General features: G+C 63.0%; 76 protein-coding genes and 1 tRNA gene. 45 read left to right on the top strand and 32 right to left on the bottom strand.

Features of this window, described 5'->3' with window-relative positions:
- The 6 genes from IAE33_RS24730 to IAE33_RS13685 all read left to right on the top strand — a co-directional run.
- Positions 1–4,348: immunoglobulin-like domain-containing protein (locus IAE33_RS24730; RefSeq protein ID WP_201163881.1), on the top strand; the 4,348-nt coding region annotated here is incomplete at its 5' end.
- Positions 4,349–4,510: 162 nt separating this feature from the next.
- Entirely contained in the window at positions 4,511–4,852 is a 342-nt protein-coding gene (locus IAE33_RS13705) for a tryptophan synthase subunit beta (protein ID WP_201163880.1), read from the top strand.
- Positions 4,853–5,050: 198 nt separating this feature from the next.
- Positions 5,051–5,950 (top strand): TauD/TfdA dioxygenase family protein, encoded by a 900-nt coding sequence (locus tag IAE33_RS13700; protein ID WP_201163879.1) that lies wholly within the window; start codon positions 5,051–5,053, stop codon positions 5,948–5,950.
- Positions 5,951–5,967: 17 nt separating this feature from the next.
- Positions 5,968–6,987: an ABC transporter substrate-binding protein gene (locus IAE33_RS13695; protein WP_201163878.1), complete on the top strand. Its 1,020-nt coding sequence runs from the start codon at positions 5,968–5,970 to the stop codon at positions 6,985–6,987.
- A 4-nt stretch (positions 6,988–6,991) separates the two neighbouring features.
- Positions 6,992–7,855, top strand: coding sequence for an ABC transporter ATP-binding protein (locus IAE33_RS13690; protein ID WP_201163877.1), 864 nt, complete (start codon positions 6,992–6,994; stop codon positions 7,853–7,855).
- A gap of 14 nt (positions 7,856–7,869) precedes the next feature.
- A complete protein-coding gene (locus IAE33_RS13685) occupies positions 7,870–8,733 on the top strand; it encodes an ABC transporter permease (protein WP_201163876.1) in 864 nt (287 codons plus the stop codon).
- 4 nt (positions 8,734–8,737) lie between these two features.
- On the opposite strand, the gene IAE33_RS13680 is transcribed toward IAE33_RS13685, so the two are convergent.
- On the bottom strand, positions 8,738–9,304 hold the full coding sequence (locus IAE33_RS13680; protein WP_028635566.1) for a WYL domain-containing protein: 567 nt from the start codon (positions 9,302–9,304) through the stop codon (positions 8,738–8,740).
- A gap of 207 nt (positions 9,305–9,511) precedes the next feature.
- Here IAE33_RS13680 and IAE33_RS13675 point away from each other — a divergent pair, with 207 nt between their 5' ends.
- The 7 genes from IAE33_RS13675 to IAE33_RS13645 all read left to right on the top strand — a co-directional run bounded on the left by IAE33_RS13675 (position 9,512) and on the right by IAE33_RS13645 (position 17,532).
- Entirely contained in the window at positions 9,512–10,306 is a 795-nt protein-coding gene (locus tag IAE33_RS13675) for a tetratricopeptide repeat protein (RefSeq protein WP_201163875.1), read from the top strand.
- A gap of 104 nt (positions 10,307–10,410) precedes the next feature.
- Positions 10,411–10,863 carry a MarR family winged helix-turn-helix transcriptional regulator gene (locus tag IAE33_RS13670; RefSeq protein WP_201163874.1) on the top strand — a complete coding sequence of 151 codons (453 nt, stop codon included), beginning with the start codon at positions 10,411–10,413 and terminating at the stop codon, positions 10,861–10,863.
- Complete coding sequence (locus IAE33_RS13665) at positions 10,860–12,947, top strand: FUSC family protein (RefSeq protein WP_201163873.1); 2,088 nt, start codon at positions 10,860–10,862, stop codon at positions 12,945–12,947. Before IAE33_RS13670 ends, IAE33_RS13665 begins: the two co-directional genes overlap by 4 nt.
- Positions 12,944–13,156 (top strand): DUF1656 domain-containing protein, encoded by a 213-nt coding sequence (locus tag IAE33_RS13660; RefSeq protein WP_028635562.1) that lies wholly within the window; start codon positions 12,944–12,946, stop codon positions 13,154–13,156. Before IAE33_RS13665 ends, IAE33_RS13660 begins: the two co-directional genes overlap by 4 nt.
- A complete protein-coding gene (locus IAE33_RS13655) occupies positions 13,153–14,022 on the top strand; it encodes an efflux RND transporter periplasmic adaptor subunit (RefSeq protein ID WP_028635561.1) in 870 nt (289 codons plus the stop codon). Before IAE33_RS13660 ends, IAE33_RS13655 begins: the two co-directional genes overlap by 4 nt.
- Before the next feature lie 2 nt (positions 14,023–14,024).
- Positions 14,025–15,443, top strand: coding sequence for an efflux transporter outer membrane subunit (locus IAE33_RS13650; RefSeq protein WP_201163872.1), 1,419 nt, complete (start codon positions 14,025–14,027; stop codon positions 15,441–15,443).
- 145 nt (positions 15,444–15,588) lie between these two features.
- Positions 15,589–17,532, top strand: coding sequence for an FTR1 family protein (locus IAE33_RS13645; protein ID WP_201163871.1), 1,944 nt, complete (start codon positions 15,589–15,591; stop codon positions 17,530–17,532).
- Positions 17,533–17,595: 63 nt separating this feature from the next.
- On the opposite strand, the gene IAE33_RS13640 is transcribed toward IAE33_RS13645, so the two are convergent.
- Complete coding sequence (locus IAE33_RS13640) at positions 17,596–17,841, bottom strand: TIGR02647 family protein (protein WP_028635558.1); 246 nt, start codon at positions 17,839–17,841, stop codon at positions 17,596–17,598.
- Between the two features lie 69 nt (positions 17,842–17,910).
- The gene (locus IAE33_RS13635; protein ID WP_201163870.1) at positions 17,911–18,216 is read right to left on the bottom strand and encodes a hypothetical protein; all 306 of its coding nucleotides are present in this window, start codon (positions 18,214–18,216) and stop codon (positions 17,911–17,913) included.
- Between the two features lie 147 nt (positions 18,217–18,363).
- Between IAE33_RS13635 and IAE33_RS13630 the strand changes: the two genes are divergently transcribed.
- A complete protein-coding gene (locus IAE33_RS13630; protein ID WP_060482997.1) occupies positions 18,364–19,026 on the top strand; it encodes a glutathione S-transferase in 663 nt (220 codons plus the stop codon).
- Between the two features lie 44 nt (positions 19,027–19,070).
- Here IAE33_RS13630 and argH read toward each other — a convergent pair whose 3' ends face one another.
- A complete protein-coding gene (gene argH, locus IAE33_RS13625) occupies positions 19,071–20,468 on the bottom strand; it encodes an argininosuccinate lyase (RefSeq protein ID WP_060482996.1) in 1,398 nt (465 codons plus the stop codon).
- Between the two features lie 309 nt (positions 20,469–20,777).
- Here argH and IAE33_RS13620 point away from each other — a divergent pair, with 309 nt between their 5' ends.
- The 7 genes from IAE33_RS13620 to IAE33_RS13590 all read left to right on the top strand — a co-directional run bounded on the left by IAE33_RS13620 (position 20,778) and on the right by IAE33_RS13590 (position 27,231).
- Positions 20,778–21,521 (top strand): LytR/AlgR family response regulator transcription factor, encoded by a 744-nt coding sequence (locus tag IAE33_RS13620; protein WP_201163869.1) that lies wholly within the window; start codon positions 20,778–20,780, stop codon positions 21,519–21,521.
- Between the two features lie 181 nt (positions 21,522–21,702).
- Positions 21,703–22,644: a hydroxymethylbilane synthase gene (gene hemC / locus IAE33_RS13615; protein ID WP_201163868.1), complete on the top strand. Its 942-nt coding sequence runs from the start codon at positions 21,703–21,705 to the stop codon at positions 22,642–22,644.
- A complete protein-coding gene (locus tag IAE33_RS13610) occupies positions 22,641–23,408 on the top strand; it encodes a uroporphyrinogen-III synthase (protein ID WP_201163867.1) in 768 nt (255 codons plus the stop codon). Before hemC ends, IAE33_RS13610 begins: the two co-directional genes overlap by 4 nt.
- Positions 23,409–23,452: 44 nt before the next feature.
- Positions 23,453–24,553 carry a uroporphyrinogen-III C-methyltransferase gene (locus IAE33_RS13605; RefSeq protein ID WP_201163866.1) on the top strand — a complete coding sequence of 367 codons (1,101 nt, stop codon included), beginning with the start codon at positions 23,453–23,455 and terminating at the stop codon, positions 24,551–24,553.
- Positions 24,550–25,788 (top strand): heme biosynthesis HemY N-terminal domain-containing protein, encoded by a 1,239-nt coding sequence (locus IAE33_RS13600; protein ID WP_201163865.1) that lies wholly within the window; start codon positions 24,550–24,552, stop codon positions 25,786–25,788. Before IAE33_RS13605 ends, IAE33_RS13600 begins: the two co-directional genes overlap by 4 nt.
- Positions 25,789–26,011: 223 nt before the next feature.
- Entirely contained in the window at positions 26,012–26,527 is a 516-nt protein-coding gene (locus tag IAE33_RS13595; protein WP_201163864.1) for a disulfide bond formation protein B, read from the top strand.
- A gap of 233 nt (positions 26,528–26,760) precedes the next feature.
- The gene (locus IAE33_RS13590; protein ID WP_028635548.1) at positions 26,761–27,231 is read left to right on the top strand and encodes an Rsd/AlgQ family anti-sigma factor; all 471 of its coding nucleotides are present in this window, start codon (positions 26,761–26,763) and stop codon (positions 27,229–27,231) included.
- 9 nt (positions 27,232–27,240) lie between these two features.
- Here IAE33_RS13590 and IAE33_RS13585 read toward each other — a convergent pair whose 3' ends face one another.
- Entirely contained in the window at positions 27,241–27,879 is a 639-nt protein-coding gene (locus IAE33_RS13585; RefSeq protein ID WP_201163863.1) for an FKBP-type peptidyl-prolyl cis-trans isomerase, read from the bottom strand.
- 206 nt (positions 27,880–28,085) lie between these two features.
- Between IAE33_RS13585 and IAE33_RS13580 the strand changes: the two genes are divergently transcribed.
- Positions 28,086–28,976: an AlgP family protein gene (locus IAE33_RS13580; protein ID WP_201163862.1), complete on the top strand. Its 891-nt coding sequence runs from the start codon at positions 28,086–28,088 to the stop codon at positions 28,974–28,976.
- Here IAE33_RS13580 and IAE33_RS13575 read toward each other — a convergent pair.
- Positions 28,952–29,434, bottom strand: a complete 483-nt coding sequence (locus IAE33_RS13575) for a TIGR02444 family protein (RefSeq protein ID WP_201163861.1) — start codon at positions 29,432–29,434, stop codon at positions 28,952–28,954. The genes IAE33_RS13580 and IAE33_RS13575 overlap by 25 nt on opposite strands.
- Positions 29,435–29,484: 50 nt before the next feature.
- Between IAE33_RS13575 and IAE33_RS13570 the strand changes: the two genes are divergently transcribed.
- The 4 genes from IAE33_RS13570 to IAE33_RS13555 all read left to right on the top strand — a co-directional run bounded on the left by IAE33_RS13570 (position 29,485) and on the right by IAE33_RS13555 (position 33,289).
- Positions 29,485–31,395 carry an ATP-binding cassette domain-containing protein gene (locus IAE33_RS13570; protein WP_028635546.1) on the top strand — a complete coding sequence of 637 codons (1,911 nt, stop codon included), beginning with the start codon at positions 29,485–29,487 and terminating at the stop codon, positions 31,393–31,395.
- A gap of 132 nt (positions 31,396–31,527) precedes the next feature.
- Complete coding sequence (locus IAE33_RS13565) at positions 31,528–32,160, top strand: LysE family transporter (protein ID WP_028635545.1); 633 nt, start codon at positions 31,528–31,530, stop codon at positions 32,158–32,160.
- Between the two features lie 178 nt (positions 32,161–32,338).
- Complete coding sequence (locus IAE33_RS13560) at positions 32,339–32,581, top strand: DUF2789 domain-containing protein (protein WP_028635544.1); 243 nt, start codon at positions 32,339–32,341, stop codon at positions 32,579–32,581.
- A 69-nt stretch (positions 32,582–32,650) separates the two neighbouring features.
- Positions 32,651–33,289 carry an NADH:ubiquinone oxidoreductase subunit N gene (locus IAE33_RS13555; RefSeq protein WP_201163860.1) on the top strand — a complete coding sequence of 213 codons (639 nt, stop codon included), beginning with the start codon at positions 32,651–32,653 and terminating at the stop codon, positions 33,287–33,289.
- 5 nt (positions 33,290–33,294) lie between these two features.
- Here the strand turns inward: IAE33_RS13555 and IAE33_RS13550 are convergent, their stop codons facing one another.
- The 5 genes from IAE33_RS13550 to IAE33_RS13530 all read right to left on the bottom strand — a co-directional run bounded on the left by IAE33_RS13550 (position 33,295) and on the right by IAE33_RS13530 (position 38,430).
- A complete protein-coding gene (locus tag IAE33_RS13550; protein ID WP_028635542.1) occupies positions 33,295–33,732 on the bottom strand; it encodes a CBS domain-containing protein in 438 nt (145 codons plus the stop codon).
- Between the two features lie 167 nt (positions 33,733–33,899).
- Positions 33,900–35,630: a dipeptidase gene (locus IAE33_RS13545; RefSeq protein ID WP_201163859.1), complete on the bottom strand. Its 1,731-nt coding sequence runs from the start codon at positions 35,628–35,630 to the stop codon at positions 33,900–33,902.
- Between the two features lie 161 nt (positions 35,631–35,791).
- A tRNA-Arg gene (locus tag IAE33_RS13540) sits at positions 35,792–35,868 on the bottom strand.
- Between the two features lie 112 nt (positions 35,869–35,980).
- Positions 35,981–36,844: an ABC transporter ATP-binding protein gene (locus IAE33_RS13535; protein ID WP_201163858.1), complete on the bottom strand. Its 864-nt coding sequence runs from the start codon at positions 36,842–36,844 to the stop codon at positions 35,981–35,983.
- Positions 36,841–38,430, bottom strand: a complete 1,590-nt coding sequence (locus tag IAE33_RS13530) for an ABC transporter permease (protein ID WP_442967375.1) — start codon at positions 38,428–38,430, stop codon at positions 36,841–36,843. Before IAE33_RS13530 ends, IAE33_RS13535 begins: the two co-directional genes overlap by 4 nt.
- Positions 38,431–38,727: 297 nt before the next feature.
- On the opposite strand from IAE33_RS13530, the gene IAE33_RS13525 reads away from it, so the two are divergent.
- Both IAE33_RS13525 and IAE33_RS13520 read left to right on the top strand, forming a co-directional pair.
- Positions 38,728–39,765 carry an ABC transporter substrate-binding protein gene (locus IAE33_RS13525; RefSeq protein WP_201163857.1) on the top strand — a complete coding sequence of 346 codons (1,038 nt, stop codon included), beginning with the start codon at positions 38,728–38,730 and terminating at the stop codon, positions 39,763–39,765.
- A gap of 38 nt (positions 39,766–39,803) precedes the next feature.
- Positions 39,804–40,709, top strand: a complete 906-nt coding sequence (locus IAE33_RS13520) for a TauD/TfdA dioxygenase family protein (protein WP_201163856.1) — start codon at positions 39,804–39,806, stop codon at positions 40,707–40,709.
- A 502-nt stretch (positions 40,710–41,211) separates the two neighbouring features.
- On the opposite strand, the gene IAE33_RS13515 is transcribed toward IAE33_RS13520, so the two are convergent.
- Positions 41,212–42,126 (bottom strand): LysR family transcriptional regulator, encoded by a 915-nt coding sequence (locus IAE33_RS13515; protein ID WP_201163855.1) that lies wholly within the window; start codon positions 42,124–42,126, stop codon positions 41,212–41,214.
- A 192-nt stretch (positions 42,127–42,318) separates the two neighbouring features.
- Between IAE33_RS13515 and IAE33_RS13510 the strand changes: the two genes are divergently transcribed.
- The 4 genes from IAE33_RS13510 (at position 42,319) to gabT (ending at position 49,477) form a co-directional block, all read left to right on the top strand.
- On the top strand, positions 42,319–44,655 hold the full coding sequence (locus IAE33_RS13510; protein ID WP_201163854.1) for a TonB-dependent receptor: 2,337 nt from the start codon (positions 42,319–42,321) through the stop codon (positions 44,653–44,655).
- A gap of 17 nt (positions 44,656–44,672) precedes the next feature.
- Positions 44,673–46,349 carry an aryl-sulfate sulfotransferase gene (locus IAE33_RS13505; RefSeq protein ID WP_201163853.1) on the top strand — a complete coding sequence of 559 codons (1,677 nt, stop codon included), beginning with the start codon at positions 44,673–44,675 and terminating at the stop codon, positions 46,347–46,349.
- Positions 46,350–46,573: 224 nt separating this feature from the next.
- Positions 46,574–48,016 carry an NADP-dependent succinate-semialdehyde dehydrogenase gene (gabD, locus tag IAE33_RS13500; RefSeq protein WP_201163852.1) on the top strand — a complete coding sequence of 481 codons (1,443 nt, stop codon included), beginning with the start codon at positions 46,574–46,576 and terminating at the stop codon, positions 48,014–48,016.
- Between the two features lie 183 nt (positions 48,017–48,199).
- Positions 48,200–49,477, top strand: a complete 1,278-nt coding sequence (gabT, locus tag IAE33_RS13495; RefSeq protein WP_201163851.1) for a 4-aminobutyrate--2-oxoglutarate transaminase — start codon at positions 48,200–48,202, stop codon at positions 49,475–49,477.
- Between the two features lie 258 nt (positions 49,478–49,735).
- Here the strand turns inward: gabT and IAE33_RS13490 are convergent, their stop codons facing one another.
- Complete coding sequence (locus IAE33_RS13490) at positions 49,736–50,722, bottom strand: GGDEF domain-containing protein (RefSeq protein ID WP_201163850.1); 987 nt, start codon at positions 50,720–50,722, stop codon at positions 49,736–49,738.
- A gap of 131 nt (positions 50,723–50,853) precedes the next feature.
- Positions 50,854–52,038: a delta-9 fatty acid desaturase DesA gene (gene desA, locus IAE33_RS13485; protein ID WP_028635382.1), complete on the bottom strand. Its 1,185-nt coding sequence runs from the start codon at positions 52,036–52,038 to the stop codon at positions 50,854–50,856.
- A gap of 184 nt (positions 52,039–52,222) precedes the next feature.
- Here desA and dibA point away from each other — a divergent pair, with 184 nt between their 5' ends.
- Positions 52,223–54,118: a phosphodiesterase DibA gene (gene dibA, locus IAE33_RS13480; protein WP_201163849.1), complete on the top strand. Its 1,896-nt coding sequence runs from the start codon at positions 52,223–52,225 to the stop codon at positions 54,116–54,118.
- A gap of 26 nt (positions 54,119–54,144) precedes the next feature.
- On the opposite strand, the gene IAE33_RS13475 is transcribed toward dibA, so the two are convergent.
- The 9 genes from IAE33_RS13475 to tcyJ form a co-directional block, all read right to left on the bottom strand.
- Positions 54,145–54,789, bottom strand: a complete 645-nt coding sequence (locus IAE33_RS13475; RefSeq protein WP_201163848.1) for a methionine ABC transporter permease — start codon at positions 54,787–54,789, stop codon at positions 54,145–54,147.
- Positions 54,779–55,888, bottom strand: coding sequence for a methionine ABC transporter ATP-binding protein (locus IAE33_RS13470; RefSeq protein WP_201163847.1), 1,110 nt, complete (start codon positions 55,886–55,888; stop codon positions 54,779–54,781). Before IAE33_RS13470 ends, IAE33_RS13475 begins: the two co-directional genes overlap by 11 nt.
- A gap of 1 nt (position 55,889) precedes the next feature.
- A complete protein-coding gene (locus tag IAE33_RS13465; protein ID WP_028635378.1) occupies positions 55,890–56,690 on the bottom strand; it encodes a MetQ/NlpA family ABC transporter substrate-binding protein in 801 nt (266 codons plus the stop codon).
- Entirely contained in the window at positions 56,683–58,074 is a 1,392-nt protein-coding gene (locus IAE33_RS13460; protein WP_201163846.1) for an LLM class flavin-dependent oxidoreductase, read from the bottom strand. The genes IAE33_RS13465 and IAE33_RS13460 overlap by 8 nt, the downstream gene beginning before the upstream one ends.
- Positions 58,074–59,255: an SfnB family sulfur acquisition oxidoreductase gene (locus IAE33_RS13455; protein ID WP_060482971.1), complete on the bottom strand. Its 1,182-nt coding sequence runs from the start codon at positions 59,253–59,255 to the stop codon at positions 58,074–58,076. Before IAE33_RS13455 ends, IAE33_RS13460 begins: the two co-directional genes overlap by 1 nt.
- 51 nt (positions 59,256–59,306) lie before the next feature.
- Complete coding sequence (locus IAE33_RS13450) at positions 59,307–60,548, bottom strand: SfnB family sulfur acquisition oxidoreductase (protein ID WP_201163845.1); 1,242 nt, start codon at positions 60,546–60,548, stop codon at positions 59,307–59,309.
- A gap of 237 nt (positions 60,549–60,785) precedes the next feature.
- Entirely contained in the window at positions 60,786–61,544 is a 759-nt protein-coding gene (tcyN, locus tag IAE33_RS13445; protein WP_028635374.1) for an L-cystine ABC transporter ATP-binding protein TcyN, read from the bottom strand.
- Positions 61,545–61,546: 2 nt separating this feature from the next.
- Entirely contained in the window at positions 61,547–62,215 is a 669-nt protein-coding gene (gene tcyL / locus IAE33_RS13440) for a cystine ABC transporter permease (protein ID WP_028635373.1), read from the bottom strand.
- The gene (tcyJ, locus tag IAE33_RS13435; RefSeq protein WP_201163844.1) at positions 62,212–63,006 is read right to left on the bottom strand and encodes a cystine ABC transporter substrate-binding protein; all 795 of its coding nucleotides are present in this window, start codon (positions 63,004–63,006) and stop codon (positions 62,212–62,214) included. Before tcyJ ends, tcyL begins: the two co-directional genes overlap by 4 nt.
- A 260-nt stretch (positions 63,007–63,266) precedes the next feature.
- Between tcyJ and epsC the strand changes: the two genes are divergently transcribed.
- Positions 63,267–64,199, top strand: a complete 933-nt coding sequence (epsC, locus tag IAE33_RS13430) for a serine O-acetyltransferase EpsC (protein WP_028635371.1) — start codon at positions 63,267–63,269, stop codon at positions 64,197–64,199.
- A gap of 276 nt (positions 64,200–64,475) precedes the next feature.
- Positions 64,476–66,437, top strand: a complete 1,962-nt coding sequence (gene betT / locus IAE33_RS13425; protein WP_177331205.1) for a choline transporter BetT — start codon at positions 64,476–64,478, stop codon at positions 66,435–66,437.
- 60 nt (positions 66,438–66,497) lie between these two features.
- Here betT and tauD read toward each other — a convergent pair whose 3' ends face one another.
- The 4 genes from tauD to tauA are packed head-to-tail and all read right to left on the bottom strand — an operon-like array spanning position 66,498 to position 69,991.
- Positions 66,498–67,331, bottom strand: coding sequence for a taurine dioxygenase (gene tauD / locus IAE33_RS13420; protein ID WP_201163843.1), 834 nt, complete (start codon positions 67,329–67,331; stop codon positions 66,498–66,500).
- Positions 67,332–67,368: 37 nt separating this feature from the next.
- The gene (tauC, locus tag IAE33_RS13415) at positions 67,369–68,208 is read right to left on the bottom strand and encodes a taurine ABC transporter permease TauC (RefSeq protein WP_201163842.1); all 840 of its coding nucleotides are present in this window, start codon (positions 68,206–68,208) and stop codon (positions 67,369–67,371) included.
- Positions 68,205–68,993: a taurine ABC transporter ATP-binding subunit gene (gene tauB / locus IAE33_RS13410; RefSeq protein WP_201163841.1), complete on the bottom strand. Its 789-nt coding sequence runs from the start codon at positions 68,991–68,993 to the stop codon at positions 68,205–68,207. Before tauB ends, tauC begins: the two co-directional genes overlap by 4 nt.
- A gap of 26 nt (positions 68,994–69,019) precedes the next feature.
- Entirely contained in the window at positions 69,020–69,991 is a 972-nt protein-coding gene (tauA, locus tag IAE33_RS13405) for a taurine ABC transporter substrate-binding protein (RefSeq protein ID WP_201163840.1), read from the bottom strand.
- 424 nt (positions 69,992–70,415) lie between these two features.
- Here tauA and IAE33_RS13400 point away from each other — a divergent pair, with 424 nt between their 5' ends.
- The 8 genes from IAE33_RS13400 (at position 70,416) to IAE33_RS13365 (ending at position 77,473) form a co-directional block, all read left to right on the top strand.
- Positions 70,416–71,750 carry an OprD family porin gene (locus IAE33_RS13400; RefSeq protein ID WP_201163839.1) on the top strand — a complete coding sequence of 445 codons (1,335 nt, stop codon included), beginning with the start codon at positions 70,416–70,418 and terminating at the stop codon, positions 71,748–71,750.
- A 165-nt stretch (positions 71,751–71,915) separates the two neighbouring features.
- Positions 71,916–72,554 (top strand): peroxiredoxin, encoded by a 639-nt coding sequence (locus IAE33_RS13395; protein WP_060482963.1) that lies wholly within the window; start codon positions 71,916–71,918, stop codon positions 72,552–72,554.
- Positions 72,555–72,760: 206 nt separating this feature from the next.
- A complete protein-coding gene (ssuE, locus tag IAE33_RS13390; RefSeq protein ID WP_201163838.1) occupies positions 72,761–73,354 on the top strand; it encodes an NADPH-dependent FMN reductase in 594 nt (197 codons plus the stop codon).
- 82 nt (positions 73,355–73,436) lie between these two features.
- On the top strand, positions 73,437–74,402 hold the full coding sequence (locus IAE33_RS13385; protein WP_201163837.1) for a sulfonate ABC transporter substrate-binding protein: 966 nt from the start codon (positions 73,437–73,439) through the stop codon (positions 74,400–74,402).
- Positions 74,403–74,461: 59 nt separating this feature from the next.
- Positions 74,462–75,610, top strand: a complete 1,149-nt coding sequence (gene ssuD, locus IAE33_RS13380) for an FMNH2-dependent alkanesulfonate monooxygenase (protein WP_028635361.1) — start codon at positions 74,462–74,464, stop codon at positions 75,608–75,610.
- 9 nt (positions 75,611–75,619) lie between these two features.
- A complete protein-coding gene (ssuC, locus tag IAE33_RS13375) occupies positions 75,620–76,417 on the top strand; it encodes an aliphatic sulfonate ABC transporter permease SsuC (protein WP_201163836.1) in 798 nt (265 codons plus the stop codon).
- On the top strand, positions 76,414–77,226 hold the full coding sequence (ssuB, locus tag IAE33_RS13370; protein ID WP_201163835.1) for an aliphatic sulfonates ABC transporter ATP-binding protein: 813 nt from the start codon (positions 76,414–76,416) through the stop codon (positions 77,224–77,226). The genes ssuC and ssuB overlap by 4 nt, the downstream gene beginning before the upstream one ends.
- A gap of 31 nt (positions 77,227–77,257) precedes the next feature.
- The gene (locus tag IAE33_RS13365; protein WP_003255829.1) at positions 77,258–77,473 is read left to right on the top strand and encodes a TOBE domain-containing protein; all 216 of its coding nucleotides are present in this window, start codon (positions 77,258–77,260) and stop codon (positions 77,471–77,473) included.
- Between the two features lie 48 nt (positions 77,474–77,521).
- On the opposite strand, the gene IAE33_RS13360 is transcribed toward IAE33_RS13365, so the two are convergent.
- The 5 genes from IAE33_RS13360 to IAE33_RS13340 all read right to left on the bottom strand — a co-directional run bounded on the left by IAE33_RS13360 (position 77,522) and on the right by IAE33_RS13340 (position 88,167).
- The gene (locus tag IAE33_RS13360) at positions 77,522–83,005 is read right to left on the bottom strand and encodes a hypothetical protein (protein WP_201163834.1); all 5,484 of its coding nucleotides are present in this window, start codon (positions 83,003–83,005) and stop codon (positions 77,522–77,524) included.
- Between the two features lie 81 nt (positions 83,006–83,086).
- Positions 83,087–83,722 carry a TetR/AcrR family transcriptional regulator gene (locus IAE33_RS13355; RefSeq protein ID WP_201163833.1) on the bottom strand — a complete coding sequence of 212 codons (636 nt, stop codon included), beginning with the start codon at positions 83,720–83,722 and terminating at the stop codon, positions 83,087–83,089.
- Positions 83,722–85,299 (bottom strand): glutamate--cysteine ligase, encoded by a 1,578-nt coding sequence (gshA, locus tag IAE33_RS13350; protein ID WP_201163832.1) that lies wholly within the window; start codon positions 85,297–85,299, stop codon positions 83,722–83,724. The genes IAE33_RS13355 and gshA overlap by 1 nt, the downstream gene beginning before the upstream one ends.
- 154 nt (positions 85,300–85,453) lie before the next feature.
- Positions 85,454–85,837, bottom strand: coding sequence for a PaaI family thioesterase (locus IAE33_RS13345; RefSeq protein WP_060482956.1), 384 nt, complete (start codon positions 85,835–85,837; stop codon positions 85,454–85,456).
- On the bottom strand, positions 85,837–88,167 hold the full coding sequence (locus IAE33_RS13340) for a Tex family protein (protein ID WP_201163831.1): 2,331 nt from the start codon (positions 88,165–88,167) through the stop codon (positions 85,837–85,839). Before IAE33_RS13340 ends, IAE33_RS13345 begins: the two co-directional genes overlap by 1 nt.
- 215 nt (positions 88,168–88,382) lie before the next feature.
- Here IAE33_RS13340 and ompR point away from each other — a divergent pair, with 215 nt between their 5' ends.
- Both ompR and IAE33_RS13330 read left to right on the top strand, forming a co-directional pair.
- Positions 88,383–89,123, top strand: coding sequence for an osmolarity response regulator transcription factor OmpR (gene ompR, locus IAE33_RS13335; RefSeq protein ID WP_028635354.1), 741 nt, complete (start codon positions 88,383–88,385; stop codon positions 89,121–89,123).
- A gap of 13 nt (positions 89,124–89,136) precedes the next feature.
- Positions 89,137–90,450 carry an ATP-binding protein gene (locus tag IAE33_RS13330; protein WP_028635353.1) on the top strand — a complete coding sequence of 438 codons (1,314 nt, stop codon included), beginning with the start codon at positions 89,137–89,139 and terminating at the stop codon, positions 90,448–90,450.
- Positions 90,451–90,576: the final 126 nt, after the last annotated feature.

Here is a 90,576-nt window from a genome sequence, read left to right as displayed (position 1 = left end):
GAACGCCACGTTCGAGAACCTGGTCATCGGCGGCCCAGCTTCGGTGAACGTTACCGACACCATCAGCAAGGTCACTGCGGTGCTGTCTGTGGATAACACCACCGTGGTCGAAGGCGGCAAGATCACCTACACCGTCACCCTGGTGAGTGAAGACAGCAGCCTGCCAGTCACTGGCCACGGCGGTGTGACCGTGACCCTGACCGGTGGTACCCAGGTGTTCATCGCTGCCGGCTCCGCCAGCGGCACCGTGAGCATCAACGCACCAGACGACGTGTATGTGGGTGGCCAGCCTGCGATCGTGAAAGCGATTACCGACCTGGCAGTTGCCGGCGACAAGCAGTTCGAGAACCTGGTAGCCAACAAGGCTTCGGTGACCACCGCCGTGACCGACGAACCTGCGGGCCAGGGCGACCTGGTACAGGTGAACATCGTGGCCAACCAGGCTTCTGTCAACGAAGCCACCGCGCCGCTCTTCACGCTGACCTTGAACCGTGCGCTGGATAAAGACCTCACCGTCACCCTGAGCAATAACGCCACTGTTGTATTCAAGGCAGGTGAAACCAGCAAGTCCTACACCGCACCGGCTCAGGGCGATGATGTCTTCAAAGACGAAGGCAAAATCCAAGTGGGCATCACCAAGGCCGAAGTCCCGAACGCCACGTTCGAGAACCTGGTCATTGGCGGCCCAGCTTCGGTCAACGTCACCGACACCATCAGCAAAGTCACTGCGGTGCTTTCTGTGGATAACACCACCGTGGCCGAAGGTGGCAAGATCACCTACACCGTCACCCTGGTGAGTGAAGACAGCAGCCTGCCAGTCACTGGTCACGGCGGTGTGACCGTGACCCTGACCGGTGGCACCCAGGTGTTCATCGCTGCCGGCTCCGCCAGCGGCACCGTGAGCATCAACGCACCAGACGACGTGTATGTGGGCGGCCAGCCTTCGATCGTGAAAGCGATTACCGACCTGGCAGTTGCCGGCGACAAGCAGTTCGAGAACCTGGTAGCCAACAAGGCCTCGGTGACCACCGCCGTGACCGACGAACCTGCGGGCCAGGGCGACTTGACCACCGTGGGCATCAGCGGCACCACATCACTGACCGAAGGTGAAACGGCCCACTACACACTGACCCTGAGCAATCCGTCGAAAGCTGAAGTCACCATCACCCTCAGCTATTCCGGCACCGCCAAGAACGGTGAAGACTTCACGGGCGTTACCACCGTCAAGATCCCGGCCAACAGCTCTGGGGTGACCTTCGACGTACCGACCATCGATGACAAGCTGGTGGAAGGTACCGAGAACTTCACTGTGAAGATCGACAGTGCCACCGGTGGCAACTTCGAAAACCTGCAGGTCGACAGCAGCAAGGGCAGCGTCACTACGGCCATCATCGACAACGACAACCTGCCAGTGTCGCCGGGCGGTGCTGTGTACGGCGTCGAAGATACCGACTACGTGTTCGCCTGGAATGACTTCAAGGTCACCGACCCAGACGGCAACACGGGCCTGTTTGTGACCATCACCTCGCTGCCGGTTGCCGGCAGCCTGAAGTTCTTCAATGGCACTGCCTGGACCAACGTCACCGTGGGCCAGGTGGTCAGCCAGGCGGACATCACTGCCAGCAAGTTGAAGTTCGTGCCGCTGCTCAACCAGTCCGGCGCCGATGGCTACGGCGGCACCGGTGTGGGCAACCAGCAGGCTGACTACGCACAGTTCAAGTACAAACCGAACGACGGCACCAACCTGGGCACCGAAGTGACCATGAAGGTCGATATCAGCCCGGTGGCAGACATGCCGACGCTGGCAATCGGCAGTGCCGATGTCGAGTCCAAAGGGCTGACCAAGGAAGTGTGGACCAGCCTTAAAAACCTGGGCACCGGCGGCAATGGTATTACCGGCGACGAGCTGAAGACGGTGTTTGCCAACTCTGGCAACGCCAGTTCCAGCGGCACCATCACCAACGTGCAGTCCGACGGCAACGTGAACGCGGGTACCGGTTCGAAGACGTCCGGCCTGATCTACCTGGAAGCTGGCAAAACCTACACCTTCAGCGGTACGGCTGACGACAGCTTCCTGGTGAACGTAGGCGGCAAGGCCGTGGTTACCACCACCTGGGGCGGTGGTGGCCAGGTGTCCGGCACCTTCACGCCGGCCTCCTCGGGTTATTACCCAATCGAGATCTACCATGCCAACCAGTCTGGCCCGGGTAGCTATGACCTGAATATCCAGGTGGGCTCCGGTGCCGTGACGGACCTGAGCAGCTCGAACATCAAGATGTACCAGAACGTCACCGAGATGGGTAACGCTGGCCTGAGCGTGTCCGACATGCACACGGTCAACGGCCAGAATTACTACGACGGCTACAAGCTCAACGAAGGGCCTGAGAATGGCACGGTCAAACTGGTCGGTATCTCTACCGCCCTGACCGACACAGACGGCTCCGAAAGCCTGAACGTGAAGCTGTCCGGCATCCCGGCAGGCTCGGTGGTCAGTGATGGTGCTGGCCATACCGCCACCGTGGGCGCGTCGGGTGTGGATGTTACCGGCTGGAAGCTGGGCAGCCTCACCATCAAACCACCGGCCTACTACCAGGGCCAGTTCGACGTGAAGGTCACCTCTATCTCCACCGAGAGCGTTGGCGGCAGCAAGGCAGTCAATGAAGGCACGATCAAGGTCACGGTGTACGGGGATACCTACACGTCCACCAACCTGACCGCCGACAGCGACAACTTCACCGGTACCGGCGCCAACGAGATCATCGTGTCTGATATCGGTGGCTTCCATGTGACCCCAGGGCAGAGCTACAACCTGGCATTCATCGTGGATACCTCGGGCAGTATGAAGAACTCGGTGGATGCTGCGCAGAAAGCGCTGCAGTCTGTGTTCACCACCCTGTCCAACAGCGTGAAGGGTTCCACATCCGGTACGGTCAACGTGCTGCTGGTGGACTTCGCCACCCAGGTGAAATCGACCGTTTCGGTGAACCTGTCCGACGGTTCCGCCCTGCAGACACTGAAAAACGCACTCAGCGCAATGAGTGCCGACGGCGGTACCAACTACGAAGATGCGTTCAAGACCACGGCAAACTGGTTCCAGAACCTGAAAGATGCGGGTGTGTCCGGTACTAACCAGACCTTCTTCATCACCGACGGCCAGCCTACGTTCTACCAGACCGGCGAGAGGACCAACCCTACGCTTGTCAGCTACAGCAGCAGTAAGGCAAACATCATGATGGATGCCTACCTGTCGTCGATCAATTACAAGCTTGGCCAGACCGTGAACGTCAACCTGGACAGCAACAACGTCCTGCAGATCGACAGCAACGGCAACCTGGCTGTGTACAAGGCCGGCTTCTGGGGCTGGAGCACGGCTGTGAGCGGCGTGCTGCATGCGCAGGGTGATGGTACGTATGAGTTGTCGAGCCTTGCTGGCCAAGGTAACTACGCCGACGCCGACACCGTCAGCAACTCCAAGAGCGCGTTCGCCTTGCTCAAGGCGTTGTCGCCAACCATCGAAGCCATTGGTATCGGCAGCGGTGTAAATACCGATGACCTGAAGCCTTACGACTCTGACGGCAACCCGCAAACCAACATCGACGCCTCCAACCTGGCCAATGCGGTACTCGGCCATACCGACGCCACGGCGCCAGGCAATGACACGGTCAATGGCGGTGACGGCAACGACATCATCTTCGGCGACCTGATCACCATGCCGTCGGTTGCAGGCAACGGCATCGAAGCGCTGCAGAACTATGTCGCGATGAAAACCGGTGTGGATTCCAGTGCCGTGGACAGCAAGGCGATGCACCAGTACATCACCGAGCATTACAAAGAGTTCGATATCTCCGGTACCAACGACGGCAATGACATTCTGTCGGGCGGTAACGGCAACGATATTCTCTTCGGTCAAGGCGGCAACGACACACTGGACGGTGGCAAGGGCAATGACATCCTGCTGGGCGGCTCCGGCAACGACATCCTCATTGGCGGCCCGGGGGACGATATCCTGATCGGTGGCAGCGGTGCCGACACCTTCGTATGGAAGGCCGGCGACTACGGCAACGATGTGATCAAGGACTTCAACAAGGGTGAAGGCGACCGTATCGACCTCAAGGACCTGCTGCAGGGCGAGAAGGGCAGTACGATCGACAACTACCTGAAGCTCACCACGGTCGAAGGTACGACCACGCTCCAGGTCAGCAGTGAAGGCAAGCTCAATGCTACCGGTGGCCTGGCCAACGTCGATGTCACCATCAAGCTGGAAGGTGTGAACTGGTCCAACCAATCGATCAACTCGTTGATCAGCGGTGCCGACCCGACCATCATCATCCATAACAAGGACAGCTGATAACCGCGCACGGGGCGGCCTCCAGCGCCGCCCCAATGCGCTAGCAAGGCTTCCCCGCCTAACGACCACAGCGCATAATCCGGCGCCGGGCCAACGTGCCCGGCGCTTTTTGCCTATGCTGCTGTCTACTGACAAGGAACCACTGTGACGAGGGACTCTGCCATGTTCTACGTGCAACGCGACGCTGCCGGCCAGTTGCTGCGGGTAGAAGCAGCCGCTTTTGACGAATTCACCGAAATGCTCCCGGCCGACCATGCCGACATTCAGGAGTGGTTCGCTGATGACGTCGTGGAAAACAGCCTGAACCAACTCAAGCAAAGCGACCTGGACATGATCCGTGTGCTCGAGGACCTGATCGATGTGCTCACCGCCAAGGGCGTGTTCAAGATCACCGACCTGCCACCCGGCGCCCAGGCCAAGTTGCTGAACCGTTCCACGGCGCGCAAGGCGCTCAGCAGCCTCAACAACCTGATCGTAGAAGAAGAGGAGGGTGGCTTGCTCTGATCGCGGATCAAGCCAGAATGGACGAACTATGTTTATTCTTTAAAGGTATTTAAATAATTTTTCTTATGCATTTATAGTTCACCCCACTGCGTACCCGTCGACCAATCGATGCGCCGCACGACTTGAACCCACACGGGAATACCCCGTGCGTTTCTGATCGTTGCGCGTCCTGGAGTCGCGCACTGCGTGGAGTGAAAAATGCCAGCCGCCTCGAACGCCTTGTCGACCCTCGACAGCGCCCAGCCGCAACGCTTCGAAATCCGCCCGTTCTCCGGTGCCGTTGGCGCCGAGATTATCGGCCTGGACCTTGCCCAGCCGGTCAATGCCAAGGATTTCAGCCGTATCCATCGCGCTCACCTCGATCACCATGTGCTGGTGTTCCGCGACCAGCGCATCAGCCCCCAGCAACAGATTGCCTTCAGCCGCCGCTTCGGCGAGCTTCAGATTCACGTGCTCAAACAGTTCCTGTTGGCCGGCCACCCAGAAATTCTGATTGTTTCCAACATCGTCGAGAACGGCCAGAACATCGGCCTGGGCGATGCCGGCAAGTTCTGGCATTCAGACCTGTCGTACAAAGCGTTGCCCAGCCTGGGTTCGATGTTGCACGCCCAGGAGCTGCCAAGCGAAGGCGGTGACACCCTGTTCGCCGACATGCACAAGGCCTGGGAGGCCGTGCCCGATGCGCTGCGCAAGGTCATTGCCGGGCGCGATGCCGCGCACTCCTACACCGCGCGCTATGCCGAAACCAAGTTCGAAGGCAACTGGCGCCCCACCCTTACCGCCGAGCAGCTGGCCCAGGTTCAGGAAGTGATCCACCCGGTGGTGCGCACGCACCCCGAGAACGGCCGCAAGGCCCTGTTCGTCAGCGAAGGGTTTACCACCCGCATCGTCGGCTTGCCGGACGATGAAAGCCGTGACGTGCTGCAGCAGCTCTACGCCCTGAGCGTGCTGGAGCAGAACATCTACCGCCATCAGTGGCAGCCGCACGACCTGGTGTTCTGGGACAACCGCTCGCTCATCCACCTGGCCGCCGGCTGCCCCGCGCACCTGCGGCGCAAACTCTACCGCACCACCATCCAGGGCGATGCCCCGTTCTGACGACTGAGGAAACCATCATGCGCAAATCCATCAGCCGCCTGGCGGCAAGCATCGGCCTGGGCGCAAGCCTGGTGGTGGGCAGCCTGGCTACCCCTAACCTGGCTCATGCCGAAGGCAAGATCCGCATCGCCGAACAGTTCGGCATCGTCTACCTGCTGTTGAACGTAGTGCGAGACCAGCACCTGATCGAAAAGCACGGCAAGCAGCAGGGCATCGACATCGAAGTCGACTGGGCCCAGTTGTCTGGCGGCTCTGCCATCAATGATGCATTGCTGTCTGGCTCGGTGGATATCGCGGGGGCAGGGGTAGGCCCGCTGCTTACCGTGTGGGACCGCACCAAGGGGCGGCAGAACGTCAAGGCCGTTGCCTCGTTGGGCAACTTCCCGTATTACCTGGTCAGCAGCAACCCTGCTGTGAAAACCATCGCTGATATCTCAGACAAAGACCGCATCGCAGTGCCGGCAGTGGGTGTGTCTGTGCAGTCGCGCTTCCTGCAGTACGCGGCAGCGCAGCAGTGGGGCGACGCTCAGTACAACCGGCTGGACAAATACACCCTTGCCGTACCGCACCCTGATGCCACTGCCGCACTGCTGGCAGGGGGTACAGAGCTGAACGGCCACTTCTCCAACCCGCCGTTCCAGGACCAGGCGCTGGCCAACAAGAACGTGCATGTGGTGCTCAACAGCTACGACCTGCTCGGGCCGAATTCGCCCACCCTGCTGTTTGCGACTGAGAAATTCCGCAAGGACAACCCCAAGACCTACAAGGCGTTTGTCGATGCCCTGGCGGAAGCTGCCACCTTTGCCCAGAACGACAAGGCGGCCGCTGCCGACACCTACATCCGCGTGACCAAAGCCAAGATCGACCGTGAAACATTGATCAAACTGATCGACAACCCGCAGTACGAATTCACCGTCACCCCAAAGAACACCTACAAGCTTGCCGAATTTCTCTACCGGGTAGGCGCCATCAAGCACAAGCCTGAATCGTGGAAGGACTACTTCTTCCAGGATGAACGCCCGCTGCAGGGGAGCTGAGCGCATGACTGCATCATTGCCAGGCCACACGGTCAGCAACCTCAACCGTGCGGCCACGTCGCCGCTGCTGAAAGTGGATGACCTCACCCTCGAATACCGTACCCGGCAACGTGTGGTGCGCGCCACGCACCAGGTGAGTTTCGAGGTAGACCCGGCGGACCGCTTCGTGCTGCTCGGCCCTTCTGGTTGCGGCAAGTCCACCTTGCTCAAGGCCGTGGCCGGCTTCATTCAGCCCCAGGCGGGGCAGATCGTGCTACAGGGGCAGCCGGTCAGCGGCCCCGGCCCGGACCGTATCGTCGTATTCCAGGAGTTTGACCAGTTGCCGCCCTGGAAAACGGTAAAGCAAAACGTGATGTTCCCGCTGTTGGTATCGGGCCAACTGAAACGCGCAGAGGCTGAAGAGCGGGCGCTGCACTACCTGGAGAAAGTTGGCCTGGCAGCCTTTGCAGATGCCTACCCGCACACCCTGTCGGGCGGTATGAAAGCGCGCGTCGCCATTGCCAGGGCCTTGGCCACGCAGCCGAAGATCCTGCTGATGGATGAACCGTTCGCGGCACTCGACGCGCTGACCCGACGCAAGATGCAGGAAGAATTGCTGCTGCTATGGGAGGAGGTGCGCTTCACCCTGCTGTTCGTTACCCATTCCATCGAGGAAGCCCTGGTGGTAGGCAACCGCATCTTGCTGCTGTCGCCCCACCCAGGGCGGGTACGCGCCGAAGTGCACAGCCACCAATACGGCCTGGGCAGCCTGGGTGGCCGCGATTTCCAGGCCAGTGCCCGGCGCATCCACCGCTTGCTGTTCGATGAAGCCGATACCCCCGAACAAGCCGAAAGCCTTGGCTTCAACGACATCCGCATCGCCTACTGACAGGAGCTTCAGCCATGACCACTACCCCTGTACGCCAGGAATACGAGGTGCAGCTGGAGCCGTTGCTCAGTGTGCCTGTGGAACGCAACCTGCCATTGGCTCAGCGCCTGTGGCAACACGGCTGGCTGCGCAAGGCGGTTATCCTGCTGGTGCTGGCCCTGCTGTGGGAGGCCGTTGCCCGTTACCAGGACAACGACCTGCTGCTGCCGACCTTCCTGCAGACAGCCACGGCGCTGTGGGGCGGCCTGGTCAGCGGTGAGTTGCCGGCCAAGGTGGGCGTGTCGCTGGTCATCCTGCTCAAGGGTTACGTGCTTGGGATCATCCTGGCCTTCGGCCTCACCAGCCTGGCGGTGTCGACCCAGCTGGGGCGTGACCTGCTGGGCAGCCTGACTTCAATGTTCAACCCGTTGCCGGCTATTGCCCTGTTGCCACTGGCATTGCTGTGGTTCGGGCTGGGCGACAACAGCCTTATCTTCGTACTGGTGCACTCCGTGCTGTGGGCGTTGGCGCTCAATACCTATGCCGGTTTTCTCGGCGTGTCCGAAACCTTGCGCATGGCGGGACGCAACTATGGCCTGAGAGGGCTGCGGCTGGTGCTGTACATCCTGGTGCCGGCAGCCCTGCCGTCGATCCTGTCCGGGCTCAAGATCGGTTGGGCATTCGCCTGGCGCACCCTGATTGCAGCAGAGCTGGTGTTCGGCGCCAGCAGCGGCAAAGGCGGCCTTGGCTGGTACATCTTCCAGAACCGCAACGAGCTGTACACCGACAAGGTGTTTGCCGGGCTTGCGGTGGTGATTCTGATCGGGTTGCTGGTGGAGGGCCTGGTATTCAATACCCTCGAGCGGTTGACGGTGCGCCGTTGGGGTATGCAGCGCTGACCTGTTACGGCTTCAGGTCCTGATACTGCGCTGCTGCATTGGTCAGGATCTTGCCAATCTCGTCGCGCAACTGCGCCGGTTGCTCGACCACCACCGCATCACCCTGGCTCAACAGCCACCACCGCAACGGGCAGCCATCGCTGACCGTGGCCCGCAACTGATGGCCTTGCTTGTGCGCCGTCAGTTGCATGTCGCTGCTCAATGGCGCTTCACGCAGTTGCCGGGCCAGCGTGTCACTGATGCGGGCAACCAGTTCGATGCCGTCGCCCTGCACAGGCAGCACGGCATCACCGCGTAAATGGGCGAGCAGGTCCGAACTGCCGCGCAATTCACCCACGGCACTGGCCGACCAGTGCCAGCCGAACGGGATGCTCTTGTCATTGCGCTCCAGTGGAAAGATCAGTGACAGCTCGTTGAGGTCACGCTCTACGGTGCGTTTGCTGACGCTAAAGCCCAGGTCTCGCAGGCGCCAGACCAGTTCGGAGCTGGTGATGCCGGGGGAGCGGCTGGGCAACTGGCGCAGCAGTGCCCACTGACGGCTTAAGGTGGCGCGAGTGGTGGCGAACGGCAAAAGATAACGTCCTTGTCTAGGCTTGCCGCAATAGGATGGCGGCATGCGAGGGGCATGGCAATTGGCCACAGACCGCTCAGATCAAGTAAGTGACGTTTGGTTGCCTGGTACCGTATCGTTCGCGACAGGTTTTGACGTGCCGTCCCGCAGAATCACGCCTCATCACAGCCGAAGGTTGGGGTTGTGCGTCGTTCAATGAGGATGAACATGTCTGCTGCCAGCAATATCCATTCGCTGCTTGCCCGCCTTCTTCCCGAGCGGGTCATCACCCCGCCAGCCGCCGTGGGGAAGCGACAGCGGTTGTTTGCCGGGGTCGGGCTGCCCAGCCAACGCTCCCTGCTGGTCAGCCGCCTGGACGAGGCCAGCGACTTGCAGGCGGTGTATCGCGACCTGCGGCTACAAGCGTTGCAGGGCAACGTGGCAGCCCTCAATGACTTGGGCTGGATCTGGCTGAACGGCAAGTACTGGCGTGCCGATACCGTGCTGGCGGGGCACCTGTTGCGCATGGCAGCGTTGCAGGGGAGTGCGGCGGCATGGTTCAACCTTGGGCAGCAACACTACTTTGGCAAAGGCGTCGAGCCTTCCTACATGCAGGCAGCAGAGTGCTACAGGCAGGCCTTCGAGCGGGGCATGTTGCATGCCGCTGCCGCGTTGGGCGACCTGCTGGAAGAAGAAGTGTGTGACGGCGAGCTTCAATGGCAGGTAGACCCTGCGCAGGCTTACCAGTGGTTCCTGCGCGGTGCCGAGCAGGGCGAGGCGCGCTGCCGCTTCGAAGTCGGTTACCGCCTGATGCACGGGCTGTACGTGCAGGCTGAGCTCAAGCCTGCCTTGTACTGGCTGGAACTGGCTGCCGCAGCGGGCGTAGTACAGGCGGCCGAGGAACTGGCTGTGCACTTCAGCAGCCGCGATAAGGTGCGCTACGAACAGTGGCGGGACCGCGCCGTGCAGATGGGCAGCACCTTGGCCCTGACAATGAAACTGGAAGACCAGATTCACCCATGATGTGCAGCCTTTGCGGTGTGCCCTCCGTCGGCAGCGGTTGACGAGAGGGGGAGGGCCAGGCGTATATTGATAGTTAGCAAACTATGAATATAGCTGGTCTACCTATGTCCCTTGATCTTCTGCGCCTGCAGGTCAGCAGCGGCTTGGTGGTTGCTGCTCGCCACTGGCGGCGCATCTGCCACAACGCGTTGACCGGCTACGGTATCTCCGAGGCCTGCGCGGCGCCGCTGCTGATGATCGTGCGCCTGGGCGATGGTGTGCACCAGGTTGCCGTGGCCCAGGCTGCCGGCCTGGAGAGCCCTTCGCTGGTACGTCTGCTCGACCAGCTGTGCAAAGCCGGCCTGGTAGTGCGCAGTGAAGACCCGCTGGACCGGCGGGCCAAGGCCCTGAGCCTGACCGACGCAGGCCGCACGCTGGCCGAAGCCATCGAAGCCGAACTGGTCAGGTTGCGTGGCGATGTGCTGGGCGGTGTCGACCAGGCGGACCTCGACGGTGCGTTGCGCGTGCTGCGTGCCTTCGAAGCAGCCGGCCTGGGCAGCGCGGGAGGCCCGGCATGAACGGCTTCTTCAGTTCGGTACCGCCGGCCCGTGACTGGTTTTATGGTGTGCGCACCTTCGCCGCCTCCATGATCGCGTTGTACATCGCGCTGCTGATGCAGCTGCCACGCCCTTACTGGGCCATGGCTACGGTGTACATCGTCTCCAGCCCGTTCCTCGGCCCTACCAGCTCCAAGGCACTGTACCGCGCCTTGGGGACCTTGCTGGGCGCCGCCGGGGCGGTGCTGCTGGTACCGCCGCTGGTGCAATCGCCGTTGCTGCTCAGCATCGCCATTGCCCTGTGGACCGGTACCTTGCTGTTCCTCTCGCTGAACCTGCGTACCGCCAATAACTATGTACTGATGCTGGCCGGTTACACCTTGCCGATGATCGCCCTGGCCGTGGTCGACAACCCGCTGGCGGTTTTCGACGTGGCCTCCTCCCGGGCTCAGGAAATCTGCCTGGGCATTGTCTGTGCGGCAGTGGTCGGGGCCATTTTCTGGCCACGCCGGCTGGCGCCGGTGGTTGTGGGTGCGACCGGCAACTGGTTCAACGATGCCATCCGCTACAGCGACAGCTACCTGGCGCGGCTGTCTGGCACCAGTGACGTGGGTGGCATGCGCGGTGCCATGGTAACCACGTTCAACTCCCTGGAGTTGATGATCGGCCAGCTCGGCCATGAAGGCGCCGGCCCCCACACCTTGAAGAACGTACGCGAACTGCGCGGGCGCATGATCCACCTGCTGCCGGTGCTCGATGCCCTGGATGACGCGCTGACGGCGTTGCACGGCCGTGCGCCACAGCAGTTCGAACAACTGCAACCTGTGCTGGATGCCGCCCGGCAATGGCTCGCGGGCACTGCCGACAGCGCCTCAATCGGGCGCTGGGCTGCCCTGCATGCCGACATCGACCGCCTGCAGCCAGGGGCCGAGGCCCTCGACCAGCGTGCCGAGTTGCTGCTGTCCAACGCGTTTTACCGGCTCACCGAGTGGGTCGATCTGTGGCAGGACTGCTGCACCCTGCAGCATGCGCTGCGCAGCGACGATGCCACACCGTGGCGTGCCGTGTATCGGCACTGGCGCCTGGCCCGTCTGAAGCCGTTCTTTGACCGGGGCCTGATGCTGTACTCGGTAGCGTCCACCGTGCTGGCGATCATCGTGGCATGCGGGCTGTGGATCGGCCTGGGCTGGAATGACGGCGCCAGTGCGGTGATCCTGGCGGCGGTGTCATGCAGTTTCTTCGCCGCCATGGATGACCCGGCGCCACAGATCTACCGGTTCTTCTTCTGGACCCTGATGTCGGTGATTTTCTCCAGCCTGTACCTGTTCCTGGTGCTGCCCAACCTGCACGACTTCCCGATGCTGGTGCTGGCCTTCGCCGTGCCCTTCATCTGCATTGGCACACTGACCGTGCAGCCGCGCTTCTACCTGGGCACCCTGCTGACCATCGTCAACACCTCCACCTTCATCAGCATTCAGGGGGCGTACGACGCGGACTTCTTCACCTTCCTCAATTCCAACCTGGCTGGGCCGGTGGGGCTGCTGTTCGCCTTCGTCTGGACCTTGGTAATGCGCCCGTTCGGGGTGGAACTGGCGGCCAAACGCATGACCCGCTTCACCTGGCGCGACATCGTCGAGATGACCGAGCCGGCCACCCTCGCGGAGCACCGCAAGGTGGGGGTGCAGATGCTCGACCGCCTGATGCAGCACCTGCCGCGGTTGTCGCAAACCGGCCAGGACAGCGGTGTAGCACTGCGCGACCTGCGCGTGGGGCTCAACCTGTTGGACCTGCTGGCCTACATGCCGCGTGCGGGGCAGCAAGGCCGCCAGCGCCTGGCCACGGTCATCGAGGAAGTGGGTGCGCATTACGCCGCCTGCCTGCGTGTCGGCGAGCGGCTGCATGCCTCAACAGCGCTGCTGCGCAGCATGGAGCGTGCGCGCCTGGCACTGAACCTGGATAACCCGCATGAACGCGGCGCGGCCCGCACCCACCTGCTGCATGCCCTGGCCGGCTTGCGCCTGGCGCTGCTGCCCGGAGTGGAGGTAATGCTGGAGCCTGCCGAACAACCGCAACTGCCTCCCGGGCTGGATGGAGCGCCACTGTGATTGGTGAACTGGATATCAGCGGGGTATTCCTGCCCACGCTGCTGGTGATGATGTTTGCGACCTACCTGCTGTTTCTGGGGGTGCATGCGGTGCTGGTGCGCGTGCACTTCTACCGCCTGGTCTGGCACCGCGCACTGTTCAACGTTGCCCTTTACGCCGTACTGCTCGGTGCGGTTGACCATTTTTGTCGAAGCCTGATGCTGCCATGAAAAAACCTTTGCTGACGCTGGGCCGTGTGGTCCTCACCCTGCTGGTCGTGACCTTTGCCGCCGTACTTGTGTGGCAGATGGTGGTGTATTACCTGTTCGCCCCCTGGACCCGCGACGGCCACATCCGTGCCGACGTGATCCAGATTGCCCCGGACGTGTCCGGGCTTATCCAGAAGGTGGAAGTGCGCGACAACCAGACCGTCAAACGCGGCGATGTGCTGTTCACCATCGACCAGGACCGTTTCACCTTGGCCCTGCGCCAGGCCAAGGCCACCCTTGGTGAGCGCCAGGAAACCCTGGCCCAGGCGTCGCGGGAAACCCGACGCAATCGCAAGCTGGGCAACCTGGTGGCTGCCGAGCAACTGGAAGAAAGCCAGTCGCGCGAAGCCCGTGCCCGGTCCGCGGTCAGCGAGGCCCAGGTGGCGGTGGATACCGCGCAGCTGAACCTCGACCGCTCGGTGGTGCGCAGCCCGGTGGACGGCTACCTCAACGACCGCGCGCCGCGCAACCATGAGTTCGTCACCGCAGGGCGGCCGGTGTTGTCGGTGGTCGACAGCGCTTCGTACCACGTCGATGGCTACTTCGAAGAAACCAAGCTGGGCGGCATCCACATTGGTGACGCGGTGGATATCCGCGTGATGGGCGACAACACCCGCCTGCGCGGGCATGTAGAAAGCTTCGCAGCCGGCATCGAGGACCGTGACCGCAGCAGCGGCGCGAACCTGCTGCCCAACGTCAACCCTGCCTTCAGCTGGGTGCGCCTGGCACAGCGTATTCCGGTGCGCATCGCCTTCGACGAAGTGCCACCGGACTTCCGAATGGTCGCCGGGCGTACCGCCACGGTTTCGATCGTGGAGGGCCAGTAGCCATGAAACAGCTGATGCTGGCGGGTATCTGCCTGTCGCTGGGCGCCTGCATGATGGTCGGCCCCGACTATGAAGTGCCCAAGGCCGCCGCCGTACAGCGCAGCGACCTGAACGGCCCGTTGCGCCAGGATAGTGGCAGCGTGGTGTCGGCACCGGTGCCCGAGGGCTGGTGGCAGCTTTATCAGGACCCACGCCTCAATGCCTTGGTGCGCCAGGCGCTCAGCGCCAATACCGAGCTGCGGGTTGCAGCGGCCAACATCGCCAAGGCTCGCGCTCAGGTCGACGTTGCCGAATCCCAGGGCGGCTTCAGCGGTGGCGTCAAGGCTGGTGCGCAGCGCCTGCAAGAGTCGGGTGAAGCCTTCCTGCTGACCGAAAAAGTGCCGGTGGCCAACATCGGCGAGGCGATCATCAGCGCCTCGTACCAGTTCGACCTGTGGGGCACCTTCAAGCGTGGTACCGAGGCTGCCAAGGCCAATGCCGATGCGGTGCAGGCGGCTGCCGACACGGCGCGCATCACCTTGGTGGCGGATGTGGTCAAGGCCTATACCCAGGTGTGCTCGGCCAACGAGGAATACCACATTGCCCGCGAGTCACTCGACCTGCAGCAGCAGAGTGTGCAACTCAGCCAGCGCCTGCGTGATGCGGGCCGTGGCGATGAAACCCAGGTCACCCGCTCGCAAACCCAGTTCAAATCGTTGCGCGCCGAGTTGCCGCGCTTCAAGGCCGAGCGTGAAACGGGCCTGTATACCCTGGCGGCGCTGCTGGCCAAGCCGGTGGATCAGTTGCCGGCCGGCACTGCCGAGTGTGCCGAACTGCCACAGCTTCATCAGTTGGTACCGGTCGGCGATGGCGCGGCGCTGCTCAAGCGCCGCCCTGACGTGCGCCAGGCCGAGCGGCAACTGGCTGCTGCCACAGCCACTATTGGCGTTGCTACTGGCGCGTTGTACCCAGACATCAGCATCGGTGCCCAGGTCGGTACCATTGGCATCCTTGACAACCTGGGCGAGCCTGCAACCAACCGCTGGGGCTTTGGTCCGCAGATCAGCTGGTCCATCCCTACCAATGGCACCCGGGCGCGCATTCGCATGGCTGAAGCCTCTACCCAGGCGGCGTTGGCCCATTTTGACGGTGTAGTGCTGAACGCCATTCGCGAAACCCAGACCCGGCTTGCCCAGTACAGCGCCTTGCTTGACCGCCGTGATGCACTGGCCGAGGCAGAAAGGTCGGCGAAAGAAGCGGCAGACCAGACCCACCGCTATTACCAGGCAGGGCGCGAATCGTTTTTGGCGGACTTGCAGGCGACACGCACCTACACCGATATGCGTGCGCAACTGGCGGCGGCGAATAGCCAGGTGGCGGTGGGGCAGATTGGGGTGTTCCTTGCACTGGGTGGCGGCTGGAGGGAGAGCGCCAAGCCTTAGGCCAATAGCCGGCAGGGCTGCTCCCTTAGCTTGGCTGCAGACGCTGGCTCTTGGTAATGCGGAGGTTGACCGCCGACTGATTTGTAGCAAGATTTTTCATGAAATCTGCCCACAAACCTTGAGGCAAGCTGAGTGGAAGTGAACAATGTTCTCTTTCGCATTCCCTCCGAGACTGGCCATGAAAACCCGTACCCGTGTGCTGTCCTGGCTGCCCGCGTTGCTGCTTGGTCCAGTGCTGGCGTTGTGCAGCACCCTGGTGCAGGCCGAGGCGCCCGCTGAAGCCGCCAAAGCGCTGCACTTGCTTGACTACATTGGTGCGGATTACCCGCCCACCGTGCGCGACGGCAAAGTAGTCGACAGTGGCGAGTACCGTGAGCAGCAGGAATTCAGTGCTGTGTTGGCTGATCTGGTTAACAGCCTGCCGGCCAACGCCGAACACAACGCGCTGCAGCAAGGCATCCAGGCCCTTCGCCAGGCCATCGACCAGCGTCAGGATGGCGCCGCAGTCGCCAAGCAGGCTCGCCAGTTGGGCGCTCGCTTGGCCGTGGCCTACGAGGTGAGCCAAGCCCCGGTGATCACCCCCGACCCGGCCCGTGGCGCATCGTTGTATGCGCAAAACTGCTCGATCTGCCACGGTGATACCGGGGCGGGCGATGGCCCGGCTGGTGTCGGCCTGGAGCCGGCCCCCGCCGACCTGCGTAATACCGAACGCCTCGACCAGTTGAGCCTGTTCGACCTTTACAACACGCTGGCTCTGGGTATCGACGGTACCGAGATGCCATCGTTCGCTGACCAGCTGGACGACCGCCAGCGCTGGGATGTGGCGGCGTATATCGCCAGCTTCACGGCCAACCCGCAAGCGGCAAAGGGCGACAAGGCGTGGAACCTGGCCGACCTGGCACGCCAGACACCCGCGGAAGTGGCAGCCAACGAGGGTGCAGCAGCCGTGCAGGCGTTCCGCGCTCAGCGCGCTCAGCCGCCGCAGGTCAAACGCGGCCCGGCGCAATTGCTCGAGTACACCGCCACTACCCTGGACAAGAGCCTCGCCGCTTACCGTGCAGGCGACCATGACCAGGCCTACGACCTGTCAGTAGCGGCCTACCTGGAGGGTTTCGAGCTGGTAGAAAGCTCGCTGGACAACATCGACGCCCAGGCCCGCAAGGACACCGAGAAATCCCTGATGGCATACCGGCAGGCATTGCAGGATGGCTTGCCCATCGCCCAGGCCGAGCAGCGCCTTGCCGAAGCCAGAACCAAGCTGGACCAAGCCGCCAAGTTGCTGGGCAGTGATGGGCTGAGCTGGTCGCTGAGCTATGTGTCTGGTCTGCTGATCCTGCTGCGTGAAGGCCTGGAAGCCATTCTGGTGCTGGCAGCAATCCTGGCCTTCCTGCGTAACACGGGCCAGCAGTCGGCGGTGCGCAGCGTCAACATCGGCTGGGGCCTGGCGCTGGTTGCCGGCTTCGCTACGTGGGCGTTGGCTGCCTATGTGATCAATGTCGGTGGCGCTCAGCGCGAACTGCTCGAAGGCTGCACGGCATTGTTTGCTGCGGTGATGGTGCTGTGGCTGGGGGTGTGGATGCATGACCGTCGCCACGCCGCAGCCTGGCAGGACTACATCAAGAGCAGCCTGGTCAGCGGTGGCGGCCGGTTCGGCTTCGCCATGCTGGCGTTCTTCTCGGTGTACCGGGAATTGTTCGAAGTGATCCTGTTCTACGAAACCCTGTGGTTACAGGCAGGGCCGGCCGGGCACCAGGCGGTATTGGCGGGCGGGGCTACTGCACTGGTGCTGCTGGTGGGGTTGGCATGGGTCATCTTGCGGGGTTCGGCCAAGCTGCCGCTGTCACTGTTCTTCAGCATCAACGCCGCACTGCTGTGCGCGCTGTCTGTAGTATTTGCAGGGCATGGCGTGAAGGCATTGCAGGAGGCGGGCGTGCTGGGTACCCGCCCGGTGGCGTTCTTTGAGTTCGATTGGCTGGGGATTCACGCCGACGCCTATTCGCTGTCGGCACAGGCGGTGGCTTTGCTGGCCATCGTGTTCCTGTACGGGCGCTCGCGGTTGATGGAAAAGCGCCGGGCCGCCGTTAGCTGACGCAATGCTGGCGCACCCCCAGGGCTCGCGGTTGAAACCGCTCCCACCGGGGGTGCTCGGGTTTCAGGCTGGCTGCGGTGATTTGAGGATGTTCTGCAGCAGCTGCACGCTCTCCACCGCATCGTGCCCAAGGCTGGTCAGGTAACCGCCGTCAGGCTGATCGGTCAGGCCTTTGTCGTGCAGGCGCTGCGCCGCAGCGATCAGGGTGGGGGAGGCGTTGTTGTGAATCTTGATGCCTTCCTGGCTGCTGTCGAGGTTGAACAGCGCAAGTACTTCCAGTTCGGCGATCAATTCGGGGGAAAAGGACATGGCGACTCCTGACTTCCAGACAAGGATGGCGGCACCGCAAGGGGTGCCTGACATAGGAGTGTAGCCGGCTTATTCGTCGTCGCCTTGATCCATCTCAGGCGGCAGCTCAGGCAATGCGCGCAGCGCCTCTTCGTACCACTGGCCGTCGAACTCGCGGTCTTCGCTGAGCATGTTGTCGATCTCGAAGGCAAGAACGTGTGCCATCAGGTTCAGGATGTCTTCGCGCGCGTAGCCGACCAGGGTCAGCTTGTTGAATGTGGCCTTGGCCGCAGGGGGCTCGCCGCTTTCGATCTGGTTCTCGATTGCCTGCGTCAACGTAGCCTCGGCAAAGGCCTCGTCGTCTTGATCATCGTCGATGTCGGTGTGTTCGCTCATGGCGCAACTCCTGTTGTGGGATGCACAGTTTGCCACGGCTGTATTGGCAATGCCCGGCCATCGACCGCGTGCATGACGCTGGTCAGGCGCGGGCGATGGGGCTATAAAAGCCGTGCCATTTTCTTACGGCCCGGAGGCTGTCAACCCATGCTCAAGCTCTACGGATTCCCTGTCAGCAACTACTACAACATGGTCAAGTTGGCCTTGCTGGAAAAGGGCGTGCCTTTCGAAGAGGTGCTGTTCTTCAGTGGCCAGACCCCGCAGGTACTGGAAGTCAGCCCACGTGGCAAGGTGCCGGTGCTGCAAACCGAGCACGGTTTCTTGAGTGAAACCAGCGTCATTCTCGATTACATCGAGCACACCCAAGGCGGCAAGGCGCTGCTGCCGGCTGACCCTTTCGCCCAGGCCAAGGTGCGTGAGCTGGTCAAGGAAATCGAGCTGTACATCGAGCTGCCTGCGCGCACCTGCTACGCCGAAGCGTTCTTCGGCACGCCTGTGGAGCCGCTGGTCAAGGAGAAGGCGCGTACCGAGTTGCTGTCCGGCTTCGCCACCCTCAAACGCAACGGGCGTTTCGCACCCTTCGTGGCGGGCGATCAACTGACCCTGGCCGACCTGATGTTCTGCTTCTCGGTTGACCTGGCGAGCGCTGTGGGCAAGAAAGTGCTGAACATCGACTTGCTGGCGGACTTCCCCCAGGCCAAGGCATTGCTGCAGCAGATGGGCGAGAACCCGCACGTCGCACGGATTGTCGCAGACAAGGAAGCGGCGATGCCGGCCTTCCTCGAGATGATGCGTAACCGCAAACAGTGACGGGGGGCGGCCTTGCGACGCGATGCGCAAGGCCGCTGCGGCACCTAGGCCCGCTGGGCCAGCAGCGCCGTGCCACGGGCAACCGCCGCGCGCACCTGTGCCGGTGCCGTACCACCGATGTGGTTGCGGGCATTCACCGAGCCTTCCAGGGTCAGCACCGCGAACACGTCCTGCTCGATCTGGTCGCTGAACTGGCGCAGTTCCTCCAGGCTCATTTCCGCCAGGTCCTTGCCCGTGTCCACACCGTACTTCACCGCGTGGCCAACGATTTCGTGGCAGTCACGGAACGGCAGGCCACGGCGCACCAGGTAGTCGGCCAGGTCAGTTGCGGTGGAGAACCCACGCAGGGCCGCTTCACGCATGATGGCGTGCTTGGGCTTGATGGCCGGGATCATGTCGGCAAAGGCACGCAGCGAGTCGCGCAGGGTGTCGGCGGCGTCGAACAGCGGCTCCTTGTCTTCCTGGTTGTCCTTGTTGTAGGCCAGCGGCTGGCCTTTCATCAGGGTCAGCAAGCCAGTCAGGGCGCCAAACACGCGGCCGCTCTTGCCACGCACCAGCTCCGGCACGTCCGGGTTCTTCTTCTGCGGCATGATCGAGCTGCCGGTGCAGAAGCGATCTGGCAGGTCGATGAACTGGAACTGCGCGCTGGTCCACAGCACCAGCTCTTCCGAGAAGCGCGACAGGTGCATCATCGCCACGCTGGCCGCAGCGCAGAATTCGATGGCGAAATCACGGTCCGAGACGCCATCGAGCGAGTTGCCTGCCACGGCCTCGAAGCCCAGCAGCTTGCACGTGAGCTCGCGGTCGATGGGGTAGGTGGTGCCGGCCAGTGCAGCGCTGCCCAATGGCATGCGGTTGGTGCGCTTGCGGCAATCGACCAGGCGCTCGTAATCGCGGCTGAGCATCTCGAACCAGGCCAGCAGGTGGTGGCCAAAGGTGACCGGCTGGGCGGTTTGCAAGTGGGTGAAGCCTGGCATGATGGTTTCGGCTTCGCGCTCGGCCTGTTCCAGCAGCCCTTTTTGCAGGCGGGTGATTTCGCCCAGGATCAGGTCGATTTCGTCACGCAGCCACAGGCGGATATCGGTAGCCACCTGGTCGTTGCGGCTGCGGCCGGTGTGCAGCTTCTTGCCGGTAATGCCGATGCGGTCGGTGAGGCGTGCTTCGATGTTCATGTGCACGTCTTCGAGGTCGACGCGCCAGTCGAAGGTGCCGGCTTCGATTTCGCCCTGAATGGTCTTGAGGCCATCGATGATGGTGTCACGCTCGGCGTCGCTGAGGACGCCGACCTGTGCCAGCATGGTTGCGTGGGCAATCGAGCCCATGATGTCGTGGCGGTACAGGCGCTTGTCGAAGTCTACCGAGGCGGTGAAACGGGCGACGAAGGCGTCGACGGGCTCACTGAAGCGGCCGCCCCAGGACTGATTGGTCTTGTCAGTGCTCATGAATTCACTCATTGCAGGCGTGAACGAAAAAATTGCTGCGATGATAGCAGGGTTGGGCCCGCTGCCGCAGGGCGCAGGGCGCAGTTAATCGACAGACGAAGGCCGCGCAAAACCGTTGCAGAGATTTTCAGGATTGAACGGCAGTGTTCCACGGACCGTCTACAGTTTGACAAGGGGTGGGCAGCGAATCTGCCGGCTCCAGTGAATCTTTGGCCATCGCACCGGTCTAGAGCGTGACACGCAGCATCGCTCCACTCACACCTGTCTACGCCATGACCGTGCAGACTCATTCAGGAATCCAGCGCAACTATGAATGTCCTGATCGTTGATGACGAACCCCAAGGCCGCGAACGCCTAAGCCGATTGCTCGGTGAACTCGAGGGTTACACCGTGCTGGAGCCAAGTGCCACGAATGGCGAGGAAGCGCTTGCACTGATTGAAAGCCTCAAGCCTGATGTGGTTTTGCTGGACATCGGCATGCCAGGGCTCGATGGCCTGCAGGTGGCCGCGCGCCTGTGCGAGCGCGAGGCGCCGCCGGCGTTGGTGTTTTGCACCGGTGATGACGAATATGGCGCCGATGCATTCGACGGCAGCACCCTCAGCCATGTGACCAAGCCAATACAGCCGCAAACCCTGCGCGACGCGCTGCGCAAGGCAGACAAGCCCAACCGTGCGCAACTGGCCGCGCTCACCCGGCCGGGCAGCGAAGGGGGTGGGCCACGTAGCCATATCAGTGCCAGAACCCGCAAAGGCATCGAGCTGATCCCCATACCCCAGGTGATCTATTTCATTGCCGATCACAAGTACGTGACCTTGCGCCACGAAGGTGGCGAGGTGCTGCTCGATGAACCGCTCAAGGCTCTGGAAGATGAGTTCGGTGATCGCTTCGTGCGTATCCATCGCAACGCACTGGTCGCCCGCGAGCGTATCGAGCGCCTGCAGCGTACGCCGCTCGGCCATTTCCAGCTTTACCTCAAGGGGCTCGATGGTGACGCCCTCACGGTGAGCCGCCGCCACGTGGCCGGTGTGCGCAAAATGATGCAGAACCTCTAACGTTGTCGGCCTTCTCTACAGGAGCGGGCTTGCCCGCGACAGGCCGCCCAGCGGCCTTGATACACCTGCCCCCACTACTCCCGCCCCAGGTTCACCATCGCACTCGCTGTTGATCCGCATCTGCTAGTGCCTCCGACGATGCTGTTATCATCGGCGGCATTTCTATGTATCGGGGCGTTACATGTCCACTCGCGAAATCCGCATTGCCACCCGTAAAAGTGCATTGGCCCTGTGGCAGGCCGAATACGTCAAAGCCCGTCTCGAGCAGGCTCACCCAGGCCTACATGTGTCCCTGGTGCCGATGGTGAGCCGCGGCGACAAGCTGCTGGATGCTCCCCTGGCGAAGATCGGCGGCAAGGGCCTGTTCGTCAAGGAACTGGAAAACGCCCTGCTCGACAACGAAGCCGACATCGCTGTGCACTCGATGAAGGACGTCCCCATGGACTTCCCCGAAGGCCTGGGGCTGTACTGCATCTGCGAGCGCGAAGACCCGCGCGACGCGTTTGTCTCCAACCGCTTTGACAGCCTTCAGGCGCTGCCGGCCGGCAGTGTCGTCGGCACCTCAAGCCTGCGCCGGCAAACCCAGCTGCTGGCCCGCCGGCCCGACCTGCAAATTCGCTTCTTGCGCGGTAACGTCAACACGCGCCTGGCCAAGCTCGATGCCGGCGAATATGACGCGATCATTCTGGCGGCTGCCGGGCTGATTCGCCTGGGCTTCGAAGACCGCATCACCGACAGTATCAGCGTCGATGACAGCCTGCCCGCTGGCGGCCAGGGTGCGGTTGGCATCGAGTGCCGCAGTGCCGACGCGCACATCCATGCACTGCTGGCAGCCTTGCACCACGACGACACTGCCGACCGCGTAGTCGCCGAGCGCGCCTTGAACAAGCGCCTGAACGGGGGCTGCCAGGTGCCCATCGCGTGCTATGCAGTGCTCGAGCAGGACCAACTGTGGCTACGTGGCCTGGTTGGCCACCCTGATGGCGGCACTCTGCTGGTTGCCCAGGCCCGCGCGCCACGGGCGCACGCCGAAGCCCTGGGCATACAAGTGGCTGAAGACCTGCTGAGCCAGGGCGCCGAGGCTATCCTCAAGGAAGTCTATGGCGAGGCTGGGCACCCGTGAGCCCTTGGCGCCTGTTGCTGACCCGGCCTGCCGAGGACTGCGCGGCGCTGTCGCAAAGCCTGGCTGACGCCGGGGTGGGTAGCAGTTGCCTGCCCTTGCTGGCCATCGAACCTGTACTTCCCGACGCCAGGCAGCGGGCGCTGCTGGGTGAGCTGGGGCAGTTTGGCGGCGTCATCGTGGTAAGCAAACCGGCTGCCAGGTTGCTGCTTGAACAGGTGGCCGCGTGTGGCCTGCCTATGCCGCCGCGCGGCTGGTTCACCGTGGGTGCAGCGACCGCTGCCGTATTGCAACAGGCAGGCCTGTACGTGAGCTACCCGGCGGCAGGCGATGACAGCGAAGCCTTATTGGCCGTGCCGGCGCTGCGCCAGGCGGTGGCGGGTGCCGCCCCGCGCATGCTCATTGTGCGCGGCGTAGGAGGTCGCGAACTGCTGGCAGAGCGTCTTGCACAGCTAGGTGCTAGCGTCGAATATCTGGAACTGTATCGTCGCTGCCTGCCTGCTTACCCGGCAGGTACCCTGATGCAGCGCATCCACGCGGAACGCCTCAATGGCGTGGTGGTCAGCAGTGGGCAGGGTTTCGAACACTTGCAGCAGCTGGCTGGCACCGCGTGGCCGCAGATTGCGCGCATGCCGCTGTTCGTGCCGAGCCCGCGGGTAGCCGAACAGGCCAGGGCCGCAGGGGCCCAACAGGTTGTGGATTGCCGTGGCGCCAGCGCCATGGCCTTGCTGGCAGCCGTGCAGCGCAGCGCTGCACCTGCCGATTAGGCGCTAAGCTGTACGCGATGCGCCCCCATGCAAAGGATGGATACGTGAGCGAGACTGTCTTGTCCAATAATGATCAAACCGCGGCCCAGGCGCCGACGGAGCCTGTCACCCCCCCATCCGGCAAACGCTCCGGCAACGGCCTGGCTGCGCTGGCCTTGCTGCTGGGCGCTGCGGGCGTTGGCGTCGGTGGCTGGGGTGCCTGGCAGGTACACCAGCTGCAGGGCGATGAATTCGACCAGGGCCAGCACCTCGAAGCATTGAACCAGCGCGCCGAGGCACTGCAGCAGCGTGAGCAGCAAATCAGCGCGCAGTTGGCCAGCCTGCCGGCGGCCAGCGAGCTGGAAGACCGCCGCCGGCTGGTCGCCCAGTTGCAAGGCGATCAGCAGCGCCTCAGCCAACGGGTTGAAACCGTGCTGGGCGAAAGCCGCAAGGAGTGGCGCCTGGCCGAGGCCGAGCACCTGCTGCGCCTGGCTACCCTGCGCCTGTCGGCCCTGCAGGACATCACCAGTGCCAAGGCGCTGGTCGAGGGTGCGGACGAAATTCTGCGCGAACAGAGCGACCCGGGTGCCTTCGCTGCCCGCGAGCAACTGGCCCGCAGCCTCGCTACCCTCAGCAGCACCCAGCAACCCGACCGCACTGGCCTGTTCCTCAAGCTGGCCGCCCAGCGTGAGCAAGTGCAACAGCTCAGCGCCCAGTCGCCGGAGTTCTCCAGCGATGCCAATGCAATGGGCGCACTCACCGCAGATGGCGATGGCCCAAGCCGCCTGGCGCAGTGGTGGTCGGAAATCTCCAAGTACTTCCAGATCGACTTCAATGCCGACGACAACGTGCGGCCTCTGTTGGCAGGCCAGCAACTCAACCAGTTGCGCCTGGCACTGAGCCTCACCATCGAACAGGCCCAGTGGGCCGCGCTCAACGGTGATGCCAAGGTCTACACCCAGGCACTGGATGATGCCCGCAGCGTGCTGGTCGCCAACTTCAACGCCGATAACCCGCAAAGCAAGGCCATGCTCGACAGCCTCAACGCTCTGGCTGAGCAGCCGGTGTCCGTGGTCACCCCTGACCTCAGCCAGAGCCTGGCTGCTGTGCAGAACTACATCCAGCGCCGCCACTTGCCGGCTGATGCCGAGGGGGGCAAGCCATGAAGCGCGTGTACCTGCTGGCGGTGCTGGCCATCGTGGTTGCCGCAGCACTGGGTGTGGCCGTGGCCAACCACAGCGGCTATGTGATGGTGTCCTATGGCAGTTTCCGTTATCAGTCCGGCTTGTGGGCTGCCCTGTTGGGGTTGCTCGCGGTGGTGGCGGTGTTGTTGTTGCTGCGCTTTCTGGTTGGGCTGGTGCTGGCCTCAAGCGGTGCGGTCAACCCCTGGTCGCGACGCAACCGCAGCCGGCGTAATCGGCTGGCCGTCGAGCAAGGGCAGCTTGACCTTGCCGAGGGCCGCTGGGCCAGTGCCCAGCGCCACCTGCACCGTGCCGCCGAGGCCGAGCGCCAGCCTTTGATGTACTACCTGGGTGCCGCACGTGCGGCGAACGAACAGGGCCGTATCGAAGACAGCGACAACCTGCTGGAGCGCGCCCTGGAACGCCAGCCGCAAGCCGAACTGGCCGTTGCCCTGACCCATGCCCAGTTGCAGATGGACCGCGGGGATAGCGATGGCGCCTTGGAAACACTGCTGGCCATGCAACAACGCCATCCGCACAACACCCAGGTGCTGCGCCTGCTGCAACGCCTGCACCTGGAGCGCGGCGACTGGTCGGCACTGATCCGCCTGATGCCAGACCTGCGCAAGGGCAAGGTATTGCCGCCTGCCGAGCTGGCGGCGCTGGAGCGCCGTGCCTGGGGCCAGAACCTGAGCCTGGCAGCCACCCGTGGTGAAGATGCCCAAACCGCCCGGCAGGCCCTTGAACGCGCCTGGCAGCAATTGACGTCTGCCCAGCGCCAGGAGCCGCAGCTGGTGCTGGCCTATGCCGAGCAGCTACGCCAGGCAGGCGCCCAAAGTGAGGCCGAGCAGGTGCTGCGCGCTGCGCTCAAGCGCCAGTACGAAAGCCACCTGGCCCGGCTGTATGGTCTGGTTCGCGGTGATGACCCTGCGCGTCAGCTGCAAGCCGCCGAAGGTTGGCTCAAAGAGCACCCGCAGGACGCCAGCCTGCTGCTCACCCTGGGCCGCCTGAGCCTGCAGAACCGTCTGTGGGGCAAGGCCAGGGATTATCTGGAAAGCAGCCTGCGCATGGAGCGCAACCCGGAAACCTGCGCCGAGCTGGCTCGGTTACTGGCGGGGTTGGGTGAAACCGAGCGCAGCAACCAGCTGTTCCAGGAAGGCCTTGGCCTGCTTGATGAGCGCCTGCTGGCGCTGCCCCTGCCAGAAAGCGTCCGCGCCTGAGCCACCCCTGGGCCCGCGCAATGCAGCGGGCTTAGGGGGCGGGTAATTTCTCCACTGGTGTAGGTAAATTCTGCGGTCTTTGTCCTAAGGCCCTTCCTACCATGTAGCTGGAAATTTCCTTCGCCGTGCAGTGAATTGTCTGGGCAGTAGCGCCTTGAAACAAAGGATACGTTTCCTCTACCGTTTCAGGCCTACCCTACCAACCCCGGGACATTCAACGCCCATGCTGCCGGCCCGCTTGCGCACCTTCTTCCTACCTGCCTGCCTGGGCGCGCTCGTGGTGCTGATCGCCACCTTCCAATTGCAGGCAGCGCTGGCGCTTTCGCCTTGCCCATTGTGTTTCAGCCAGCGGTTGATGCTCGCGGGCTATGCGCTGGTATGCCTGCTGGCAACGCTCCATGCCCCTGCCTCGCCAGGCAAACGCCGCTATGCGCGGGTTGCACTGGGCTGTGCGCTGGCCGGTGCCCTGCTGGCCGCACGGCACGTATGGCTGCAGGGTGCCGACGATGTCGGCCACGCCTGCCCGGTGCCGCTGGCGCGCCTGTTCAAGCAGTCCTGGAGCGAGGCCGCCCGGCAGCTGTTGTTTGGCAGCGCCGACTGCAACTCGCTGGCATGGAGCTTTCTGGACCTGACCCTTCCCGAGTGGAGCCTGCTGGCGTTCTTGCTGCTGGCCACGCTGCCGTTGGGCTATTTGCTGGCGAGCCGCCTACATACCTTGGCAATCCGCGACCTCAGGTAGCTTGCACAGGCGCTGTGGGCCGCCAGCACGACCAGTGGCCGTGTAACCGTGTATTAAACACTTGTACGAAGTTAGTCCGCTGCGTACCTTGAAGGGCAGCACGTGCGGGAATAATCTGCCTGCACGCATAACGCAAAATACTACGGCTCGATGCCGTTCTGCTGATCCACTTTTGTGCCGCGAGATTCGGGTACGAGGTGCAGCGGCATCTACCCAAAAGGGAAGAGATCGCCATGCTAGATAGTTGTCAGAATGCTCAGGAACGCTGGGGCGGGGTCAATAACCTGATCGACCGGTGGCTAGCGGAGCGCCAGGAACTGGTACACGCATTCGCTGCCCTGCGTGATGTGAAGCCTGCCTTTGCCGACAAGGACACCAACGGCGATTTCTGCGCCTTGCTGGTGGATTATGTATCGGCCTGGCATTTCGAAGTGTGCGAACAGCTTATCAGCGAAGCCAAGGCGTTTGGCGATGAAAAAGCGCTGGAGCTGGCCGAAGAGATCAACCCTCGGATTATCGACATCACCCAGATTGCGCTGGCGTTCAACGACCATTGCGAAAAGGCCGAGTGCCGCGACACTGAGCGTTTTGCCGAGAAGCTTGGCAAGCTGGGCAGCCTGTTGCACGAACGCTTTGAACTTGAAGACTGCCTGATCGAAGTGCTGCACACCGCGCACAAGGAAGAAGGCGCGGTTCAGGCCTGAGGCGCTGCGCTAGTTGCCTGCTTGCAGCAACTCGATTTCAAAGACCAGCGGAGTGTAGGGGGCGATGAGGTCACCCGCTCCGTCGGCGCCGTAGGCCAGTGCCGACGGGATCACCAGGCGCCACTTTGCGCCCGCCTGCATCTGTGGCAATGCCACCCGCCAGCCCTCGATCACCGAGTTCAGGTTGAACCACTGCGGCGATTGGCTGCGGTCGAACACCGAGCCATCCGGTAGCCACCCTACGTAGTTCACCTGCACCTTGCCTGCCGCTTTTGGCTGAGCGCCACTGCCGGGTTGGATTTCGCTGTACAGAATGCCTTGTTGCAATTCATGTATGCCGTGACGCGCCCGCTCGTTGGCCAAGAAACGCACTTCGGCGGCCTGTAACTTCTGCGTCGCCGTATCCGCCTGCTGAGTTTCATGTTGTTGTAGCAGTGCCTGCATACGCCCTTGATCCAGCTTCAGCGGCTGACCCTGGTACGACTGGCGCAGGCCTTCGACCAGAGCATCCAGTTGCAGGCCCGGCATGTCCTGGCGCAAGCGCTCGCCCAGGCTGGCCCCCAGGCTGTAGGCGAGGTCGTGCTCGTCGTTATCGGCCATGCACAAAGGCGCCAGCAGGCACAAACCCAGAACAAGATAACGCGGCATGGTCAGCCCCTGTGTGGATGAAGGGCCAAGTATGCCAGCCTTTGCTTGCAGCGCGGCTGTTCACCGCCGCTACACTTGGCTGGCGGCGCTACTGCAACTTTGCCCCGGCATGCAACAGGGCATGGATATTACGGTCAACATGCCCTAGCGGCGTCAGCAGCAGAAGCATAGTATGAGCCGTAATCTCGTCAGCCAGGAGGTAAGCCATGTCGGCTAAAAAGAAGCCAGTCAGTACGCCTTTACACCTGCTTCAACAACTTTCAGGTAGCCTGCTCGACCATTTGGAGGAAGCCTGCTCGCAAGCGCTGGCTGATGCGGAAAAATTGCTCGCCAAGTTGGAGAAACAGCGCGGCAAGGCTCAAGAGAAACTGCACAATGGCCGTCTGAAACTGCAAGACGCCGCGAAGGCGGGTAAAGCCAAGTCGCAGTCCAAGGCGCAGAAGGCAGTGGGGGCTCTGGAAGAGCTGCTCGACTCCTTGAAAGACCGCCAAACCCAGACGCGCTCGTACATTCAGCAACTCAAGCGTGATGCTCAGGACAGCCTGAAGCTGGCACAGGGCGTGGGTAAGGTGCGTGAAGCTGCCACCAAGGCACTGGATCAGCGCGCCGCCCAAGCTGCCAAGCCCGCTGCGGCCAAACCTGCGGCCAAGGCTAGCGCGACCAAGCCTGCACCCAAGGCCGCCGCTGCCAAGCCTGCGGCAAAAACCGCGACCGCCAAGCCGGCAGGCAAGGCACCTGCTGCCAAACCCACTGCCAGAACCCCTGCAGCCAAGCCAGCTGCAAAAACCGCTGCCGCCAAGCCTGCTGCCAAAGCTGCTGCATCAAAGCCGGCCGCCACGTCAGCTGCGAAACCTGCAGCTAAACCTGCTGCCACGCGTACTGCGGCAAAACCTGCTACCAAGCCCGCTGCAACCAAGGCGCCCAGCAGCGCCTCTACTGCCAAGGCCAAGCCCGCGGGCAAGGCACCTGCGCGCGCGGCTGCCAGCAAGCCTGCTGACGCCAAGCCGGCAGGCACTGCCAGCAGCAACTCGGCCACTGGCAGCACTACCGCCACGGCCGACACAGGCGCCGCTCAGACTTCGTCTTCGGCTTCCTGATACGCCGTAGCCGCGGCGCGCAGCCGGTCAAGCGCGTCGTGGCCCCTGGCAGAGCCTGGCGCAAGCCGGGCCAGCCAGTCGCCTGCGCCAGCGGGTGACCCGCAAGGCCACTGTGCAGCGCAGACCTGAAGGCGTTGTAGCAGGGTTTTTTCGGCTTGCAGCTCCATCCCTTTCAGTTGCTCACGCAACAGCGCCAGTTGGCTGTCACTGCCAGCCGCTTCACGCCATTGCTGGCGTAGGCTGCGCAGCGGGGCGACCACCTCCTGTTGCCAGCGGCCGGCACAGCCCTGTAATGCGCACGCGCGCTCATCGCTGAAATGCACTGCACGGGCCTGCAACCAGGTCGCGCACAGCAGCAGGCACACGTCGCCCCCTTGCCTTTGCAGCTCAAGGCACGCTGCCTCCACACCGGGCCTGGCATACATGGCCAATGCGTGATTCCACAAGTCGCTTTGCATGGTTGTACCCGCGCTATGGGCCGAGGAAGCTGGTAGACTCCGCGACCATCATGATCAGACTATCCAACCTCACTTTACAGCGTGGTCCGCAGCGCTTGCTAGACGGCGCCGAGATGACCCTGCACACCGGTCACAAGGCCGGCCTGATCGGTGCCAACGGCGCCGGTAAATCCAGCCTGTTCGCCTTGCTGCGCGGTGAGCTGTCGCCCGATGGCGGCGACTGCCAGCTGCCTGGCGACTGGCGCATTGCCCATATGCGCCAGGAGGTCGATACCCTCGATCGCCTGGCGGTGGACTACGTGCTTGATGGCGATGTGCGCCTGCGCAAGGTCCAGGCCGCACTGGCCGAGGCTGAACAGCTGCATGACGGTACTGCCCTGGCCCGGCTGCACAGCGAGCTGGAAAGCGCCGATGGCTACACCGCCGACGCCCGTGCGCGCAAATTGCTGGCAGGCCTCGGGTTCACCAATGAGCAGATGGATCGCCGGGTGGGTGATTTCTCCGGTGGCTGGCGGATGCGCCTGAACCTGGCCCAGGCCTTGATGTGCCCGTCCGATCTGCTGTTGCTCGACGAGCCCACCAACCACCTGGACCTCGACGCCATCCTGTGGCTTGAAGACTGGCTCAAGAGCTACCCGGGCACGCTGTTGCTGATCTCCCACGACCGTGACTTCCTGGATGCGGTGGTCGACCATGTGCTGCACGTCGAGCAACGCAAGCTGAACCTGTACAAGGGTGGTTACACCGCCTTCGAGCGTACCCGTGCCGAGCGCCTGGCGCAGCAGCAGCAGGCGTACGAAAAGCAGCAGGCGCAGCGTGCGCACATGGAAAAGTACATCGCCCGCTTCAAGGCCCAGGCCACCAAGGCACGCCAGGCGCAAAGCCGTATCAAAGCCCTGGAACGCATGGAAGAGCTGTCGGCGGCGCATGTGGATTCGCCCTTCGATTTCGTGTTCCGCGAGTCACACAAAATCTCCAGCCCGTTGCTGAGCCTGTCTGAAGGCCGTCTTGGTTACGCGGACAAGTCGGTACTCGACAAGGTCAAGTTGCAGCTCACGCCAGGGGCGCGCATCGGCCTGCTGGGCCCCAACGGTGCGGGCAAGTCCACGCTGATCAAGAACCTGGCGGGCGAGCTACAGCCCCTGGCAGGTCGCCTGGTGCTGGGTGAAAACCTGGCTGTGGGCTATTTTGCCCAGCATCAACTGGACTCCCTGGACGACAAGGCCAGCCCGCTGCTGCACCTGCAGCGCATTGCCCCCGCCGAGCGCGAGCAGACCCTGCGCGACTTCCTGGGTGGTTTCGACTTCCATGGTGACCGTGTCGACGAGCCGGTGGTGAACTTCTCGGGTGGTGAAAAAGCCCGCCTGGCCTTGGCGCTGATCGCCTGGGAGCGGCCCAACCTGCTGCTGCTGGACGAACCTACCAACCACCTGGACCTGGAAATGCGCCTGGCGCTGACCATGGCCTTGCAGGAGTTTGCCGGTGCGGTCGTGGTGGTTTCTCACGATCGCCATCTGCTCAAAAGCACCACTGACGACTTCCTGCTGGTGGCCGATGGCAAGGTCGAGCCGTTCGACGGTGACCTGGACGACTACAGCCGCTGGCTGGTGGAGTACCGCCAGCGCAGTGCGCCGGCCAGCAGCGCGGCGGTGAACCCGGACAAGACCGACAAGAAGGCCACGCGTCAGGCGGCTGCCGCCTTGCGTCAGCAACTGGCGCCGCACAAGAAGGCTGCTGACAAGCTTGAGGCCGAGCTTGGCCAGGTACACGCTCAGCTGGCCGAGATCGAAACCGCCCTTGGCGACGGCGGCCTGTATGAAGCTGCGCGCAAGGACGAGTTGCGGCAGTTGCTGGCACGCCAGAGCACACTCAAGCAGCGTGAAGGCGAGCTTGAGGAAGCGTGGATGGAGGCCCTGGAAACCCTGGAAGGCATGCAGGCCGAGCTCGAAACCTTGGGTTGAGCCTTAAGCCTATCGCCGGCAAGCCCCTTGCTGGCGATGGGCCGCTACCCACCCCCTCTAAAATCTTCTGGTCATTTTTTCATCGGCGCCTTAGCTTAACGTTTTGCAACATGTGTTCGAGCGAGGTGTGCGATGTCTATGGAAGTGTGGTTGGGCTTTTTTGCCGCGTGCTGGGTGATCAGCCTGTCGCCGGGCGCGGGGGCAATCGCCTCGATGTCCAGCGGCCTGCAATATGGTTTCTGGCGTGGGTACTGGAACGCCTTGGGGCTGCAGCTCGGGCTGCTCATGCAGATCGCCATCATCGCTGCGGGTGTGGGGGCCATCCTCGCCGCCTCCGCAACCGCGTTCCAGTTCATCAAGTGGTTCGGTGTGGCCTACCTGGTGTACCTGGCCTACAAGCAATGGCGCGCCTTGCCCCTGGACATGACCGATGAATCTGGCGTACGCCCCATCGGCAAACCGCTGAGCCTGGTGTTCCGCGGCTTCCTGGTCAATGTCAGCAACCCCAAGGCCCTGGTGTTCATGCTGGCGGTACTGCCACAGTTCATCAACCCGCATGCCCCGCTGCTGCCGCAGTACATTGCCATCGCCGTGACCATGGTGGCCGTGGATATGCTGGTAATGGCAGGTTACACCGGCCTTGCCTCGCGGGTACTGCGCCTGCTGCGTACGCCGCGGCAGCAAAAGCGCCTGAACCGCACCTTTGCCGGGCTGTTCATCGGCGCTGCCACGTTCCTGGCAACCCTGCGCCGCGCCCCGGTCTGACTGCCGAGGGGCTGCTTGCAGCCCCGTGCTTGCGGCAGCGCCCGGACAAATATACGGGTTATTTCGAGTCTTCCCTGGCTGCGTGCTGTCTATCCACAGGCGGATGATCGCGTTCAGCAAGCTTTCACATCATGCCGTGCCCTGGCTCAGTAGCCGAAGCCGGTATCTAGGAGGAACCATGGATAGCCCGACTCATCATTTTTCAGAGATTTTCAAGCAGCTGGGTCTGCCTGACGACCCCGTGGAAATCGACCGTTTCATCACCACCCATTCGCCCCTCGACGAGGATGTGAAACTGGTGGATGCACCGTTCTGGAGCGATGCCCAGCGCGCTTTTCTCAAGGAAAGCTACACCGCAGATGCCGACTGGATCCCCATGATCGACCAGTTGAACGAGGCGCTGCATTCGAGCAAGAAATAAAGCGCCGAGCGGCACCTGAAGGGTGATTGGCCGTTGCTATGCTCAGGTAAACAATAAGGGGATAGCGCGATGAAAGATCCCTATGCATCGGGTTTCTGGTGCGCCTTGTTGATCCTGGGCACGCTCACGGCCAGTTACTTCTACGGTATCCGCCAAGCCTATTACCTGAACCAGGCTGTGCATTTTTTGTACGCTGCTGCTGCGGTTATCGTCGCCTACTCACTCACCACGCTCACCTGGATCGCCTGGCAACAGCTGCGCTTGAACAAGCGTGAAGTGGTGCAGGGCCACACCTTGCTGACCATCTGGAACACCAAAGTGGCGCTGCGCCGTGTAGAAACGGTGTTCGACCGGTACTTCTGGGGCAGCTACTGGCACTCAGGCCGAACCTTCGAGGAGGTGATGGGGGAGCTAAAGGGCACACCGCTCGACCAGAGCCTGGATGCACTGAAATGCCAATGCCGTGCACTCGACCGTGAAGTGCATGATCACCATCACCACTGGTTGGCCAACGCCCGTGACCTCTCCAGCGTGGCACAGGCGATGGCGCGGGAGCGCTATCAGCTGGACCTGGGCGAGGCATTGCCGCAATACGACGGCACTACCACAGTGCTCAACCGAGACCTGGAAGTGCTGGTGTATACCTGGTCAGCGCGCCTGCGCAGTTTCGACCACCAGCTGGACGAGCTGGAGCGCGCTTACCACTGACAGCCTCATTCGCCCCGGATGTACTGTTCCAGCTTCACAATCAGGCCGGCCTGTTCTGCAATGGTTTCCTTGACCAGGTCACCGATCGACAACAGCCCAAGCAGCTCGCCGTTGCTGACCACCGGCAGGTGGCGCAAGTGACGGTTGGTCATCAGGTTCATGCAGTACTCCAGGTTCTGCTTCGGCTCCACGGTCACCACGGGCGCACTCATGATGTCGCGCACTGGCGTAGCGGCGGATGAGCGGCCTTTCAGCACCAGCTTGCGCGCATAATCACGTTCACTGACGATCCCGATAACCTGGTTGCCCTCAACCACGGGCAGCGCGCCGATGTTTTTCTCGGCCAGCAGCTTGAGTGCGTCGAGCACCGAATCGTCCGGGCCTATGGTGTGGACGGTCTGGTGCTCGGACTTGCTCTTGAGGATCTGCTCGACGTTCTTCATACGGGCCTCTGCGGATGGTGTGGTGCGTGGGTTACTAAAGCATCCGGCACGCCAGCCTGCACGGCAATGCAGGAAACGGCATCGAGCCAATTGAAAAACGTCATGACCCTCGCCAAGGCGCTTTTTTCAGCTGATACCGCCCCCGCCTGAATGCAGTGCATGCCGCCTCAGAGCTTCGGCATTTGCCCGATACGCGCGACCATTTCACTGACGATCTGCAAGTCCAGCATGAACTGCTCCACGGTCTTGAACTCGTTGTCGTTGTGCCCGGTGTATTTCACGTTTGGCATGGCCAGGCCGAATTGCACGCCATTGGGCAAGTCGTGCACTGAAGTTGCACCTGCCGAGGTGCCAAACTCGTGCTTCATGCCCAGGTTCTCGGTGGCCACTGCCAGCAGCGCTTTCACCCACTCACCCTCTGGGTTGCGGTACATCGGCTCGTCCAGGCTGTAGTCGAAGGCCACCGAGGTGTGGCTTTGCTCGCTCCATTTGCCGAGCTTCCCAGCGATTTCATCCTGGATCGTGGCAATGGGCTTGCCTTTGGGGATGCGCAGGTTCACGGCAAGCTTCAGGCCCTTGTCATCCATACCAACGAATGTCGGCGAAGCGGTCAGCGGCCCCATGAAGGCGTCTTTGTAAGCAATGCCCAGCTTGTTGCCCAGGTAGTCCAGGCCCCAATTCTCTGCCGCGTAGCGGGCTGCATCGGTGAACTGGTTTTGCTTGAGCGGCACCTGTGGGCCCAGCCCGTTGATGAAGCCCAGCATGCGCGCCACCGGGTTCACGCCCGACTCCGGTTCGGAAGAGTGCGCCGAAACGCCGGCCACTGTCAGCACCACCTTGTTGCCTTCGGCCTTGGCCTCGATGCTGAAGTCGCCGCCATTACGTTTGACATAGTCGGCTCCTGCGTCGCTCAGGCTTTTAGCCACGGCAGCGGGGTTGTCTGCGACCAGGGTGGCCACCGATGTGGTGGGGATCTGATTGGTGGCTAGCCCGCCGGTCAGGCCGGTGATTTCAGCACCGGTGCCGCTGGCTGCGCGCTTGTTGAAGGTTGCCATGACCGTGCCATAGCCTTTTTCGGCGATGACCACCGGGTAGCCGCCGTCCAGCGCCAGGTTGTAGTCCGGCGTGGGGTTGCGCTCGAAATAGTAGGGGATGGCATCGCCGGTGGTTTCTTCGGTGGTGTCGATCAGCAGTTTGAACTGCCGTGCGAGCGGCAGGTTTTCGTCTTTTGCCACCTTCAGCGCGTACATCGCCACTACGATACCGTTCTTGTCATCCTCGGTACCGCGGCCATACATGCGGTCACCCACCAAGGTGACCTTGAACGGGTCCAGGCGCGTGCCGTCGGGCAATTTCCAGTTATCCGGGTTCACCGGTACTACGTCGGCGTGGGCATGTAGGCCGACGACTTCCTTGCCGCTGCCCAGCGAAATTTCATAGACGCGGTTGTCGATGTTGCGGAAGGTCAGGCCCAGGTAACCGGCCTGAGCCGCGATCAGGTCGGCGATCTTCAGAAATTCCGGGTTCTGGTGCTGTGGTACTCCCTCGACGCGGAAGGTGCGGGCTTCAACGAGCCCACGCAGGGTGCCTAGGGCCTCCTTGCCATACTTGATACGGGTATACAGGCCAAGTAGACGATTGATTTCATTTTGCTGCTCGACTGCCAGCGGCTTACCCGCCAGATAAGCATCGAGGGTAGTACCCAGGTCATCAGCTTTGGCCAGTTCGCTACTTTTGAGCTTACCGAGGAACTGCTTGAAGTCACTGAAGATAACGCCGTCGAAGGCTTTCACGATTGCAGCAGACTGATGCTGGCTGAGGTTGGCCTGGGCGGGCAGGGCGAACAAGCCGATGCCGGCCGCCAGCAGGGAAGTGGTGATCAGGTTTTTCAGGTACATGGGTGTGCGCATTCCTTCGCCAATCATTGTTGTGGGCCCGTTTTGGAAAACGGGGAGACGCCCACGCTATCATTAATGGCCCGTGGTACGGGAGTGCCAGGAATGCGACATGTCGCACAAACGAAAAAGCCCCAGGCACTGGCCTGGGGCTTTTTTTGATATGGCGCACTCGGCGGGATTCGAACCCACGACCCCTGCCTTCGGAGGGCAGTACTCTATCCAGCTGAGCTACGAGTGCAACGCGCACGCATGATACCCATCTCGGCCGGTGTCGTCCATCGCCTTGATCTGTAGCTGTTTTCTGGCCTGCTCAGCCCGAGGGCCTTCGCAGCTGCAGCCTCCCCCATCGCTCATAGTGCGATCAGCTCTGGCCGCAGGCCCTCGACACGCGGGGCTGGCGGCGATAGGTAGCCGCCGTGCCCGGTAATCTGATGCAGCACCTGCTCGCGTAGCCCGTGCAGCGCAACACCTGTGCGCAGCCTGGGGTGCGGCAGGTCGATCTGCACCACCGACTTGATACGGCCCGGGCGCGGTTCCAGCACCACTACCCGATCAGCCAGGTAGGTCGCCTCCTCGGCGTCGTGGGTTACCAGCAAGGTGGTGATGCCGGCGCGTTCACGGATGGCCAGCAGTTCATCCTGCAGTTGCTGGCGGGTCAGTGCATCGAGTGCGCCAAAAGGCTCGTCGAGCAACAGGATACGCGGGCTTGCCACCAGGCCGCGAGCGATGGCTACGCGTTGTGCCATGCCGCCAGACAACTGGTGCGGGTACGCCGATTCGAACCCCACCAAGCCCACCAGCTGCACGAACTCGTGCACGCGGCGGGCGCGTTCGCCCTGCGTCAGGTGCTCGTTTACCAGGCCCAGGGCGATGTTCTGCTCTACGCTCAGCCAGGGGAACAGGCGGTGCTCCTGGAACACGATACCGCGTTCGCCGCCAATACCGCTCACGGGTTTGCCATCCACCTGGATGCTGCCGCTGTAGTCGGTGTCCAGCCCCACCAACAGGCGCAGCAGCGTGGATTTGCCGCAACCGGAAGCACCGACAATGGCAACGAAGTCGCCTTCGCGGATCGACAGGTTGAAATTGTGGATGGCCTCGAAGGGGCGTCCATCAACGGTGAACACTTTTCCGACCCCTTCGAAACTGACCAGCGGCGGGCGAACATCGGCCTGGTTGGCCGCTTTCAAGTGCGAAGTGTTAAAGGCGTTCATGCGGTTCTCCAGCGCGTTGCGCGTGATTCCAGGCGTTGCCCAAGGGTACCGAGCAGGGCGCCGATAAGGCCGATCAGAACCATGGCAGCCATCACCTGGTCCATGCGGAACAATTGCTGCGCGCCGATCATCAGGCTGGCGATGCCGCCGTCCGAAGGCATGAAATACTCAGCCCCGATCGTGCCCAGCCAGGCGTAGATCAGTGACAGGCGCAGCCCGGCAAAAATGGCCGGCGCCGCGCCGGGCAGCACCAGAAGGCGCAGGCGTTGCCACAGGTTCAGGCGCAAGGTGCGGGCGGCTTCGCCCAGCTGCGGCGAGAGGCTGGCAATGCCACGTTGTGTGGCGATCATCAGCGGGAAGAACGCTGCCAGCCCTACGAAGACATGCTTGGCGGCCTCACCCAGGCCGAACCATGCAGTGAGCAGCGGCACCCAGGCAAACAGCGCCACTTGCCGCAAGGCCGACAGGCTGGGCCCGAACAGGCGTTCGGCCGTGGTTGAAAGGCCAAGCAGCAACCCGACCAGCAGGCCTGCACCGCCGCCCAGCATCAGGCCGGTCAGGGTGCGTTGCAGGCTAGCCAGCAGCGCCTGGGGTAAGGAGCCGTCCGCCAGGCCGTCAAGCAGCGTGTGCAGGACCTGCAGCGGGGAGGTCAGGATATTGGTGTCGACCCAACCATAGCGGCTGCTGGCCTGCCACACCGCCAGCAGCGCCACGGGCAGCAGCAGGCTCTGCCAGCTGCGCGGCACCGCCCCGTGCCGTTGCTCCCCTGTGGCTGCTTGTGGCCAGAACAGCAGGCGCTTTTCCAAAGCCGAAAAACTGCGCTCCAGCAGTGCCCCCACCAGGCCGATCACCAGAATGCACAGCATGACCAGGTCGAGCATGAACAGCTGCCGCCCCCACACCATCAGGTAACCGATGCCTTCGCTCGAGGCCAGCAGCTCGACGGCTAGCAGGGATGTCCAGCCCGTGGCCAAGGCCAGCCGCACGCCGGTGAGAAACGCCGGCAAGGCTGCCGGCAGCAGCAGGCGCAGCAACAGCAGGTGGCGTGGCAGCCGTAAGGCCAAGGCGGCTTCGCGCAACTTGGGCTGGGCATCGCGTACGCCCACCAGTGTGTGCAGGGTCACCGGCACCACCACGGCCTTGACCAGCACCACCAGCTTCAGCCATTCACCTATGCCGAAGAACAGCATGAACAGCGGGATCCAGGCCAGTGTCGGTATCTGTGCCAGCGCAATGAATGTTGGCAGCACCAACGTCTGCGCCTGGCGTGACGCCCCCAGCCACACCCCCAGCAACAAGCCGCTGCCGATCCCGACAGACAGCCCCCAGAACAGGCGCTGCAAGCTTATCCACAGGTGCCCCCAGAGTTCGCCCGAGCCGAACTCCACGGCGCTGTCCCATACCAGTGCTGGTGCAGGCAGGATCTGCTCACTCATCCAGTGCTGTTGTGTCGCGGTCAGCCACAGGGCGGCAACCGTCAAAGGCACCAGCCATGGCAGGCTTTGCCGCATGAAACGTTGCACGGCGTGTGAGCCGGGCAGGAGGCTTGGCAGCCAGAATCGTGTTGTGCCTGAAGCTCCATCCATCAGCCGAATCTCGAAGATTTTTGGTTTATTCACTTATGGAATTAAAAATATCCATGGGTGATCTTCAAGAGATAAGAGCACGGTGTTCTCGCCTGATGAAACCCTTCAGGCATTGCGTTTTCCTCATATTTTCTATGCGTTTTTCGCAAGCCTGCCCGCAGAAGGCATGAACGCTCGTTTATGCCATTCGGTTACAAAAAAATGAGTTTTTGGTCTTTGTAGCTTTTATCCAACGCGGCCTAGCTTCAGCCCACAGCGCCGGGCGTTTCCGGCGGCGGCCTGCCCTGGAGCCTTGCCATGAAAACCCCTTTGCGACATCTGATCACGGCCTTTGGGCTGGCCCTCAGCCTGAACATTCAAGCCGCCGAACCGGCCAACCCATCGAGCATCCGCATCGCTGTGCCCGACTTGAGCGCAGGCAGCAAGCCCAGTGCCGGTGGCGTGGTGGATGTGTTGCGTAACCAGCAGCTGCTGGAAAAGGAATTCGCCAAAGACGGTATTCGTATCGACTGGCATTTCTTCAAGGGGGCAGGCCCTGTGGTCAACGAAGCCTTGGCCAACGGGCAGGCCGACTTTGCCTACCTGGGTGACCTGGCTGCCATCGTCGGCAAGGCCAACGGGCTGGATACCCGGGTGCTGGCCGCCGGTGTGCGGGGGGTAAAAAGCTACCTGGGGGTGGTGCCCGGCTCGGGTATCAAAAGCCTGCACGATCTCAAGGGCAAGCGCGTGGCGGTATTCCGCGGCACTGCCAACCAGCTGTCGTTCGCCAGTGCCCTCGCCAGCCAGGGGCTGACCGAGCGTGACCTGAAAGTCATCAACCTCGACTTCAACGCTGCCAACGCCGCACTGGCGGCCAGGCAGATCGACGCCACTTGGGGCTTGTCCAGCCTGCTGTCGTTGCGCGAGCGCGGCCTGGTGGAAATACCGGTCAGCTCCCGCGACCTGCTTGGGGCAGGGGGGACCCAATCGGTGTTGCTGGGCACGGGCGATTTCATCCGCAAATACCCGCAACTGGTGCAGCGCCTGGTCAACGCACAGGAGCAGGCAAGCACCTGGCTGCGAAACGAACGCAACCGCGAGGCCTACCTTGAACTGGTGGCCAGCAACGCCAATTGGCCGCTCAGCATTCTGCGTGATGACCTGGCCAAGGAAGACCTCGCCCAGTACTTCGACCCGCGCCTGGACCCTGGCTTCATCAGCCAGTTGCAGCAGGGCGTTGACCTGGCTGCCAAGGAGCGCCTGATCCGCCGTGGCTTCCAGGTGGCCGATTGGGTCGAACCCCGCTTCCTCGATGCTGCATTGCAGCAGGAACATGCGGTGCAGGCCGCGCGCTGAACCCTCAACCCCCCATAATCAAAGCAAGGACCACAACCATGAGTAACGCTGCCCTGGCCGCTGTGCCGCACACCCTTGACCTCGACATTCAACCGGTTGCCGGCCGTATCGGCGCGCAGATCCACGGCGTGAAGCTGTCTGCCGACCTGGACGCTGCCACGGTGGCGGCCATCCAGGCTGCGCTGGTGCAGCACAAGGTGATCTTTTTCAGGGACCAGGGGCACCTGGACGATGCGAGCCAGGAAGGCTTTGCCAAACTGCTTGGCGAGCCAGTCGCTCACCCCACCGTGCCGGTGGTAGACGGGACCCGCTACCTGTTGCAGCTCGACGGGGCCCAAGGCCAACGGGCCAACTCGTGGCATACCGACGTGACCTTCGTCGACGCCTACCCCAAGGCGTCCATTTTACGCAGTGTGGTGGCCCCGGCGTCGGGTGGCGACACGGTGTGGGCCAACACCGCAGCGGCCTACCAGGAGTTGCCTGATGCGCTGCGCAAGCTGGCCGACTCGCTGTGGGCAGTCCACAGCAACGAATACGATTACGCAACGCTCAAGCCGGACGTAGACCCTGCCAAGCTCGAGCACTACCGCAAGGTGTTCACCTCCACGGTGTACGAGACCGAACACCCGGTGGTGCGGGTACACCCGGTCAGTGGTGAGCGAGCCCTGCAACTGGGGCACTTTGTGAAGCGTATCAAGGGCTATTCCCTGGCCGATTCGCAGCACCTGTTCGCCGTGCTGCAGGGCCATGTGACGCGCCTTGAGAACACCGTACGCTGGCGCTGGAAGGCCGGGGACGTGGCCATCTGGGATAACCGTGCGACCCAGCATTACGCAGTGGATGACTACGGCACCCAGCCCCGGGTGGTTCGCCGTGTGACCCTGGCCGGTGAGGTGCCGGTGGGGGTGGATGGTCAACAGAGCCGCACCACGCGCAAGGGTTGAGATACGCAGCGGCTTACAACAGTTGTGCTCTGGGCCCATGAATGATGACGGGCCTGTGGATACTCCGTCTGGACTGCCCCACAAAATCTGAACGCTGGCGCAATCTACCTTGTGGGAGCGGCTTCAGCCGCGAACACCGGCAAAGCCGGTGCCATACACCGCGCTGTCTGCTTCGCGGGTAAACCCGCTCCCACAGGGAATGTGGTTTGCTTATTGAGTCACTGCCCGCGCGGTAGCGCAGTACGGATTAGTTGATTAAAAAGCCGGTGGAATTAACTGTCTGCCAACATTCTGAACGCTGGCATCTATCTTGTGGGAGCGGGTTTACCCGCGAATGCAATGGTGACGCTACTGACGCATTCGCGGGTAAACCCGCTCCCACAAAGTGGACTGCGCCAGCGTTCAGGTTTTGTGAAAGACAGTGGCTCCCACAATGATTGCGCCAGCTGTCAGATTTGTGCAGGCCAGTGGCTCCCAGGTTATCCATGGGCTGGTTCGCTTCTCAGACTTCCCCATCACAGGCAATCAACTGCCTGACCAGCCCCTGCGCCAAAGGCGATAACCCATACCCCACCCGGCTCACTACCCCATAACGGGTATGGCAGGCCTCCCGCTGCTCTTGCGTCAGGTCGGCCAGTTCCAGCTTCACCAGGCCCTCTTCATGTTGATAGGGCCGCAAATTGGCATTGCAGGCGATGCCGATGGTGTCCGAGTGCATCACCACGTTCAGCAATGCGTACCCATGCTCGCACTCCACCGACGGCAGAAAGTCTTGCCGGCCGCTGAGATCGCTGAGGATCTTGCGGATATTCGGCGGGCGAAAGGTGGTGGCCATCGGGTAATCGAACAGGTCCCGCGCCTGCACGCGCTGTTGCCTGGCCAGCGGGTGCCCGGCGCGGCAGCAGAAATGCCAGCGCTGGGGTGCCAGCCTGTGCACCTGGTAATCCGGGTCTGATTCGAACTGGCGGGTGTCGGCCACGAAGAACTCGATTTCCTCGGCGACCAGCTTGCGGTTCAGTGCCTGCCAGTTATCCACCTGAAAGCACGTGCGCGCGGCAGGGTACTCGGCCACGAACCGTGCCACCGCCCGCGGCACCAGGCCCCCTGCCGGCGCAGGCCCCGAGCCGAAGCGCACCACGCCGGTCGTGGCGCCGTTGAACTGTTGAATTTCATTGACCAGGTTGTGCGCGCCATGCACCAGCCGGCGCGAGTGTTCCAGCACCAGCAGCCCCTGGCGCGTAGGGGGCAAGTCCTTGCTGGCGCGGTCCACAAGGCGGCAACCCACATTGTGCTCCAGCGTCTGGATGCTGCGGCTGAAGGCTGACTGCGACAGGTTCACTGCCGCAGCCGCCGCCACGAAACTGCGGTGTTCAACCAAGGCGATGAAGTGGCGTAGCTGACGCAGATCGATATGCATTTTCTACATTGAAACCTTCGGCCGAATGCAATTGATGACAAGGGTCTGTCCCCTTATAAAGGGAGTCTCTTATTCCACATAATATGTTTTAAAAATATTTATATCTCTTAAAAGAATATAAGCCCCCATTCCCGCGATTCGGTTCCGCCAACGGAAATGCTCGCCCAGGGCCAAGCCTCAAGGAGCATCTGCATGTCCGGACACACCCGAAAGCCATCGCGCGCCTCACGTTTCACCCTGCACCCGCTAGCGGCCGGTGTTCTGCTGGCGGCCTCCGTGCCCAGCTTCGCCGAAGAAGTAGGGCCTGTTGCCCCTGCTGTGGAGCAGGAGGCCAAGCTGGGCACCGTCACGGTCAACGCCCGGCGGCGTGAAGAAACCGCGCAGAGCGTGCCTACGCCCATCAGCGTGCTGGGCAGTGAAGCCCTGGAAACCCAGCGTGTTTATCGCGTGCAGGATCTGCAACAACTGGTGCCCAGTACCAACGTGGCGTACGTGCATGCCCGCCAGTCGAGCATTTCCATACGCGGGCTTGGCAACAACCCCGCCAGCGACGGCCTGGAGGGCAGCGTGGGCATCTACCTGGACAACGTCTACCTGGGCCGCCCGGGCATGGCGGTGTTCGACCTGCTGGACGTGGAGCAACTTGAGGTGCTGCGGGGCCCGCAAGGCACCCTGTTCGGCAAGAACACCACCGCCGGTGTGCTCAACGTGACCACGCGCAAACCTACCTTCCACCGTGAAGGCAGTATCCAGCAGTCCATTGGTGAAGACGGGTATCGGCAGACCCAGGGCAGTTTCTCGGGCCCGCTCAGTGACACCCTGGCCGGGCGCATCAGTGCTTATCGCACCGAAGACGACGGCTATGTGAAAAACGTGCACAACGGCGACACGCTCAATGGCGGCAAACGCCAGGGCTTTCGCACGCAGCTGTTGTTCAAGCCCAGTGATAATTTCAACCTGCGCTGGATCGGGGAGTACAACGAAGAGGATTCCGACAACGGCATCCTGAGCCTCTACAGCACCGGGCCGACCATCAACGGCATCAACCGCTACCAGAGCCTGGCTGCACAGGCTGGCGCGACACTGGTATCGGGCAAGGACCGCAAGGTCAACTTCGATGCCGACCAACAAGTCACCGTGTTCCAGGGAGGGACCTCGGTGGAAGCCAACTGGACCCTGCCCAACGACTTCACCCTGACCTCCATCACCGCCTACCGCTGGTGGGATTTCACCCCGCGCAACGATGACGGCCTGAATGTGCCGGCGGCCTATAACGCCGGTGTAGCGGTGCGCGACAAGCAGTACTCGCAGGAAATCCGCCTGGCATCCCCGACCGGCGGCGCTTTCGATTATGTACTGGGCGCTTACTACTTCAAGCAGGACCTGGACAACAAGTCGTTCACCTATTACGGCCCACAGGCTGATATCTGGAACCAGACCCCGGCAGGTGCGCTGGCCAACGTCGACACCCTCGGTAACGGTCACATCGATACCGACAGCTACGCGCTGTTCGCCCAAGGCACCTGGCATGTCACCGACCGCCTGGACTTCACTGCCGGCGTACGCGGCACCTATGAAGAAAAGAGTGCCTGGGTTACCCGCAATGCGCCCAGCGGCGGCGCGGCGGTCAGCGGGGCCGCCGCAGCTGCGCGTCAGGGCCGCGCAGGTGCGTACGATTCGGGCGACCTCAACCAGTACAGCTTCAGCCCCTCTGGCCTGCTAGGCCTCAGCTATCGCTTCAACGAGCAGTTGCTGGGCTACGCCACCCTGACTCACGGCGAGAAATCGGGTGGAGTGAACCTCACCGTCGGCGCGGCGCCCCGCTTGGGTACTGGCTCGCTGCTGGTGGGCACCGAGCGGGTCAACAATGCCGAGTTGGGCCTGAAAAGCAGCCTGTTCGACAACCGCCTGCAGCTCAATACCAACCTGTTCTGGGCCGAAGTGCATGGCTACCAGGCCAACGTCTACGACCAGGTCAACCGCGTGCAGTACCTGGCCAATGCCGGCCGCGTGCGCTCGCGCGGGCTTGAATTCGAGGCCACGGCGTTGCCGGTGCGGGGGCTAACGGTCAACTTCAACGGTTCGTGGAACGACGTGCGCTACACCGAGTACAAGGACGCGCCGTGCCCGCCGGAGATCAGCCTGGCCAGCGCCAATGCCACCTGCGACCTGTCTGGCCATCAGGTGGTCGGCGCCTCCAAGTACATCGCCAACCTCAATGCCCAATACAAATGGCAGGCCACCGAGCGGGTCGAGCCTTACGTCACCGCCAGCTACGCCTTCCGCTCGAAGGCCGTGGGCACCATCGACGACTCTGATTTTGGCCAGATCCCCAGCTATGCACTGGTCAACCTGTCTGCCGGCGTGCGCCTGGACCAGGGCGATGGCGTTGTCGACCTGTCGCTTTGGGTGAAGAACGCTGGCGACAAGACCTACTTCACCAGCCTGTGGAACTCCGCCAACGGCGGTTATGCCGGTGCGCTCGGTACCCCGCGTACCTTCGGCGCCACTGCCCGTTACGACTTCTGAGCACAAGGAGCTTTGCCATGAACGCCAAGACAGAAACACCCGTATTGCCTGAGGGCGCGTGCCTGACCGCGAAAGTGCCACAGCCCGACGAAGCGTTGCTGGGCGATGTGGTGGTCAACCCTTACCGGCTGGCGCCGCTCACCGCGATCATCCGCGACGGCGGCCGCAGCCTCAGTGCTGCCCATGTACGTGTGCTGGGCCGGGGTGAGCGCGGGGTGGACATCGCCTATGAGGTGTCCGACCGTTCGTTGTGGACCTACGGGGGCATTCCGGTTTTCGGGTTGTACCCCGACCATGTCAACCAGGTGGAAGTGACCTACAAGCTTGATGGCCAGCGCATGCGTGAGCAGTACCAGATCTACGCGCCGGCTGTGCGCCTGCCGGTGGTTGCCAGGCAGACGGCCGCCTTGCCGGAGGTGGAGCCGGTGCAGGTGGCGCCCGGGTTTGAAAAACGCCTGTACCTGTTCAACCACCTGCTTGGGGACATCCCGGGCGGGCGTGCTTTCAAGTGGAATGGCCTGGGCGGCGCCGCCGAGTGGGACCAGGTGGGCAACAACTGGATCGCCGATACCAACGGCGACGTGCGCTGGTACCTGGACATCGAGCAGATTCACGACTCCAACCGTCGCGATGGCCTGGGGGGCACTATGGGCTTCCAGCAAACTCGCGATGGCAAGCTGATTTGGGGGCAGGGGCAAACCTACTCCAAGTACGACTTGCTGGGGCGGCGTATCTGGCAGCGCAGCCTGCCCGACAAGTTCGCAGACTTCTCCCATGAGATCCGCGAGACCAGCAACGGCACCTACCTGCTGCGCGTAGGCACCAGCGACTACCGTCGTCCGGACGGCAAGCGTGTACGCTCCATTCGCGACCACATCATCGAAGTGAACGAGGCCGGCGATGTGCTGGAGTTCTGGGACCTCAACCAGATCCTCGACCCCTACCGTGGCGACCTGCTGGAAACACTGGGCAAAGCGGCCATCCAGTTGCCCCCGGGCGTCAGCCGGCAGGGCGACCGGCTGGCGAACGAGCTGGCGGAGGGGGATCTGCCGTTTGGCGATACCCCGGGGGTGGGCACCGGGCGTAACTGGGCGCACGTCAATGCCATCGATTACGATGCCGATGACGACAGCATCATCGTTTCAGCCCGTCACCAGGGGGTGGTGAAGATTGGCCGTGACAAGGAGGTGAAGTGGATCCTCGCCTCGCCCCAGGGCTGGCCCGAGCGCCTGCGGCACAAGGTGCTGACGCCGGTGCACAGCGACAGCTTCGACTGGTCATGGACCCAGCACACAGCCTGGCTGACCGGCAAAGGCACGCTGACCGTGTTCGACAACGGCTGGGGCCGGGGCTTTGCGCCCACTCGTTTGAGCGGGAACTACAGCCGCGCAGTGGAATACCGCATCGACGAGGGCAAAGGCCTGGTGGAGCAAGTGTGGGAGTACGGCAAGGAGCGCGGAGACGAGTGGTACAGCCCGGTGACCTCCGTGGTGGCTTATAGAGCCGACACCGACACCCAGTTCATCTATTCGGCGTCAGTGAACTTCCTGACACCGCAAAAGCTGACCACAACCGTGCTCAACGAGGTCCGGCGGGGTACCCAGGAAGTGTTGGTGGAGTTGAAGGTGCACAGCAGGCAGCCCGGCAGCGTAGGCTACCGGGCGCTGGTGATCGACCTCGACAAGGCATTCTGATTTTCTGCCTGTACCGGCCCTGTAGGGGCCGGCTTGCCTGCCGCAGGGCCATCCGCCCCAGCCCACATTCATGAAACATCCACTCGGGTGTTCAACCACTCGTTCTTTTTTTCGAACAGCCTATTGTCCAACACCCCAGCAGACGCTTAGCATTCGTTTGAGATTTCAAACGCTCGATGCCCTGCGTTGGGCGCTTTCAACAATCAACAATTCGGGAAGCCGACATGCAGCTCAAAGACGCTCAGTTGTTCCGCCAGCAAGCCTTCATCAACGGTGAGTGGCTGGATGCGGACAGCGGCCAGACCATCAATGTGACCAACCCGGCCACAGGTGAAGTCATCGGTACCGTGCCGAAGATGGGCACTGCGGAAACCCGCCGCGCCATCGAAGCTGCCGACAAGGCCCTGCCGGCCTGGCGCGCACTGACCGCCAAGGAGCGCTCGGCCAAGCTGCGTCGCTGGTTCGAACTGATGATCGAGAACCAGGACGACCTGGCTCGCCTGATGACCACCGAGCAAGGCAAACCCCTGGCCGAAGCCAAGGGCGAAATTGCCTACGCCGCCTCGTTCATCGAATGGTTCGCTGAAGAAGCCAAGCGCGTCTATGGCGACACCATCCCGGGCCACCAGCCAGACAAGCGCCTGATCGTCATCAAGCAGCCAATCGGCGTTACCGCAGCCATCACCCCGTGGAACTTCCCGGCTGCCATGATCACCCGTAAAGCCGGCCCGGCCCTGGCTGCTGGCTGCACCATGGTGCTCAAGCCTGCCTCTCAGACCCCATACTCGGCACTGGCCCTGGTCGAGCTGGCCAACCGTGCCGGCATCCCGGCTGGCGTGCTCAGCGTCGTTACCGGCAGCGCCGGTGAAGTGGGCGGCGAGCTGACCGGCAACTCCCTGGTGCGCAAGCTCTCCTTCACCGGCTCGACCGAAATCGGTCGCCAGTTGATGGAAGAGTGCGCCAAGGACATCAAGAAGGTTTCCTTGGAGCTGGGTGGCAACGCCCCGTTCATCGTGTTCGACGACGCCGACCTGGACAAGGCGGTCGAGGGCGCGATCATCTCCAAATACCGCAACAACGGCCAGACCTGCGTCTGCGCCAACCGCATCTATGTGCAGGACGGCGTGTACGACGCGTTCGCCCAGAAGCTGGCCGCAGCAGTTGCCAAGCTGAAGATTGGTAACGGCCTGGAAGAAGGCACCACCACCGGCCCGCTGATCGATGGCAAGGCCGTGGCCAAGGTTCAGGAACACATCGAAGACGCCGTAGGCAAAGGCGCCAAGGTGCTGTCCGGTGGCAAGCTGATCGAAGGCAACTTCTTCGAGCCGACCATCTTGGTGGATGTGCCGAAAAACGCGGCAGTGGCCAAGGAAGAAACCTTCGGCCCGCTGGCCCCGCTGTTCCGCTTCAAGGACGAGGCCGAAGTCATCGCCATGTCCAACGACACCGAGTTCGGCCTGGCGTCGTACTTCTATGCCCGTGACATGAGCCGTGTGTTCCGTGTCGCCGAAGCGCTGGAGTACGGCATGGTGGGTATCAACACCGGCCTGATCTCCAACGAAGTGGCGCCATTCGGCGGCATCAAGGCTTCGGGCCTGGGCCGCGAAGGCTCCAAGTACGGTATCGAGGACTACCTCGAAATCAAGTACCTGTGCATCAGCATCTGATCGCACGCTAAAGGCTTTACCTCTGCCAGCGGGGCGCGAGAGCGACGTCTCGCTGGCCTTTTTTACAGCGCAGTACCTGGTGGCCAGGGCGTTCGCGGCGGTCGATCAACGAATACTGACCGTGGGCACTCCCAGCCACCCCCGAATAAAAGCGCCATTCCAGACCGGCGCAATGAGGGCATTATGAGCAAGACCAACGAATCCTTGATGCAACGTCGTGTCGCCGCAGTTCCACGTGGTGTCGGCCAGATTCACCCGATCTTCGTTGAATCGGCAAAGAACTCCACCGTTATCGACGTTGAAGGCCGCGAACTGATCGACTTCGCGGGCGGCATCGCCGTACTGAACACCGGCCACCTGCACCCCAAGGTGGTTGCGGCCGTGCAAGAGCAGCTGACCAAGGTCAGCCACACCTGCTTCCAGGTGCTGGCGTACGAGCCCTACGTGGAGCTGTGCGAGAAGATCAACAAGCTGGTACCGGGCGACTTCGACAAGAAGACCCTGCTGGTTTCCACCGGCTCCGAGGCCGTTGAAAACGCCGTCAAGATTGCCCGTGCAGCCACCGGCCGTGCTGGCGTCATAGCCTTCACCGGCGGCTACCACGGCCGTACCATGATGACCCTGGGCCTGACCGGCAAGGTCGTACCGTACTCCGCAGGCATGGGCCTGATGCCAGGCGGCGTGTTCCGTGCGCTGTTCCCGAGCGAACTGCACGGTGTCAGCGTTGACGACGCCATTGCCTCGGTCGAGCGCATTTTCAAGAACGATGCCGAGCCACGCGATATCGCGGCCATCATCCTTGAGCCGGTACAAGGCGAAGGCGGCTTCCTGCCAGCGCCTAAAGAGCTGATGAAGCGCCTGCGTGCCCTGTGCGACCAGCACGGCATTCTGCTGATCGCTGACGAAGTGCAGACTGGCGCCGGCCGTACCGGTACCTTCTTCGCCATGGAGCAAATGGGCGTTGCGCCTGACCTGACCACCTTCGCCAAATCCATTGCTGGCGGCTTCCCGCTGGCAGGTGTGTGCGGCAAGGCCGAGTACATGGATGCAATCGCCCCCGGTGGCCTGGGTGGCACCTACGCCGGCTCGCCGATCGCCTGTGCCGCTGCACTCGCCGTTATCGACGTGTTCGAAGAAGAAAAACTGCTGGACCGCAGCAAAGCCGTTGGCGAGCGCCTCACTGCCGGCCTGCGTGAAATCCAGCAGAAGCACCCGATCATCGGTGACGTACGTGGCCTGGGTTCGATGATTGCTGTAGAAGTGTTCGAGAAGGGTACCCACACCCCGAACGCCGCTGCCGTTGCCCAGGTTGTGGCCAAGGCCCGTGACAAGGGCCTGATCCTGCTGTCGTGCGGCACCTACGGCAACGTCCTGCGTATCCTGGTTCCGCTGACCGCCGAAGACGCACTGCTGGACAAAGGCCTGGTCATCATCGAAGAGTGCTTCGCCGAACTGGCGTGATCTTACGCTGATAGTGGGGCCGCTCTGCGGCCCATCGCCGGCGAGCCGCTCCTGTGGAACTGCACATAACTTGTTGAGTTAGCAGTCACCTGTGGGAGCGGCTTCAGCCGCGAAAACCGGCGAAGCCGGTGCCCTGCACCGCGCTGTCTGCTTCGCGGGTAAACCCGCTCCCACAGTGATTGGGCCAACTCTCAGATTTTGTGCGTGACAGTCGCCTCCACAGGGACGGCTCTGCGGCCCCTGCTATTCAAGCGACGCTTACCCGTGGACGATCTGGTTCTTGCCCTGGCGCTTGGCCTGGTACATCGCGGCATCTGCCCGTGCGTACAGGCTGTCGAGCGTGTCGTCTTCGGCAGTCAAACCGGTCAGGCCCTGGCTGATGGTTACGCCGTACATGCGCTCTGACTGGCCAAAATTCAACCGCTGTATCTCCCGCTGAAGCCGTTCGGCAATCTGCTCCGCCACCTTGGCCGTACAGCCAGGGAATACCGCCGCAAATTCCTCGCCACCAATCCGCCCGAACAGGTCGCCCCTGCGCAGCACCGCCTTGCCGCTGTCGGCGATGCGTTGCAGCACCTGGTCTCCCTCCTGGTGGCCGTAGCTGTCGTTGATCGCCTTGAAGTCGTCGATATCCAGCAACAGGAAGGTCAGCGGCGCCTCGTCCTCACGGGCCTTGTCGAAGGCCTGTTTGGCGCACTCGAAGAAGTGCCGGCGGTTGCTGCTTTGGGTGAGTACGTCGGTGGTGGCAAGGCGCTGCAGTTCGCCCTCCAGGCGCTTCTTTTCGGTGATGTCCTCGGCGATACCCACGATGATCACCCGGTCACTGTCGCGCTGCTGGTTGACGTAGCACTTGTCGCTAAGCCAGCGCACATCACCTTCGGCGTTCAGAATGCGGTACTCCCGGTCTTCCACCGAGCCTTTGAGCAACACCTGGGCAAGGCTGCGTTCGGCGAACTCCAGGTCGTCAGGGTAGATGCTGTCCCGCCATTCATTGAAGTCGGCCATTACCAGGCTAACCGGGCGGCCAAAGATGCGCTCGTAGGCAGGGCTGACGTACAGCACCTGGCGGGTCTCCCAGTCGAATGCCCACAACACTGCGTTCACGCTGTTGAGCAGCGTACTGAACAGCTGCTCGCGCTCGCTCAGGCGCGCGACTTCGCCTTGGGCGTGGAGCAGAGCCAGCAATGTCTTGGCGGCGTCAGGGGGAGGGGTACCGGGCAGAATCGTGGGTATGTTCTTGGCCATGGGCACGGAGCGCGTCTCGACGGGTAAAGGTGCGGCCACCTTCCGGCCGATGTGGGCAGTTCGAGTCGAAACAGGCGGGCGAAGTTCCTGAACGGCACGCCCCAAAAAGGGGCGCGCCGATCAACGGAACATCAGGCGGCAGTAGGCCGCAGGGAGTAGGTCTTCAGTTGCGCGGCGAACTCGCGCAGGGCATGGATGCCGCTGGTTTCCGCTTCGTGCACCCAGTCTTTCATGGCTGCCAGCATGTCATGGCCATTGGCGCTGGTGCGGGCCCATATCTGCTGAAGCGCCAGGCGCTTTTCATAGATGGTCTTGAGCGCCTGGCTGTGGGCCAGCATGGACTCGATACGCACGTGATGGCGGTCTTCCAGCAAGCTGGTTTCCCGCGACAGCAGGCGTTTGGCACGGCGGAAGTGGTGGCTAACGGACGCATCCACGCGCGCCAGTTCCTGCTTCACCAGGGGGCCGATGACCAGCTTGCGATACTGGGCCATGATCTGGAAGCGGTTGTTGAGGATGGCCATGGCCGTGTCCATGTCCAGGCTGGCTTTGCCCGCCACCCGGTGGGCGATGGGTGCCACCCGCTGGACCTTGGCCAGGCGCAGCAGGCAGAACAGGCGAATCCATGCCCAGCCCATGTCGAACTCCCAGCGCCGCACCGACAGCTTGGCCGAGTTGGGGTAGGTGTGATGGTTGTTGTGCAGCTCTTCGCCGCCAATCACGATGCCCCACGGCACCAGGTTGGTGGCGGCGTCGCGGCATTCGAAATTGCGATAGCCCACTGCATGGCCAAGGCCGTTGACCACGCCGGCGGCCCAGAAGGGGATCCACATCATCTGCACCGCCCAGATGGTGATACCCGCCGTGCCGAACAGCAGCAGGTCGATCACCGCCATCAGCGCGATGCCACCGAGTTTGTAGCGCGAATAGACGTTGCGCTCCAGCCAGTCATCCGGGCAGTTCTTGCCGTAGATGCGCAAGGTGTCGGGGTTGCGCGCCTCTTCGCGGTAAAGCTCGGCGCCCTTGCGCAGTACCGTACCCAAACCCTTGTACACCGGGCTGTGCGGGTCGTCCGGGGTTTCGCACTTGGCGTGGTGCTTGCGGTGGACGGCGGTCCATTCGCGGGTGTTCTGCGCCGTGGTCAGCCACAGCCAGAAACGGAAGAAATGCTTGAGCCCGGCGTTGAGCTCCAGTGCCCGGTGCGCCGAGTAGCGATGCAGGTAGACCGTGACGCTGACAATGGTCACATGGGTCATCAACAAAGTGATGCCGACCAGTTGCCAGGCCGACAAGTCGAGCAGGCCGTTGTACCACATAAATGCAAATACCCTCGAAATGCAGGGGGAAGGGCCGATTATCCCTTGGCGGGGAAATAAAACCAGTCGCAGCTGACCACGTGATGTTTCAGGCGATCTTTGCGCGGCGCGCCGTGCAGCGGTCGCACAGCGCAGCAGAACCTTTATAATCCCCCATCCTTTTGCATGGGCAATTCCACCCGACATGTCTGTTTCCGTTCGCGACGCCTTGCGCATGGCTGCGCTGTATGTGGTGCTCTCGATCCTCTGGCTGGTAATGGCCGAGGTGATGCTGCACGGCATGACTGACGATCCCCTGGCCCGTACCGTAGGGCGGCAGATCAACCTGGTGGTCTGGGTACTGCTCAGTGCGTTGCTGATCTATGTGTCACGCGTAAGGTTGCTGAACTTCATCGGCATCGGTGCGCGCTTGCGGGGCGAGGACCGGGAACGCCTGCGCATGGCCGCCGCTGTGTTCGACAGCACGCTCGAAGGGGTATTGGTCACCGACCGCAAAGGCCTGATCGTGCACGTCAACCGCGCCTTCATGCGTATCACCGGTTACCGGCAGGACGAGGTGATCGGCCAGCGCCCGAGCAAGTTCAAGTCGGGGCGCCATGGCCCGGACTTCTACAAGCACATCTATGCCACCCTCTCCGAGAAGGGCGAGTGGAGCGGCGAGATCTGGAACCGGCGCAAGAGCGGCGAAATCTACCCGCAGTGGCAGACCATCTGCGCGATCCGCGACGACGACGGCGAGCTCAGCCATTACGTCGCGGTGTTCAGCGACATCAGCGCGATCAAGCATTCCGAGCAGGAGCTGGCCTACCTGGCCCACCACGACCCGCTCACCGACCTGCCCAACCGCCTGCTGTTCACCGACCGCGTGCAGCAGGCGCTGGTGGCTGCGCAGGCAAAAAAGCGCGGCTGTGCACTGTTGCTGCTGGACCTCGACCACTTCCAGAGCATCAACGACGGCCTGGGCCATACCATCGGCGATCAGTTGCTGAAGCTGGTGGGTGATCGCCTGGGCGAGGTGGTGGTCAGCGGCGTGACCCTGGCGCGCCTGGGCGGTGACGAATTCGGCGTGCTGGCCGAGCATTGCCAGGACCTGGGCCAGGCCGGCAAGCTGGCCCAGGGCATCATCGACCGCATGCGTGAGCCATTCGTATTCGAGGGCCATCGGCTGTTCATCAGCGTCAGCGCCGGTATCAGCCTGTTCCCCAGTGACGCCCTGAGTGCCGAGCAGTTGCTGCGCAACGCCGACTCGGCCCTGTACAAGGCCAAGAGCAACGGCCGAGCCTGTTATGCGCTGTACACCGAGGAACTGACCGCCCACGCCCAGCAGCGGGTGGAAACGGCAGGGGAGCTGCGGCGGGCGCTGGAGCACGATGAACTGCGGGTGTACTACCAGCCCGTGCACGACCTGGCGACCGGTAGCCAGGTGGGTGTAGAAGCCCTGGTGCGTTGGGAGCACCCGCAGCGGGGGCTGGTGCCACCGGTAGAATTCATCCCCATCGCCGAACGTACCGGGCTGATTGCCGAGATAGATGCCTGGGTACTGCGCAATGCCTGCCGGCAGATGATGCGCTGGCAGCAGGAAGGCCGCCCGCTGGCCTTCGTGGCAGTGAATATCTCAAGCCGCCTGTTTGGCCAGCGTGAGCTGTACCGGCAGGTAGCCGACGTGTTGCACGACACGGGCCTTTCGCCTGCACTGCTGGAGCTGGAAGTTACCGAAAGCGCCGTGATGGAAGACCCCGAAGTGGCGCTGGAGCAACTGCATCGCCTGCGTGAGCTGGGCGTGGCACTGGCCATCGATGACTTCGGCACCGGCTACTCGTCGCTGCTGCGGCTCAAGCGGATGCCGGTACAGAAACTCAAGATCGACCAGGGCTTCGTCGCTGGCTTGCCGTTCGACGAAGACGATGTGGCCATCGTGCGGGTGATCATTGCCCTGGCGCGCAGCATGGGCATGCAGGTGCATGCCGAAGGCATCGAGCAGCCGGAGCAGGCCAGCCTGCTGCTGCAGGAGCAATGCCAGTTAGGCCAGGGTTACTGGTTCGGGCGGCCAGTCGCAGCGCAGGATTTGCGCTGGGGCTGAGTGTGCCGGGTTGGCCCGGCACCTTTTCAACGCTTGTTCAGCCCGCGCGCCAGGCGGTCCCCGCCCAGCTGGATCAACGCCACCAGCGCCACCAGCATGGCAATTACAGTCAGCATGATCTGGCTGTCGAAGCGCTGGTAGCCATAACGGTAGGCGATGTCCCCCAGCCCCCCGGCGCCGATGGCACCCGCCATGGCCGATGAGTTGATCAGGGTAACCAGGGTGATGGTGAAGCCCCCCACGATGCCCGGCAGCGCTTCGGGCAACAGTACGTGCCAGACGATGTGCCAACGTCGGCAACCCATGGCCTGCGCCGCCTCTACCAGGCCGTGGTCCACTTCCCGCAGGCTGACCTCGGCAATGCGTGCAAAAAACGGCGTGGCGGCGATGGTCAGTGGCACTACTGCGGCCCATACGCCATAGGTGGTACCAACCACCATACGGGTGAAGGGAATAAGCGCGACCATCAGGATCAGGAACGGGATGGACCGGAACAGGTTGACGAACGCCCCCAGCGCGCGGTTCAGCGTGGGGGCCGCAAAGATGCCGCCTTTGTCGCTGGTGACCAGCAACACTGCCATCGGCACACCGGCCAGCAGGGCGATCAGCGATGACACACCCACCATCAACAAGGTATCAAGCAAGCCCTGCAGCAAGCGATCAAACCACATAACCCAGCACCTCCACATCTTCGGCCCAGCGACGGGCCCGCTCCAGTAACGGGCCGGTCGCATGCGGCGAATGCTGCACCGACACGATCAACTGCCCCAGGGCATGCTCGCCGATGGCTTGTACCCCGCCCTGCAGCAACCGCACGCTGCCGCCCAACGTGTTGAACAATGCAGTCAGGTCCGGTTCGCCCAACACCGTCAGCTTCAGCACCACGGCGCTGTCCCGGCTTGCCGGGCTGGCTTGCAGGCGGCCCGTCAACGCGTCTGGCAACCTGGGTTGCAACGGTGCCAGCAATGTGCGCGTCACGGCATGGCGTGCCGCACCGAACACCCGCCAGACTTCGCCCTGTTCCACCACCTGGCCGCGGTCCAGCACCACGACCTGGTGGCAGATGTCGCGGATCACCGCCATTTCATGGGTGATCAGGACGATGGTCAGGCCCAGGCGCCGGTTGATGTCGCGCAGCAGCTCAAGAATCGATGCGGTGGTTTCCGGGTCCAGTGCGGAAGTGGCTTCATCGCACAGCAATATGCGTGGGTCGTGCACCAGTGCCCGGGCGATGCCTACCCGCTGCTTCTGGCCCCCCGACAGCTGCGCCGGGTACACCTGGTGCTTTTCCTCAAGGCCTACCAGTTGCAACAGGGCGCGTACCTTGCGCTGGCGCTCGGCCTTGGCCATGCCAGCCACTTTCAGCGGCAACTCCACGTTCTGCCACACCGTCTTGGCCGACATCAGGTTGAAGTGCTGGAAGATCATGCCAATGCTGCGGCGCAGGTTCACCAGTTGGTCCTCGTCGAACCCGCCAATGTCCACCTGGTCCACCAGCACCCGGCCATGGCTGGGCTGCTCAAGGCGGTTGATGGTGCGTAGCAGCGAGGACTTGCCAGCACCGCTGCGGCCAATGATGCCGAAGATTTCACCACGGCGGATGTTCAGGTCGATGCCTTGCAGGGCGGGCTGCGCCTGGCCCGGGTAGGTCTTGCCCAGGCCTATGAAGCGCACGTGGGCGTCATTCACATCCGGGCGCAGGGTCAGCGGCTCGGCCTGCAGCGGCAGGGGCGCGGCACCTGGCACCTTCAGTGCGCTGGTCTGGCTCATGTCACCCCTCCCAACCTGCCTGGTACAGCGTGCCGTGGGCCTTGTCCAACGCTGCCCGCACCACCGGCGAATGCTGGTAGATGTCGACGAACTTGGCCAGGCGCGGGTCGCCCTTGCTCTGTGGGCGGATCACGAACTGGATCACGTATTCCTTGTTTTCCAGGCCATCGAACAGCAATGCAGACCCGGCATCGAACGTCTTGGCCAGGCGGATGTAGGCGGGGTAGCCCTGCACCAGGTCGGCGTCGTCATAGGCGCGCACCAGCTGCACGGCCTCCACCTGGAGGATTTTCAGGTTCTTCGGGTTGGCGACGATGTCGTCTTCGGTGGCTTTGTAGCCGACCCCGGGTTTCAGGGTGATCAGCCCCGCCTTGGCCAGCAGTTGCAGGCCCCTGCCGCTGTTGATGGGGTCGTTGGCGATGGCCACGCTGGCGCCATCCGGTAGTTCGGCAAAGCTTTTGTACTTTTTCGAGTACAGGCCTACGTTGTTGATGATGCCAGGGGCGTACGGCACCAGGTTGAAACCGGCGGCCGCCTTGGCGTTTTCCAGAAAGGGAATGTGCTGGAAGTAATTGACGTCGATGTCCCCACTGTTGAGGCTGACGTTGGGGGCAATCCAGTCGCTGAACTCCACCAGCTTCACCTCCAGGCCTTGCTTGTGTGCTTCTTCCACCGCAGCCTCCAGCGGAATGGCGAAAGCCGAGGTGGTGCCGATTTTCAGCGGCTCGGCCGCATTGGCGCCGGCTGCAAGGCCCAGTGCAACAGCGATGGCCGCGACGGGCCGGAACAGTTTCTCAAGCATGGTGCAGGGCTCCAGTCGGGGCAGGGTAGGGGGTAAAGCGGTAGGCCGAACCTGGGTGGTCGGCTGGCAGGTGTGGGTGGCTGGCGTCGAACAGTTTTTCTCGCAGGGTGCCGGGGGCATAGGCGGTTTTGTAGCGGCCGCGCTTTTGCAATTGGGGCACGACCAGCTCGATGAAGTCCTCGAAGCTTTCGGGGGTGACGGTGCGGGTGAGGTTGAAGCCGTCCAGGCCGGTGTCGTCGGCCCAGGCGATCAGTTGCTCGGCCACCTGCTGCGGGTCGCCGACCAGGGTTACGTAGCGGCCACCCAGGGCGTGCTGTTGCAGCAGGCGCCTGCGGGTCCAGGCGTCGCTCTGCAACTGACGGGTGGCCGACTGGATGGCGTTGCCCTGGCGGAAGGCGATGGGTTCATCGAGGCCGTACGCGGCAAAATCGATGCCGGTGGACGCGGCAAAGTGCGCCACCCCGGCTTCAGCGCTGGCATGGCGCAGGTACTCGGCATGCCGGGCCTGGGCCTGCTGCTCGGTGGGCGCAACGATCACCGTGATGCCCATGAACACCTTTACGGCGTTTGCTGTACGCCCTGCCGCTACTGCTGCGGCACGCACCTTGTCGACCTGGGCGCGGGTGGCGGCCTTGTCCTGGCCGCTGATGAATACGCATTCTGCATGGTTGCCGGCGAAGGCCAGGCCGCGGGGCGAACTGCCCGCCTGGAACAGCACAGGCGTGCGCTGGGGCGACGGCTCGCACAGGTGGTAGCCGTCCACGTCGTAGAACGCCCCATGGTGTTGAACCTTGCGCACCTTGTCGGGGTGCGCGTACACGCGCTGCTGGCGGTCGGCAACCACGGCATCGTCCGCCCAGCTGCCTTCCAGCAGCTTGTACAGCACCTGCAGGTATTCATCGGCCTGGTCGTAGCGCCGGTCGTGTTCGGGCTGCTGGGCAAGGCCCATGGCGCGGGCCGCGCTGTCCAGGTAGCCGGTCACGATGTTCCAGCCAACCCGGCCATTGCTCAGGTGGTCCAGGGTGGAAAGGCGCCGTGCAAACAGGTAGGGCGCCTCGTAGGTCAGGTTGGCAGTCAGGCCGAAACCCAGGTGGCGAGTGACTGCGGCCATGGCGGACACCAGCAGCAGTGGGTCATTAACCGGCAGCTGAATGGATTCCTTCAGCGGCACGTCCAGCGACTGGCCATACACGTCATAGGTGCCGACGATGTCGGCGATGAACAGCCCGTCGAACAGCCCCCGCTCCAGCAGGCGCGCCAGGTCGGTCCAGTACTCGAGGGTCTTGTACTGGGTGGAAGTGTCGCGGGGGTGGGTCCACAGGCCATGGTTGATATGCCCCACGCAGTTCATGTTGAAGGCGTTGAGCAGAATGTGCCTGGCCATCAGATGGTCCCCCTGCGTGGCGGGTTGGCATCGTTGAGGTAGTAGTTGCCGATGGCGTGGTACTTCCAGCGCACCGGGTCGTGCAGGGTATGCACGCGGGCGTTGCGCCAGTGGCGGTCCAGGTTGTGTTCGGCCAGGGTGGCCTGGCTGCCGCCCAGCTCAAACAGGGTGGTGCCGGCTGCCAGTGCAATTTCGGTGCTGATGGCCCGCGCTTCAGCCACGGCGATGGACGCAGCGGCGACGCTGTCGGCAGTGCTGTGCGCTCGGGCCAGGTCCAGGTATTCGCCGGCACGTTCCAGCAAGGCTTCGGCGGCATGCAGGCGTATGGCCAAGTGGCCGAAGCTCTTGAGGGTCAGCGGGTCGTCGCTGGCACGTTCCACACCCGAGTCCACCCAGGGCCGGCTGCGGGTACGCACGAAGTGCAGGGCGTCTTCATAGGCGGCGCGGGCGATGCCGGTATCGATGGCAGCATGAAGAATCTGCGCCAGCGGCCCCACCGGTGTCGGGCGCTCGAACACGCTCTGGAACGGCACCACGTCATCGGCGTTGACCCAGACGTTGTCGAACACCACAGAGCCACTGCCAGTGGTGCGCTGGCCAAACCCGCTCCAGTCGTCTATCACCTGCAGCCCCTGGCTGTCGGCGGGCACGAAGGCCAGGTGCTGCACGCCTTGTTCGTCAACCACCGAGGTTGGAATGCGCTGGGCATAGATGGCGCCAGTCGCATAGAACTTGCGGCCATTGATTCGCCAGCCCGCGCCGTCGCGGCTCAGCAGGGTGGTGCGATCATTGGCGGTCTTGGTGCCCAGCTCGGCCAGGGCGTTACCGAAGCGACGGCCACCCAGCACTTCTGCATAAAGGCGCTGTTGCTGCGCGGGTGTGCCGTTTACCCGCAGCACTTCCAGCGCGTAGAAGTGGTTCTGCGGTATTTGCCCGAGTGAACCGTCGGCCTGGGCAATGCGGGCGATCACCTTGGCCAGTGTGACATTGGATACGCCCGCCCCACCGTACGCCTTGGGCACGCTGATGCCCCACAGCCCCGAGCGGGTGAACAGCTCGAGTTCTGCGTGTGGCAAACGCCGCTCACGGTCGCGCAGGGCGCTGTCGCGGCGCAACTGCTGGGCAAGGTGTTCGGCAACGCCGAGGGCTTCGGCGTCGTTGCTGATGATGCTTGTAGTCATGGTGTTTCTCCGCGGCGTGGGGGCACTCAGTGGCCCCACGCACGCTGCAGATCAGATCCAGGAATGCCGCGCGGGCCGGGTGCCGTTGAGGTGGTAGGCGCCCACCGCGTGGTACTTCCAGCGCACCGGGTCGTGCAGGGTGTGTACGCGTGCATTGCGCCAGTGGCGGTCGAGGTTGAACTCGGCGAGGGTGGCGCGGCTGCCGGCCAGCTCGAACAGTTTTTCGCTCGCCTGCAGGGCAATTTCGGTGGTGAGCACCTTGGCTTCGGCTACCGCAATCGAGGCCCGCGCCGCCGACTCGGCATCCACAGTTTTGGCATTGACCTCGTCAAGCACACGCGCAGCTTTGCGTAGCAAAGCCTCGGCGGCGTGCAGGTCGAGCTTGAGGCGGCCGATGTCGGCGATTACGTAAGGGTCGTCGCTGGCACGGTCGACCTTGGCCTCGATCCATGGGCGTGATTTTTCACGCACGAAGGTGATGGCGTCGTCGATTGCCGCTTCTGCGATGCCGGCGTCTATCGCTGCCTGAATGAGCTGCGAGGCGGCGCCCTGGATATTGGGCACATCGCGCTGGCGCCAGTTGTCGATGACCAGCTCGGCCTCCACCGGCACCTCGTCCAGCAGCACCGTGCCACTGGCGGTGGTGCGCTGGCCGAACCCGGACCAGTCATCGACGATACGCAGGCCCGGGGTGCCGCGGCGTACGAATGCCAGGCGCTGGCGGCCTTGTTCGTCCAGCGCCTTTACTGCTACCCAGTGGGCGAACAGGGCACCGGTGGAATAGAACTTCTCGCCGCTGATGCGAAAGCCGTCGCCTGCGCGGGTAATCCGGGCCTTGAGGGTGAGGGTGTCCTTGGTGCCACGCTCGGGGCCTGCATTACCGATGCGCCAGCCGTCCAGCACGCTGCGAAACAGCGTTGCCTGTTGCGCCTCGGTTGCCGTAAGGCGCAGCAGTTGCAGCATGCCGAACTGGTTCTGCGGGATCTGCCCCAGCGCGGGGTCGGCAGCACTGATCAGGCGGAACACCTCGGCCACGGTCTCGAACGACACGTCTGGGCCACCATGGGCTTTGGGCACGCTGATGCTGCCCAGGCCACTGCGGGTGAACAGTTCGATTTCGGCCCAGGGCAGTTTGCGTTGCTGGTCGCGACGTGCGGCGTGTTCACGGGCTACTGTGGCAACGTCGCGTGCTGCCTGCAAGGCCTCGGCATCGTTGCGCAGTATCTTGGCCGGCAGCAGGGGTGGCGCGCTGTCCAGGTCGCTGCTGGAAGGGATTTGGGCATGTGTGGGCATCAGTGCCGCTCCTTGGCTGCACTCAATGCCCTGGCGTTACGCACTGGGGTGATTGTGATCCTGACCATTCCTGACCTCACAAATAAGTAATGCCGCTACAGCTGATTGCGGCAGATGTGTGCTGGTCCGGTGGTCCGGTATATATACCGTAAGGCTTTATAAAAAGTTTATGAACTAACGCTTTGGAATATGCATAGAAGAGGGCTGCCCGCCCTTTGGCAGGGCGGGCGCGGGGCGTTACTCAGAGGCGGCCGTGCCCAGGAACTTGCGCAAGAACTGCCGGGTGCGCTCTTGCTGCGGGGCCGCGAACAATGCCTTGGCCTCGCCCTGCTCCACGATCACGCCCTTGTCGAAAAACACCACCCGGTTCGCCACGTCGCGGGCAAAGCTCATTTCGTGAGTGACGATGATCATGGTGCGTTTTTCTTCGGCCAGGCTGCGGATGGTCGCCAGCACCTCACCCACCAGCTCCGGGTCCAGTGCCGAGGTAGGTTCGTCGAACAGGATCACCTGCGGCTCCATGGCCAAGGCACGCGCGATGGCGACACGCTGTTGCTGGCCGCCGGACAACCGCCTGGGGTAGGCGTCTTCCTTGCCGGCCAGGCCAACCTTGGCCAACAGCTGTCGGCCCAGGGCCTCGGCCTGCTCGCGGGGTGTCTTCTTGACGATCACCGGCCCTTCGATGACGTTTTCCAGTGCTGTGCGGTGCGGGAACAGGTTGAAGTTCTGAAACACGAACCCGGCCTGCTGGCGCAGCCGGCGGATCGCCCCCTGTTGCGAACCCAGCGGGCGGTTGGCGTCGATGCCGATGTCGCCAATATGGATCTGCCCGGCATCGGGCGTTTCCAGCAGGTTGAGGCAACGCAGGAAGGTGGTCTTGCCCGAGCCGCTGGGGCCGATGATGGCCACCACTTCGCCGGCCTGCACGGTCAGGTCGATGCCGTCGAGCACGGTCTGGCCCTTGAAGCGCTTGGTAAGGCCTTTGACTTCAATCATGCTCAATGCTCCTGGTCATGCTGGTTGACCCGCGCTTCCATGCGGTTCTGGAAGTGAGCCAGGATGCTGCACAGCACCCAGTAGATCACCGCCACTGCCACGTACATGGTGAACACCTCGAAGGTGCGTGCGGTAATCAGCTGAGCCTGACGGAACAGCTCCGGCACCTGGATGGTGGCCGCCAGCGCGGTGTCCTTGACCAGCGAAATGAAGCTGTTGCCCAGCGGCGGCAGCGCTGTGCGCAGCGCCTGGGGCAAAATGGCCCGGCGCATGGCCTGCACGCGGGTCATGCCAATACTGGCCGCCGCTTCCCATTGGCCGCGGTCGATGGAGGAAATCGCGGCGCGCAGAATTTCGCACACATAGGCCGCCATGTTCAGTGACAGGCCGATCAGCGAGGCAGGGATGGGGTCAAGTTCGATGCCGATCTGCGGCATGCCGAAGTAGATCACGAACAGCTGCACCAGCAGCGGTGTGCCGCGGAAGAACGACACGTAGACCCGCGCCAGCCAGTTCACCGGCAGCACCTTGGACAGCCGCATCAATGCCAGGGCAAAGCCCAGCAGCAGGCCAAAGAACATCCCCCCGACGCTGAGCAGGACCGTATAACCCGCGCCCTTCAGCAAGAAGGGCGCGGAGTCGACAACCAGTTGCAGGCTTTCAGCGATCATTGGGTGACATCAGCACCAAAGTATTTTTCGGAGAGCTTGGCCAGGGTGCCATCTGCCTTGAGCTTGTCGATGGCCTTGTTGATGGCCGCCAGCAGCTCCGGTTCACCTTTGCGCAGTGCCACGCCGCTTTCCAGGCGCGAGAACGCATCACCGGCAAGTTCGGTGTCCTTGGCTTTTTGCGCATATTCCAGCGCGGCCAGGCGGTCGATCAGAATGGCGTCGATGCGGCCGTTGCGCAGGTCGGCGAACTTGCTCGGGTCGTCCTCGTAGGTACGCACTTCAGCCTGGGGCACATCCTGCTTCACCCACTGCTCGTAGTTGGTGCCGAGCCCTACACCCACCTTCTTGCCAGCCAGGTCCTGGGCACTCTTGATGTTCAGCTGGTCGGCCTTCTTCTTCAGGACCAGCGCCTGGATACCAGAGACGGTGTATGGCTCGGAGAAGTCGTACTTCTTTTTGCGCTCGTCAGAAATGGTCACCTGGTTGACCACCACGTCCAGGCGCTTGGACTCCAGTGCCGCCAGAATGCCGTCCCATTTGGTGGGCTGAATCTTGGCCTTTACTCCGAGCTCTTTGGCCAACAGCTCGGACAGCTCCACTTCGAAGCCGGTCAGATTGCCGTTTTCGTCCTGGAAGCTGAACGGTGGGTAGGTGCCTTCCAGGCCGACGTTGATCACGCCCTTTTCCTGGATGGTCTTGAGTTCCTCCCCGGCTAAGGCGTGGCCGAGCAGGCCGGTACCCAGCACCACAGCCAGGCTTGCGTTGAGTAATGGTTTGACGAATTTCGACATGTCTGAGCCCCGCGCTTGTTGTGGAAGTAGTGGGTGGCGACTATAGGGTTGGCGTGTTAGGCCAGGAAATACTAAAAAATTATCTTGTTATTCCTTTTTTTATAACTCGCTTCCCTTATGCCCAGCCTGGCGCAGCATGGAATAAAGCGGTGTTATTTCCAAGTGACTGTTTTGCCGTAGAGTGGTTCGCACACAGGCCGGGCCGGGCCGTTTGCGGGTCTGGCGATAAAACTGGATGGCCGATACGGCAGGAGACAACCGTGAGCGAACAACCTTCATCTGGGCACTGGCAGTTGCACAGTATCGTGGCCGGGTTGCGTGGCGCCCGTGAGCAATGGCGCAGCCGCAACGGCCGCAGCAGCGGTGAGCAAGGTGGCCGCGAGCTGCCCTCGCGCGAGGCGATGCGGCACGTGCTGGAGCAACTGTGCGGCGCGTTGTTCCCCATGCGCCTCGGGCCTGTGGACTTGCGTGAAGAGAGCGAAGATTTCTACGTGGGGCACACCCTGGATGCCGCCCTGAATGCTTTGCTGGCCCAGGCGCGCCTGGAACTGCGCTATGCCGCCCGGCAAAGCCAGGACGACATGGCCGGCGCGGATGCGCAGGCACTCAGGTTGATCCAGGGTTTCGCCGCAGCGCTGCCGGGCCTGCGCGTGATGCTCGACACCGACGTGCTGGCGGCCTACCACGGTGACCCCGCCGCACGCAGCGTCGATGAGGTGTTGCTGTGCTACCCAGGCATCCTGGCCATCATTCACCACCGCCTCGCCCACCACCTTTACCGTGCTGGCCTGCCTTTGCTGGCGCGGATCAGTTCGGAGCTGGCGCATTCGGCCACGGGCATCGACATCCACCCCGGTGCGCAAATCGGCCCCAGCTTCTTCATCGACCACGGTACCGGTGTAGTAATCGGCGAAACCGCGATCATCGGCGAGCGCGTACGCATCTACCAGGCCGTGACCCTCGGCGCCAAGCGCTTCCCCAGCGATGAGTCCGGCACCTTGCACAAGGGCCTGGCGCGGCACCCGATCGTGGAAGACGACGTGGTCATCTACGCCGGCGCTACCGTGCTGGGGCGGATTACCATCGGCAAGGGGTCGACCATCGGCGGTAACGTGTGGCTGACCCGCAGTGTGCCGGCCGAAAGCAACATCACCCAGGCAAACCTGCAACTGGATTGCCAGGACAAGCAATAGCCCCTTCTGCTGCCCCTTGCGAAGCGCCGCCCTGCGGCGCTCACAACCCCGAACCCAGCTGGGAACCAAACCCACCGGTCAGCGGCCTTATTCGCATCCAACGCCCAATCCATGATTAACTTGAACGCTTGTTCAATTTAAAAACGCTGGTCCCCCGCCGGTGTTCAACAGGAGGATTCCTTTGCTGAACCCGTTCATTTCGAGCCTTCCGTCCTACGACGAGGTGCATGCCCCATGAGTGCGCCGACCCCTTCACTTGCCAACGGCAAGGTCCGCATGAACCCACCGGTGTTCTATTTTGCGGCAAGCTTCATCCTCATTTTTGGCCTGGTGGTCATCTCCAATCCGCAAACCGCAGGCGACTGGTTGCTGGCGGCGCAGAACTGGGCTGCCAACACCGTCGGCTGGTACTACATGCTGGCGATGACGCTGTATCTGGTCTTCGTGGTGGTCACCGCCTTGTCTGGCTACGGCAAGATCAAGCTCGGTGCCGACCACGACGAGCCCGAGTTCAGTTACCTGTCATGGGCCGGCATGCTCTTCGCCGCCGGCATCAGCATCACGCTGTTCTTCTTCTGCGTGTCCGAACCCCTTACCCACATGCTGCAGCCGCCGCAGGGCGAGGCTGGCACGGCCGAAGCCGGGCGCCAGGCCATGCAGATTCTGTTCTTGCACTGGGGCCTGCATGGCTGGGGTGTATTCGCCTTTGTCGGCATGGCGCTGGCGTATTTCGCCTACCGCCACAACCTGCCGCTGGCGTTGCGGTCGGCGCTGTACCCGCTGATTGGCAAGCGTATCAACGGGCCTATCGGCTACGCCGTTGACGGCTTCGGCATCATCGCCACGGTTTTCGGCCTGGGCGCCGACATGGGGTTTGGGGTGCTGCACCTCAATGCCGGCCTGGACTACCTGTTCGGCATCAGCCACAGCCAGTGGGTACAAGTGGTGCTGATCACCCTGATGATGGGCGCTGCCGTTGCAGTGGCAGTTGCAGGGGTGGAGAAGGGCGTGCGGGTGATGAGCGACATCAACCTGTTCCTGGCCTGCGCGCTGTTGCTGTTCGTGCTGTTCGCCGGCCCCACCCAGCACCTGTTCAACACCTTGATCCAGAACCTCGGTGACTACCTGGGCGCGTTGCCACGCAAAAGCTTCGACGTGTATGCCTACGGCGAGAACCGCGACTGGCTGGGTGGCTGGACGGTGTTCTACTGGGCATGGTGGATTGCCTGGGCACCCTTCGTGGGCCTGTTCATTGCCCGTATTTCCCGTGGGCGCACCATCCGCGAGTTCGTGTTCGGTGTGCTGCTGATTCCGCTCGGCTTCACCCTGGCGTGGATGTCGATCTTCGGCAACAGCGCACTGGACCAGGTGATCAACCATGGCATGACGGCACTGGGCCAGGCAGCGTTGGACAACCCGTCCATGAGCCTGTACCTGCTGCTGGAAACCTACCCCTGGAGCAAAGCGGTGATCGCCATGACGGTGTTCATCAGTTTCGTGTTCTTCGTCACCTCGGCCGACTCCGGCACCGTGGTGCTGTCCACCCTGTCTGCCACGGGCGGCAGTACCGACGAAGACGGCCCCAACTGGCTGCGCATCTTCTGGGGCGCCATGACCGCGCTGGTCACCAGCGCCTTGCTGTTCGCCGGCAGCATCGATTCGCTGAAGTCGGCGGTGGTGCTGACGTCGTTGCCGTTCTCGCTGATTCTGCTGTGCATGATGTGGGGGCTGCACAAGGCGTTCTACATGGAGTCGCAGCGGCGGATCGCACAGTTGCACTCCCTGGCACCCTTCGCCCAGACGCGGCGTGGCCGTGGCGGCTGGCGGCAGCGCCTGAACCAGGCGGTGCACTTCCCGTCACGCGATGAGGTGTACCGCTTCATGGATGACGTGGTGCGCCCGGCCATTGCCGATGTACGTGAAGTGTTCGAGCAGAAGGGCCTTGTGCTGATCACCCAGGACGACCCCAGCCACGACAACGTCAGCCTGAAGGTGGGCCATGGCGAAGAGCAGCCGTTCATCTACCAGGTGCAGATGCGTGGCTACTTCACGCCATCGTTCGCCCTGGGTGGGCTGGGCGCGCAGGACTTGAAGAACCGCCGCTACTACCGGGCGGAAGTGCACCTGAGCGAAGGCAGCCAGGACTACGACCTGGTGGGCTACAGCAAGGAGCAGATCATCAACGACATCCTTGATCAGTACGAACGGCACATGCAGTTCCTGCATCTGGTGCGCTAGAGGCTGCCCTGCAGGCATCGCCGCGGCTCGTCGCCATGACAGGCCGCGGTGATGCCCCGATCAGAAGGGTGCATCCCCCAAAATGGTGGCCCGATGCATCACCCGCCGGCTTGGTCGGTAATCGTCCACGGCAAAGTGCTGGGTCACGCGGTTGTCCCAGAACGCCACGTCGTTCTCCTGCCAGCGCCAGCGAATGCTGAACTCCGGCCGCGTGGCATGGGCGAACAACAGCCGCAACAGAGCATCGCTTTCCAGTTCGCTCAGCTCGTTGATACGCGTGGTAAACCCCTCGTTGACGAACAACGCCTTGCGCCCGCTGACCGGGTGGGTACGCACCACTGGGTGCGACAGCGGCGGGTTGTTGCGCCGCGTGGCCTCCCAGCGCGCCAGGTCTTCTGGCGTGGTCCCAAAACGCGCCAGCGGGAACGACTTGGTGAAGTCGTGGGTGGCCGTAAGCCCCTCCAGCATCGCCCGTAGCGGCGCCGACAAACCCTCCAGCGCCGCAATGCCGCTGGCCCACAAAGTGTCGCCACCGTAGGCCGGCAGCTGCTTGGCGCTGAGCACGGCGCCAAGTGCCGGGGTAGGCAAAAAGGTCACGTCGGTGTGCCACACCGCATTGTCCCGCACATCGGTCACGGCGGTATCCAGCACCAGCACCTGCGGTGTCTGCGGCACATTGGGGTAGATCGGGTGAATGTGCAGGTCACCGAACAGCGCGGCAAAGCGTGCCTGCTGCTGCGGGTTGATGGGCTGGTCGCGCAGGAACAACACCTGGTGCTGGAGCAGCGCCTGCTCGATGGCATCGCGGTCCTGGGCGGTGATGTCGCGGCTGATGTCCACGCCACTGATCTGTGCCCCCAGTGCCGGGCTGAGGGGGGTAATGGTCAGGCTCATGTCGGTCTCTTAATCAGGCGCCAGTGTGCCGGCGTGGTCAGTGGGCTTGCCCGTGCCAGGGCACCAGCTTGCGTTGCAGGGCGCGCAGGCTCATTTCCAGCGCGAAGGCGATCAGCGCGATCAGCAGGATGCCCAGTACCACCACATCCGTGACCAGAAACTGCGCGGCAGACTGCACCATGAAGCCCAGGCCGCTGGTGGCTGCGATCAGCTCGGCGGCCACCAGGGTGGACCAGCCCACGCCCAGGCCGATGCGTATGCCGGTGAGAATGTCGGGCAGCGCGCTGGGCAGGATCACGTGACGAACCAGCTGGGCCTTGCTGGCACCCAACGACTGCGCGGCACGTAACCTGGCCGGGTCGACGGTGCGTACGCCGGTGGCGGTGGCGATGGCGATCGGGGCAAAAATGGCCAGGTAGATCAGCAGTACTTTCGAGGCTTCACCGATGCCGCACCAGATCACGATCAGTGGCAGGTAGGCCAGCGGCGGGATGGGCCGGTAGAACTCGATGAGTGGGTCGAGGATGCCCCGCGCCACGCGGTTGTAGCCGATGGCAATGCCCACCGGGATGGCTGTCAGGGTAGCAGCCAGCAGCGCGACGCCGATGCGCCCGAGGCTGGCGGCCAGGTGCTGCCACAGGCTGGCGTCCATGTAGCCCTGGGTCAGCAGGCCCCAGGCCCGGTTCAGAATATCCGCCGGTGAGGGCAGAAACAGCGGCTCTACCCAACCAGCAGCGGTTACCAGCCACCAGGCCAGCAGCAGGCTGCCCAGTGTCAGGGCGCTGATCCAGCGGGTGGGCAGTGGGCGGCGTGCACGCAGGGCGGGCTGCGCCGACGCGTCGGGTTCGCCGTCTGCCAGCAGGTCCAGGATGTTCATGCGTGCTCCTTCAGGTGCTGGCGCTGGGAAAACACCCGCGCCAGCACGTGTTCGCGGGTTTCGATGAAGGCCGGGTCAGACTTGATGGCACGTGCGGGTTCGCCGGCTGCATAGCGCTGGCCAAAGTCCAGTTGCAGGCGCTCTACCACCCGCCCCGGGTTGGGCGCCAGCAGTATCAGGTCGCTGGCCAGGAATACGGCTTCTTCGATGTCGTGGGTAATCAGGAACACGGGTTTGGCAGTGCGTTGCCACACTTGCAGCAACAGCTCCTGCATCTGCTCGCGGGTGAAGGCATCCAGGGCGCCGAACGGCTCGTCCATCAGCAGCACCCGTGGGTTGGCTGCCAGGGCCCTGGCCAGGCCAACCCGCTGTTTCTGGCCGCCGGAGAGCTGCCATATGCTGCGCTCGGCAAAGCCGTGCAGGTCTACCAGCGCCAGCATCTCCCGTGCCTTGGCTTGCCGCTGCGCACGTGGCACACCGGCCAGCTCCAGGCCGAAGGCAACATTGGCCAGCACGTTCTGCCAGGGCAGCAGGGCGTCGTCCTGGAACACCACGCCGCGTTCCGCTCCGGGCCCTGCGACCGGCACACCGTCGAGGGTGATGCGGCCGCTACTGGGGCTGACGAAGCCGGCGATCAGGTTCAGCAGCGACGTCTTGCCGCTGCCGGAGGGCCCAAGGGCCACCAGCAGTTGGCGCGGCCCCAGGCTGAGGTTGATGTCGGCCAGTACAGGGGCGGTGGCGCCGGGGTACTGTGCACTGATGTGCTCCAGTTCGAGCAAGGCCATGGCAGGCTCCGTGGTTATCTACGGGTTCAGTTGGGCAGGTACTGGGCGCTGACGTAGGGCGCGTAGTCCGGCAGTACGGCGTCGACCTTGCCCTGCTGCTTGAGGAAGGTGGCCGTGTCGGTCAGCGCCTGGGTGGTCGGGGCGCCCAGCGCCTTGGCCTGGTCAGCGGCCAGGGGGTAGACGTTGCCTTGCAGCAGTACCGGGATGTCGCTGGGTTTGGCACCCGACAGCTTGGCCAGCTTGGCCACGTTGTCGGGGTTGGCCAGCCAGGTTTTGGGGTCGTGGCGGTAGGCGGCGTAGGCATCCAGCGTGACCTTGGCGAAGGCCTTGACTACTTCAGGGTGTTTGGTGGCGTAGTCCTTGCGCACGATCCAGGCGTCGAAGGTCGGGGCGCCTTGCTTGGCCAGCTCGCCAGAGGTGATCAGCACCTTGCCGGTTTCCTTGGCCACACCCAGGGCTGGGTCCCACACATAGGTGGCATCGATATCGCCACGCTTCCAGGCGGCGATGATGGCCGGTGGTGCCAAGTTGAGGATCTGCACCTTGGCAGGGTCGATGTTCCAGCCTTTCAGCGCTGCCAGCAGGCTGTAATGCCCCGTGGAAACAAACGGCACCGCCACTTTCTTGCCTATCAGGTCTTGCGGGGTCTTGATGTTGTCGCGGGCGACCAGGGCTTCACCGGCGCCGATCTGCGTGGCGATCAGGAATGTCTCGATGGGCAGCTTGCGCGTGGCGGCAGCTGCCAACGGGCTTGAGCCCAAGTAGCCGATCTGTACGTCGCCGCTGGCCACCGCAGTGATCACATCGGCCCCGTTATCGAACTTGCGCCAGTCAATACTGGCCTTGCTGGCTTTTTCGTAGTTGCCGTCAACCTGGGCCACTTTGGCGGGGTCGACCGTGGTCTGGTAAGCAACGGTCAGGTCGGCGGCCTGTGCCAGCCAGCTGGCGCCGGCGAGGGTGAGGGCGGTAAGCAGGCGCAGTGGAGTATGCGGATTCATTGGGCGTTCTCGTCGGCAAGGAGGCAGTGACGAGAAGGCTAAATGATCTAAGAAAGACGAACTAAATAACTTTTAAGCATTAGCTTAGGCGGTTGGTGCAGCCGGGTGATCTTTTTCAGCAAATGCGCGCCAACCGCCTGGAAATAACCTATGGTTATTCCCCTGGCGCGACCTACAACAAAACGCAGTAAAGGTTCACACCATATTCCGTAAAAATCTTAAGGATTCACAAAACAGTCATTTTGGATTTATAGGATTGTCATTATCCTGTAGCCCAGGTGGCGCCTTAGACTAAAGTCGCGAAATGTTTAGAAACGATTGACTAAATGGTCACGCTTTGGGACTAAATCGCCAATCCACGGTGAGCAGGGCACAGACCCCGCCGCCAGCGATACACAAAAATTAGAACGTAGAGGAGCAAAACATGTACAAGTCCAGCCTGGCCATCGCCGTGGCACTGGGGGTTATCGCCCAACAAGCAGGCGCTGCCGGTTTCGTAGACGACAGCAAACTGTCGCTCAGCTCGCGCACCATGTACTTCAACAACGACAACCGTGACGGTGGCGCAGACAACCGTGAGTCGGGTCAGGGCTTCAAGCTCGACTACCTGTCCGGTTTCACCGAGGGTACCGTTGGCTTCGGTGTTGACGTACAGGCCCTGTGGGGTATCCACCTGGACGGTGGCCGCGGCAAGCACCCGGACAACAGCAGCTTCTTCCCTAGCGACTCCGACGGTTCTGCTGCCAGCCAGTGGGCGCGCGTAGGTGGTAACGCCAAGGCACGCTTCTCCAAGACCGAGGTTCACTACGGTAGCGCCCTGGCGCCAAACCTGCCGATCCTGGTGTCCAACGATGGCCGTCTGCTGCCGCAGACCTTCGAGGGTGGCACCATCCAGTCGAAGGAAATCGACAACCTGACCATCAACGCGGGCCAGCTGACGCACGCCATGGGCCGTGCTTCGAGCAACCGCACCGGCCTGTCGGTCAACGGCGCCTTCCGTGACAGCAACAAGTTCCGCTACGGCGGCCTGGACTACAAGCTCACGCCAGACCTGACCCTGCAGTACTACTACTCGAACCTGGAAGACTTCTACAAGCAGCACTTCCTGGGGGCTACCCACGTCTTCAAGATCGCTGACGACCAGTCCTTCAAGACCGACCTGCGCTATTTCAACAGCAGCAGCGACGGCCGCAACGGCGATTCGGGCTACACCTTCAACAACAACGGCGGCTTTGCCAAGAACCCGGGCGAAGTCGACAACAAGACCTGGTCCGCGATGTTCACCTACACCCTGGGTGGCCACTCGCTCATGGTCGGTCACCAGCGCGTCAACGACGACGGTGGCTTCGTATGGCTGAACCAGGGCAGCGTCCGCAAGGACGGCTCGCGCTCCTCGCTGGAAGGCGCCGGCGGTGCAAGCTTCTACCTGTTCACCGACAGCATGATCAACCAGTTCGCCAAGGCGGGTGAAAACACCACCTTCGGTCAGTACTCGTATGACTTCGCACGCCTGGGCGTACCGGGCCTGAAGGCGTCGGTCTCGTACCTTAAAGGCGAAGACGGCAAGAACGCCAACGGCAACGGCACCTTCAGCGAATGGGAACGTGACGCTCGCGTCGACTACGTGATCCAGGAAGGCACCTTCAAGGGCCTGGGCGCCAGCCTGCGTCACGGCGTATACCGTGGCACCGGCACCAGCTCGCTGGCTGACCAGGACCAGACCCGTCTGATCTTCAACTACACTTACAACTTCCTGTAAGTCGTAGCGCCAGTAGAAAGCCTCGCCGTGTGCGAGGCTTTTTTGTACCTGCAATTCAATAGGCTAAAAAATTATAAATAAATCATTATTTATTCTTTTTATTTTTATTCGAATGCAGGCACATTGAACTCATACCCCACGGCGCCAGCACAGGAGTTGCAGCCCATGAGCCTCAAACTCGGCGATATCGCCCCCGATTTCGAACAGGATTCCAGCGAAGGCAAAATCCACTTTCACCAGTGGCTGGGCAACAGCTGGGGTGTGCTGTTCTCCCACCCCGCCGACTTCACCCCGGTGTGCACCACCGAGCTGGGGCTGACCGCCAAGCTGAAGGACGAATTTGCCAAGCGTGGGGTCAAGGCCATTGCCCTGTCGGTAGACCCGGTGGACTCGCACCACCGCTGGATCGACGACATCAACGAAACCCAGAACACCGTGGTCAATTTCCCGATCATCGCTGACGCCGACCGCAAGGTGTCCGACCTGTACGACCTGATCCACCCGAACGCCAGCGATACCCTGACGGTGCGTTCGCTGTTCGTGATCGACCCGAACAAAAAGGTGCGCCTGACCATTACCTACCCGGCCAGTACCGGGCGCAACTTCAACGAGATTCTGCGGGTGATCGACTCGCTGCAACTCACCGACACCCACAAGGTGGCCACGCCAGGGAACTGGCAGGACGGCGATGATGTGGTGATCGTGCCCTCGCTCAAGGACGAGGAAGAAATCAAGCAGCGGTTCCCCAAAGGGTACCGCGCCGTGAAACCGTACCTGCGGTTGACCCCCCAGCCAAATCGTTAGTGGATTCGTTGTTGCATCGCTCTTAGCCAAGCAGGGTTTCAGGCCGTTTCGACGGCCTTTTTTTTGCCTGAAAGAATGTGCCCGGCCGCGGAGTGACAGCCTGCACTTGTAAGATCTTAAAGGAATAAACAAATAAATAAATATGATTTATAGACATATAAAGAAGCTGTTACTGTCGTTTCAACAGAACACAAGGAAGCCTTCCAATGCTGGTCGTCTCAATCGGTGGTAGCCCCAGTACCCGTTCACGCTCCGGCGTGCTGCTCGAGCGCTCGCGCCAGTGGCTGCAGGGCCAGGGCGTGGAAGTGGTGAGCTTCCAGGTACGTGACTTCCCCGCAGAAGACCTGCTGCATGCGCGCTTCGACAGCCCGCAGGTGCAGCACTTCCAACAGTTGGTGGCCCAGGTCGATGGCCTGATCGTGGCTACCCCGGTGTACAAGGCATCTTTTGCCGGGGCCCTCAAGACACTGCTCGACCTGCTGCCTGAGCGTGCGCTGGAACACAAGATCGTGTTGCCCATCGCTACGGGCGGCAGCATCGCCCACATGCTGGCCGTGGACTACGCATTGAAACCGGTGCTCTCAGCACTCAAGGCGCAAGAGACCCTGCAAGGGATCTTCGCCGACGACAGCCAGATAGCCTACGGCGAAGGCAACAAGCCCGCCGTGCTGGCACCGGCACTGGAAGGCCGCCTGCTGGACTCGCTGGAAACCTTCCACGTGGCGCTGGCCCGTCGGCCGCGCCCTGTAGCGCCCGGCGTCCTCAATGAACGCCTGATCAGCGCTCGCTGGAGCATCTGACCGGCTACACCGCTTTACCACCTTACTCGCCCGTCAACGAGGCAAGCAGGTGCAACCCGAACCCATCGCACAGGAGAGCGCCATGCGCACAGTCTTCTTGCGTCGCGGTCTGGTCGCCCTGTTTGCGGCGGCTGTGTCCTTCGGCGCCATTACCCACGCCCAGGCCGAAAGCCTGCGCATCGGCTATCAGAAATACGGCACCCTGGTGCTGCTCAAGGCCAAAGGCACGCTGGAAAAGCGCCTGGCCGATCAGGGCATTCAGGTGCAGTGGACAGAATTCCCCGGCGGCCCCCAGCTGCTTGAAGGGCTGAACGTCGGTTCGGTCGACTTTGGGGTTACCGGCGAAACCCCGCCTGTGTTTGCCCAGGCAGCAGGCGCCGACTTGCTGTACGTGGCCTACGAGCCCCCTGCGCCGCACAGCGAAGCCATTCTGGTGCCCAAGGGCTCGTCGATTCAGTCCGTAAAAGAACTCAAGGGCAAGAAGGTCGCGCTCAACAAAGGCTCCAACGTGCATTACCTGCTGGTTCGCGCCCTGGAAGATGCCGGCCTCAAGTACACCGACATTCAGCCTGTGTACCTGCCGCCCGCCGATGCCCGTGCCGCGTTCGAGCGCGGCAGTGTCGACGCCTGGGTGATCTGGGACCCGTACCAGGCTGCCGCCGAGCAGCAACTGCAAGCCCGTACGCTGCGTGACGGCAAGGGGTTGGTCGACAACCACCAGTTCTACCTGGCCACCCGCAAGTACGCCACCGCGCACCCGGCGGTGATCAATGCCCTGATCGAAGAGGTGCGTGCGGTGGGCGAGTGGTCACAGGCCAACCCGCAGCAGGTTACCGATCAGGTGGCGCCGCTGCTTGGCTTGCCCGCCGACATCACCCTTACCTCGGTCAAGCGCCAAGGCTACGGCGCTGCGCCGCTGACGCCGGCCGTGGTGGCCGCGCAGCAAAAGATCGCTGACACCTTCCAGGGGCTCAAGCTGATACCCAAGCCGCTGAGCATCAAGGACGTGATCTGGACGCCTCCGGCCAAGGTCGCCACCGCGCCTTGATTCTTTCGCCTGCGCCGGGGCGCTGCCTCGGCTGAGTCACCCTTCAGGAGACAACTCCAATGAGCCTCAATATTTTCTGGTTTTTGCCCACCCACGGTGACGGCAAGTACCTGGGTACTTCCGATGGCGCCCGTGCGGTCGATCACGGTTACCTGCAACAGATTGCCCAGGCGGCAGACCGCCTTGGTTTCGGCGGTGTACTGATCCCTACCGGGCGGTCCTGCGAGGACTCCTGGTTGGTGGCGGCATCGTTGATCCCGGTCACCCAGCGGCTGAAGTTTCTGGTGGCCCTGCGCCCGGGCATCATCTCGCCCACCGTGGCAGCCCGCCAGGCTGCCACCCTCGACCGGCTGTCCAATGGCCGTGCCCTTTTCAACCTGGTAACCGGCGGCGACCCGGACGAACTGGCCGGTGATGGCCTGCATCTCAACCATCAGGAGCGCTACGAGGCGTCCGTGGAGTTCACCCGCATCTGGCGCAAGGTGCTGGAAGGCGAGGTGGTGGACTACGACGGCAAGCACATCCAGGTAAAGGGCGCCAAGCTGCTCTACCCGCCCATCCAGCAGCCGCGCCCACCGCTGTATTTCGGCGGCTCGTCCGAGGCAGCCCAGGACCTGGCGGCGGAGCAGGTGGAGCTGTACCTGACCTGGGGTGAGCCACCCAGCGCCGTTGCCGAAAAAATCGCCCAGGTGCGCGCCAAGGCGGCCGAGCAGGGCCGCGAGGTGCGCTTTGGCATCCGCCTGCACGTGATCGTGCGGGAAACCAACGCAGAAGCCTGGGCCGCAGCCGAAAAGCTTATTTCCCACCTGGATGACGACACCATCGCCCGCGCCCAGGCCTCGCTGGCGCGCTTCGACTCCGTGGGGCAGCAGCGCATGGCCGCACTGCACAACGGCAGCCGCGACAAGCTGGAGGTCAGCCCCAACCTGTGGGCGGGCGTTGGCCTGGTACGCGGCGGGGCCGGCACAGCGCTGGTGGGCGACGGCCCGACCGTAGCGGCGCGGGTCAAGGAGTATGCAGCCTTGGGCATCGACACCTTCATCTTCTCTGGCTACCCGCACCTGGAAGAGTCTTATCGAGTGGCCGAACTGCTGTTCCCGCACCTGGACGTGCAACGCCCCGAACAGGCCACGGCAGGCGGTTACGTCAGCCCCTTCGGCGAGATGGTGGCTAACGACATCCTGCCTAAATCCGTCGCGCAGAGCTGAGGGGCCGTCATGAGCCGTGCAACTTCCAACACCCTGACCCAGCGCCTGGCACCATGGGCGCTGCCGGTGCTGCTGCTGGCCGCCTGGCAGCTGGCCGTCAGTGCAGGCTGGCTGTCTACCCGCATATTGCCTGCGCCCAGTGCCGTGCTCAGTGCCGGCGTAGAGCTGGTGCGCAGCGGGGAAATCTGGACCCACCTGGCAATCAGCGGCTGGCGCGCCGGGCTGGGCTTCGTCATCGGTGGCAGCATCGGGCTGGTGCTGGGCTTCATCACCGGCCTGTCAAACTGGGGCGAACGCCTGCTCGACAGCTCGGTGCAGATGATCCGCAACGTGCCGCACCTGGCGCTGATACCACTGGTCATCCTGTGGTTCGGTATCGATGAATCGGCCAAGATTTTCCTGGTGGCGCTGGGCACGCTGTTCCCTATCTACCTGAACACCTACCACGGCATCCGCAACGTCGACCCGGCGCTGGTCGAAATGGCCCGCAGCTATGGTTTGTCTGGTTTCAGCCTGTTCCGCCAGGTGATTCTGCCGGGCGCACTGCCTTCGATTCTGGTGGGCGTGCGCTTTGCCCTGGGCTTCATGTGGCTGACCCTGATCGTTGCCGAAACCATTTCGGCCAATGCCGGCATCGGCTACCTGGCCATGAACGCCCGTGAGTTTCTGCAAACCGATGTGGTGGTGCTGGCCATCGTCCTCTACGCCGTGCTCGGCAAGCTCGCCGACTTGGCCGCCCGTGGCCTGGAGCGTGTGTGGCTGCGCTGGCACCCGGCTTACCAGGTGGCAAGGAAGGAGGCCGCATGACCATTCTGAACGACTCGCCACAACGCCTGCTGCGGGGTATCCCGCTGGCTTCCAGCGGCCTGCGCAAGGCGTTTGGCCCGCGCGAGGTGTTGAAGGGCATCGACCTGCACATCCCGGCCGGCCAGTTTGTCGCCATCGTCGGGCGCAGCGGCTGCGGCAAAAGCACGCTGCTGCGTTTGCTGGCTGGGCTCGACCAGCCCACTGCCGGGCAGCTGCTGGCCGGTGCCGCACCGCTGGAAGAGGCCCGTGAGGAAACCCGCTTGATGTTCCAGGACGCCCGCCTGCTGCCGTGGAAAAAGGTCATCGACAACGTTGGCCTGGGCCTGAAGGGCGACTGGCAGCCCCGCGCCCTGCAGGCACTGGAGGCGGTGGGCCTGGCCGACCGCGCCCACGAGTGGCCTGCGGCGCTGTCCGGAGGGCAGAAGCAACGCGTAGCCCTGGCCCGTGCGCTTATCCACCAGCCGCGCCTGCTGTTGCTCGATGAGCCGCTCGGCGCGCTGGATGCCCTGACCCGTATCGAGATGCAGCAACTGATCGAGCGCCTGTGGCGCCAGCATGGCTTCACGGTGCTGCTGGTGACGCATGACGTGAGCGAGGCAGTCGCCGTGGCCGACCGGGTGATTCTGATCGAAGAAGGCGAGGTGGGCCTGGACCTTACCGTCGACCTGCCACGGCCCCGTGCGCGTGGCTCCCATCGCCTGGCCGCGCTGGAAAGCGAGGTCTTGCAACGTGTTCTGTCGGTGCCGGGCACAGCCCCCGAACCTGACCCTGTAGCCCCTTTGCCCACGCAACTGCGCTGGGCGCTCTGAACCCACTGAAGCCCATAGAAGGAATTACCCCATGACCATCAAAGCCATCAACGTTCGTAACCAGTTCAAAGGTACTGTGAAAGAAATCCTGGAAGGCCCGGTACTGTCGGAAATCGACGTGCAGACTGCCTCGGGCATCGTCACCTCGGTGATTACTACCCGCTCGGTGCGTGAGCTGGAACTGCAGGTTGGCAGCGAAGTGATCGCCTTCGTGAAATCCACCGAAGTGTCCATCGCCAAGCTGTAAGCCAAACGGCACCCGGGCTGTCAGGCAGCCCGGGTGATGCGGCATTTGTCAGCCAGCCGGGCGCAGGCTGCCGAACAGCTTGTTGGCCTGGGCCTCAGTCATGGCCGCGCGCCAAGCCCCTTCCCCCAGGTCACGTTCGCTGGCCAGTTTCAGGTGGCCTGCTTCCAGGCGGGTGAAGCCGCTTGCCGGTTTGTGCCGGAAGTGGAAGTGCGCATACCACAGCGGCTGCCCGCTGGTGCGGTCCACTATGCGGTATTCCTCCAGGTATTCCACCGGCTTGCCTTTGCGGTCCCGTTTCGGGTTCAGCGTGCGCGACCAGCCAAGCTCCACCTCCTGCTGCTCCACCAGGTATTCCAGGTAAGCCACTGTCGGCTTGCTGCTTGCCTTGCTCTGGGCTATGCGCAGTTGCCGGCCCAGTGCATGCATCTCTGCTGCAGCGGTGTCCAGCTGCTGGGTTAGCGCCAGGTGGCTGGCGGTGAACGCAGTACCCGCCTTGCGCCGGATGCTCTCGCCCAGAAACCGCAACTGCTGGGCGTGGCCTTCGGCGATGTCTTCCAGGTCTATCGGGAGGGTTTGCGGTTTCTGGTACTGGTGCAGCCTGGCCCGTTGCTGATCGATGGCATTCAGGCGGGCGCTGGCGGTTTCAAGCAACGAGGGAAGGGGTTGCGTGGGCATCCAGGGCTCTTCTGCGACCTGTTGCCATTGGCCTGTCTCACTTTTGACGTAAACAGTGTGCGCCTGTTCGGAATTGGGCTGGTTGATGCGCATGCGCGTCTGGCCGCGCTCGACGAACGCGTTACCGATCAACGGGCCTTCCACCGTTTCGAACAAGCGCGGGCGGCTCGCGCCTCGCGGGGGTTGGCCGGTAGAAGGGCGGGGCAAGCTGGCCTTGGCGAGGTTGGCGTCGATCTCGTCGATCATTTCCCGCATGAGGTGGCGAAACGACGAGGTTTCTGCAGGCGCCAGCAAGTCCGTGAAGTTGTCTTCCCAGGCAGTCAGGTGGTTCAGGTAGCGCCCGTAGCGGCTTCTGGCGTGGCTGAGAAAAGTGCGCTCCTGGGCGCGGCTGAGGCGCGCTTGCGGCAGCTGTACCTGGCTGTACAGGGTGCTGCGCAGGGCCACCCCCTGTTCATGGAAGTGGGTCATGAAGGCGCCCATGCGCGGGTGCTCCACCGCGCTTGCCTTGAACAGGATCATCGACAGGATCGACGCCCTGACCACGCGGGTGTTGGTCAGGTCCAGCACCAGGCCGGTCTGCTGCACGCGGGCCATGTAGGTGCTCAGGGCATTGCCTTGTAAGGTGGTGTGCCGTACCTGATGGCTGGCGGCCAGGCGCTCCGCCTCCATCAGCGTCAGCACCATCTCCTTGCTTGCCGCCAGTGAATTCTGGGTCAGGCGCTTGGCGACCGAGGTGTGTGTGGTAGACCCAGGCAGTGCCTGAATGGCGCTGAACGCCAGCTTGACCTGCTGGGTGGCGAGGGTGAAGCGGTCCGAAACCAGGTGCATGTCCAGCACCGCCATCTCAAGAATGTTTTCTTCGCAAAGGGCCTTGAAGCGTACGTAGTCTGCCCGAGCCAGCGTGGCACGTTGCTCCCGCAGGCGCGCCACTGCTTGCTCGTTGAACGCCATGTTGCCCTGGAGCTCTTCGGCCAGTTGCGTACGTGCATTGACGTAGGCAGCCCGTTGCCCCTCGGTGGGCTGCCTGCCTTCGGCCACAGCCTCCACCGCCGCGCGATAGGCCGCCTGCTTCTGTGCCAGGCGGGGCCGGCTGCGGATTAATTCGTCATTGATGTCGTGGGCCAGTTCCAGGCCGGTAAGGCGCCTGGGCTGGGCGCGCATCGCCATGCGCCAGTAGGCGACGCCACGGTTGTACAGCGAGGTAAGTGCACCGCCGCCCCCGCGCAGGCCGCTGTCCACCAATAGGCCACTGAGGCGGCCAGGCGTTTCCCAGACCCCTCGCTCGCTGAGCCGCACAGGCTGACGATAGCTGCGTATGCCCTGGGGTTTAAGCCGCCAGGTCAGGTGAGCGGCATCCCATTCGACCGCGTACCAGGCCGTGTTGCGGGTGATGTAGGTTTGCTGGGTAGCCGTGTGCTCGAATACCCCGGCGCCCTGGGGAAGGCTGCAGCGCACCATCGGGCCGCTGGGTAGTTCGGTTTCGTAGCCGCTGAAGGCACCGAGGGGCGGGTGGGGAGTTCCGCTCAACGGGCGCAGGGGTTGCAGGCGCTGACGTTGCTGGGTCAATAGCCGCGCCGTTATGGCAGGCTTGCCAGTGGCTACAACCAGCGGAGCCATGGTCAGCACTGCGTCGCTGATCGACTGCAGCAGGCTGACGAGGTGCGTCAGGCCGTCTTCCAGGTTGCCTTGTTCGAAAGCGGTGACCGCAGCAGTAGCCGCCTGCCAGCCGTCGTAGAGCGCAAGGCCGGTACCCGCGCCGGGCAATATACCGAGTACCAGCCGCAGCCCCATGAAAAAGTAACGGTCAAAAACCTGCGGCGCAGCGAGGGCCAGGTCGGCCTGGCTGCGAGAGGTGGCGCGATGTTGGCGGATAAGCGCCCCCATGCCCTGGCGGGACTCGTAGGTTGGCAGGCTCGGCGCAAGCGCGATGCCCACGCCGATGAAACCGTTGAAGCCTGCCTGCAGCGCGGCATTGATGTACTGCTCATGCTCATCCGGGTTGCCGGTCAAGGTCTGCTCGGCGAGGTAGCGGGCCATGGCGCTGTCCAAGGCCATGGTCTGCAGCGCTTCGCATGCCGCACTGCTGTCCGGGTACTGGCTGATGGCCTTGCCGTTGGGAGCCTCCGGCATGTAGAGCAGCACAGGGCCCGCCGTACCTTGCACCAGTGCAATGCCGGCCAGCGCGACACTGCTGCTCGAACCGTCGGCCGCCACACCCGGCTTCAACTCCAGCGAGTAGTAGGCAAGAGTTCGGGCTGTGCCTGTAGATACTTGTTCGCTGTAGAGCGTTTCGAGCATGTGCTGGCCGCTGGCATCCAGGCCGGTGGGGCGACTTAGCAGCAGGAGCTTCAGACGATGCTCGTATGGCGCACGCAGGGTTTCCTGGCGCCAGGCCACCTGCCAGGGCGTTTCATGTTCGAAGCCCAGGTAGGCTTGGGCGATGTGTGTTTCGAAGCGGCCGGCCGCATCCAGTTCGGCAATCAGCATTGCAATGCGCGCTGGCGTAAGCCGTTCTGCCAGATAAGGGTTCGCAGGCTCGAACTTTACCGTGGCATTGCCCAGGCGCAGGCGGCGCTGTTCATCCAGCGCCACCATGATGAAGGCTTCGAGGGGCACATCACTGCGCGCCGTGCTGAACATGGGTACGTCCCGCGCCCCCGCACCACCGGCGGCCGATTGGCCGGTGACCTCTTTGTTCATGGTGACACTGTCAGCGATGTCGAGGGTGATCTGCCCGGCATCCTGCACACCGAACTCAGTGCGCAAATGGTCCCTCAGCAGTTGGCGGGTAAATTGATCGCGTGGAGGCAGGCTCGACGTGAGCAGGCCGGTAGAGGTGCGCAGTGACGCTTGCAGTGTTTCGATCTGGGCAGCCACTGCGGCGATCTGCTGGGCATCGAGATGGCTCAATCGGGGCAGGTTGTGCTGAAAATGGCTGCTGCGGTTTTTCTCGGCGAACCGTGCAAAGGCGGCCAACCGGGCGCGATGTTCACTGATGCACAGCCGCTGACGCGCCTGTTCGCGTGAAGTGTCGGCTGGCAGGGAGGCAGCGATGGCGTCAACGCATTGCAACATGAAGTGCCCATCGACGGGCGGATGCTCGAATATGAAGGTGGGCGCGTTGCTCAGCCTGGCGTGCAGTGGCACCCCATCGCTGGTTTGGGCGGCCTCCAGCAGTGCATCGGGCCATGCACCGTCCAGGGTAGCCAGCAGGCTGCGTTCAAGTGCCGGTTCGTCAGCGAACGCCAGCAGCCCGCCCCGTTGGCCTGGACGGTACAGCAGCAGCGTTGGGTCCTGCTCCTGGGGGGGCTCAGCGGGCAGTTCACGCACTGTGATGTAACCGCTCAGTACCCAGCGCTGGCCGGCGCTGATGACTGCCAGCGCGCGAACCTGCACCGGCCTTTGCAGGCTTGGCTCCGGCCTGTTGACAAGGTGTTCCACCCAGCCAAGGTGTGCAGCCGCCAACTCGCCCAGCGTGTGTTGCAGCCGTGCTTCGGCCAGCAACGCCTGGCATAGCCCCTCTGCAATCTGCGTGCGCCTGGTTTTGTCGCCGGCCTGCTGGTGCAGCACGGCGCTGCTCACGGGCTCAGGCAGGGCGAGCAGGTAGGTGTCCAGCGTGGTTTTCACCAGGTCCTGCGCCGCCTGCTGTTCGCGCAGCTGTGTGACTTTGGCCGAGGTCGGCGCGGTGTCGCCTGCCAGGTAATGCTCCAGCAGCGCCTCCTGCTGTTCGACACGCTGCTGGCGCCAACCGATGGGCAGGTGTTCCTCAAGGCAGGCGAAATGCACCTCTTGCGTGGCCATGGCGGCGTCGTCGGCGCACACCTGGGCGATCCGTGCCGCCAGGTCCTGTGGCAGAGCCTCCGGCACGACGGCGTTTCGCTGGTTCTCCCAGGCTTGCAGGGCTGTCCAGTCCAGTGGGTCCGTGGCACTGGTTAGGCACGCTTGCAGCAGGTGATGGTCGATAAGGCCCTGGTGCTGCGCCAGGGTTTCTGCCATCAGTGCGCTGAAACCGTCGCCGTGCAGCGGCGTGACGATTACATCGTCGCTGCTGCCCTGGTTGATGGGCCATCGCGGGTCCGGCCAGAAGGTGTGGCAGTTCTCGAACACCCAGGTACGCAGGCGCTGCAGGTCACTGAACAGCACAGTGCAGGTTGTGAGCCCTGGAATGTACAACAGCCAGCCGGTTGCTTCTGCTTCAGGCTCTACAACCATCGCCGCAACACTGCTCAGCGTTGGCGCGCCAGCGGGTTGCCATTGCAGTTGAGCGAAGCGTGGGGTGGCTTGCCTTGCCGTCAGCCAGGCAGCGGTTGCCAGGTTTCCCAGCCCATAGGCAATGTCCAGGCTGTGCTCGAAATGCTCGCGCAGCAGGGCGCTTGCATGGCTTTGCCGTGAAACGGCAGTACCCGGCATGCGGGCAGCCCAGTAACCGCGGGTGGCCCGCAGCCTGGCGGTGCTTGCCAGCGGCCCCAGGTAACGTACCCAGTCAGCGGCAGTCATCTGGGCGTGATCACTGCCTTCTGCAAAGCCCCACGTTGTCCAGCTGGCAAACGGGCTGGCGAACAGCGGGTTCGCCAGCAGGCGGGCTGCGAATGAAAGCAAGGTGGTCTGGTTGGCGCTATCACACAGCCCGCAGTGGGTTGGGTCTATCCCCAATTGAGCCTGCAGTGTGTCGAGCAAGGTCTGGCGCAGGCTGGGCGCCTGACCGAACAGGTCTCGCAGCTGCCCAGCGCAGGCGGCCAGGGCCGGCTGTGCAGCGGTGAGCACGTTGCCTTTGCCGGCCAGGTGTTCGGGTACGGCGGCCAGGGCCGAGGCGGGGAACGTCTTGATGTTGCCCGGCTGGGCGGAAGTGGTGGGCATGGGCGATGGTCCCTATGGGGTGGCATGTGGTGCACCCATTGAAAGCATCGCGACGGTTCAGCCGGTGGTAGATGTATGTGCTCAGCTCGCCTTGCGCGGTGGCAGGAACGGCGGCAGGTAGAGGGACATGTAGGCTTCGAACACACGCATGCCTTCTTCGGCCATGCGTGGGGTGATCTGGTCGTACAACTGCATCGACCGGGCATACACCCGGTCGCTCAGCTCCATGGCCAGGGCGAACACCTCTACATCGTCTGGCAGGCTCGGCAACTGGAAGTGCCGGTCGAACAGGCGGTGCATCAGTTCGCCCAGCTCCATGTCGTGCTGGCGGTCGGCCTGCACGACTTCACTGAGCCCATGCTGGGCCAGAATCAACTGACGGGCCGCGGCATCCTGGTGGTAGATGCCCAGCATGCGCTGTTCGATCAGCCGCGACAGCTGGTGCCAGGTGGTGAATGCGCTGCTGTCGATAGGCGCACTCAGGGCTTCGCGAAATGCCCGGTGCACATCGGCGGTAAGCGCTTCGAGCAATGCCGGCACGCTGGCGAAGAAGTGATACACCGACGAAGGCGGAATGTTCGCACGTTCCGCCACGCTGTAGATCGAGAGTGCAGCAACCCCTTCGCCTGCCAGTAGCTCGCGCGCCGCAGCCAGGATCGCGTCGATCCGGGCCTGGCTGCTGGCGCGGGGCCTGCGTGGGGTGCTGCTGCGGCTCATCAGTTGCTGATCGCCAGGATGCTCGCCTGGTAAGCGCCCACGAACAGGTCGAAGTCACCCACCTCTTGCTGCTCAAGGCGGGACTGCTCTGCCAGCGAGTCGCGGGCCAGGGTTTCGAACGCCTGCTGGCGCTCGACCGGTAGCGGCTGCTCGCGCAGGGTTTCGGCGTGGATGCGGCTTTGCCGCAAGGAAAACGCCACGAAGCTTTCGTCATGCTCGGTCATGCGGGCAAGCACTTGGGCAGACGGCGTGAGGGCCGGGTCTTCGACCTTGGCTTGCTGGGCGTCAAGGGCCTTGGCATGGTCGTCGCCACCGTGCGCCTGGTCCAGCAGGTCGGCCAGTGGGCGAATCTGCCCGATCAGTTCGCTGGCCCAGGTAGCCAGGCTGACCGGCTGGCCATTGTGCTGCAGTTCCAGCCCTGGGCGACGGCCTTCCTTGACCACTTTCAGGAAGTTGCTGGTGCACTGGGTGCATTCGCTGTTGCCCAGCTGCGGGCTGTCATCCAGCGCGCAGAACAGCAGGAAGGCGTCGAGGAAGCGTGCTTCGCTGATGTCGATGCCCACCGGCAGGAACGGGTTGATGTCCAGGCAGCGTACTTCCACGTACTGCACGCCACGCGAAGCCAGCGCCTGGATCGGGCGCTCGCCGGTATAGGTGACGCGTTTTGGGCGAATGTTCGAGTAGTACTCGTTCTCGATCTGCAGAATGTTGGTGTTCAACTGCACCCACTCGCCGTCCACGTGGGTACCGACTTCCACATACGGTGGGTAGGGGGTGCCCACTGCCTTGCGCAGGCTGTCGGTATAGCTGGCCAGGTTGTTGTAGCAAGGCGTGAGGCCCGCCTGGGCATTGCTCTGGTAACCCAGGTCGCTCATGCGCAGGCTGGTGGCGTAGGGCAAGTACAGGGTATCGGCATCCAGTTCTTCGAGCTGGTGCGGGCGGCCGCGCAAGAAGCCTTTGTCCAGGGCCGGGGAGGCGCCGAACAGGTACATCAGCAGCCAGCTGTAACGGCGGAAATTGCGGATCAGCGCGATGTAGGCCGACGACTGATAGTCGCGCTCGCTTTCACTGCTGCCTTCGGCATCGCGCAACAGCGGCCACAGCGCCTCGGGCAGCGAGAAGTTGTAGTGGATACCGGCAATGCACTGCATGGTGCGCCCGTAGCGCAGGGCCAGGCCCTTGCGGTACACGTGCTTGAGCCTGCCGATGTTGGAGGTGCCGTATTCGGCGATCGGGATGTCTTCCTCGGCCGGCAGCGAGCACGGCATCGACGGGCTCCACAAGTACTCTTCGCCCAGTTTGCTGTAGACGAAGCGGTGGGTTTGCTCGAGGTTTTCCAGGACTTCGGCGGGGTCGGGCAGTGCGGGGGTGATGAACTCCAGCAACGACTCGGAATAATCGGTGGTGATCCGCTCGTTGGTGAGGGCCGAGCCCAGCGCCTCCGGGTGCGGGGTCTGGGCCAGGCGACCTTGGTCGGTCACGCGCAGGCATTCGCGCTCAATACCGTGCAGGCACTGCTTGAGCAGGGGAAGATTTGCGCCGAGCAGGCTCAGGCGGCGGTTGAGGAGTTCGCTCAAGATGTATTCCTTCACGCGTCAGTCGCCCCAATATGGGGGTAGAGATAACGGTCTACAAGGGTAGGAAGAAAGGAACTGGCGTTGTCGCCTGGTTTACACGGCCCCAGCAGTGCCAGCGCACTGCTGGAAAATACCGCAGATACTGCTTTGTGAGCTAGATGACGACGAAGGTTCCTTGCGCCTTCGCCACCCGCTTGTCGCCCTGGACTACGTCGGCGTCGACCACCAGAGTGCGCCGCCCGGCGTGCAGCACACGGGCGATGCAGAGCACCTCGCCCTCGCTGACGGCGCGCAGGTAGTTGATCTTGCACTCCAGGGTGACGCTCTGCTGGTCAAAGCCATGGCTGGCCGAGCAGGCCAGGCCCATGGCGATGTCCACCAGGCTGAAAATCGCCCCGCCGTGCAGCTTCTGGCCACGGTTGCGCAAGTGTGGCTCCAGGGCCAGGGCTACTTCGGCAACACCCGCTTCCAGGTGTTGCAGGCGGCAGCCCAGCAGCTGGCTGAAGGCGCTTTCGACGTACTCGCGCGGCACGTCCATCACTTCTTCTTCAACTGCTTGGCGTTGGCGAACAGCGCCGCCATGGCGTTGTTGGCCGGGGCAGCGGTTGCCGTTTCGCGCTGGCGCGGGGCCTGCTGCTGGCGGTTGCCGCCATTGCCACGGTTGCCGCCGTTGCCTCGGCCACCTTCAACCTTTTCGCCCGGGGTGTCGCCCATGCGCATGGACAGGCCGACGCGTTTGCGCGGGATATCCACCTCCATGACCTTGACCTTGACCACGTCGCCCGCCTTGACCGCTTCGCGAGGGTCTTTGACGAACTTTTCCGACAGTGCTGAAATATGTACCAGGCCGTCCTGGTGCACGCCGATGTCGACGAACGCGCCGAAGTTGGTGACGTTGGTCACAACGCCTTCCAAGATCATGCCCGGCTCCAGGTCCTTGAGGTCTTCGACACCATCCTGGAAGGTGGCGGTCTTGAACTCGGGGCGTGGGTCGCGGCCGGGTTTGTCGAGCTCTTGCAGAATGTCGGTGACAGTCGGCAGGCCGAAGGTTTCGTCGGTGAACTTCTTCGGGTCCAGGCGCTTGAGGAAGCTGCTGTCACCGATCAGCGAGCGGATGTCACGGTCGGTGCCGGCGGCGATGCGTTGCACCAGCGGGTAGGCCTCCGGGTGCACGGCAGAGGCGTCCAGCGGGTTGTCACCGTTCATTACGCGCAGGAAGCCTGCGGCCTGTTCGAAAGTTTTCTCACCCAGGCGGCTGACCTTTTTCAGCGCCGCGCGGGTCGCGAACGGGCCGTTGGCATCACGGTGGGCAACGATGTTTTGCGCCAGCGTGGCGTTCAGGCCAGAAATGCGCGTCAGCAGGGCCACCGAAGCCGTATTCACATCCACGCCCACGGCGTTCACGCAGTCCTCGACCACGGCGTCCAGGCCACGGGCCAGCTTGAGTTGGGACACATCGTGCTGGTACTGGCCGACACCGATGGATTTTGGGTCGATTTTGACCAGTTCGGCCAACGGGTCCTGCAGGCGGCGGGCGATGGAGACAGCGCCACGGATCGACACGTCCAGGTCCGGGAATTCCCGCGCGGCCAGTTCCGACGCCGAGTACACCGAAGCACCGGCCTCGGACACCATCACCTTGGTGATCTTCAGTGCCGGGTACTGCTTGACCAGGTCGGCCACCAGCTTGTCGCTCTCGCGGCTGGCGGTGCCGTTGCCGATGGCGACCAGCTCCACCGAGTGCTTGGCGCACAGGGCGGCCATGACAGACAGGGTGCGGTCCCAGTCGTTCTTCGGCGCGTGCGGGTAGACGGTGGCGTAGTCCAGCAGCTTGCCGGTGGCATCCACCACGGCCAGCTTGCAGCCGGTGCGCAGGCCCGGGTCGAAACCCAGGGTGGCGCGTGGGCCGGCCGGTGCGGCCAGCAGCAGGTCGTGCAGGTTGTGGGTGAAGACATTGATGGCCTCGCCTTCGGCGTTATCGCGCAGCTCGCCGAACAGGTCGGTTTCCAGGTGGGTGTACAGCTTGACCTTCCAGGTCCAGCGCACCACCTCGCCCAGCCACTTGTCTGCCGGGCGGCTGCGGTTCTCGACGCCCACGTGTTCGCCAATCATCAGCTCGCACGGGTGCAGGGTGCCTGGCAGTTCTTCGCCAACCTTGAGCGAGGCGCTGAGCACGCCTTCGTTGCGGCCGCGGAAGATGGCCAGGGCACGGTGCGAGGGGGCGTTGCGCAGCAGTTCGTCATGGGCGAAGTAGTCGCGGAACTTGGCGCCTTCCTCTTCCTTGCCGGGCACCACGCGGGCCGTGAGTACGGCCTCGTGCTTGAGGAAGCTGCGCAGCTTGTCGAGCAGCGCGGCGTCTTCGGCAAAACGCTCCATGAGGATGTACTTGGCGCCTTCCAGCGCAGCCTTGGTGTCGGCCACACCCTTGTCGGCACTGACAAAACGGGCGGCCTGGTCTTCCGGCACCAGCGTCGGGTCGTTGAACAGGCTGTCGGCCAGCTCGCCCAGGCCGGCTTCCAGGGCGATCTGGCCCTTGGTGCGGCGCTTCTGCTTGTACGGCAGGTACAGGTCTTCAAGGCGGGTCTTGGTGTCGGCCAGCTTGATCTCGCGGGCCAGCTCCGGGGTCAGCTTGCCCTGCTCCTCGATGCTGCCAAGAATGCTGGCACGGCGCTCGTCGAGTTCGCGCAGGTAGCGCAGGCGCTCTTCCAGGTGGCGCAGCTGGGTGTCGTCCAGGCTGCCGGTCACCTCTTTACGGTAACGGGCGATGAAGGGCACGGTAGAGCCTTCGTCCAACAGGCCCACGGCCGCCTCGACCTGCTGGGGGCGCACGCCCAGTTCCTCGGCGATACGGCTGTTGATGCTGTCCATGTAAACCACCTGACATTCTTGAATACGGGTCGCCGGTGGGCTTTTCGCCCGGCGGCGCTGGATGAAAGCGGCGCATTATACCCATCGCAAACGGCTTGCGGTGATGGCCCGCCGCCAGCGGGAACTGGCGCCCGGGGAAAAATCTGCTAACAATGCTCACGGCACGCGCTACAACGGCTACGCCATAATGCGCGGCGATACCAGAGGAGTTATTCATGACCGGCACGCCAAACACCGCTGAAGGTGAAAAGATTCTTATCGTCGATGACGATCCGGGGCTCAGCAGCCTGCTGGAACGTTTCTTCACCAGCAAGGGCTACCGCGCCCGTGCGGTGCCGAACACCGAACAGATGGACCGCCTGCTGCAACGCGAGGTGTTCAACCTGGTGGTGCTCGACCTCATGCTGCCTGGCGAGGATGGCTTGTCCGCCTGCCGGCGCCTGCGCCAGCAGAACAACCAGATCCCCATCATCATGCTCACCGCCAAGGGTGACGAACTCAGCCGCATCAAGGGGCTGGAGCTGGGGGCAGACGATTACCTGGGCAAGCCGTTCAACCCGGACGAGCTGATGGCGCGGGTCAAGGCCGTGCTGCGCCGCCAGGCGCCTACCGTGCCGGGTGCGCCGGGCAGCGAAGACGAGTCGGTCACCTTCGGTGACTACGAGCTGTCGCTGGCCACCCGCGAGCTCAAGCGCGGCAACGAAGTGCACATGCTCACTACCGGCGAATTCGCCGTGCTCAAGGCGCTGGTGATGCACGCCCGCGAGCCGCTGACCCGCGACAAGCTGATGAACCTGGCCCGTGGCCGCGAGTGGGATGCGCTTGAACGTTCCATCGACGTGCAGATCTCGCGCCTGCGCCGCATGATCGAGCCCGACCCGTCCAAGCCCCGTTACATCCAGACGGTCTGGGGCGTGGGCTATGTATTCGTACCGGATGGCAATGCCGGCAAATGATGTCAGCCACTGAATGAAAACCCCTCTGTGGTTTCCGCAAAGCTTCTTCGCCCGCACGCTGTGGCTGGTCCTGATCGTCGTCCTGTTCTCCAAGGCACTCACCTTGGTCTACCTGTTGATGAACGAGGACGTGCTGGTCGACCGGCAGTACAGCCATGGCGTGGCATTGACCCTGCGCGCCTACTGGGCGGCGGATGAAGAAAACCGCGACCAGATCGCCGAAGCGGCAGGCCTTATCCGGGTGACCGGCTCGGGCGTGCCCGAGGGCGAGCAGCACTGGCCGTACAGCGAAATCTACCAGCGGCAGATGCAGGCCGAGCTGGGCGAAGACACCGAGGTGCGTTTGCGCATTCATGCGCCACCGGCGCTGTGGGTCAACGCCCCCAGCCTGGGGCCTGGCTGGTTGAAGGTACCGCTGTACCCACACCCGCTGCGCGGCCAGAAAATCTGGAACGTATTGGGCTGGTTCCTGGCCATCGGCCTGTTGTCCACGGCGTCGGCCTGGATTTTCGTGCGCCAGCTCAACCAGCCGCTCAAGCGCCTGGTCTTCGCCGCCCGCCAGCTGGGGCAGGGGCGCAGTGTGCGTTTGCCCATCAGCGACACGCCCAGCGAAATGGCCGAGGTGTACAAGGCGTTCAACCAGATGGCAGAGGACGTGGAGCAGGCCGGGCGTGAGCGTGAGTTGATGCTGGCCGGGGTTTCCCACGACCTGCGCACGCCGCTGACACGCTTGCGTTTGTCGCTGTCATTGCTCGACAGCGACAACGACCTGAGTGACGACATGGTCCGCGACATCGAAGACATGGACGCCATTCTCGATCAGTTCCTGGCGTTCATCCGCGACGGCCGCGATGAGCCCCTGGAAGAAATCGACCTGGGCGCGTTGGTGCGTGAGGTGGTGGCGCCGTACAACCAGCCGCAGGAGCGGGTGCGTCTGTGCCTGGAGCCCATTCCGCCGTTCCCGGTACGCCGGGTGTCGCTCAAGCGCATGCTGGGCAACCTGATCGGCAACGCCCTGCACCATGCCGGCAAGGGGGTCGAGGTGGCCGCCTATGTGTCGGGTGACGAGAGCGCACCCTATGTGGTGCTGAGCGTATTGGACCGCGGGGCGGGGATCGACGAATCGGAACTTGAGACCATCTTCAACCCGTTCATTCGGGGTGACCGGGCGCGCGGTGGCAAAGGCACCGGGCTGGGGCTGGCGATCGTCAAGCGGATCGCGGCGCAGCATGGTGGGAATGTGGAGCTGCGCAATCGGTCCGGTGGTGGGATCGAGGCGCGGGTAAGGCTGCCGCTGGGGTTGCTGTTACCGCGTAATGCTGTGTGAGGCCTTCCGGCCTCTTCGCGGCTAAAGCCGCTCCCACAGGTACTGCACAAACCTGAAGGCTGCGGTAATCCTGTAGGAGCGGCTTCAGCCGCGAAGAGGCCGGTACAGGCTTGCATCAACCTTTAC

Origin of the sequence: Pseudomonas sp. S60, from assembly GCF_016647865.1 — a bacterium.
GTDB classification, from domain to species: Bacteria; Pseudomonadota; Gammaproteobacteria; order Pseudomonadales; family Pseudomonadaceae; genus Aquipseudomonas; species Aquipseudomonas parafulva.
This window is presented reverse-complemented; position numbering and strand designations above follow the sequence as displayed.

What these genes read in the sequence shown, in the direction of transcription:
- tauD (WP_201163843.1), bottom strand. Translation starts at nt 67,331, where the DNA reads ATGAGCCTGACCATTACCCCCCTCAGCCCGGCACTGGGGGCACAGATC.
- IAE33_RS13700 (WP_201163879.1), top strand. Translation starts at nt 5,051, where the DNA reads ATGCCAGCCGCCTCGAACGCCTTGTCGACCCTCGACAGCGCCCAGCCG.
- IAE33_RS13490 (WP_201163850.1), bottom strand. Translation starts at nt 50,722, where the DNA reads ATGGCCAAGAACATACCCACGATTCTGCCCGGTACCCCTCCCCCTGAC.
- IAE33_RS13650 (WP_201163872.1), top strand. Translation starts at nt 14,025, where the DNA reads ATGAAACAGCTGATGCTGGCGGGTATCTGCCTGTCGCTGGGCGCCTGC.
- IAE33_RS13685 (WP_201163876.1), top strand. Translation starts at nt 7,870, where the DNA reads ATGACCACTACCCCTGTACGCCAGGAATACGAGGTGCAGCTGGAGCCG.
- IAE33_RS13400 (WP_201163839.1), top strand. Translation starts at nt 70,416, where the DNA reads ATGTACAAGTCCAGCCTGGCCATCGCCGTGGCACTGGGGGTTATCGCC.
- IAE33_RS13470 (WP_201163847.1), bottom strand. Translation starts at nt 55,888, where the DNA reads ATGAGCCAGACCAGCGCACTGAAGGTGCCAGGTGCCGCGCCCCTGCCG.
- IAE33_RS13465 (WP_028635378.1), bottom strand. Translation starts at nt 56,690, where the DNA reads ATGCTTGAGAAACTGTTCCGGCCCGTCGCGGCCATCGCTGTTGCACTG.
- IAE33_RS13550 (WP_028635542.1), bottom strand. Translation starts at nt 33,732, where the DNA reads ATGAAGAACGTCGAGCAGATCCTCAAGAGCAAGTCCGAGCACCAGACC.
- IAE33_RS13600 (WP_201163865.1), top strand. Translation starts at nt 24,550, where the DNA reads ATGAAGCGCGTGTACCTGCTGGCGGTGCTGGCCATCGTGGTTGCCGCA.
- IAE33_RS13575 (WP_201163861.1), bottom strand. Translation starts at nt 29,434, where the DNA reads ATGCAAAGCGACTTGTGGAATCACGCATTGGCCATGTATGCCAGGCCC.
- IAE33_RS13385 (WP_201163837.1), top strand. Translation starts at nt 73,437, where the DNA reads ATGCGCACAGTCTTCTTGCGTCGCGGTCTGGTCGCCCTGTTTGCGGCG.
- IAE33_RS13475 (WP_201163848.1), bottom strand. Translation starts at nt 54,789, where the DNA reads ATGTGGTTTGATCGCTTGCTGCAGGGCTTGCTTGATACCTTGTTGATG.
- gabD (WP_201163852.1), top strand. Translation starts at nt 46,574, where the DNA reads ATGCAGCTCAAAGACGCTCAGTTGTTCCGCCAGCAAGCCTTCATCAAC.
- IAE33_RS13695 (WP_201163878.1), top strand. Translation starts at nt 5,968, where the DNA reads ATGCGCAAATCCATCAGCCGCCTGGCGGCAAGCATCGGCCTGGGCGCA.
- ssuB (WP_201163835.1), top strand. Translation starts at nt 76,414, where the DNA reads ATGACCATTCTGAACGACTCGCCACAACGCCTGCTGCGGGGTATCCCG.
- tcyJ (WP_201163844.1), bottom strand. Translation starts at nt 63,006, where the DNA reads ATGTCGAAATTCGTCAAACCATTACTCAACGCAAGCCTGGCTGTGGTG.
- dibA (WP_201163849.1), top strand. Translation starts at nt 52,223, where the DNA reads ATGTCTGTTTCCGTTCGCGACGCCTTGCGCATGGCTGCGCTGTATGTG.
- desA (WP_028635382.1), bottom strand. Translation starts at nt 52,038, where the DNA reads ATGTGGTACAACGGCCTGCTCGACTTGTCGGCCTGGCAACTGGTCGGC.
- IAE33_RS13455 (WP_060482971.1), bottom strand. Translation starts at nt 59,255, where the DNA reads ATGACTACAAGCATCATCAGCAACGACGCCGAAGCCCTCGGCGTTGCC.
- tcyL (WP_028635373.1), bottom strand. Translation starts at nt 62,215, where the DNA reads ATGATCGCTGAAAGCCTGCAACTGGTTGTCGACTCCGCGCCCTTCTTG.
- hemC (WP_201163868.1), top strand. Translation starts at nt 21,703, where the DNA reads ATGTCCACTCGCGAAATCCGCATTGCCACCCGTAAAAGTGCATTGGCC.
- ssuD (WP_028635361.1), top strand. Translation starts at nt 74,462, where the DNA reads ATGAGCCTCAATATTTTCTGGTTTTTGCCCACCCACGGTGACGGCAAG.
- IAE33_RS13595 (WP_201163864.1), top strand. Translation starts at nt 26,012, where the DNA reads ATGCTGCCGGCCCGCTTGCGCACCTTCTTCCTACCTGCCTGCCTGGGC.
- IAE33_RS13555 (WP_201163860.1), top strand. Translation starts at nt 32,651, where the DNA reads ATGAAAGATCCCTATGCATCGGGTTTCTGGTGCGCCTTGTTGATCCTG.
- tauA (WP_201163840.1), bottom strand. Translation starts at nt 69,991, where the DNA reads ATGAATCCGCATACTCCACTGCGCCTGCTTACCGCCCTCACCCTCGCC.
- IAE33_RS13530 (WP_442967375.1), bottom strand. Translation starts at nt 38,430, where the DNA reads ATGGATGGAGCTTCAGGCACAACACGATTCTGGCTGCCAAGCCTCCTG.
- IAE33_RS13670 (WP_201163874.1), top strand. Translation starts at nt 10,411, where the DNA reads ATGTCCCTTGATCTTCTGCGCCTGCAGGTCAGCAGCGGCTTGGTGGTT.
- IAE33_RS13570 (WP_028635546.1), top strand. Translation starts at nt 29,485, where the DNA reads ATGATCAGACTATCCAACCTCACTTTACAGCGTGGTCCGCAGCGCTTG.
- IAE33_RS13620 (WP_201163869.1), top strand. Translation starts at nt 20,778, where the DNA reads ATGAATGTCCTGATCGTTGATGACGAACCCCAAGGCCGCGAACGCCTA.
- IAE33_RS13635 (WP_201163870.1), bottom strand. Translation starts at nt 18,216, where the DNA reads ATGAGCGAACACACCGACATCGACGATGATCAAGACGACGAGGCCTTT.
- IAE33_RS13330 (WP_028635353.1), top strand. Translation starts at nt 89,137, where the DNA reads ATGAAAACCCCTCTGTGGTTTCCGCAAAGCTTCTTCGCCCGCACGCTG.
- tcyN (WP_028635374.1), bottom strand. Translation starts at nt 61,544, where the DNA reads ATGATTGAAGTCAAAGGCCTTACCAAGCGCTTCAAGGGCCAGACCGTG.
- IAE33_RS13450 (WP_201163845.1), bottom strand. Translation starts at nt 60,548, where the DNA reads ATGCCCACACATGCCCAAATCCCTTCCAGCAGCGACCTGGACAGCGCG.
- IAE33_RS13525 (WP_201163857.1), top strand. Translation starts at nt 38,728, where the DNA reads ATGAAAACCCCTTTGCGACATCTGATCACGGCCTTTGGGCTGGCCCTC.
- IAE33_RS13640 (WP_028635558.1), bottom strand. Translation starts at nt 17,841, where the DNA reads ATGTCCTTTTCCCCCGAATTGATCGCCGAACTGGAAGTACTTGCGCTG.
- IAE33_RS13585 (WP_201163863.1), bottom strand. Translation starts at nt 27,879, where the DNA reads ATGCCGCGTTATCTTGTTCTGGGTTTGTGCCTGCTGGCGCCTTTGTGC.
- IAE33_RS13505 (WP_201163853.1), top strand. Translation starts at nt 44,673, where the DNA reads ATGAACGCCAAGACAGAAACACCCGTATTGCCTGAGGGCGCGTGCCTG.
- IAE33_RS13675 (WP_201163875.1), top strand. Translation starts at nt 9,512, where the DNA reads ATGTCTGCTGCCAGCAATATCCATTCGCTGCTTGCCCGCCTTCTTCCC.
- IAE33_RS13395 (WP_060482963.1), top strand. Translation starts at nt 71,916, where the DNA reads ATGAGCCTCAAACTCGGCGATATCGCCCCCGATTTCGAACAGGATTCC.
- ompR (WP_028635354.1), top strand. Translation starts at nt 88,383, where the DNA reads ATGACCGGCACGCCAAACACCGCTGAAGGTGAAAAGATTCTTATCGTC.
- argH (WP_060482996.1), bottom strand. Translation starts at nt 20,468, where the DNA reads ATGAGCACTGACAAGACCAATCAGTCCTGGGGCGGCCGCTTCAGTGAG.
- IAE33_RS13515 (WP_201163855.1), bottom strand. Translation starts at nt 42,126, where the DNA reads ATGCATATCGATCTGCGTCAGCTACGCCACTTCATCGCCTTGGTTGAA.
- ssuE (WP_201163838.1), top strand. Translation starts at nt 72,761, where the DNA reads ATGCTGGTCGTCTCAATCGGTGGTAGCCCCAGTACCCGTTCACGCTCC.
- IAE33_RS13590 (WP_028635548.1), top strand. Translation starts at nt 26,761, where the DNA reads ATGCTAGATAGTTGTCAGAATGCTCAGGAACGCTGGGGCGGGGTCAAT.
- IAE33_RS13510 (WP_201163854.1), top strand. Translation starts at nt 42,319, where the DNA reads ATGTCCGGACACACCCGAAAGCCATCGCGCGCCTCACGTTTCACCCTG.
- IAE33_RS13645 (WP_201163871.1), top strand. Translation starts at nt 15,589, where the DNA reads ATGTTCTCTTTCGCATTCCCTCCGAGACTGGCCATGAAAACCCGTACC.
- IAE33_RS13360 (WP_201163834.1), bottom strand. Translation starts at nt 83,005, where the DNA reads ATGCCCACCACTTCCGCCCAGCCGGGCAACATCAAGACGTTCCCCGCC.
- IAE33_RS13460 (WP_201163846.1), bottom strand. Translation starts at nt 58,074, where the DNA reads ATGGCCAGGCACATTCTGCTCAACGCCTTCAACATGAACTGCGTGGGG.
- IAE33_RS13690 (WP_201163877.1), top strand. Translation starts at nt 6,992, where the DNA reads ATGACTGCATCATTGCCAGGCCACACGGTCAGCAACCTCAACCGTGCG.
- IAE33_RS13560 (WP_028635544.1), top strand. Translation starts at nt 32,339, where the DNA reads ATGGATAGCCCGACTCATCATTTTTCAGAGATTTTCAAGCAGCTGGGT.
- IAE33_RS13630 (WP_060482997.1), top strand. Translation starts at nt 18,364, where the DNA reads ATGCTCAAGCTCTACGGATTCCCTGTCAGCAACTACTACAACATGGTC.
- gabT (WP_201163851.1), top strand. Translation starts at nt 48,200, where the DNA reads ATGAGCAAGACCAACGAATCCTTGATGCAACGTCGTGTCGCCGCAGTT.
- IAE33_RS13535 (WP_201163858.1), bottom strand. Translation starts at nt 36,844, where the DNA reads ATGAACGCCTTTAACACTTCGCACTTGAAAGCGGCCAACCAGGCCGAT.
- IAE33_RS13355 (WP_201163833.1), bottom strand. Translation starts at nt 83,722, where the DNA reads ATGAGCCGCAGCAGCACCCCACGCAGGCCCCGCGCCAGCAGCCAGGCC.
- IAE33_RS13345 (WP_060482956.1), bottom strand. Translation starts at nt 85,837, where the DNA reads ATGGACGTGCCGCGCGAGTACGTCGAAAGCGCCTTCAGCCAGCTGCTG.
- betT (WP_177331205.1), top strand. Translation starts at nt 64,476, where the DNA reads ATGAACCCACCGGTGTTCTATTTTGCGGCAAGCTTCATCCTCATTTTT.
- IAE33_RS13705 (WP_201163880.1), top strand. Translation starts at nt 4,511, where the DNA reads ATGTTCTACGTGCAACGCGACGCTGCCGGCCAGTTGCTGCGGGTAGAA.
- IAE33_RS13580 (WP_201163862.1), top strand. Translation starts at nt 28,086, where the DNA reads ATGTCGGCTAAAAAGAAGCCAGTCAGTACGCCTTTACACCTGCTTCAA.
- IAE33_RS13665 (WP_201163873.1), top strand. Translation starts at nt 10,860, where the DNA reads ATGAACGGCTTCTTCAGTTCGGTACCGCCGGCCCGTGACTGGTTTTAT.
- tauC (WP_201163842.1), bottom strand. Translation starts at nt 68,208, where the DNA reads ATGAACATCCTGGACCTGCTGGCAGACGGCGAACCCGACGCGTCGGCG.
- tauB (WP_201163841.1), bottom strand. Translation starts at nt 68,993, where the DNA reads ATGGCCTTGCTCGAACTGGAGCACATCAGTGCACAGTACCCCGGCGCC.
- IAE33_RS13655 (WP_028635561.1), top strand. Translation starts at nt 13,153, where the DNA reads ATGAAAAAACCTTTGCTGACGCTGGGCCGTGTGGTCCTCACCCTGCTG.
- IAE33_RS13365 (WP_003255829.1), top strand. Translation starts at nt 77,258, where the DNA reads ATGACCATCAAAGCCATCAACGTTCGTAACCAGTTCAAAGGTACTGTG.
- IAE33_RS13340 (WP_201163831.1), bottom strand. Translation starts at nt 88,167, where the DNA reads ATGGACAGCATCAACAGCCGTATCGCCGAGGAACTGGGCGTGCGCCCC.
- ssuC (WP_201163836.1), top strand. Translation starts at nt 75,620, where the DNA reads ATGAGCCGTGCAACTTCCAACACCCTGACCCAGCGCCTGGCACCATGG.
- IAE33_RS13565 (WP_028635545.1), top strand. Translation starts at nt 31,528, where the DNA reads ATGTCTATGGAAGTGTGGTTGGGCTTTTTTGCCGCGTGCTGGGTGATC.
- IAE33_RS13545 (WP_201163859.1), bottom strand. Translation starts at nt 35,630, where the DNA reads ATGTACCTGAAAAACCTGATCACCACTTCCCTGCTGGCGGCCGGCATC.
- IAE33_RS13520 (WP_201163856.1), top strand. Translation starts at nt 39,804, where the DNA reads ATGAGTAACGCTGCCCTGGCCGCTGTGCCGCACACCCTTGACCTCGAC.